Raw genomic sequence first — 115,343 nt, 5'->3', positions numbered from 1 at the left:
TGAGTCCAAACATACCCGTAACAATAAAGCCCGTAGCCAATCCAAATCGATCTCCAACACTGCCAATTAAGATCGGTCCAACAATCATGCCGATACCATACATTGCTTGAAAAAAGCCCATGATTGTCGTTCTCAAATCCGATGCTACATTTTGAATAGCCAATCCCATGAGCAAAGGAAACGTCATTGCATTGGCAATACCACTGATAGTTTGAATCACATATAACATTGACACACTCGAGGTAAAAGGTGTGAGCATACATAAAATTGTACTTATACAAAAACCAATCATCAGTGTAGTTTTCTCACCAAGACGCTTCACAAATAGAATTCCAGATAGTGCTGCAAAAGCAATTTGAGGAAAATTAAATGCAATGGCCACCATACTCAGTTGAAAATTATTGGCTCCTAGACTTGAGGCTACCAGTGGTGTAAACCCAAAGGCTGTAGAGTATGTGATCAACTGGGACAATGTAGCTAAAACAGAGACCACAAGGATATCTTTGTTTTTTAAAATTAGAAGTACATTGGAAAAAGAAAAGGGCTTTTTGTCTGACATTTCTCTCTCTTCCCATATAGCCAAACTTAGCACAAACCCTGCAATAGCGCCTATGGCACTGAGCAGAAATAGATAACGTACCCCCAGATATAGAGAAACGAATCCACCCGCCAACACGGCTGCGAACTGACCGGCTTTATTGGTTGAATTAATGATTCCCATGGCTTTAGATACTTGAGATGATTCATAATAACTAGAAAACATTACCGTATAATTGATCCATGTTGCAGCAGCAACACCTGCTAGAAAGCGAGCCAACAAAAGAGTAAATGCATTTGGGAGAACAAAAACCACCAGTGTGCTAAATATAATGACGAAAAGTCCCGAAATAATAAAGATCTTTCTTCTATTCAATGCATCCGATACAATTCCTAATGGTATTCTCAGTATTGTCTGACTAAACCCGTAAGCACTGGTAATCATACCAATCATCTTGTATGAAGCACCCATCTGTTTGGCATAATTGGTCATCTGAGGGATGTATGCATACAATGAAAACCAAAATAAACCAGTTACGATACAAAATAATGTCTTTCTATTCAACATTGTACATTCTCCCCATCCATTCAATATCAATGACAAACCCTTTGATGCCAAAAAACCTGCGATCGTTTTCCAAGAGCTTTCTCGAAAACAATCGCAGGTTATGGCTCTCAAAGTCCACCCGTAACACAACTATTTGATGCAGTTTTAAAAAATAGTATTACGTGCTATCCTTTGTTTTTATTCTTATTACTTCACTTCTTTTACTGCGTTTAATAGACCGTCTACCAATTCATCGCCAACTTTTGATCGAATCAGATCATAAGCACTTTCAGCTTTTGCTTGCATTTCTGCACGTACTTCAGGGGAAATGTCAAGAATCTCAGCACCATTGTCTGTGATGATTTTCGCTCTATCTGCTAAACGAGCATCTGCTTGTTCTCTAGCAAATACCTTTGCTTCAGCAGCCGCTTCATCAAAGATTTTTTGATCTTCTGGAGATAAACCATTATAAAGAGCTGGGTTTGTGATCAATGTCAATGTATGAAGCATATGGTTTGTGTTGATTACATATTTTTGTTGCTCGTAGATCTTGTTAGCCGCGATAACTTCGTAAGGATTTTCCTGTCCATCGATTGCACCCTGCTGTAATCCGATATACACTTCACCCCAAGCCATTGGTGTAGGGTTTGCACCTAAAGATTTCCAGAATTCGATATGGTTTGGATTTTCCATCGTTCTGATTTTTTGACCTTTAAGATCTGCTAATGTTTGAACTTTCTTGTTTGAAGTTAATGTTCTGAACCCTTGATCTGCAAAGCCTAAGATTTTAAAACCAGACTCCTCATATACTTTAGAGATGGTATCAAAGAAAGGACCGTCAAGTACTTTTCTCGCTGTTGCTGCATCTGGATAAACCATCGCCATATCAAATACTGCAAGCTTAGGAACAAAGTTTACCTGAGGTGCTGTCGTTTGAACAACAAAGTCAAGGTTTCCAGTCTGTACGCTCTCTGCGATTTCTTTGTCGCTACCCATTTGTCCATTGGCATAAAGCTGAACTTTGAACTTACCACCTGATTTTTCTTCAAGTAATTGACCAAACTTTTGTCCAAATAGATATGTTACGGTATCTTCTGGACTATCCATTGCTAAGTTGAATGTACGTGGCTCCGCACTTGCTTCAGGTGCTTTCTCTCCATTTTGTGCTTCTTGAGCAGGTTTTGCTCCACATGCTGCTAATGATAACATCATTAGCACTATCATTGTTAGTGCGATCATGCTTTTAAATCTTTTCATTCTCCCATTCCTCTCTTCTTTTTATTTTTAAAGTACAAGCGTTGATTTCATTTTTGAAACTACGTCAACTCTTATAAAATTAAATCCGCTCAAAATCATAGCATTTTCTTTCTCCCTTGATTTAACCTATCGGGTAAGAAGTAAGCTGATTTCTGGTACAAAAGTGATAAAGATTAATGCAATAAGGAATGCTACAATAAAAGGTGCAGCTTTCTTTGAGATTTCTACAACTGGGATACCCGTCAATGAACTTCCTACGAATAAGTTAATTCCCACAGGTGGTGTTACGAAACCGATCGCAAGGTTTACTACCATAATGATACCGAAGTGTACTGGATCAACTCCTACAGCATTGGTAATCGGCACCAAGATCGGTGTCAAAATCAAGATTGCTGGACCAGTATCCATTACCATACCAACAAAGAGCAGTAGAATGTTGATAACCACCAACACGGAGAACTTTGTTGTAAATACGGATGTGATTGCAGCTGCCACCTGCTGAGGCGCCTGCATCAAGGTCAATACCCTTGCGAAGGCGATCGCTGCAGCTAAAATGAACAGAAGCGGTGCATAAGTGGAAATACTTTCTTTAAACACCGGGATGATATCTTTAAATGTCAAACTCTTATAGACGAATAAACTGATAATTAAAGCATAGAACACAGAAATAGTAGCGGCCTCTGTTGGAGATGCAACACCACTGTAAATACTTCCTAAGATAATTACTGGTGTTAATAACGCCCAGAAGCTGTCTTTGAAAACTTTCAAGAAACCTTGGCTTCTGATGGCATGATAATGTTCATGTAATTTTTCCTTGTCCTCTCCCTTTGTACGGCAGTAATAGTACGCATATGCCATTAAACAACCGCCAATCAATAGACCTGGGAGTACCCCCGCAATAAATAGTTTACCTACAGAAGCACCTGACGTCATCCCATATAGGATGAATGGAATACTTGGTGGAATGATAACCCCTAATCCACCAGCTACGGCAACCAATGCTGTAGCAAATACCCTATCATAGTTAAGACTCATCAAAATTGGAATTGTCATAGAACCAACAGCCGCTGTAGTTGCCGGACCTGAACCTGAAATCGCACCGTAGAACAAGCAAGTAACGATAACGGCGATTGGCATACCTGCTGTTTTATTCCCTATAAAGAATGAGAACACATTAAATAGTTTCTTGGACACACCCCCACGGGCCATGATGATACCTGATAATATGAACATAGGTACCGCAAGGATCGGAAAGCTATCTACACCGCCCAGCATACTCCGAATAACAAGCTGAGCATTGGCTGGGAACGCTGGGTTGAATAAATTTGGAAGAACTGCTAAAAGTCCCAATACTGTACCTACAGGAATAGATATCGCCATGCCTATGGCAAAGATGAGAAATAAGATACCGACTGACAAAAAAAACTCCCCCTCTCTATCTACTTCGATCTTTTATTAGAAAAATATATATAAATCATTATTACAATTGCTTTTATCGTTTGAGCTTATCTAGCAGTTTTGACTGACTTTAAATCACCCCAAAAGCTTTGAAGAATCCTCACAACAGCCAATCCAAAACCTATCACGGAGGATACCTGCACCAAATATATTGGCAATCCTAAAGCTGGACTGGTTTGTCCATTGACATAAGTAGTTCCGACCACAATTAGCGCATATCTGAATACATAAGCAAAGAATATCAACATGACGATTCTCGTAATGATTCCCAATACTTTTTGTGCTGACTGCGGCATCATATTTGTAAATTGATCAATTCTAATGGATATTCCTTTTTTGATACAGTAGCTGACACTAATAAAGGCAGACCATACAAACATATATCGGGTAAGCTCTTCTGACCAAGACAGGGATGCATTAAGCAAATAACGCATTGTCACCTGAACACCCATGACACAGGTCATCACAATTAATAAAATTAATAGTATGGATTCTTCAAAGTGCTCATTTAACCATTTTAAAACACCCATTTTATTCACCTCCATTTTTTCTTTTCATAGCTTACTTTCCTGCTGCTCCTAAAGTTTCCATAAACTTTTGTTTTACCAAATCTACTGGCATATCTTCTCCCGTCCAAATCTTGAATGCCATAGCCCCTTGCCAAATCATCATGCCAAAACCATTAATCGTTCTACATCCTGCAGCCTCTGCCATCTTCAATAGTTTTGTCTTGGCAGGCTTATAAACTACATCCGATACGATCAGTTCTCGACGCAGCACACTAGGATCTGCAATAATGCTTTTATCTTCATGGGGAGTCATTCCTAAAGGTGTGCAGTTAACCAGTATGTCTGCCGTCTGTAATGCCTCTTTTAGATTTTCATCACTGAAAGCAAGCCCTTGGGTTTTACAGCTTGGTATCTTCTCGTTGATTGTATTGCTAAGCGCTGCGGCCATATCTGCAACCATATCAAGAATAACGATTTCCTTTGCCCCATCAACTGCCAGCTGAACTGCCACAGCCTTTCCAGCTCCACCTGCACCAGCCATTACAATTCTTTTTCCTTCAAAAGCGATGCCTGCTTCTCTTAATGACTGTACATATCCTCTTCCATCGGTATTATATCCAATTAGCTTACCATTATCATTTAAGACAGTATTTACAGCCCCTATCCATTGGGCCTCTGGGGCTACTTCATCCAATAATGGTATGATGTTTGCCTTGTTTGGCATTGTTACATTAAAGCCTTTTACATTCAATACACGCATTGCTTTTACAACGTCATCTAAATTATCCTCTTTTGTATCGAAAGTAAGATACGCGTAACCTAGTCCTAGATGGCTAAATGCCGTGTTATGCATTTGAGGGGAAAGACTGTGGGATATTGGGTATCCCAACAAACCAACCAACTTCGCTTTTCCATTTAAATGATGCGCCATTTCTTTACACCTTCCTATTTTTTATGATTTGAAATTTTCTGATAATTCATTGCATACTTTTTCACTCGTTATAGTTTCTACAGTTCGTAAGCTTAATTGATAGTGAGAGGCCACATAAGGCCTCTCCATCAATTATAACTGTTTGGGGAAACTTAAGGAAATATTATTTATTTTATAGCCTTTGCAATAACTTCCATTCTCTTGACTTTTTATTCATTTACTTTGTTGCTACGTGCTTAGATCTTGTTGCTTCACCATACACTAATCTACCTTCAGCAACATTCTCTTTTGGTGTATAGATATCATTGATGTTCCAAATTCCATCTGTAGGAACTGGGATATTCTCCATCGGAACATCTAATAAATATGGCTCATTGGAATCTAATGCCTCTTTAAATGCAGCTTTGAACTCTTCCGCTGATGTTATTTTCTTGCTTTTGATACCATAAGCCTTTGCAACTTCAGCCCACTCAGGGTTATAAGGAGTCCCGTCTGGTTTTTTGAAGATGGTACCGAAAGAATGGTGATATTGAGCCGCCTCTAGTCCTGCAATCGTACCAAAAGCACCGTTATTCATAACAACCCATACCACAGGGATATTTTGCTCTACTGCTGTAGCCATAACCGTTGGATTCGTACCAAAACCACCATCTCCAACCAAAGTGATTACTTTTTTGTCTGGAGCCGCTAATTTTGCACCTAAGATTGCCGCTGGTCCAAATCCCATGGTAGCGAGACCGCCTGTATGCAGAATCGTACCTGGTTGTGTGATTTCAAACTGCTGGCTTACGCCATTTTTATTCCAACCCACATCTGTGGCGATGATGGCATCTTGAGGCAATACTTCCCTTACATCCTTCAAGATTCGCTGTGGTGTCATTGGGAATCTGTTATCTTCAGAGATCGCTACGTTAGATGCCTTGAATGCAGCTCTATAATCAGCGATTGCTTTTCTTAGTTCAGGTCTATCGATTCCCTCAGGCTTTAGCTCTTTTGCAGCTTCTAAGATTGCCTTTAATGCTTGCTTTGGATCTGCTACTGCCCCTAAAGCTACAGGATAGTTTCTACCAATTTCAATGGGATCTAGGTCTATTTGAATAAGCTTTGTCGGTGGAATATTGAAGCTTACACCCTTATACCAAGAGCTGCTATCTGCTTCAGCAAATCTTGTACCTACCCCTAGGATTACATCGGCCCTAGTTGATACTTCATTTACGAAGTTCGTTCCCCAGAATCCTGTCATTCCCACATGTAGCGGATGATTATCTGGAATCGCCCCCTGGGCCATTAGCGTTCTTGTCACAGGAATGTCTAAGAATTCAACCAACTCTATCAGTTCCTCTGAAGCATTGGTATAAATCAGCTGTCCACCGCCGTGGATCACTGGGTTTTTCGCTTCAATCAACATCTTGGCTATTTCTACTGCTGTTTCTTTTGGCAGCGCTGGTCTCACAGTCGTATGGGAATCATGATATGTTCTTTCAAAGTGAACTGGATCTAATTCCCTTGAGAACATATCCATAGGGACAGAGATCAACACTGGTCCTGGTCTTCCAGATTCAGCAAGTCTGAAAGCCTTGTCAAGAATTTCTGGGAACAATTCAGGTACATCAATTCGCCATGCTCTCTTCACGAAGGGCTTGTAGATATCGTATTGAGATCCGTCACAGTGCATATTGATTTCCTGATGAGGATGTTTTCCATAATAATAGCTAGGAACATCTCCTGCAATTACAACCATCGGCACTGCATCTAAAGACGCTGTAGCTACCCCTGTTACTGCATTTGTAAGTCCTGGTCCTAAGTGACAAAGGACTACGCTGGCTTTTTGCGTTATTCTTGCGTAAGCATCTGCCGCGTGGGCAGCTACCTGCTCATGTCTTACAGATACAAAGTTTAATTTAGAGTCTTTAAGAGCATCTAACATTGCGATAACCGTGTGTCCACAAAGGCCGAAGACATGCTCAATGCCTCTTCTCTCTAAATAGTCAACTAATTGATAAGAAATTAGCTTTTTCAATTTGTATACTCCTTCCAAATCATTTTTTATTAAAGGAGATCGACTCGATGTCCTCATTCAGTCTCTTATTTCTCGCACTCTGGATCGTAGAAATCTCCGAATAATTCTGCGTCAGATGGTCTGTCTTCTGGAATAGGCTTAGATACCCATGTTGTATTCATGTAGTGCTTTAGGTGCACGTTTTCGGAAATAATATTTCCACCCCAAGTTCCACAGCCTAAACTGGATGTCATCGGCATTCCGTTGTTGAATGCTCCCGCATTTGCTTTGGATTGAGGCTGACGAACCATGATTCTACTTACAGGTGCTGCCAATGCCAATCGATGAATGTGGTCATCGTTGAAGGAGTAAATTCCGCAAGAGTGGCCTTTCCCTTTTACCTCATAAATACCTCTCATCATGTCAAGGGCATTTTCAAATCCTTCATATTTGTAAACCGCTAAAAGGGTTGTTAATTTTTCGTTGGAGAAGAAGTTCTCTTTGCCAATGCCGTCCCCATAAACGATGATAAACTTTCTGTCTGCTGGAATCGTAAAGCCAGCAGCTTCTGCCAGCTTTTGTGGTGCAATGGCTACCGTATTGGATAGTCTATGACCCTCTTCATCCCACATAACTGCCTTTAGCTTAGCCTTCTCTTCTTCGTTTGCCAGGTAGCCGCCTTCTTTCACAAGTTGTTCAACCATCTTATCAAAGATGCTGGCTTCAATGATCAAGTTGCCATCGGCAGAACATCCTGATCCAAAATCTGATGTTTTGCTCAGCATCGTGTTACGAGCAGCTTCTTCGATGTTTGCTGTCTCATCAATGATCATGGTAGAGTTTCCAGCACCAACACCATAGGCAGGAGTACCTGAGCTGTAGGCTGATTTCACCATGTCTGGACCACCAGTTGCAAGAACTAGGTCTGATCTATTCATAAGGGCTTTTGTCATTGGAATATTTACTTTTGTAAGACACTGAAGAATATCTGCTGGTGCACCTTCTCTTTCAAGGGCCTCTCTCATCAATTTTACTGTTTCAAAAGTCGTTTTCTTAGAACGTGGATGTGGTGAGAAGATTACTACGTCTCTAGCTTTGATCGCATAAATTGCTGTTCCTGCTGGTGTTAAATCTGGATTTGTTGTTGGAACGATGGATCCAATGATTCCAACTGGTTTTGCATATTTTACAATACCTTTTTCCGGGATTTCTTCGATCACACCTATACTCTTTTGACGAAGTGCATCTCTAAGAACTCCTCTGATTTTAAACCGCTTTCCTTCTCTGCTTACCGGATCTCCAAGACCACTCTCTTCGATTCCCATATCCACCAAGCGAAGGAACGTCTTCTTGTTTGCTACTGCCCATGCTACTGCCTGGCATAGACGATCCACTTTCTCTTGGTCATAAGTTTCAATAATCGCAAGCGCTTTCCTTGCGCGGTCAAAAACTTCATCTAACTCCTGTTGTTGTTCTAATGTAATTTCAGTTGCCATATTGTACTACCTCCTTAAAATTTTAAAAATAATTTTTGGTTGCATCTGCTGCAACTTATTCTTATTTATTTTGTACCTTCACAATATCGCTGGATTTACCAGCCTTTAAAACAAAGCTAGAAGTATCTTTTCCTAAGACTTCTTGCACATACTTTCCAATGGAAATCATCTTATCCAAATCATATCCAGTGTCAATGCCCATTTCGTGACACATATGAATAAGGTCTTCTGTCGCAATATTTCCTGATGCCCCTGGGGCGAAAGGACATCCGCCCAAACCGGCAAAACAGGCATCGTATCGTCCAATGCCGGCCATCATACCAGCCATCACATTGGCAAGCCCCATTCCCCTTGTATTATGAAAGTGAAGATTCCAAGTGATATCAGGAAATTGCTCCTTCACTCTTGCGCTATAGGCGTAGACTTGCTGAGGATGGGCCATCCCTGTGGTATCAGATAGAGACAATTCCTTCACACCAATTTCTCTAAACCCATTGATCGCTGTAATCACCTGCTCTATAGGAACCTTTCCTTCCATAGAACATCCAAAGGCTGTCGAGATGGCTCCTGAAAGGGTAATACCATGGGTGGCTGCATACTCAGCACACTCTGCAAATCCTCTTAATACTTCCTCTGGCGTACGGTTTAAATTACTTAAAGAATGTGCTCTGCTAGCGGACACCGTTAGCTTTGCCTTTTTAATCCCCGCAGCCTCTGCTCTCTCTAGTCCCCTTAAATTTGTCACGAGAACTCGATATTCCACACCATCCACTCGTTTCATTCGCCGCGCTACTTCATCGGTGTCAGCCATTTGAGGAATCGCTTTTGGACTGACAAAAGATCCGATTTCTATAATTTTTGCCCCAGCTTCTACAGAACGCTCGATCAAACTTATTTTCTGTTCAACTGTAAACATGGTTTTTTCATTTTGCAAACCATCCCTTGGCCCAACTTCCGAAACAACAATACTGGATGGCCATTTCAAGTCCTTTTCTAATTCAGTTGTAAGCATATTACTCCCTCCTTTTCATTGCTTTTTAATTCTTTTTTAGTTACCTGCTATGTATTTTGTTGTTCCGTTCTACGGAACTCAGTTTCTCTATTTGGAACTTGATTTCATTTTAGCATGTTTGTTTTTTTAAGTCAATCGACTATATTCATTTTCTACAAATTTTTTATTTTGTCCCAAAATAGAATCTTCTATACATTTCAAATAGTTTAAATAAAAAAAGCGAGCAGCTTAAGCTGCTCGCTTTATAATGATATTTAGGCGCTTTGATCCTTTATTGTTATAGTTTCTTTTCTATTTTCCGACCCTTTATAGTTCACCAAATATACAGAAGCTACTACCAAGATTCCACCCAGGATCTGTAGATAGCCTACTGTTTCCTTTAGAATCAAAAAGCTAGCCACTACCGTGACAATAGGTATAAGATTTAAATATAGGGATGAATTTGACACACCGATGATATCCATGGCGTACACATATAAATAGTAGGCTAAGGCAGAACAAAAAATTCCCAGAAACAGGACGTTAAGCGTCACTTTTCCGTTGACCAAATGCCAGTCTGTCTTTTCAAACAATACAAAAGGTACAAAAAGAACTGTTCCAATAATGGTCTGGTAATAAACAATCGCTAGCTGGGAGTACTTTTCAAACAGGGGCTTTGTGATCAATGAATAGGCTACCCAGCAGAAAACTGCACCAAACATCATGAGATAACCAAGCCAGGACTCGCCTTCATAGCTCCCGCCCCCTGTATTGCCCACGATGAGGTATACCCCTAAAAAGGATATCAATACACTTATTCCCTGTTGCAAAGTTAGTCTAGTTTTAAACACGATCGCCTCGAAAATCAAAGTAAAGATAGGAATCGCTGCAATGATCATGGAAGCATTGGAAGCCGAAATAAACTTCACGCCATTATTTTCAAAATAAAAGTATACGGTAATTCCTAAGAAGCCAGCCATTACCATTAAAAAGCGATCTTCTCTTGCCAATCGCGTATCCTTCTCCTTTATCTTAAAAATAGCACCAATGATAATGGAAGCCATCACAAATCGTATAAATGCCAAGGTCATCGGTGGAAATACTGCAATGGTAACTTTAATACTCAAAAAGGATAGTCCCCAAATCAATGCTGTAAAAATGATGCTTATATAGGCCAAAAACGATGTCTTTTTCATATACCCCATCCATTCTGTCATGAATTTACATCTTCTATTATAGCAGATGAACCCGTCATCCTTATACCATTATTTTCAAATGACTGTTTTCTTCCACCAGATTTCCTATCTGTTTATCCTAAAAGGTACAAATTTTTATAGTTGATCTTATTTTTTTAACACTTGCTACGTTATTGCCTATTTTATAATATCCTATTGACAGGAGGTAAATAGTTTTGTAACATATTAATAATTTATCAGTCAATTTTTATAAATATACAACTGGGGTGAATATCATGTTAAGACCAATGGAGCAGAACAGCAAATTTTATAGCTACTTTTTTAACTGGAGCTTTTATTTTAGCGCTGGTTATTTTGCTTTCCAAAAAAATAGCTATACCTCTTTCATAAGTTCTTCTCCTTCCAAAGCATCCGTTGCCTTTCAGTAACTGGATGACACAAGAAGCCCATTTGTTACCTAATGAAGAAGACTCTTATTGAAAGAGTCTTCTTTTTTATATATCTATATATATCTATAAATGTGACATGTCACCTATTTTCTTTGGAATGGTGTGTACAGCCAAGCCAAAACTAAATTAAAAATCTTATATGAGGTGATAAAATGAATCTTCCATTAATTATTGTTGTGCTTTACATCGCTGCTCTATTTGCCATTAGTGCCTATGCACGAAAGCTGGCTGCCGCAGGATCTGAAGGCTTTATCCTTGCAGGCAGGCAGCTGACGACTCCTTTAATCGCCGTTACCATTACCGGACTTGCCATTGGAGGCGCTTCTACCATTGGCGTTGCAGAACAGGCTTATTCCGTAGGCTTAGCTGCAGGCTGGTACAACGTGGCCTGGGGTGCAGGCGCCATCCTCATGGGTCTTGTGGCAGCATCCAGGTATAGAAAATTAAATATTTCTACCCTTCCTGAGCTCTTTGAAAAATTATATGATACAAAAGGACGCGTCCTTTGTGTTTTCAGCCAAATGCTGATTCTCCTTGTGATTACTTCAATGCAATATATCGCTGGAGGTGCAATCCTTGCCTCCTTACTGCCTGATATTTTCACATTAAAAACAGGCATGGTCATGAGCGCTGTGGTATTCGTCGGCATCACATTTGTTGGCGGTATGTGGTCCGCAGGTCTTTCCAACATATTAAATGTAATTCTGATCTACGGAGGTATCATTGTAGCTGCCATCGCTACCCTTGGTCAACAGGGAGGACTATCTTCCATTGCCATCAAACTTCCTCAAGAAGTTCCATATCTGCATTTTGTGAATGGTTTAGGCTTGACTGCAATTGTGGGTTGGTTCGCTGTGATGATGACTCAAACTTTATCCTTGCAGGCTACTGTTCAAATTGCCTGCGGTGCGAAGGATGAAAAACAAGCCAAACGTGGATTTGTTCTAGGTGGTCTCCTAATGCTTCCCATCGGTTTCCTTGCAGCCATTATGGGTATTGCTGCCAAAGCAGCTTATCCTGATATCAGTGCCACCATGGCGCTACCTAATATCATCATGTCTCTGAACCCGGTAATCGCAGGTATCACTTTGGCAGCTTTATGGGCAGCAGATGTATCTACTGCATGCAGCCTCCTGCTAGGTACCTCCACCCTATTTGTTCAGGACATTTATAAGCGTTTTATCCAGCCAGAAGCCGATGATCAAAAACTTATGACCATGAGCAAAATTACCATCATCATACTGGGTGCCGTCACCTTTATATCCTCCTTAACCGTTGTAAGTATATTGAAGACCCTCCTTGTTTTCTTAAGCCTTACAACAGCCTTTACGGTAACGATCCTGTTTACTATATTTTTTCCTGGCCTATGCCGGAAAAACTCAGCTTTTGTTACCATCATTGCTGGAATAGGGGTATTGCTCTTATGGCAATTTGTTCCGGCCATTCGAATCGTTCCTCATGTGATTTATCTGGAATGGATCGTATGTGTTATAACATTTCTTGGTGTGGCAGTTGTCGATCCTGTAAAGACATCCATCTTAGCAGAGTCTTAGAAATCAAAAATTTATAGAGATTACACAAATATATCAAAGAAGGTGAATAAGCCATGAATTCAATCCAATTAAAGTATGGAAAAGAACTTATAGATGTCCCACTCTCTGAAGACCAGATTTTTGGTATCATTAAAAGTAACACGGCAGATCATCATAAAACAGAAGAAGCAGTCATCCTAGACGCCTTGGAAAATCCTATTGGAAGCCTTAAATTACGGGAAATTGTGAAGCCTGGAGAAAAGGTGTGTATCGTCATATCCGATGTTACAAGGGCTTGGCAGCGAATGAACGTTTACTTGCCCTACCTGGTAGATGAGCTCTGCAAGGGTGGTATTACTGATGAAAATATTATTTTTATCAGTGCCGTGGGATCCCATCGAAAACAAACAGAGCAAGAGCATCAACGCTTGCTGGGCGATGCCCTAAAAGATCGATTTAAAGTTATCGATCACGACTGTCTCGACGACAATAACCTAGTTTATCTTGGTCATACCAGTTTTGGTACACCGGTAAAAGTCAATAAAATTGCCATGGATTGTGACCACATCCTGCTGACAGGAGCCATTGTTTTCCATCTATTGGCTGGGTGGGGTGGTGGCAAAAAGTCCATCCTTCCCGGCATCGCCGGCTACGAGACAATTATGGCAAACCATGCCATGTCCCTCAATCCTGAGATTGGTAAAGGCTCTAATCCTGAGATCAGGAGTGGAAAAATCATAGATAATTCGATTCATGCCGATATGTTAGAAGCCGCTGCCCTTGTGAAACCTTCTTTTATATTTAATGTAATCATGGATTCCCAGGGGCGCATTTCCCATGCTGTGGCAGGCGATTATGCAAAGGCTCATGCAAGGGGCTGCCAGATCGTTGATGATATGGATGGTATTGCCATCCAAAGCAAGGCAGAGATGGTCATCGCTTCTGCTTGTGGATATCCAAAGGATATCAATTTCTATCAAACCATTAAAACTGTCATCAATGCCAAGGAAGCTGTAGAGGAAAATGGTGTGATCATTATACTAAGTGAATGCAGTGAAGGCATCGGCAATGCAGAAATTCAAGAAATTGTACAAAATTATTCTACACTGCTAGATCGGGAACGGGCCATCCGTACTAATTATTCCATCGCCAAATATATAGGATACTATGCTACGGAGGTGGCTGCCAAACATACCTTTATCTTGGTGTCCAGTCTTCCACCAGAAACCTTGACCATGGCAAATATCAAGATTGTCAAAACGCTGGAAGAAGCCTTGGAGATGGCATACAGCATAAAAGGAAGCAATGTAAAAACCTATCTGATGCCCCATGGTGCTAATACCCTTCCAAAGGTTCAGAATTTATGATTGCCTTTCTGTAACACAAATTGTTCTTTCTCCTCCTTATAAAGGAAGGGAGACTAAGTCTCCCTTCCTTTACTTTCTAAAAGCTTATTAACGTATTGTAGTAGTTTTTCAAATAATGAAAGCATCTGCATTTTTTGATACAGACTCTTGATAGACAACGAATAAAAGATACAACATAATGAATCATGTAAGCTAAGGTTAGGAAAAATCGTAGGGGCGAACATTGTTCGCCTGTATTTGTCGTATATGTGTCAATCCCTAGATCGTGTCATGCTAAGCGCAGCGAAGCATCTAAGGACCTAAAGGCAGATCCTTCACGATGTTCAGGATGACAGTTGAGGTGATATCTAGGGTCTAAGGGCGATTCATGAATCGCCCCTACCAATGTGTTCAGTATCTCGTAGGGATCGGCGCCATCGTTCCCTACATAAAACATGATTTTTTATGGTTTTGTAGGGTTGGACGACCCTGTCCAACTGTTATCCTTGCGTCGCATTTTTCTACAAATATTCAACACAAACATCATAAACCTCAACATTAAATTTTACAGCACCTTTTTAATAATTTTCTTTTCTAAACATTCTATACATGTTCATGATCAGGATCGTTCAATCTATAATCAATAAGCTATTCAAAAGGGGCCTTGTCATGAATTTTGAAGACACTGTACAGATATGTATGAAAAAATATCCCAAACTATTTTTAGACCGTTGGGAAGTGCTCAACTATTTGTTTTGCTCACTACACTGTGATCATCGGTGGACAAATGGAGAACTGGTTGGGGAAATCCAAACATCCTATTACCAGTCCATCCCTTTGTATGGAGAGCAGATTGTCGAATTAAATAGATTTCGTGAAAAACTATGGCAGCGCCCATACTATTTTTATCCTTTGGGCAGAAGCTATAGCAATTTGTTCAATTTCCCTAAAACCATTCAGTCCGACTGGTTAGAAGGGATTATCGAAACCATTGAATTTATTCTTAAAAATATAGACCCCTGGGAAGATGTCTACATGGAGATTCCCAAGGCCCAGCTGGAAAGTCACCATCGCGCTTGCCTAAACATATTAAAAGCCTATTCAATTGAATAGGCTTTACATATATCTTCCAGTTTTGGTAATTAGTCTTTGATTTTCTTTAACAGCCAAGCCATGTTTTCACCAATGACCTTCATATTTAACATACCTTCTTTGTCGTTCTCTACTTCTCCAATTTCTCGTCCATATACCATGTTCCAATAGGTTCCTCCCACTAAAAACATCTGCATATAGTGAAGAAAATGATTCATGGTATCAAAGGCATGGGTAGCACCACCACGTCGAACTGCCATCACAGCAGCGCCAGCCTTGTGCTTAAACAAATCCCCATTAGCTCTAGAAACAAATCCTGCACGGTCAATCAGCGCTTTCATCTCTGTCGTCACATCGGTAAAATACACTGGAGAACCCAAGATAATGCCATCTGCTTCTTCCATTTTTGCAATACACTCATTAATCATATCATCCTTGATAATACATTGTTTATCCTTATTCTTGAAACATTGTCCACAGGCCATACATCCTCGCACAGGCTTTCCACCCAGCTGAACAAGCTCTGTTTCAATTCCTTGCTTTTCTAATTCTTGAAAAACAACCTTCAAGATGATTTCTGTGTTTCCACCCTTTCGCGGGCTTCCATTAATGGCTACTACCTTCATTTCACTTCCTCCTATTCAATTTATTAACTCCAAATTAGAAAACTCTCTGCTATAATCATAGACAATTAGATAGCATACATCAAGTACGCACTATTTTGTTATATAGTATGTAAAAAGATACTTAGAAAAGAGGAACGTTTAAGCTGCCCATGACATTCACTCAAATTATATTATACAATCCATTTCATAATAATGTTCACTATGGTAAAAACTAAAATAGACTAATTATAGATAAGTAGGCTTCACTTATACAATTTCCAACCACATCCTAGGAGAATTATAATGAAATGATGAAACAAGATCAGAAAAATAAGACGCGTAGACAGATCGCTTATTTGAGTATCTTTGGTATAACACAATTACATTTAAGGAACCCTTGGATAATTGCATGGTGGTCTGCTGCTTTTCCAGGGTTAGGTCATCTCCTGCTATCCAAAAATGTGAGGGGTTTTCTCTTATTTGGCTGGGAAGTCTTTATCAATGTGAAAGCCCATATTAATCAAGGCATCTATTACTCTTTTATCGGAGAATTTGATAAAGCAAAGGATGTGCTGAATAAAGAATGGATGCTCTTCTATGTTGGTACCTATATCTTTGCCATATGGGATAGTTATCGGTCAACGGTGGATATGAATAATGTTTATAAATTGGCAGCAAGGGAAGATGCAGAGATTCAGCCATTCAAAATAAGCACATTAGGTATAAATTATTTAGATAAAAGCAGTCCTTTTCATGCTTTCCTTTGGTCTGCATTGATCCCTGGAAGTGGGCAGCTTTATCTACATAGAATCATTACAGCAGCCTTTACGATCATATGGTGGATCGTCATTATCTATTTTTCCAAATTGCTTCCAGCGATTCATTATTCTTTCCTTGGGCAGTTTGAACAAGCAAAGGCCGTCTTAGACATCCATTGGACGCTAAATATTCCATCTATCTATGGATTTTCTGTATATGATGCTTATGTAAATACTGTTGAATACAATAAACTTTATAATTGGGAGCAATCTAAATTCTTAAAAAGTCAATACCAGTATGAAAACTTCAATATGCCTGTAAAAAATGGAAAACCAAGGAGTGGTGGTATGTATATTATAGCTACCTTCGAATACAATAGCTTTTTAGAATTGGCTATTACTGCCATTCAAATGAAGGGTGTGGCAAAAGAAAGAATCCTTGCTGCTCCTTTAGACAAACGGGGTGGAGAGATCGCACTATTCGATACAATGCATCGTTCCGATGGCCTGAGCCTAATCGATCTTGCAGCAATGCTCGGCACTATATTTATGCTCTTTGGCAGTATCTATGGTTTTGCCCTAAAATGGGGGCCTATTTGGTGGGGATTGATTGGCCTGGGTTTTGGATGTAGCTTAGGGTTTGTCATCAAACTCATCATTACCAAAAAGTACTCTAAGAATAGGTCCTCAACTCATAAAGAATCAGATGTAGTCTTAATCATAGAATGTAATCAAAATGAATTAGAAATGATAAAAAAAACATTATGGGAAAATCATGCCCTTGGTGTTTCCAAGCTCGATTTTACCCATATAACTTAAGAAGATATGAAAGTGAAAGAGTAGGATCTGCATCCTACCCATTCCTATGGATTAGTTCATAATATTTTAGAAGCAATGCATCTATTTTTTGGCTCGCCCATAGTATTTGTGGATTCTTCATCTGGTGATCTTCTTCAATAAGTGCATACATTTTGTTTCTCATTTTTTCTATTTCCATTATTACTTCTGTCGCTCCATGCACAGTCTCCATATCGTACCCTCTCTCAATCATCTTGTCATCGCTTATCTAGTAATATGTTGCGTCCATCGATTTCGTTTATTTTGAACTTCACCATTTTTCTTCATAGAAATATCTTGGACGTTTTTATCCCTTGATATGCAAGAACGTACAAGTTTTTTCTTGATAATGCATTTCCATAGCATTGACAATATTAGAATTACATGGTAGAATAAGTAGATTGCAAATGCAACAATATATTTTTTGGAGGTTTGTTTAATGAAAACAGGCGTAGTTAAATGGTTTAACAGTGAAAAAGGTTTCGGATTCATTACAGTAGACGGTGGAGAAGATGTATTTGTACATTTCTCAGCAATTCAAGGTAACGGATTCAAGAGCCTTGAAGAAGGTGCAAAAGTAGAATTAGAAGTAGTTAAAGGTGACAGAGGCCTTCAAGCTGCGAATGTAGTTAAATTATAGTAGAATAATATAATATCGATCATTATATATTTGAATATATAACTACTAGAAAAACCCTGATTTTCTATCAGGGTTTTTTCTTTTTTGCTTTATATGTTTTTTACTTAGATTCATCGTAAAATTTCAAATACTTCCGGTTCTCTTTATAAAAAGCAATGCGATCCTCTCTTGTTTTTGTATGAAATTCAAAAAGATGCCCATCTGGATCTCTAAAATAGAGGGACCTGCCCTCCTCAGGATATCTTGGTCTGCCCTCTGTCACATCTACACCTAATTCTTTCAGTCTTTGGAATGTTTCTTCATAATCCTCATCATCGATGGAAAAGCTGATATGGGTATACGACTGATAAATTTCACACCTTGGAATTTCCTTTTCAATGTTTAGCGCTAGCCATAGTCCGTTAAGATCATAGTAAGCCAGTGTTTCTCCTTCTACTAGGAGCTTCGCTCCAAATACTTCTTGATAAAACATTATAGATTTCTCTAAATCAGAAACCGAGATGGTTATATGATTGATCCCCTTTAGATTCATCTACACTCCCCCTACTTCTATTTAATAGATCTATATGTTTATTCTTAACCGATATGCTGCAACAGCATATAAAATTCTTTTTAGATAATGCCAGTTTATCCAATATTCTCTGCTAACCCATTTTATCCTTCAGACATTTTGTTTGACTTTTTTAAAAAATACTTACTCTCTATGTGATAAAACCAAATAAGTCCATTGTTTTCTATCCCTACAATCTATAAAATATACTTAGAATGTTTTCTGGAGAAGGAGGTCTAGGGGTGTGTTTCTAATAGAAAAAATAAGGAAAAATACAAATGCGATTGCCAAGGTATTGGTTTGGATTATCGTTATATCTCTTTTGTTGGGTACTGTTTTCTCTTGGCTTTAAGACGTCGAAAGACTCAAATCTGACACCAAATATAAGGGTCGAATCTGTCTGTAAGCAGATTCGACCCTTATATAATTTTCTATATCATAAAGTCAAATACATCTCATATTGAGCAATATCATCTCTATCAAAGCCTACACGCTTTACGAACCCTTCCAGGTTCCCATTGTTAGGAAAGCTTACGGCTATCTTCTGAAGCTGCAAAGCTTCAGAAGCATGGGCAATCAATTTCCTTCCCAGTCCTTGGTGCCGAAATTCAGAATCCACCCATAGAAAATAGATTTTGCCACTGATGTTCAAGCTCATAGCTCCAGCAAGACTTTCCCCATGATATATACCATAGTGGGCCTGGTCCTCTAGCTTTGCTATGTAGTCAAAGTCGTTTTGCCAGTTGATATGAACATCATAGATTTTCTTATGAATTTCTCTTAATATTTTCATAGAGATCGGGCGGACTTCATAATCTATTGATTGATCCAAACGAAACTTTAAAGGTTCTTTATGAGAAAAATAAGCCAAGTCATAGACCTTTTCATAACCTAGCTTTCGATAAAAAGCAACAGCCCGATGGTTGCCTGCAATCACTTCTAAAAATAGCTGTCTACAGCCTTCATCCAAGGCTACTTGGCGATGAAGCTCGAAAAGCTGCTGGCTGATTCCTTTTCCACGGTAATCTGGATGAATACACAGGGTTCCACACCGTAATGTTTTAACACCTTCGTAAATCTTTATCCCTCCCAAAATCAGACCCACGGGCTGATCATGGTGAAAGGCAATATGGGAATACTCTAAACAATTTCCTTCTGGACCAAAAAAGCGCTTTACAAATTGCTCTTTAGACATTTCTAATTTGATCATATAATCTGAAAAACCTATCCTAAATGCAGCATAGATGCAATCTATATCTACCGCTGTACATACCTTATAAGTTATCACCGTTATCCCCCTTTACTTGCTTCCTATCGTTTTTTCTCTAAGGATTTTGATTATCTTCTTGTCAGCACATCGTCAATCAATCCGTAAGCCTTCGCTTCTTCTGCAGACATGTAGTAATCCCTTTCAACATCTTTTGCAATGGTTTCGAGACTTTTCCCCGTTCTTTCACTGTAGATCCTATTCATTTTCTCCTTCGTCTTTAGAAGCCAGTCTGTATGAATTTTGATATCGGTTACTTGTCCCTTTAGACCGCCGCCTACCCATGGCTGGTGTATGAGAATTTCACTATTCGGAAGAGCGAATCTCTTGCCTTTGGTTCCCGCCGCTAATAAGAAGGATCCCATGCTTGCCGCCATTCCTACACATATGGTTGAAACATCTGATTTTATGTGCTGCATTGTATCATAAATGGCAAAGCCTGAAATCGTAGATCCTCCTGGGCTATTGATATATAGATAAATATCCTTATCGGGATCACTGGACTCTAAGAATAACATCTGAGCAATGGTTAAACTAGCTGTTGTATCATTAATTTCTCCACTTAATACAATAATCCTGTCATTCAATAATCTTGAATAAATATCGTAAGATCGTTCTCCATGATTTGTCTGTTCGATTACTAAAGGTACATGGTCCATATACAGCTCCCCTTTCCAATGATATTCCATATTCTCAAGGTTCATCAAACACCTAAGCCACCATGTGAAGTGCTGTTTTGGATGTGCTCCGTTGTAAAGCAATGTTAGCCTTGGCATAATAGCATATCCTCATATTGGTTTTTCTAAACTCCCTAGGGCTTATCCCATACATTCTTTTAAACGCTCTAGTAAAAGCTTCTGGTGATCCAAACTGATAATCCAAAGCAATATCAGCGACCTTTCTCTTTGTATCCTTTAGTTCTTTTGCCGCTTCCGATAGCCTTCTTTTTCTTATATATTCCATAACGGGCTCCCCTACCATATTTCGGAACAATCGATGGTAATGGAATTCAGATAAATACACTTTTTCAGCCAATTTCTCTAATTTTATTTTCTCTTTTAGCCTTTCTTCAATATATTCAATTGAATCCCGGATTCTGTCTTGATGTTCCATTTCATCCCTCCTGTTCTGACTCTCTCCTAAGCATATTATATTCTAATTTAATAGTAAAAACCTACCATTTTTTGCTCTATTTCTCATCCATTTCGTTGGGAAAAACTACAAGTAAAAATGCATCCGTTCTGGATGCATTTTTACTTGCAGCTTTCTCTAATGATAAGATCCGTAGGTAAAACAACTTTTTTTGCGATTTTTCTACCTTCATGAATTCTTTCTAGCAGCAATCCCACTGCAGTGATACCCATAACCTGGGTATAGACTTTTACAGTACTTAAAGGCGGCACTAAGAATTTTGCCGTTGGTATATCATTGAAACTAATAATGCTCACATCGTTGGGTACGCGAAGATTCGATTCATATAATGCCTGAAGAGCACCTATTGCCATAGAATCACTGGCAATAAAAAAAGCACTAGGAAGATTTCCTTTTTCTACAGCTTTTTTCATCAGGTCATGACCATCTTCCGGTGTAAATCTTCCAATATGAACATCGTCCGGCTCATATAAGCCCTGTTCTTTCATAAATTTATTATACATTACCAGGCGCTCATCTTCTATAGGCTCTCGATGCTTGCCTACGTATTCTCTTCCACCAATAAATCCAATTCTGCGATGTCCAAGTTCCATCAGATATTCGAAAACCTCAAGCATAGCCTTTTTAAAATCAAAGACAACGGAATCATACTTTTTTTCATTGGGTGATGAATCCACAAAGACGATCCTTTGAGAATACATGGCGAATTCCTCAATATCCCCCTGGCTGAACTTACCAATGGCAATTACCCCATCCAAATTGTTCAGTTTATTGGTAGTATAGGTATCATCATTCTTAAAAATGGTAACCACTTGAATTCTTTTATTAAGGCATTCTTTTTCAATGGCATTGGTAATGGAAACATAGTAAGGATCTCCCAGCTCTTCCTTTTCTGAATACCAATGAATGACACCGATTTTGATGTTTTTTTCTGTGGCCCGATAGCGTTGTCTCACCGTTTTATATTCCAGGTCCTCTGCTGCCTCAAAAACCCTTCTTCTCGTTTCATCGGTAACGGATAAACTCGTATCATTATTGAGGACACGAGATACCGTTGCGGGTGATACCCCAGCTAATTTAGCTATATCTTTAATCGTAGCCATAAAATCTTCCTTCCACAAACATGCATTCTCAACAGGATGTTCTAAGAATTAGTTCTGTTGAAATTCCATGTTGATATTTTGTAATATGCGCAGCGTCTCTTTTTTCGAAAAACACGAAACCTATACATCCCTTAATTCTTTACGATCCTGCTTTCATAAGGCTCAAACTTCATGCCCTCATACATGATTTCTTCATCCGTATGATTGTTGATAAACAGCCATCTTTCTTCATTGCATTTTCTCATATATACTTCCAAGCCTGGTGGAGAATCAATAAATTGGATATCATTATCCATCACGATGCTTCTTGCCATATCCCCTAATATCTCAACATTGACACCGCCACCAATGTAAAAAACTTTGCCACTTCCATATTGATTCTCTGTTACACAGGCATTCTCATTATAAAACTTATCATTATATCGGTAAAGCACTTCTGCCGCTTCAGGAACGATCAAATCTCTCCAAACCGTACATGTTCCACTTTTACCTTCATGTATTCCTTCCCCTATAATTTCGACAATTTGATCAGACTGCAAAGATTCTGCTTCTTTCACACGAATTCCTGCCAGTTGTCGAATTTTGCACGGAAATATTTCGCCAAAATGAATATTGTTATTTCGATCCTTAATGCCTGCTCTGAAGCTAAAGACAATCGTCCCTCCATTTTGTATAAATGCTTCCAATCGTTGGCCCAGCCCTTCATCAATAATTTGCATCACAGGCACCAACAAAACCTTGTAACCAGAAAAATCTTTTCTGGTGCTGATCACATCTAAATGGGCATTGAGGGCATAAAAAGGTGCATACAGCCGCATCAGTTCATCGGTGAAACAAAAGGCACTGGATTGTTGTTGATGATACCAAGACCAAATATTATCAAAATCATATAACACAGCAATATCCGCACGGATTTCACTTTTGATAATCGTCTCGTAATGACTTATATCATTCATAAAGGATTGTACCTCTCGATACTTTCGGCCATCTTCATTGTCTTGATCGATGATCCCCAAGCAGAACTGTTCCGCCCCACGCGTCATCCCTCGCCACCGGAAGAACAGCATATTTTCACATCCATGCGCTATAGCTTGATAGGCCCACATCTTAGCTTGGTTAGGACGCGGCAAATACCCAATTACATTATGGCCTTGCGCCCCCATTAGTTCTTCTACAATCCAATAATTTTTGTTTTTTAATCCTCGAATATAATCATGGGTCATCGCAATATGGGCTGGTTTTATAGGCTCTTTTAGACCACCCCATACCGGATAATTGTCATAGGAAACAAAGTCAAGATTTTCTGACATGGTGTTCTGGTCATAGGCCTTTTCAAAAAATCCTCCATAAAAATTATGGGTAATCTCCTGATGGCTCCCTTTCAACGACCTTACCAAATCAATCTGCAGCTTTCCGTAATCATTGATGGTGTAGGATCGAAATCTTGCCCAATCCAGTTGTAGTGTAGGATTATGAGTCGTAATGGTAGGTTGAGGCATAGGAATTTCAGCAAAATCATTGTAGGTCTGTCCCCAGAAAATGGTACCATAGATTTCATTCAATCTATCGATATCTTGATATTTTTTCTTTAGAAAACTCTGAAAGCTTTGTCGGCATTGGTCACAATAACATTGGTCACTGCCTTCATGCCCAAACTCATTGTCAATTTGCCAAGCCACGATGGCTTCCTCATCTTTATAATGGGTTACCAGTCTGTCTACAATTTTCTTTGTATATTCTCTATAAACCTCTGAGTTATAGCAATATTGCCTTCTTCCCCCAAAAACTCTCGTACGTCCATATTCATCCTGAGAAAGGATTGAAGGATGTTTTTTGGCCAACCAAGCGGGAAAGGTAGCAGTAGGGGTTCCAAACATCACCTTTAATCCGTAGCCCTTGGCTTTCTCAATCACATGATCAAAAAACGAAAAATCATATTTCCCTTCCTCACGCTCCATTAGATGCCAAGCAAACTCTCCGATCCGAATGATATTGGCTCCCATCTCAACCATTCGTCCCATGTCATCGTCCATCATCTCTATGTCCCAATGCTCTGGATAGTAATCTACACCTAAATACATGCTGATGCCCCCCCTAGGCTATTGAAAATTTAAAAATCGTTCTTTCATAATACTTTTCCCCCACATCCAGGATGGCTGGGTGAAGATGCTCATGGTGAATTCCATCGGGTTCATATTGGGTTTCGAAACAAATACCATCATGTCTGCTCCCCACCTTGCCATACTTTAGTTTTTCGTTATTTGGATAATTATAGGTATATACCACGACGCAAGGATAGGTTGTAGCAATCATCATCTTTCTGCCACTTTTTTCATCCAGCATCTCAATTTGATTTTCACGCCTGCATAGCATCCAAGGGTGATCATAGCCCTTTGCCATAATAAGCTGTTCATCATCAGTCCCGATATCTTTACCAATTAATTTCAATGATCTAAAATCCATGGGTGTACCCATCACAGGCGTAATCTCTCCTTCAGGAATTTGGCAAGAATTCAGTCTTAGGAAACCATCGGTATCCATGCGCAAATACTGTTCTGTGACCTTACGCTTATAGTTCCCCGATAAATTAAAGTATGCATGGTTTGTTAAATTGCATAGGGTCTTCCGATCTGTTTCTGCCTCGTATTCAATGACAACCTCATTCTCTTCTGTCAACGTATAGGTCACTTTGGCATGTAAATTTCCTGGATAGTTTTCTTCCATATCCTTGCTTAGATACGTAAAAATCACCTTATTTTGGCTTCCTACCTCCTGAATCTCGTAGTCCCATACCTGAAAACTAAATCCCCCAGGGCCGCCATGGCCATGATTTGGCCCATAATTTTTATTTAGGTTGTATACTTTTCCATCTAAACAGAAAGTCCCCTCAGCAATACGTCCCGCGGTTCTCCCTACCGTTACGCCAAAATATGGAGAGTTTTTCACATAGTCTCCAATATTTTCATAGCTCAGCACAACGCTCTCTACCCTACCTTCACGATCTGGAGTCAGAATATCCACAACCGCTGCACCGTAGCTAAGCAATCTTAATTCCATACCCTTTCGATTCTTTAAAGAAATGAGGGTTGCTTCTTTATGATCTACACGGAAAACTTTTTCGGTTTCATACATCCTTCTTCTCACCTACTTAAAAATTTCATAAAGTCTTCAAAGGCGGCTAACCCCTTTTGATCTTGCTTAAATACACCGGCATCCATCAATATTCTCTCGAAGGTCTTTCCAACCTCTCGTCTCAAGACTTCATCAAAATTTATATGGATGCCTTGATACTGTTGCTTTAAGCGATGGAACCAATCTTTATGCTTATCCAATTCCTCATATTCATCAATATCCTTCCAACCCAATAGACAATCCTTCAGCAAATCCAGTTCATGGATTAAACGATCTGGAAGTACGGCAAGTCCCATTACCTCAATCAAGCCTATGTTCTCCTTTTTAATATGGTGTACATCCTGATGGGGATGGAAAATACCCATTGGATGTTCGTCACTGGTTCGATTGTTTCGCAGTACCAAGTCCAATTCGAATTTTCCGTTCTTGTATCTGGCAATCGGTGTAATGGTGTTGTGGGGTTCGTCCTTCGTAGCGCTTAGAATTTCAACCCTTTCATCACTATAACCCTTCCATTTATCCAGAATCATGGATGCCAATTCCACCAATCTCTCTCTTCGATCACTTCTGAGTCGGATTACCGACAACGGCCACTTCACCATTCCCACTTCCACATCCTCAAATCCCTTTACTTCAACGGCTTTCAAGATCGGGGCTTTCTCCATGGCAAAGGAATAGTTTCCACCTTGAAAATGGTCATGGGAAAGAATCGATCCTCCCACGATCGGCAAATCGGCATTGGAACCAATAAAATAATGGGGAAACTGGTCCACAAAAGCTAATAATCTCGCAAAGGTATCCTTTGTAATCTTCATGGGTTCATGACGATCTTTAAAGATAATGGCATGCTCATGATAATATACATAGGGCGAAAATTGCAAAAACCAATCTTCATCGCCAAGCTTGACTGGAATAATACGATGATTCTGTCTTGCAGGATGATTCACTCGCCCCGCATATCCCTCATTCTCCTTGCAAAGCAGGCACTTGGGATAGGAAGTAGCGCGCATGTTCTTGGCTGCAGCGATGGCCTTTGGATCCTTTTCAGGTTTCGAAAGATTAATCGTAATCTCCAACTCCCCAAAATCCGTTTGGGTTCTCCAGCTAACATTTTTACTGGTTCTTTCCGTTCTGATATAGTTAGAAGCCATAGACAGTTTATAATAGTTTTCCGTAGCCATCTGAGGGGATATTCGATAATCTGCATCAAAACACTTCCTCAAATCACTAGGGCGAGGCATAAAGCAATCCATAATTCTGGTATCTAACAAATCTCGATAGGTAACCGTATTCTCCTCTAGAATACCTTTTTCATGGGCATAGTCCAAAATACGATCCAAAATTCCTTGGGGATGGGCTAAATTTTCCTTTTCAATTGCTATTTCTTCATACTCATCAATCTTTAATACTTCTAAAATTCTATTCCTTACATAAATCTCATCTTCTTTACAAATCAGATTTTTGTCCAATCCATAATGAATGAGTCGTTGTATTTCCTTATAGATTTCTATCAAAATGCCACCTCCTATTTTTCAAACCCTTGGGGGTGACTTATATGCCATTTCCATGCTGAAGCTATGATATCCTCAACTCGGTTGTATTTTAATTTCCAGCCTAGTTCCTCTTGCGCTTTTTTACTGGAAGCAATTAGTTTTGATGGATCTCCTGCTCTTCGCTCTGACACAATAGCTGGTATAGGATGACCTGTCACCTGTCTAGCGGCATCAATCATTTCCTTCACCGAAAACCCTTCCCCATTTCCTAGATTGTATACGTTACTATCTGCCCCTTCACGAAGCTTCTTCAGGGCCAAAATATGAGCATCTACCAGATCCATCACATGGATATAGTCTCTCACACAAGTACCATCTGAGGTATCATAATCATCTCCAAAGATGGTGATATGCTCTCTTTTGTTCAACGGCACCTGCAGGATGAGGGGTAGCAAATGGGTTTCCGGACTATGATCCTCTCCAATTTGTCCACTTTCATGGGCGCCTGCCACGTTAAAATATCGAAGTGCAATATATTTCATTCCATGGGCCTGATCTACCCACTTCATCATTTTCTCCACCGCCAGCTTTGTTTCTCCATATGGGTTGGTCGGTTCTGTCTTGTCTGATTCTAAGATAGGCACATTTTCAGGCTCTCCATATACTGCCGCAGTCGATGAAAACACGATTTTATTCACATTGTGTCGACACATGGCTTCCAATAACACCTGAGAACCATAAACATTGTTATGATAGTAGGTAAGGGGTTCTTTTACACTGACACCCACCAAAGAATTTGCTGCAAAATGAATCACCGCATCGATATTATTCTCACGAAATACCCTATCTAAAAAAGTGCTATCCTTGATATCTCCTTGATAGAACTTCGCTGCTTCATGGACAGCATTTCCATGACCAGCTTGCAAATTGTCTATTACAACCACATCTTCTTTTTGATCTATCAACCCATAGACACAATGGGATCCAATATAACCAGCACCACCACACACCAAAACAGCCATAAAACTACCTCCTTAGACTCATTTGATTAGATATCCAAAAAATCATGGAAACCATGATTTTTTAGATATAAATATAATACAACAAGGGATAGTTTATATATGGGAGGGAAACTACCTCTTGCTGCATTTAACTAAAGTTGCCTTGCGCCATCACCAATGGCAACAACATAAAATTCTGCTTTATATCCTATTTTCTCTTCATATGCTCTGCCTACTTTTTCGATAAAGTTTTCCACTTGATCTTGATGTACTAGACTTACGGTGCAACCACCAAAGCCAGCACCGGTCATTCTTGACCCAATGGCTCCATTTGCCCATGCTGCTTCTACCAAGGTATCCAGTTCTATTCCTGTTACCTCATAATCATCCCGAAGCGAAATATGGGATGCATTCATGAGTTTTCCAAACAGCTGAATATCCCCAGCATTGAGAGCCTTCACCGCCTTAAGGGTTCTTTGATTCTCATACACTGCATGCTTTGCACGTTTTTGCTCAATTTCACTTTCAATCAGATGCTTATGAGCATCGAAACGTTCCTCAGTAAGATCTCCTAGGGATGAAATCGCTAGCTCTTTTTGAAGGGCCTTCAAGGCATTTTCACACTCACTGCGTCTTTCATTGTACTTTGAACCTGCTAAGCTGCGGCGTTTGTTGGTATTGGCAATAACGATGGTGATGCCTTCCGCCTTGATTGGTACATACTCATATTTCAAGGTATTGGTATCCAACAGCATGGCATGATCTTTTTTACCCATACCACTGGCAAACTGATCCATGATGCCGCAATTTACGCCTACAAATTGATTTTCTGCCTTCTGGCTTAACTGCACCATCTCCATCATCTCGATATCCAGGTCAAATAAAGATTTTAGAAGAACACTGGTTACCAATTCAATCGATGCACTGGAAGATAAGCCTGCTCCATTGGGAATATTACCATAGTATAATACATCAAAGCCAGACGCTACGGTATAGCCAGCATCCTTAAAGGTTTTTACCATACCAATAGGATAGTTTGCCCAATCATAGGCTGGATCATAAATTATATGATTTATATCCGTCTCTATCTGCCCAAAGTCTTCAAAGTTTTTTGAGAACAGTTGTATCTTTGTATCTTTCCTTTTTCGCGCGATGGCATAGGTGCCAAAGCTGAGGGCACATGGGAAAACGTGCCCTCCATTATAGTCCGTATGCTCACCGATTAAATTTACCCGACCAGGGGCAAAGAAGGTCAAAATACCTCCTTCATCTCCAAACCTCCTGGTAAAATCTTGTATCAAAGTCTCTAATTTCATTATAGACACCCCTACATATTAGATTTATCTATTTTTGGTTCTATATATTTCGACGATCTTACTTCTTCTTCAAATACTTACGAGTATCTATAGCAACAGCTGTGATAATAATTAACCCTTTGATAATATATTGAAGGTATGGATTTACACCAATAAAGGCCAATCCATAGTTAATAACCTGAAAAATCAGTACACCTGTAACAACACCTTGCACCGTACCAATCCCACCACTAAAGGAAACTCCACCTACTACGCAGGCAGCAATGGCATCCAATTCATACATATTTCCAGTGTTGTTGGTGGCACTACCTACACGGGCTGCCTCTAAGGATCCTGCAAAGCCGTATAAGAAGCCTGCAAGGGTGTAAACAAACAACAATGTCTTTACTAAACTCACACCAGATACAACCGCAGCTTCTGGATTGCCTCCTACAGCAAAAATATTTTTCCCAATACGAGTCTTGTTCCATAAAACCCAAATAAGCACCGTTACAATAGCAGCATAAACAACTAGGTAAGGAAGAGCGAAGCCGCCAATATTAAAGCTCCCCTGAGCAAATTTCATGTATCTAGGATCTAATCCACCAATAGGTTGTGCTCCATAAGGAGGGCGATCAAAATAAATGGAATTCACACCATAGATAATAATCATGGTACCCAATGTGGTAATGAATGGTGTAACATTAAGCTTTGCAATAATGAATCCATTGATCAACCCAAAAATAGCCGTAATGGTAGCAGCGAAAAGGATTGGTACGATAATAGGCATAGCAGGTAGATCAGGATACATACGATAGAGATAGGTTGGTGCCTGTAACAACGATGCAGATATAACTGCTGCCAAACCTACCTGACGTCCAGCAGAAAGGTCAGTACCCTGGGTAATAATGAGGGCCCCAACGCCTAATGCGATAATAATACGTGTAGATGCCTGGGTCAGAATATTACGGAAGTTATTGATCGATACAAAGTCTGGTGAAATAGAAATAATCACCAACAGCAAAACCACTAGAACAATAAAAATTGCATTATTCATCATCCATGTTGTTACATCTTTTTTTGTTAAGTTTCTCAATTTTTCAGTAACTGAACTCATGATATTCATCACTCCTTATCCTATAAGAACTTAGCTGATAAGCGCAAAATCTCTTCCTGGGTTGTATTCTTTGTCTCTACGATTCCAGCCACCCGCCCATTACTCATGACGAGTATCCGATCTGTAACACCAAGTAATTCTGGCATCTCAGAGGATATCATAATAATGCCTTTATCTTTTTTGGCTAGATCAATCATCAATTGATAGATTTCATATTTCGCACCAACATCAATCCCCCTCGTTGGTTCATCCAGCATGAGAATTTCAGGCTCGGTCAACAACCAGCGGCCGATGATTACCTTTTGCTGATTCCCACCGGATAAAGAACTGATGGATGTCTTTTGAGATGGCGTTTTCACACGCATACTGTCAATCACCCATTGGGTATCTGCTTTGCATTTATCTTCATCAACTAATCCAAATTTATTAAAGTATTCATCAAGATTAGCAATAATCGAGTTAAAGTTTATGTCAAGTATCCCAAATATTCCCGTTGAACGTCGTTCCTCGGTTACCAAAGCGAATCCATTTTCAATGGCTTTTTGAGGCGATGTGTTTTGTACTTCTTTGCCATGAACATATATCTTCCCAGATGATATTTGTCGAATCCCAAACAAAGCCTCTACGATATCTGTCCGCTTGGAACCAACCAAACCTGCAATCCCTAAAATTTCTCCCTTCCTTAGATCAAAACTAACATTTTGAATAGAAGGTTGATAGGTAGCCATTAGTTCTTCTACCTTTAGTATGGTTTCGCCAGGTACATTGTCCATTGGTGGGAATCGATTCGTCAAATCGCGGCCAACCATTAAGCTAATAATCGTATCCGTAGTCAATTCCTTGGCTGGTTTTGTGGCAATCCATTTGCCATCCCGCATAACCGTTACGTCATCTGAAATCTGTAAGATTTCTTCCATTTTATGAGATATATAAATAAGACCTACACCTTTTTGTTTTAATGCATTGATAATTTTAAACAGATGATTTACCTCTTTTTCTGTCAAAGAAGAAGTGGGTTCATCCATAACGATTACTTTTGAATTATAAGAAACCGCCTTCGCAATTTCAACCATTTGCATTTGTGAAACGGTTAGTTTTCCAACCTTTTCCCTCGGGTCCAGTTGTATATCTAGATCTTCAAAAATTTTCTTTGTATCATCATACATCTTTTGTTCATCAATAAAAACACCTTTTTGGGGATATCGGCCCAGCCAAATATTATCCATAATGTTGCGCTGACGTACTTGGTTTAATTCTTGGTGTACCATGGAAACCCCATTCTCTAAGGCTTGTTTTGCAGAATTAAATTTCACTTTTACCCCTTCAAGGTAAATTTCACCATTATCCTCATGGTAAATACCAAACAAGCATTTCATCAAAGTTGACTTCCCAGCGCCATTTTCGCCCATTAAAGCGTGAACTGTCCCTGGTCGCACCTTCAGTTGGACACCATCCAATGCTTTTACTCCTGGGAACTCTTTAGAAATATCAATCATCTCTAATAGATAGTTCTCTTTATTCTTTAATTGTGTATTGTGATCCATAGGTTACACCCCATTCTAAATATCTATCTGAAAAACAAGGATGCATGCCCATGCATCCTTGTTTAACATAGTAATCATAAAGATTCATACCTGTTTTAGTAATCTTACTTATATGCTTCTTCTGCAACTGCAAGATTGTCTTTTGTGATACCAACATATGGTACACGAACAGCTTTCTTGTCATCAAGTGTCCATTGAGTTCCTTCTAATGGATCTTTGCCGTTCGCAGCATTTAATGCTAATTCTAATGTTGCGCCACCTTGGTTCTTCGCATCATTTAATACTGTTCCTACCATTGTACCTGCTTTTACTTGCTCTAATGCATCTGGAATCGCATCTACACCAACAACTGGCATAAACTTATCTCCAGTGAAATATCCATTCGCTTGTAATGATGAAACTGCACCTAAAGCCATTGCATCATTGTTTGCAATTACGTACTCGATCTTGTCACCATGCTTAGCTAACCAAGCATCTACTAATTCTTTACCTTTTACGCTATCCCACATACCTGTTTGAAGCTCTAATTCTTCTACTTCGATACCAGCATTTTTCACTTCATCAATAACAAACTTTGTTCTTGCTTCAGCATCTGGATGTCCTGGCTCGCCTTTTAATAATACGTATTGGATCTTACCATCTTTGTTTTTGTCCCAAGCTGGATTTGCTTTCCAAGAATCAGCAACGATTTTACCTTGCATAACGCCTGATTCTGAAGAAGTAGTTCCTACATACCAAGCCTTATCGTAGCTAGCTAATGCACTAGCATCTGGCTCTTTGTTGAAGAAGATTACTGGTAGACCAGCAGCTTTTGCTTTTTCGATGATTGTAGGAGCTGCTTGTGGGTCTACCAAGTTGATTGCTAAAGACTTAACGCCTTTTGAAATCATCATATCAACTTGCTCATTTTGAGTAGCTTGATTGTTCTGAGAATCATTTAATACTAAGTCAGCTTTGTCTTTTGCACCTGTTTCAATAGCTCGACGTACGAAAGACATAAAGTTATCATCAAACTTGTAGATCGTTACACCAATCTTAGGATTTGCTGCTGGTCCCTCAGCTGGTGCAGCTGGCTCAGCAGGTTGCTTTGCACCGCATGCTGCTAAAGAAAGCACCATTGCCAATGCAAGTACTAAAACTAAAAACTTTTTCACACGTATTTCCCCCTTTAATCTTGCTTAATTTTTTTATGAAAGCGTTTCCGCTTAACATACATGCCTTCCGTGAAAGCGTTTCCATGTAATATAAATTTACTAAATTTTTAGTCTCTTGTCAATACTTTTTATATATTCAGAAAACGGTTTCATGATGCCGGTAGCTTTTCTAGATAAACTTCACTTTACATTGCTTTCATAGCAATCCACATCTTTCTTCCATCTTCATTCTGCTTTCACTGCAACAAAGTACAAACCCTCTCCTTAACGCCACAATTGCATCTATATGCTATCAGAACTCCCATACCTAGAAAAATACCATAGTATGCTTTAGTAAACTTTTACTAAATATTCATCTCTATTTTACAAAACGTTTTCCTATGAATCCTAAAATATTTACTTTCAAATTAACTTATGTATAGATTCTCCAGTTCATACTGCTTTGCCTCTGTAACTTTTTAGATTCTTCTTTTTTATTTTGTTTTATAAATGTATGTTACAGTTGTTTCTAGTAATTTTTTGCGATAAAAAAATACAGACCTCTCATCCACTTATCGGGAGATCGATCTGTATTTGGAATGACTGGTATGCTTTAATAGTTCTTATAAACCCCTTCCTCTCGCTTCCTGGAGGCATTTTTGCTGACATAGGAGCCTTCTACAACATTTTCAAAACCTCTTTTTGCTACAATTCCCTTGATATAATCCACATGAGGGCAGCGGTCATAATGATAATTATCCGTTGTCATACATGATGCCAAATGAATAGTGACTTCATCCTTTTTAATGTCCGTCTTCTTTCTGAGCTTATTGGAAAGATGCTCCAGTTTTGCAGTCACACTCTTGCCACAACATCCTCCACAGGTAAAGGAGAGATACTGTACATCCTCTTCATAGTTTTCAAACTTTCCTTCACGATTATAAAAGGAATTGGTGCAGGCAAAACCGCTGCAACGATTATGAGCAATATCACATTGAATAATCACCACATATTTTGTTTTCATTTCTAATCCCCCTTTATATAAGTTCTCTATCGTTTTGTCTTATAGGTATCCTATTTCGGCACCTTTCTTCCCTGGTGCCCTTCCTTCGCACGGGACTGCTGTCTGACATTTTCCGCAGCCATATCTCGGCGCGAACTTCTCCTTGGTTAAGCTTAAAAAAGCATCACAGGGTTCATGTTTTTTTCCTTCCTGATTTATTGCAGATACAGGGCATCTATGAATACAAGCTCCACAATGATTGCAATACTCATAAATTTCTTGGTAAGTTCTATCGGTTGTTTGATAGGACAAATTTGTGATGACACTTCCAACTCTACCAGCGGACCCTTTTTCTGTAATCAATGATTTACTCAAACCAAAGGTTCCTATGCCTGCGATATAGGCAATATGCCGTTCGGACCAATTACTACGATTATTTATACTGGATATTCGTGAATCCTCTGCGGGTATTAGGGCACATCCTCCCATCTCGATGACTTTTTCAGCGATAAACTTCATCACTTCACGGTTGAATCGTTCCCCTTCGATCCTTCCGTACAGCCATTCATAGGATGGATATTCACTACCCACACCATTTGATTTTCGCACTTCATTTGTAAAAGGAAGGAAATAGGATATGACAGTCTTTGCTTCTGGAAACCATTCCTTTGGTGTCATATGATGAGGACCGCTGACTGTCTCTTCCTTGAGTTGGTCAAACAAAGGATCTCCAGCATTAGCGATCCCAATAATGGGACTATCAAATATTTTGATAGCTACGCCTTCAACCTGATTCAACGGATGATTCTCAACAAATCCATTCACTGAGATAATTAAATCCTCCATATTGCTCAAATGGACTCCCCCTTTATTTCATATGCTATATCCATCATATCATGCTTGAAGTTACATCACAAATTACTTTTCATCTGCAAAGCTTACTTGTAATAGAATAATCGTCCTCCCTTTTGTACGCCAAGTTTCATATTGTAATTTCAATCAAGTTGCCATCTGGATCTTTAATCACACTCTCAAAATATCCATCTCCCGTGGTTCTGGGTTCACCCACCACAGAAAATCCATCTCTTCGCAGTCGTTCCGTTAAGGAGATCACCGCTTGTCTGCTGCCCACGGAAACAGCAAAATGGGCAATCCCAACAAAGGTTCCCCCAAGATCAGCAGCGCGGCTTTGTACCAAAGGCATTCTCATAATTTCCATCCTTGCGCCTCCATCAAACGCTAGAAAGTAGGATTCAAAGTTCTTGATAGGATTTATGTATTTTTCACCAGCCCTGCAATCAAAATACTTTTCATAAAATGATCTTAACCTTTCTATGTCTAATGTCCATATGGCTATGTGCTCAATTCTCATGAAATCGGCCCCCTAAAATTTTCTTATTATCTTAATAGTGTATTCTCTATTTAAAGATCTAAACCCAACAATTATTTTGTTGGGTTTAGATCTTTTCATTCCTGCACCATGCCCTATACGAATCCACCAATCTACCTATGAGTATGTTTCATGTCTTCTCCATTATTCTTCTTCAATTCTATAGCCAATGATACTTTTAATCTCACCCCGTACCACAGCAGCATTCGCGGCTGACATTTTGATCATAACATGGGGATAGGTAATGGCTTGAGTCACCATCATATCTGGAGCTGGCCGATACAGGGTTGCAGTCACAGAAGCTATTCTCGACTTCCCTTGGATATCCACTGCGTCCACTTGCATCCTATACCCTCCAGTGGGTCGTTCCCCACCGCTGACAAGGACATACATTTCATTATCTATTTGAAGGGAGTGAATACCCTCTTTTTTGTAGTTTTCTTCATACCACTGGAATAGCTTTTCATTTCCGCTAATGCCATTCAAATCAAGGACTTCATAATCTATCGGCGTATTCCCTTGATCATCGGGCTTTGGTTCATAATCTTTCGTTTTGATCACGCCAACATATTGCTCCTTATCCCAGTCAACTTCTGCTTCTAATGCCTCGGCAATGAATCGCAATGGCAGCAGTGTACGATTATTCACAATTTGAGCAGGAACCTCCAATGCCACCTTCTCTGGAATTCCTGTAAAATCATATTTTCTATAGATCAATGCCTCTTTCTTTCCTATGATCATTTCAATGGTCTTATATTTATCTTGAATCGTAACTTCATTCTCTTCCGCATTCCAGATGACTTCTGCACCCATTTTTTCAAAGATACTCCTTATAGGTACCAGCGTTCGCCCCTTTTCTATGATCGGTTGAACATCAAAGGAAACCAATTCACCATCTAATTCAATTTTCACTTGTTTTTCAGCAAAAACTGTAAATGAGAACATCGTCATCACCATCATACACACGAGCAGATATGCAAACAATTTAATTCTCATGAAATTACCTCCCTATGCACTTTATACCTTTATACCATTAAGACGTAAGAAAATCAAATTAGTTTCATTCCATTTTCACTCACTTTTTTACTCAGCATCTTCGAGTTCATAACAGCTGCCAGAATAAACACTGCCCCAATCATCATTTTTCCTGTAAAAGTCTCATGAAATCATACTAGCCAAAAACTATCAAACAGCGGCTTCAAAATATAATGGGGAGGCATGCATATCAAACGTACCTGTTTAAAAAGGCTGTTCTATTTATTGCATAGAACAGCCTTTTTGCTTATTTCATATCGAGCCTCAGTCCTCTTATATTCCTTGGTAATTATTAACCGATTACACTGGATAGGTTTTTTGCTCCTTGTCTACATATCTACTGTCGATCTTATATTTTTTGGCTTGACGATGCTTGAAGTATTCCACTGCCACCGTAGGGAATAAGGCGTAGGATAGGACATCCTCCTCCTGTTCCAGATATTCCTTCATTTCATTGCGGATGCCATCTAATTGTGGTGGTATTAAGTCCGCCGGTCTGCAGGTGATGACTTCCTCACTGCCAATGATTTTTTTACGAATCTCTTCCGAAATCTCAACCGCCGGTTTACCATATTCACCCTTTACATAGGCTTTGATTTCTTTCGGTACCATCTTATATCTTTCTCCTAAAATCACATTAAATACAGCCTGAGTTCCTACCATCTGACTTAAAGGTGTTACCAATGGAGGATAACCTAGATCCTCTCGTACTCTCGGCACTTCCTTCAGCACCTCTTCATATTTATGAACTGCATTTTGCATCTTAAGCTGAGAGACTAGATTGGATAGCATACCGCCAGGCACTTGATAAACCAGGGCATTTACATCTACACCTAAAACTTTAGGGTCCAATAACCCTTTTTCCATATATTGATCACGAACAGGTCTAAAATGTTCTGCCACCTTATTTAAGACCTCTAGATTTAACCCAGTATCATAATCCGTTCCCTGGAGCGTTGCAACAAGGGGCTCTGTTGGTGGTTGAGAAGTCCCTAAAGCCATGGGAGATATGGCACAGTCCACTACATCTACACCCGCTTCGATGGCTTTCAAATAGGTCATCGAAGCCACTCCACTGGTGTAGTGAGTATGCAGCTGAATAGGCACTTTGCTTGTCTTCTTCAGCTTAGAAACAAGATCAAAGGCATTGTAGGGCGTTAAAATGCCAGACATATCTTTAATACAAATAGAATCTGCTCCCATACTTTCCATTTGACTGGCTATCTGTAAGTAATACGCTGTATTATGGACGGGACTAATGGTATAGGAAATGGCTGCCTGGGCATGACCGCCCTCTTTTTTTGTTGTTTTTAGGGCTACTTCTAAGTTTCTCACATCATTCAATGCATCAAAAATTCGAATGATATCAATGCCATTTGCAATAGCTTTTTTCACAAATTCAGAAACCACGTCGTCAGCATAATGCTTATATCCTAAAAGATTTTGTCCTCTAAGCAGCATCTGTAGCTTCGTATCCTTCACGGACTTTCGAACCAGTCTCAACCTTTCCCATGGATCCTCATCAAGGAATCTCAGGCAGGCATCAAACGTTGCACCTCCCCATACTTCTAGCGAATGGTATCCTACTTGATTCAATGTTTCCAGTATAGGAACCATTTCTTCCGTTTTCATCCTCGTTGCAATGAGAGACTGGTGTGCATCTCTCAAGACAGTTTCTGTGATTTTCACCTTTCCCATATTATGCCTCCTTCTTTATACCTTCATATAACTTTCTTTTAAAGTGACCAATCTTGTTTTATAAAATCTCTTAATGAATAAAAATAGCAGATTTCGATATGATCCATCTGCTATTTTTATTCAAATCAATAAATCTCTTATTTTATTACGTTTCGAATAACATCCATTACAGTTCCATCTCTATATTCGATGATTCCTACAATTTTATCACCAAATTCTACTTTTTCAGGCTTTCCCGTAAAACTTTCTGCTAAATCCCGTAATTCTTCAATCGTCATTACGGGGAGATTCATAGCTTTTAGCTTTGCAAGAAGTTCCGTATTTTTAGGATTCACTGCGATACCTCTTTCGGTTACGACTACATCTACCGTTTCTCCTGGTGTCACAATTGTCGTTACCTCATCTACGACGATTGGAATTCTCTTCCTCATAAGGGGCGCTACGACCACTGTTAGTTTTGCACCTGCTGCGGTATCGGGATGCCCCCCTTGAGCGCCCATAATGACCCCAGTAGAAGCCGTCATTACATTTACGTTATAGTTTACATCCACCTCTGTGGCCGATAAGATCATGATATCCAACTTATTGGCAACGCATCCCTTATTGTGAGGGTTTGCATACATGGATGCTGACATTTCAATATGGTTTTCATTTTTTATAAAAGAAGTTGCCGCTTTGGCATCAAAGGTTTGAGTATCTAGAAGGGTTCTGAATAACCCTTCTTCCAGTAGTTCTACTAGATAGGAGGTAGCTCCACCCGAAGCAAACCCGCCAACAATATTATTGGCCTTCATGTAATCTCTGAGATACTTCGCCACAGCAAGGGAGGCGCCACCACTTCCTGCTTGGAAAGAAAATCCTTCTTTCACAAGTCCAGATTGGATTAACACATCGCTTGCATACTCAGCAATGAGCAGCTCCACTGGATTATTCGTCACCCTTGTAGCGCCAGCACTGATCAGCGCTGGATCTCCGATTTCTTCTACAACAACCACATAGTCCACCAATGTTTGTGGAATACTGATGGGATATGCGGGATAAGGTACCAAATTATCTGTGATGGCTACCACTTTATCCGCATATTGTGCATCTACCATCGGGTATCCCATGGCACCAAACGCTGATTTACCTAATTTTCCATTCATATTTCCCATGTCATCACAGCAAGAAGCTGCAATAAATGCAACATCGATCTTTACATCTCCAGATTCAATGGCCCTTGCCCTTCCCCCGTGAGTCCTGAAAATAACAGGTTTAGGCAGTATGCAGTTGGTGGTGATTTCCTTCGCAATATTTCCTCTCAAACCACTGGTATGAAGACCCGTTACCACACCGCTTTTTATATGGGCCACAAGCCCCTCATGGGCATTGGTTAAAGATGAAGCACAAATGGTAATATCCTTAATGCCCATTCTAGCAATTTCCTCTACTACCATCATCAAAACATGATCCCCGTTGCGTAGGTGGTGATGAAATGAAATCGTCATTCCATCTCTAAGTCCTGTTTTTTCTATGGCTTCTCCTATAGAATTTAGAAGTTTCTGATCCGAAGGTGTCGCCTTGCTTAATAATGAGCTATGTTTTCTACCCTCGATATCTGTATCAAATATTCCATTGAAAGGCTTTAAAGCTCCGATGCCCTCTATATAGGTTGGGACCATTCTCCCTACTTTATTTTCTACAAATTCCATTTCCAACCCTCCTCTACTTTAAAACTCTTGCCGCCTTGGCTAAATCAATAATTCGTTCAGCCTTTTGTATCACTGGCTTATCTACCATTTTTCCATCTACCGTAATGACACCAAGACCTTTTTCCTCTGCTTCTTTTGCAGCTTGAATAATTCTCAACGATTTCTCTATTTCATTTTCTGTGGGCGTAAATATCCTATGCACTTCTTTTACTTGAGATGGATGAATGCAGGATTTTCCTGAAAATCCTAAGATCTTCGCATCCCTTGTCTCTTCCTTAAATCCTTCAATATCTGATATATCCGCCCATACTGTGTCAATGGCATCTACATTGGCTACGCTGGCTGCAAGGACAATATAAGCTCTTGCATGGGTAAGCTCCTTCGCCGTCTTTGTTCTGTCTACCCCTAGGGTTCTTGTGAAATCCTCTGCACCGAAGGAGATTGCTACAACTCTTGGACTTGCCGTTGCAATTGCCAATGCATTCAATACACCCTTCGGTGTTTCAATTGCACACTGGATCTTTACAGATCCTAATTCTATCTGGTTTTCTTTTTCAACCTCATCCAACAGAAGCGATAATCTTTTCACATCCTCTGGTGTTTCACACATTGGCAATCTGATATTTCTAACACCAGCTTTCACAACCTCTTTGACATCGATCTCTCCGAATTCAGTATAGAGAGGGTTCACTCTTACAAAGATCTCTATATCCTTATAATCAATGGATTGAATCGCTTCACAAAGTAAATCCCTCGCGCTGTCCTTTTCAGAATAAGCAACTGCATCTTCTAGATCAAATATAATACAGTCGGGATTATAGATCGGTGTATTAAAGAACATCTTTGGCTCACTGGCAGGACAAAATAGCATTGTTCGTCTAAGCTTTTTCACCGTATGCTGCCCCCTTTGCTCTTTTTATCGCCGTCTTCACCCTTGCTTTGATGACAAAGTCCAGGCTTCCCAAATCTAAAACTTCTATATCTGCATTTTCAACATTCAGCTCACGGGCTGCCGTCATTACTGCTTCCATCATATATCGTTCAAACAATTTTTTCAGCTTGCTGCTGATCTTAATGTTTAGTCCACCTTCATCTTTCAAGGTCACTTTTACAAGACAGTCCTGAGCATTTTCATGTCCTGCAATCCCTACCATGACATCATACCTCCTTTAATTTAAAACACCATTCCAAATACAATACTTGCTACAACCAACATGATTCCTCCACCTAATCTAGAGGATATTTGTGCGAAAGAAAGCAGATTCATTCTCTTTGAAGCACTCAACACCTCTAAGTCGCCAGAGCCGCCTCTGTTTGCCATACATAGCCCAGCGGTGATAGAAGCTTCAATTGGAAAGAAACCAATCAAATATCCAAATAATCCTGAGCCTAGGGTAGCGCCTACAACAATAAGACTTGCAATAAAAATATTTTGCAGGTTTAATGCTTGGATGATCTCCCCTAAGTCTGTATACGCTACACCTACACCTACCATGATTACCAACAAAAATTGCCCTGAGAAGAAGCCTTGAAGCTTTTTTGTTCCTTGTTTTAATTCTTCAGGTATTAAATTCAACGCATTAAAAATTGCTACAAATACAACCATGTATGCAAAGGCATGAACCTGCACCCCACCTATGGTTGGTAGAACCTTTTTGCTCATCAATGTACCTAGTACATAGAAAAATGTTGAAAGTAATAATCCTGCCCCAACTTCTTTTAATGTTACTTTTACATTGGGTGCTTCTTCAGAAGCATCTAGTCCTTTTCCTCTAACCAGTTCACCATTTCCTGATAATGCAGGTATTCTTTCACCCAATTTGTGTAACAATGCAGCTACAACAATACAAATAATATTAGCAATCGTTAAAATCGGGAATGCGAAAGATAAAAATTGTTTCGGATCATTTCCAGTTACATTGGCGTAAATTTCACTCATCGGAATAGCCCCTGCACCAGTTCCGCCTCCCATAATCGGAAGCACATACATCGCCAAAATCTTTGGAATTGGTATTCCAGTCAATAATCCTGCCAATGCTCCAAAGGCCATTGCTCCAGCAATTCCAGCCAGGATTGCTGGTACATATCCAACCAATGCCTTTAATAAGAGCTTTCTATTTACTGCCAAAATACTCCCTGTGATTAAAACCGAAATGAACAATGCTAAAAAGTTTGTGTCGTCCATAAATACAGTAATCGTTTCGACTGTTTTCTCTGGCATGACACCTGAATATACCAAATAAGCTACCGCTAGAAATGTAAGAATTGCACCTCCACCTACATATTCATTCCAAATAGGAATTCGATCTCCAATTTCACCAAATATGATTCCCAATGCAAAACAGATTGCCAATGCCCCTACTATAGATCCTGGAAGGACATCGAAAAAGGATGCTGCAATTGTTACAACCGCTGTCAACAAGAACAACGGTAAAGGAATTCCATATACCTTAAATACTTTTTTTGTTGCTGCAGCTGTGTTTTCTGCTTTTTCAATCTTTGTTTTCTGAATAACTTCCATATTCTTCCTCCTTTGATTTTTTTAATGTTTTTACGTTTGCTTTTTAAGCTAAATCCATAGACTTTCCCAAATAAATTCAACAGCTTGAATGCTATTCAATTAGATATCCCACAGTTATTTTGAAAAACTTTTCAATGAAAACCTTTTCAAACTTAACTACATTAAGAATATACACTAGAATTGTTTTCTTGTAAAGTATTTTTTTAAACAATCATAAATTTAAGTCGATTTTTGTCGTTTAGAAAATCCATATCGATGGAGGCCAGTTGTATGTCCCAAGGCACAAACTCTTTCACAATGCGCTTCATCCCTTCTTCATGATCTTTGTAAAAAACCTCTCTTCCATACTTTACCATAGATGTATTTTTCTCTTTCTCTAGAAGCGTCTTTTCCATTTTGGTCAAGACCTCTACGATTTCAATTTCTAAGGTTCTTGCATGAATAAAAGCTTTTACATTTTGAGGCCCTTTTCCTGTTTTTTCCTTAATCAATTTAGCCATTGCGTTTTTAATCCCCTCTTCAATCCTAAGCTTATCCTCCTTTGTGAGGGCCATGTTTCTCACAGCCAAAAGTTCACCTTTGTTTCGAAGAATTTTTACGGAAATTTTTTCCATCGCCTCCAAAAGCTCTTTCGCGTCTAATGGCTTAATAATATATTTTTCTATGCCTACATCCACTGCCTTTAAAATCATATCTTGATCAGAAAAGGCTGTTGTGATGATAATGGGTACGTCACTAACCTTTCTGAGTTCTCTCGCCATAGAAATTCCATCCATAACAGGCATTTTTAAATCTGAAATCACCATATCTGGAAAATTTTCTTTAAACGACGCTATCCCTTCTTTTCCATTTTGCGCTGTAATAAGCCTTCCCACTCTCTTTTTTAGGAAAAATTGCATCTGCTCTAATACTTCTTCTTCATCCTCTACATAAAGCACTTTTAAACTTTTTAGCAGGTTACTTTCGATGCCCATATTGACCTCCTTTTGGCAAAATAATTTGCACTTTTACACCATCATTTATATTTTCGAGCCATAAATCTCCACGGAATTTTTCTCTTAATATGTTTTTCGAAATGTACAGCCCTAATCCTGTCCCCTGATCACCTTTGGTTGTGGCATAGGGCTCAAACATTTTCTCCAACATTTCTCCCTTTACTCCTCCACCATTATCGGTAACAATAATACTGATTTCCTCTTCTTTTTCTTCAATACTAATTTCGATTTTTCTGTCTTTCTCCTTGTCTTTTAGCACATCTATGGAATTGTTGATCAAGTTTAATACTACCTGAGAAAATACATTGCTTTCTCCTTTGATTTGAAGATCTTTATCTCCAGTAACATCCACTTCAATCTCGAGATAATTTATTCTTGCTACATTCAATTCAATGGCAAACAGGATAGCCTCATAAAGGTTAAATGCTGTGTTATGATCCTGAGGCTTGAAAAAAAACTTGAAATCATCAATCGTACTCGCCATTTTATCAATAAATTTATGATTGGATGCCAAAAGTTTTTTTAGATATATCTCATCACTTTCTTGAAGAACATGATAATCTTCTATATTGTACAAAGAAATTTTCAATGCATTCAATGGCTGCTTTAATTGATGGGCAATGGTGGCTAACATTTCTCCCATGGCAGCAAATCTTGACTGATGCATCAAAAGGGCATTTTTCTCATTCAATTCATTAAGATATCTAGCCTCCATCGTAAGTTTATTCTTCTTTATTTCCACAGCGTAGATGTAACCAATCATGATTATGAAAGCCACCACCAAAAGGATGGATATCAGTATGGTAACATTGCGGATTCCTTCCAGGTTGGTTATCGTTTCCTCATAGTCTAAGGAAAGATTGATAATCAAGAATGTATCTCCAATCGTACACGGTGTGAATGCGCTGATTTTCTGAACCCTTAAATGTTCCCCCGGCCAAATGGAATGATAGATCTCTATGCCAGCCTCTCTATTTTTCTGCTTTTCTACAACCTTTTCTAATTCGCTCCAATCATAGTTTGGATATTGATTTTTTCTTGCTTCCACCACATTTTGACCTAAATCCTCCTTGGAAGGATGAAGCAACAATATACCATTTGCATCTTTAACGGAAATATATCCTTTTTGATTAGATTTATAATCGGCTAAATATATTTCATAAATATATTCTGCATCAACCTTTAATCTAACAAATCCTATCATCTTCCCATTGGATTTTACAGGATGGATAATATTTATACTTCTATCACTTTTTGCATCGACATAATAGACATCTGCTCTTGTTTTCACTGCCTGTTCTATATCTTGACCTGATCGGTATACATATTGAGGATTGTTTGTATAAGCCTTCAATATGTCTCCCTTTTCATCGATCAATTCCAAGGACATATACTCGTCACCCCGAGTTCTATGAATTAGCTCCATCAGCTTTATATTATCCATTTCCCCTTTTGCCACCAAAGCGAATTCTTCCTGAAACTCAGGTTCTCTTAAAATTTCTAACAAATACTGATCCGTTTCTTTAAAGTACACCTCCAACTGCGATGAAACAGTTGTTACCAGATTCAAAATATCTTTTTGTTCTGATTTTATCACAACGTCTCTATAATACTTATAACTGCCAAGCAAGAGCGTTAAAATAGTACCTGTAATAAGCAGAGCTATGAGCACTAGTCTTACTATTTTTCCATATGTTTCTCTATTCTCTTCTTTTATTTGCATTTTCATATGAATCCTTTCTTTCATGAATATCTTGCTTTTTCCTATTGTAGCATGTTCATCACCGTTCCTGTATCGGAATTTTTTCCCGTAAAGTTTGTTCTCTTTAACACAGCGTATTCATCCTTTCCAAAACACTATATTATTTTCATTGACTTTTTATCGAAAATATCGTATATTTATTCTTATTGATATAACTGAATAATAAGCTCTTATCCAGAGAGGTGGAGGGACTGGCCCTATGAAACCCGGCAACCGGCTTTTTTATAAAGCAGCGGTGCCAATTCCTGCGATATATGTATATATATTGGCAGATGAGAGAAGCGCATATCGTCATGATGCCTCTTTCTCTGTGAAAGGGGCTTTTTTATTTTGGTTAATAATTCTTCTGTGTAAGCGAAATCCACTCATATGAAAACCTAAAACAAAATTTTATGAATGTATAGGAGGAGACCAACGTGAAACCTTTAAGCAATTATTTACCTCATTTTACGGAGTCAATTATTCGTCGTATGACTAGAATTGCCAACGATTGTGGAGCCATCAATTTATCTCAGGGATTCCCTGACTTCGACCCACCGGATGAATTAAAAAACGCCCTCATCGAAGCCGCAAATGAAGGACCTCATCAGTATGAAGTAACATGGGGATCTAAACTATTTCGTGATGCGCTGGCAGCAAAACAGTCTAAATTCATGGGTGTTTCCATCAACCCAGATACTGAGATTGTAGTTACCTGTGGCAGTACAGAAGCCATGATGGTGGCAATGATGACCATATGTAACCCTAATGACAAGGTGATTGTCTTTTCACCTTTTTATGAAAACTATGTAGCCGATACCATTCTCTCTGGTGCTGAACCCATTTATGTAAGCCTCACACCCCCAAATTTCAATTTTGATAAGGAAGCGCTCGTTCAGGCTTTTGAACAAAATCCTAAGGCTATTATTCTGTGTAATCCTGCCAACCCGACAGGTAAAGTATTTACTTTAGAGGAACTTCAATTTATCGCAGATCTTGCGAAGAAACATGATACCTACGTCATCACCGATGAGGTATATGAGCATATTGTATTTTCTCCTTACAAGCATGAATATTTTGCGTCGATACCTGAAATGTTTGAAAGAACCATTTCTTGCGGCTCTTTGTCTAAAACATATTCTATTACAGGATGGCGGTTGGGCTATATCATTGCACCAGCTTTTATCATTCAGGAAGCAAGGAAAATCCATGATTTCCTTACCGTTGGCGCTGCAGCGCCCCTTCAAAGGGCAGCTTTAGCAGGATTAAATTTACCTGATGCTTATTATGACACGTTACAGCATAAGTATCAAGAAAAGAGAGATCTATTTCTAAAGGGATTAGACGATGCAGGATTGACCTACACAATACCACAGGGTGGTTATTATGTCATGGTTGACATCTCAGAATTTACAGATAAAAGCGATATTGAATTCTGTGAGTGGATGGCAAGGGAAGTAGGGGTGGCAGCAGTTCCTGGATCCAGCTTTTTCCGAGAAGATGTTCACCATTTTATTAGATTTCATTTTGCAAAAAATAATGAGACCCTCATTGCCGCTTTAGAACGATTAAAAACTTTAAGAGAAAAAGCAAAAAGTAGTTTTTGATATAAAAATCACTCATGAGTTAGACTCATGAGTGATTTTTATATCTATCTTTGTGACAACAATTATTGATTTTTATCTTCTAATCTCATCTCCATCCAGACTTTCGTTCCCTTGTGGAGTTGACTCTCTACCCCATACTTCATATGATGGGCTTCTAAAATGTTCTTCACGATGGCCATACCTAGCCCTGTGCCGCTATCATTTCTTTTTCCTGACTTATCTACTTTATAAAAACGATCCCAAATATAGGGCAAGTCTTCCTCTGCAATTCCTTTTCCGTTGTCAATGACTTCTACCTTAAGCCCATGATCCGTTTCCAGGGTTTTTACCCATATTTTCGTATTCTCATAGGAATGTTGAATAGCATTATTGATGATGTTATAAAAAACCTGATACATTTTATCCTTATCAGCATAAACAGAGATATTCTCTTTATGGGTTTCCACTGTGATTTCAATATTCTTATGCTGTGCAAAGTACGATAGCTTCTCGATTACTCCATGAATGAGATCCTTTAGAAAAATTTGGTCATAGGTTAAGTTGGAGAATCCCGCCTGGATTTTTGATAAATACAATATATCCTCAATCATACCATTCAGTCGGTCAGATTCCTCTGTAATTACCTCCAAGTACTGATTTTTATCATCTGTACTGATATTCTCTACTTCTTTCACCAGTTCCGCATAGGCTTTGATCAAACTGATCGGCGTCTTTAGTTCATGGGATATGTTGGCAATAAATTCCTTTCGAAGCTGTTCGATACGATCTAATTGCTGGGCCATGTCATTGATGGTTTCTCCGAGCACGCCTATTTCATCATCTGACCGGTGACTTACTTTAGCAGTAAAATTTCCTTTAGCAATTTCCTTAGATGCTTCGATAATATTCAAAATAGGTTTTGTGAAAATTCTTGCCAGGTACAATGCCAGTAATGTCCCAATCCCTAAGGAAAAAATAGAAACATAGGTCAATTGTTTCTTGAGAATAGATATGGTTTCTTCAATAGGAGCCAAGGGAGAAGAGATAATAATATCTCCGATTTTCTTGTTTTCACGAATCACGGGCACCCCTACATAGATGGAAGCATCATGACTTTGAGGTTTTTTCCTCACCACTGTAAAGGGTTGATTTTGAGCTAGCTTCGACCTGATTTCCTTATCCCCTAATAGGGGGCCTAAGGTTCTACTTTGTGCTCGATCAAACTCTCCAGCCTTAATGAAGTATCTATCTAAAATGTTGAAAAACCGTGCTTCTCCACTTTGGTCAAGAATAATTACCCGTGCATTTACAGAAGATGTAAATGCTTCAACCTCTTCAATGACCTTCTCGGAAATCATGTTTTCTTGATCGGCTTCTAATAAAATGGCATTCAGCTTCTGTGCTTCATTGGATAAAACACTTTTTCGTTCATGAATATAGAATTTATTCAGCAATCCCACTTGAAATAACCAAATAATAATCAAAATTGTGATAACCAAAGATGTAATCGCAAGCCATAGCTTACTATGTATCCCTTTCATTTTCTTCTCCTATCATAAACTTATAGCCTGTTCCCCAAACCGTTTGGATATATCTCTTATGGTTTCCCAGTTTCTCCCTTAACTGCTTAATATGGGTATCCACTGTTCTAGCATCCCCTATGAAGTCATATCCCCACACCCGATTGAGCAATTGTTCTCGGGAGTAGACAATCTCTGGATTTTTTCCTAAGAAGAATAAGAGCTCATATTCCTTTGGTGTGAGGGCGATTTCATCCTTATCAACAAAAACCTGCTTTGATAGGGTTTTAATTTCCAAGGCTCCAAGCTTTAAAGATTTATGATTTCTTTCATTGGATTCTTTGCTCCTTCTCATGACAGCCTTTACCCTAGCCAGCATTTCTTTCAAGCTAAAGGGCTTGGTAATATAATCATCGGCGCCTAGCTCAAAACCAAAGAGCTTATCATATTCTTCTCCACGGGCGGTCATCAAAATAATCGGTACCGAAAAGTCTTCACGGACCTTTCGGCACACAGTCCAGCCATCGATCTCTGGCATCATGACATCCAAAAGTATTAAATCATATTCATTAAAATACAATTTATCCAATGCATCTTTTCCATTATGGGCCTCTTCGATTTCATATCCTTCCTTGGTCAGAAATACCTTGATGACATTTCTCATTTTTTCTTCATCATCCACCACAAGGATTTTTGCTTCTCTCATCTGTTTTCTCCCCTTCAACTGGCTTCTATTTGTCCCAGCCGTTAAAAAACTGTTGTACATGCTCAAGGGCTTACAGTCTGCCTAAACCGACTCGAACACCCTGCCATCTCTCACCTGAATAATTCGTTTTGCTTGTTTTGCAATTTCAATGTCATGGGTAATTAATACAATGGTGTTCCCTTCTCCATTAAGCTCTAAAAACATTTCCATAATTTCTTTCCCAGATTTAGAGTCAAGGTTTCCTGTAGGTTCATCTGCGAGCAGAATATTCGGATCCCCAGCCAGTGCTCTGGCAATCGAGACTCTTTGCTGCTGCCCTCCTGATAATTCCATTGGTTTATGATGAAGCCGTTCCCCTAGACCCACTCTTTCCAAAAGCTTCGTTGCTTTGTCGTAGGCAGCCTCCTTCGTTGTTCCTCTCAAAAGCAAGGGAAAAGCCACATTATGCAAAGCAGTATATTTAGGAAGGAGATTAAATTTCTGAAAAATAAACCCGATCTCCCGATTGCGAATGTCCGCCAATTCATCTTCATTTCTAGCTTTGATGTCCTTCCCCGCCAACGCATATTCCCCTGAATCAGCCACATCAATACATCCGATGATATTCATCAAGGTAGATTTGCCTGAACCTGAAGGTCCAAGTATCGCCACAAATTCTCCTCTGTCAACTTCCAAAGAAATTTCATTTAATACAGTCAACGTATTCTTTCCCATTTTATAAGACTTCACAATATCCTTCATGTATATTACAGCATGATTATCCATAGGACTACCTTCCTTGCATAACCATCACACGGATGATCGTCTTGCTTGCCTCATCTTTTTTATCATACCATATTTGCATCATCATTCCCTCATAAATATCCGCGATATCTAGTTGCTTCATTCCGCCTTGTCCGAAAGAGTTGACAGGTACACCTACAGGGATTAATAACGTCAGGGTTTCTCCTGTCAGCTTAATTTCCCTTTGCATCCCTGACCTTTGTACTTGACCCATTTGTCCATTCCCAGCAGGAGGCATTTGCCCACCTTGATTTCCTGCTGGAGCACTTCCGCTATTTTGCCCAGTACCGCCTTGGCCAGTGCCGTTTTGACCGCTTCTTCTTTCAGGCATTTCAGCCAGTTCTAATACAACTTCATTTCCAATAATGCTTTTGACTCTTCCATAAACATCAGGTCGTTCTTGTACTCTCCCCTGATTTTGGCCAGCATTATTCTTGTTTTCTTCGCTATTGCTCCCAGCAGTTTGTTCACTTTTCTGACTTCCTTGCCCAGTTGTCCCAGCTGCTACCTGGGGCTGAGAATTTCCACAAGCGGTCAGTAGTAATGCTGTAGTGATCACAGCTATTATTAATTTATATTTTGCCATATGTATAATGCCTCCTATTCATAATTTAATGCTTCAATTGGCTTTAACGCCGCTGCCTTTGCAGCAGGGTAATATCCAAAGAATGTACCAATTCCTACAGAGAATCCAAAAGCTAATAAATAACTATCAAAGGACGGAATGGCACGAACCTGAAAGTAGTTTAGCGCGGGCATGACTAGCATGCTCCCAAGAATGCCAATGATTCCTCCAGCAGCGCTAACGATAATGGCTTCCAGTAAAAATATGAGCAATATATCTTTCCTTCGTGCTCCAATCGCCTTCAAAATTCCAATTTCCTTGGTTCTTTCCTTGACAGAAACAAATAGTACGTTCATGATGCCGATACCACCAACCATCAAGACCACAGTTGCCACAGACAAAAGCATCAAAGTCATTGTTTTAGCTGAATCCTTTGCCGATTGCAGTCTGCTTCCTGCGTCTACAATCATAAACTGATCACTTTTGTCTCTGAATTTACTCTGCAAAATGCTATTGATCTCTTCGATTGCCGAAGAAACATGATCAATGTCCTGCGCTAAGGCAAGAATCGTAGGCCGGGCCATTCTGCCTGTGATATATTTTTCAGCCACACTATAGGGTATAAAAATTCCTTCATCAGGGTTAAAACCTCTCATGGAAGAATCCCCCATCTGCTTTAAGACACCGATCACCTCATATCGTTTACCATTAATTGTGATCTTCTCCCCTACAGCTTCAGATATATCTTCTTCAAAAAACAATTCAGCGATATCATGACCAATCACGGCCACCTTCTCAGTATCCTCGTTGTGCTCCTCATTGATAAAGTTTCCATACGCCATGGCTAAGTTGTTAATTTCCTTAAGTTCCTCTGTTACACCCGCCACTGAGGCAGTTGTAGACGTACTGTAATAACTAATCGTTCCCCGATCATTAATCACCATAGATACTTTCTTAATCGAAGGAGCCTCTTCTTGAATAGCTATCATTTCATCTGCGCTAAGCTTTACCGTTGTATTTCTTCCGAATCCCGCCATAATCTGGATCGTTCCTACATTCAAGCTTTTGAATTGTTCCTCCACACTGGCCTGACTTCCCTTTCCAATCGAAAGAACCAGCACGACTGTCAGTGTACCTACAATAATTCCTAAAGTCGTAAGAAATACTTTGGCCTTGTTTCCTCGAATATTGATAAAAATAGATCTTAAGATTTCGATCAAACTCATATCATCACACCTACTCTTATTTTATAGTCTCAATGACCACAGTTTCTCCCACTTCAAGGCCCTCTGTCACTGCTACATACTTTCCATCGGTCAATCCAGTCTTGATATTCTTTGTTTGAAGATTTCCATCCTTATCCTTTACTTTCACAACTTGTTTTCCATCTACCATGCTTACAGCCTTATTAGGGATAATCAGTACATTTTTTTCTTGTCTAAGAATAAAGGACACGGTACAAGTCATTCCTGATCTGATCTTGCCCATGCTGCCATCCAATTCAATTCTTACATCATAGGTCACCAAACCGCTTGAATCAATCATTGGCAGTGCATTGATACCTGTAACCTTCCCTACATAGTTTTCGCCTGGATGGGCTTCAAAGGCAACCTCTATCGTTTGACCAATCGCCACTTTTGATAGATCCGTCTCTGAAACTGGCACCACCACTTCGACTTTATCTGCATCGGATACTACCATAAAATGAGAGGTATCGGCAGTGGCCTTTCCTGAAGTACTTGGCGGTGAGAAACTTTCTCCGGCTTTGTAGGATACATTGAGAACCGTTGCACTGACAGGAGATTTTAAGATGGTGTCTTCCAAATCATTCTTAGCCATTTCTAAATTAATCAAGGCGCTTTCTACATTTACCTTTTCCAATTCTATGTCTTTGTTAGAGCTTAGCAAAGCATTGTACTGCTCTAACTGCACATCATATGCAGCTTGCGCATTCTCATAGGATATTTTTTTTAACGCAACTTCCTGGGGTGAATAATAGTCCTGTAACTCCAGCATGGGCAGATATTCCGTTTCAATTTGCTTTATTTGCCGCTTTAATTCATCTAATTTTTGTTTCGCACTGATTAAGTTAAGCCGCGCATTTTCCTCTTTTTGCTCCAATGTAGCCACCGCTTTATTATAACTGAGTTCCGCTGTTCTTAGCTTATTTTGGTATTCTGTATCATCAAGTTTTGCAAGAATCTGACCCTCTTGAATCTGTTCTCCATTTTTCACATGAACTTCTTTGATTTTACCACTCAATGAAAAATCAAGATTTATCACGGGAATTTCCGCTTCACCGTCCCCTGTGAACCCTATGGTGATATCTCCCCTTGTTACAGCTTCTTCTTTGGTCGTCACCGTCACGTTGGATGCTGTTTTGCTCTTATTTGTCATCTTATAACCAGTAAAGCCCACTCCGCCAATGATTGCAAATAACAACGCTATTTTGAGAAATCTGCTGGAATATATTTTTTTTAACAACTACGATTACCTCCTTTACAACCTCTTATATTTATACATAACTGTATTATATTTCCTAAATGTGATGAATTTGTGATGCAAAGAAAAGTAATTTGTGAAGCGTAAAAAATAGGAAGACTGGCTTATAAGCCAATCTTCCTATTTTTTAAATTCAATCAATTTACAGCTTCTGCAGTTCTTCTCCAAGGTACTTGGCAATGGCACCCATTCCTGATAATCCAGCGATAGCTTCTGCATCGGAATTATAATTGGTATTGGTGTTCACATCATAGGTAAAAATTTCTCCATTTCGATCCATGATAAATTCGATCCCTGCGATGTGAATTTTGTTTGCCTCGAGGAAGCGCTCATATTTTTCAAGAATTGGATTGGCAAAGCCTTCGATAATCTGAAACTTCGGCTTTTCGATCTCTCCCACCGGGCAGAAAGCATCGCCGATCTGACAAGCATCAGCAGGACACAATTGGAATCCTTGGGAAGTATCTACACGAACAGCATATAAGAATTTCCTGCCAATAAACTCACAACGGGTAATAAAAGGTTCCTCAGGCTGAATGTATTCCTGTATCAATGTAATACCATCAATAGGCTCATCAAAACCAGGCCCGTTCACATAGGCTTTCAATGCCTCTATATTTTGAAACAACTGGACCCCAAGGCCTTTCCCACCTCGGTTGTGCTTTGTGATAAAAGGCCTGTCAAATTTTTTAGCAGCCTCCACAATCTCTTCTTTTCCCACTGCAACGATTGTCTGTGGTGTACGAATGCCTTGGGCATTCAATGCGGTATATTGAGCTACCTTGCTAATTTCTAACTGCAAAGCACGGCCTGTATTGATGACTTTTCTTCCATATCGTTCTAGCCAGGCAAGGAGCGTCCCAGTATATTCCGCTGCGAAGCGATGGTCCCTTGTATGGGAAGATGCACTCATACGATTGTAGAATACCCCTTCTGGCGGTTCTTCAGATAAATCTAATACCCCCTTATCTAAAAACCAATCCTCATAGGGAAGGTTTAATTCCTCTAGCTTTCCCTTCAAAGGTGCTGTCCACTCATTGTTTTCATGAATAATATAAATCTTTTTCACTTACTTCATCTCCTTCTTTCATTAAATAATATCTGTTCAAAGTGGTATGTATTCATATTTTCACTTATTTCAAAGTTTTTAACGATAAAATATGAATTGTAACCCCTACAGCAATCGTAAATAATAGCAGCTTGATCATGATGGAAGAAACAATAAACAGAGCGGAATATCCTATGGATAGCCAAAGGGAACCAATGGAAAAAATCTTAATTTTTAAAGGGATGCCTCTTTTTTCCTGATAGTTTCTAATATATATACCAAACTTCTTATGCTCTATGAGCCATTTATAAAGTTTTTCAGAACTCCGTATATAGCATGCCGAGCCAAGGAGAAGAAATGGCGTGGTTGGCAATAAGGGAAGAAATATCCCTACAACCCCTAAAACGATGGATAGTGTACCGATCACAATCAGCGTGCCTTTTATCATGCCGTGTATTTTGTTCACCCCCTTGTAATGATACTTACTTTAGATTATGCTTCTCCATGCGATACATCAGGGTATGCCGAGTGATTCCCAATAACTTAGCAGCTTGAGTCTGATTATTCTCCGTTCGCTTTAATGCCTGCTCAATCATACTTTTCTCTACAGCATCTAAGTCAATTCCCTCTTCTGGCAATATAAAAGGAACAGACTCGTTGCTATAAAAGAATATCTCCTTGGGCAAAGCTTCTTTGCCCACCGTTTCACCATGATTGAGAATAACAATTCTTTCTATTACATTTTCCAGTTCCCGAATATTACCCTTCCATTGATAATCGATCAATGCTTCCATGGCGTCTTTCTCAAAAATCAATCTATCTCTTCCAGCATCTACGCAATATTTCTCCGTAAAATATTCAACAAGTCTTTCTATATCCTCTTTTCTTTCCCTCAGAGACGGCAGCTCAATAGGAATGACATTCAAACGATAATATAAGTCTTCCCTAAATGTCCCTTTTGCCACCATCTCGCTCAAATTTCTATTGGTTGCTGCCACAATCCTTACATCCACCTTTAAGGTCGCTGTGCCGCCAACTCGCTCAAACTCTTTTTCCTGCAATACCCTTAATAGCTTTACTTGGATGCTCGGCGTAAGTTCTCCAACTTCATCTAGAAACAGTGTTCCTCCATCGGCAAGTTCAAATCTTCCGGGTTTCCTGGAAATAGCACCCGTAAAAGCTCCTTTTTCGTGACCAAACAATTCACTTTCCAGTAAGCCTTCTGGCAGTGCACCGCAGTTTACTTTAATATATGGTTTCTCCTTACGATGACTGTTGAAGTGGATGGCATTGGCAATCAGTTCCTTTCCTGTACCACTCTCTCCAGTAATTAGCACTGTGGCGTTGCTATTGGCCACACGACTGACAACGTGCAGTACATTTTTGATTTTTTCACTTTCGCCTATGATCACTTTTCCTGTACTTTTGTTTAATTCTTCCGTTAAAAACGCAATTTGATCCTGCATACTGCCTATATTCAGTGCCTTCTGAATAACGATCTTCAATTCTTCCAGATCAAAAGGCTTAGAGACATAGTCGATGGCCCCCAATTTCATTGCCTCTATAGCGCTTTCCATGGTGCCATGGGCAGTAAGCATAATCACAGGTATCTTAGGATTTATTTTTTTGATTTCAGCCAGGGCCTCCATTCCATCCTTTTTAGGCATTCTCAGATCAAGCAATACAATATCTGGTTCCTCTTCCTGCACGAGGGCCAAAGCTTCCACGCCGTCTCCAGCCGCTATAATTTTGTAGCCTTCATCTTTAAGGGCTTTTTTCATGGCCCATATCATATTTTTTTCATCATCAGCAATCAGTATTTTCTTCATCCTTCTCATGACCTCCTTCCAGATGACGGGGCATAAATATATCCAATCTTGTACCAGCACCTATTTCGCTTTCAATTTCCATATATCCCTTATGTTCTTCTATAATTCGATGGGCAATAGCCAATCCTAGCCCTGTTCCCTTTTCTTTTGTTGTATAGAATGGTTCAAATATCTTTTCTAATCGTTCCTGTTCAATTCCCTTTCCTTCATCAATAAAGGATATCTTTACCCAACAGTCTTTATCCTGTAGTTCAACACAAAGGTTTCCGCCCTCATTCATCGCCTGAATAGCATTAAGAATCACATTGACAAAGGCTTGCTTTAATTTATCAGCATCCAGAAAAACAAATACATCTTCTTCTCTTTTATAGTGGATCCTTACCCTATGCTGCTCAGCATATTTATTGGTAATACGAATCACATCTTTTATGAGTTGATCGATGCTTTGGTTCTTGTAGTTGAAGACACTGGGTTTTGCAAAATCCAGCAATTCCTGAATCACCTTGTTGGCACGATTGATTTCAATCTCTATAATCTCTAATCCTTCCCTTATATCTTCATCCTCAATGTCCTTATTGATTGTTTGGGAAATTGTTTTAATAATACCTAGAGGATTCCGTATCTCATGGGCAATTCCTGAGGCCAGCTCCCCAACAGCCGATAGCTTATCCACCCTTCTGATTTGCCCCTCCAGCCGCTTCAACTCCGTGATATCTTCTAAGATAATAACCATTCCTGCGACTCGATTCAATATATTTCTTAAGGGGTACCCATGAATCCGGATCGTTTGTTTCCCGGGATGCTCCTTTAAGCTTGTGGTCTCATAGGCCGAAACATTGTCCTCTTGAACCATGGCTTTAAGGATCAGCTCCTTGACTTCTTCTCCATCCTCAAAATAATCATAGATATAGGTAGCGTTCTGTTGATCTTCTATGCGTAGGAGCTTCGCACCTTCCCTATTTACAGAGCTAATTTTCATCTCTCTATCAATGGCTACAACACCATTCAATATACTATCCAGGATATTTTGTGTATAGTTTTCGAGATCTGTCAGCTTTGTAATCTGAATTTCCAACAAGCGCCTAACCCTAGACTCTGACTCCACCAGGGCACCAGTAATCATTCCTATGATGATGAACATAGATGCTTCCAGCATCTGATTGATTACCTCTATATTGACTCGCCCAAAATATATTAATAGATGAGGTGCATATAAGGCGATGATAGAAAGGGCTGTCAACATGGCACCCCTCAACCCAAACTGAAAAGCTGCAAGGATGATGGGAATATAGTAGAGCCTACGGTAAAAATCGTGAAATCCCCAGATGGATGACCCTGTAACATAGTGAAGCAATGTAATAATCAGTACGCTGAAAACAATAAACCCTTTATACTTTTGTCTGGTATTCATTTGTTACCCCCTTGAACATCTGAGAAAAATCCTTTCCCCAATATGATACCATATTTACCCCTTTATCTATGCAATCATTCTATATGCAACTGTACCATATGCTACAGCTGTTGTAGGATTTCACCCATATTTCTACAGTTTTTTCTTGTGGATATTCTTTCCCTTTGAAGCTACCCAAGTCTTTGGTCGTTGCAATAGGGACAGCTTCTCCAATCGGTATTTATATATTTGCCGCAGCCTTTACACTTTTCCTTCAGTGGAATACTGCATTGGGGACAGTAGATAAAATCCTCCTGGATACCATGGCCGCAGCTGTAGCATTTTGCATCTTTATTTCCTATGCTATGTCTATACTCCCTTGGACTTCCTGAATAGATGAGATAAACAATGAATATCAATATTATTATCCCGATCAGCATCATAATCAATCAACTTCCCTTCTATTCTATAACCCCTGCCTCTTCCTATCCTAATCATCTTCGTATGACATAAATCCATATTCATATTATTAAGCAACACTCATGCCAAATATAAAATCGACAATGAAAATTCATTGTCGATTTTATTCATCACTATATCATCTATTTTCAACTGAATCAAAACTATAGATTTGTTTACTCAAATAGCGATCTGCCTTGTCTGGAAATACGACGACAATGTTTCCTTCCTTGATCTTCTTCCCTTGACGGAGGGCAGCCGCAAATGCAGCACCTGAGGATGATCCAACCAACAAGCCTTCCTTCTCTGCCAGCTCTTTCACCATCAGAAAAGCTTCTTCATCGGTCACCTTTTCTACCTCATCTACATAATCTAGATTCATAGTTTTAGGAACAAAATCATTTCCAATACCTTCAATCTTATAGGCACCGCAGGAACCACCACCAATGATGGAGCCTACCGGATCTGCAAGGATGCCTCGAACAGGATGTTTTTGTTCTCTCAAATATGCCATTACCCCCGAGAAGGTACCACCAGAACCTGCGCCTGATACAAACAAGTCAATCTTCCCATCCATCTGTTCATATATTTCTTTTCCAGTAAAAAGATAATGGGCCTCAGGATTGTGCATATTGGCAAACTGATTTACAACAAACACATTCTCTATTTCACTTTTCAGTTCCTCAACCTTTTTAAAGGCACCTTCCAAGCCTTGTTCTGTTGGAGTATTGATAATTTGAGCACCTAAAGCCTTCATGATGATCTGCTTCTCTATGGAGAATTTACCCGGTACCACAAAGATCACCTTATATCCTTTATTGATAGCCGCCAAAGCCACGCCAATGCCTGTGTTCCCAGCTGTAGCTTCGATAATTGTGTATCCGGTTTTCAGCAAGCCCTCTTCCTCTGCTTTTTGAATCATCCATTTCCCGATACGATCTTTTACTGAGCCCCCTGGATTATAAAATTCCAGCTTAGCAAAGATATTTACCCTTTCTGGTATGTCAAAATGATTTATTTTTATCATGGGTGTATTTCCAATTAAGTCATGGACACTGTTATAGACATTCATAAGATAGACACCACCCTTATTTTACAGAAACATCTAGATCTTTGATAATATCTTCCACATCTTCTATGCCTACAGATAATCTGATGAGAGTATCTGTGACGCCTAATCTTGCTCGAATCTCCGCAGGAATCGATGCATGAGTCATTTTGGCAGGCACTGATATGAGACTTTCGATCCCACCTAAGCTCTCTGCCAGTGTAATTGTCTTTAAATTAGATAGTATTTTATTCAAAGTGGCTTCATCATTAACCTCAAAAGAGATCATGCCTCCAAAATCTTTCATTTGCTCCCTCAGACTGTCTGTTATTTTCTGAGTGCTTAGACCTGGATAGTAAATCTTTTTCACCCAAGTTTGTTCACTTAGCCATTGAGCTACCTTTTTCGCATTCTCACAATGACGCTCCATCCTTATGGCAAGGGTTTTAATCCCTTTCATCAGCAGCCAGCTGTCAAAGGGCCCTAGAATAGCCCCTACAGCATTCTGAACAAAATGCATTTTAGTAGCCAGTTCTTCATCTTTTACCACCACTAGCCCTGCCACCAAATCACTATGTCCTCCCAAGTATTTTGTGGCACTATGAAGGACAATGTCTGCCCCTAAATCTAATGGACGCTGCAGATATGGACTCATAAATGTATTGTCCACGATAAGTAGTAAATCTCTCTCTTTTGTAATCCTCGCAACTTCCTGGATATCTGTTAGCTTCATCAAGGGGTTTGTAGGCGTTTCTACATAGATCGCCTTGGTATTATCTTCGATATGGTGGATGATATTTGCTTTTTCACTGGTATCTACAAAGCTATATTCCAGCCCAAAGTTTTTAAATACCTTATCCACAACCCGAAACGTTCCCCCATAAACATCATCACTAAAAATAATATGATCTCCTGCTTGGAACATCATTAATATGGATGATATAGCTGCCATTCCTGATCCAAAGGCGAAACCTCTGTATCCGTTTTCTAAGTCTGCAATCAGCTTCTCTACAGCCTCTCTTGTTGGGTTACCTGTACGGGAATACTCATAACCACTATGCTTTCCAACTGCTTCCTGAGCATAGGTAGATGTTTGGTAAATCGGCACTGTTACTGCCCCCGTAGTCTTATCTCCATCAATACCACCATGAATAACTAAAGAATTAAATTTCATGACCATTGCCTCCAGTGTTTAATTTTTGTTTTAATCTTTCTACAACTTCTCTCGCATATTCATGGGCACCAAATAGAGACATATCCCTATAGTTGCCACATTGTATTGGATTTACAGCAGGGATTTCTGTCGCTTCCAGAACCTTTTCAAGGGAATTCATCCAAGCCTTCAACACAGTTCTTTCCTCAATATCTCCAATTAAGATCAGATAAAATCCTGTTCTGCAACCCATAGGCGACAAGTCTATCACATGATCCAGTTCTTCCCTTATAAAGCCTGCCATCAAATGCTCCAATGCATGAACCGCACCCGTAGGCATGACTTCCTTATTCGGTTGCGTAAATCTCAAATCAAACTTGGTGATTACATCTCCGTTAGGTGTTTCGATTCGACCGCACTTTCTTACGAATGGCGCCTCTACCTTTGTATGGTCCATGGTAAAACTCTCGACGACTACACTTTTCATATAAAAAGACCTCCTTTGATTGCAGATATAATCCACACGTATTTATTCATTTTCACAGTCTCATAGGTATAATTCATTTCTCCCAGTAATTGGCGCAAATCATCCAAATACTCATAATACTCTGAATTTAAATCCTTTAATAGGTTTAGTGTACCACAAGCCTTTACATATTCCAAAAGATTTTCTTTATATGCCTTTGATTCAAACATGGTATCAGCAATAATAATCTTACCGTTCTTATGCAACAGCCCATCCAGGTACCTCAGCGCTTCTCTTTTTTCATCTAATGTAAGATGGTGAAATGCATAGGAGGTAACAATAGCATCTACTTTGTCCTCAACTGGTATGGATAGAAAGTGTCCATCCAAAATCTTCACTGAAGGCAGCTTGGATTGGGCAATTTTTCTCATCTCTTGGGAAGGTTCTATGCCAATCACATTTAGACCGTGCTCGTGAAGTAATTTTGTCAAGTTTCCAGTACCTACGCCAATTTCAAGGACAGTTCCCTCTCTGTCTTTTACCCCTTGGCATATATAATCTAATATCTTATCATATCCTAAAAATACTTCACTGTATTCATTGTCATCACCGTATACTGTCTCGTCATAGCTGCTAGCCCACACATCAAATAGTGAATTAAAATCCTGCACGAAGATCACCTCTCAAATCATTGTATTCATATCAATTTACTTGGTTTTAGTTTAGCATAGATTTATCTCATCGTCAATGGTGGATCTTCCTAATTTCTGAAAAAACAAAGTTGCCTATCGGCAATTTGTTTTCGCTAGGAAACCCTAGGTTTCGAAGCCTGCGATGCAGGTTCCTGAGGACCTTCCTGAATACGGCAAAGGGGAATCCCCTCTGCACACCCCTTATCTAGGAAATTGAAAAACATAATTCCCTAGATAAAGAAAAAAATCTTCCATTCCTTCAATAGAAATTCCTTAGGAATGGAAGATTTTTTTCTTTATCTATAAATTATTTATGGGGTCAATTTTTTATTGTGACTCTCCATCCACAGCATTTTTCTTTACACCATCGCCATGGCATGATCGGCCATTCTTTCTCATCTAAACATCATTCCAATATACATACTTACCTTATTTCAAATCAAAAGGTTTTAAAAACTTATCTACCTGTTCTACTTTCCCATCCTTATCTTTCACTTCAACCTTAGCAAAAGCCCATCCTTCTACCTTTCCTGGATCTACACCCGCATCAATAAATGGTTGAGGATTTACGACGAAAACAATATCTTTATCATTTTTACTCATATCCTTGGCCCATTCAAACATATTTCCATTACCTAGGGCAATTCCATAATGGTCCAGGGCTTCATGGTAACCTACAATATCTCTTTTCTTCTCAACAATATTTTTGAATGTATCTAATGCAGTTGCATCTCCGCTATAATCAAACTTTTCTTGACCTATTTCAAAGTTCAGCGATAATCTTCCAGTGGCATCATCATAAACATAATTTTCTGGTAGCTTCGTTACATCGAGACCCGCATTCACAAAGGGCGTTCCATCAAATTCAACAATGCCATCGACATCTGTTGCGCTGAAATCCTTGCTCCATTTGAATTCATCTCCAGCAGGCGATTCTAATGACCAACTATTCTTTTCATCATCAAAGGTAACTTTGTCAGATGCTGTATTCAGTACTTGCTCAAAGGATGTTACAGCTACCTTTCCTACCACATCTGTTGCTTGACATGCTGAGAATACCAGTGCCGCACTCAATGTTGTTGCCAATAGAATCATTCTTTTTGCTTTCATCGTAATACCTCCATCACTTTTTAATTTTGTTGAATATGTTAGATTGATGTAGGGGCGATTCACGAATCGCCCATTGATCACAAATACCGGGCTATTCGTGAATCGCCCCTGCTTTTTTCGCTTCTACTTATATGGTTTAAAGTTTTTTAATCTTAAAGCATTGGTTAATACGGATACAGAACTTAAAGACATGGCCGCTGCAGCAAAGATTGGATTTAGCTTTGGTCCTCCAAATGCATAGAGTAGACCAGCAGCCAATGGGATTCCTGCCACATTATAACCAAATGCCCAAAATAGGTTTTGTTTGATGTTTCTTATGGTGCTCTTGCTCAACTGTATAGCTGTTGGTACATCCATCAAGTCACTTCTCATCAGTACGATATCTGCTGATTCCATGGCCACATCAGTACCAGATCCAATGGCAATTCCGATATCTGCTTGGGCCAATGCCGGTGCATCATTGATACCATCTCCAACCATGGCTACCTTCTTACCTTCTCCTTGAAGCTTTTTCACTTCATTTGCTTTATCTTGAGGCAATACCTCTGCCAATACTCTATCGATACCTACTTGTTTTGCAATGGCTTCCGCTGTTCTTCTGTTGTCACCAGTAATCATCGCTACTTCAATACCCATCTCATGAAGCCTTTGAATGGCCTTTGCACTGCTTTCCTTCACTACGTCGGCTACGGCAATGATACCTGCCAACTGGCTGCCCATGGCCATATACATCGGTGTCTTTCCTTCAGAAGCCAGTCGATCTGAATCATTTTCAAGCTGTGTCAAGTCAATATTTCTCTCTATCATCAGCTTTCTATTTCCCAATAGTACTATCTGTCCCTCAATCTCTACCTCAATTCCATGACCTGGAATTGCTAGGAACTTTCCTAGTTTCAATATCTCCAGATTTTCTTTCTCGGCCCCTCTGACAATGGCTTCCCCCAAGGGATGCTCAGAGCCTTTTTCTGCTGACGCAGCGATCTGAAGCAGTTTGTTTCTTTCAATAATTCCAGTGGTTACGATATCCGTTACTTCCGGTCTACCTTCGGTAATGGTACCTGTCTTGTCAAATACGATGGTTTGTATTTTATGGGTTGTTTCTAAAGCTTCTCCGCCTTTAATCAGCACCCCATAGTCTGCACCCTTCCCCGTACCTACCATAATCGCAGTAGGAGTAGCTAAACCTAGGGCACAAGGGCATGCAATAACCAGTACGGCGATAAATATAGTTAGAGAGAATACGGTGCTTTCACCACTAAAATACCAAGCAAGGGCAGACAGGGTGGCGATGACGAACACAATTGGTACAAAGTAACCTGATACGATATCTGCCATCTGAGCAATAGGTGCTTTAGAACCCTGGGCATCCTCTACCAGTTTAATAATCTGGGCCAAAGCCGTATCACTGCCTACTTTTGTTGCTTTAAACTTAATGGAACCATGTTTATTAATACTTGCACCAATGACCTTATCTCCTACTTTTTTATCTACTGGGATACTTTCTCCTGTCAGCATGGACTCATCAATGGTGGTATTTCCCTCGATGACTTCCCCATCCACAGGGATTTTTGCTCCCGGTTTTACAAGAATAATATCTCCTACATCCACTTCTTCAATGGGAATTTCAATTTCTTTATCGTCTTGGATCACAATGGCTGTTTTCGGCGCTAATCCCATCAGCTTCTTAATAGCCTCTGAGGTTCTTCCCTTCGAAACTGCCTCCAGGTATTTACCTAATAGAATCAGAGTAATGATCACTCCTGCGGTTTCAAAGTATAAATCCTCTACATACATAAAATCCCCAATCGAAATCCTATAGATGGAATATAGACTGTATAGGAATGCTGCTGATGTACCCATGGCAATTAAGGAATCCATGTTAGGACTTCTTCGAACAATTGCTTTAAATCCTACAGAAAAGAACTTATTTCCGGCAATTATTACCGGTATTACCAAGGCTAATTCAACCAGTCCATATAGGAGTGGATAATTCATCGGATCTAACCATGCTGGAAGCTTCCATCCCAACCATGGAACCATGGGGCCCATGGCGATGTACAGCAGGGGAATAGCGAATATTGCTGACACCACAAACTTTATCCATAGGGTCTTGATTTCTTTTTCTTTTCTCTCTTTATCTTCATCCACTCTATTCTTATTTTCGATCTCTAAAGGCGTATATCCAGCCTTTGTAATAGCCTGCTTTATTTCAGAGAGTCTTACATCTTTCGAATTATATTTTATGATGGCTTTCTCTGTAGCAAAATTCACTGCTACACTTTCCACTCCGCCTAACTTTCCTACAGCTCTCTCAACCGCCTTTGCACAGGCGGCACAGGTCATCCCTGCCACGGGTATAGCTACTTCCTTCGCTGCTTCCTCTTCCTTGGCTTCATAACCAGCCTTAGCAACAGCTGCCTTGATATCTTCCATGGACAGTTTAGATTCATTGAATTCTACATTCATCTTTTCTGTTGCAAAATTTACATTTACTTTCTCTACGCCATCCAGCTTGCTCACAGCTCTTTCAGCTGCTTTCGCACAGGCGGCACAGGTCATCCCAAAGATTTTCAAATTTTCTGTTCTCATCGTTTACACTCCCTTTGAACACTCATAATATAAGTTACCCTATAGACTTTTTGCTCAGCCTTTTCATTATACAATTGAAGTTTCGAACTTATACTATACCCCCGTTGGGTATCTTAATTATATATTATCCTTGGTTTCTATTTTTGTCAACAACAATTTTATATTTTTCTTGTTCCCTTCCCCTGTTACCTTTCAACCCTTCCAATGAAGGTCCAGGAAGGATTGAGAGGTTCATTCATTGACTATAACCCTATATATCTTGCATAAAAACTTTTGGCCTGGTTCACATCAGAGATATTTTTCAAAATAGCCCTTCCATCATAAAAAAGTGTGACCTGCACATCTTCCACTTGGAACTTAATATAGAACTGATTCTTCTTTATATTTATATCTGATGCTTCTAGTCTTTGGATCAAACGATCAGCAGAAATCTCCTTATTCATTGGATTGACCTGTACACTATCCTTACCACATAGATAAACAGCATCCTCCGCTTCATGATCTAAAAACTCCAATTGATTTTGACTGCAAGCCAAGCAATTTTCTTTCTTCCGCTTCTCTATGGTTTCAAAATCATTATTCCACACATCTATAAATCTTACTCCTCCTACAAGTTCCTCTTTTTCTCCGATCAACAACTTGATAGCTTCTGTGGTCTGAAACGATGCAACGATGTTTATAATACTGTTTAGGACACCGACTGTATCACATGTATCAATAGCACCAGCTGGGGGTATCTCCGGCATAATACATCGAAAGCATGGCGTTACACCTGGTACAATCGTATGAGTCATCCCCATACTCCCTACGGCGCCACCATAAATCCATGGAATATCCAACTTTATAGATACATCATTGATTAGATAGCGAATATTAAAATTATCCGTAGCATCTAGAATCAAATCCATACCTTTACAAATTTCTATAATGTTTTTAGGATTCACATCTGTAATGACACCATCGATGGCGATGTCTGAATTTATTTTTCTCAGTTTATTCTGGGCGGCAATGGCCTTGGGCAAGCTGTTGGCCATGTCCTCTTCATCAAATAAGATTTGCCTTTGAAGGTTAGACAACTCTATATAATCTCGATCGACGATTTTTATGTATCCTACACCTGTCCTGGCCAAATTATTGGCGATAACAGTTCCTAGGGCTCCACATCCTATAATTACAACCTTAGACGCCAGCAGTTTTTCTTGTCCATGTTTCCCGATTTTATCAAAAAGAACTTGTTTCGCATATCTCTCCACTTTTTTCCCTCCAAACAAATTCTAGTATTTTATGACGATAGCTAGCGGGGGCCCACTAGCTATCAAGAATTTGACAGTTTAAGGGGGAACCTTAAATGTCTTATGTACCTATTATGCAATACTTATGCCAAACTTGATTATCTTTTTTTGGCTGATGCCCCTATCCTTCTATTATAAACAAAGTTGCCTATCGGCAATTTGTTTTCGCTAGGAAACCCTAGATTTCCTTCGACGGCTGCAAAGCAGCTTCCTGAGGACCTTCCTGAATACGGCAAAGGGAAAAATCCCCTCTGCACACCCCATATCTAGGAAATTGAAGACCATAATTTCCTAGATATAAACAAAGAGGAGAAAATGCAATATTTATTCCATTTTCTCCCCCAAAACCCTAGTCTAACGCTCTAAAATTATAAAAACGAATGCTCTTTTTTATCGATAACGTGTCTTATTTCGTCCACCTTTGTGTAGGATATGACACATCCCCCTAAGCATTTGATACAGTTTTCATAGAAAACTTCAATCTTAATCATCCAACATGCTCAAAAAGAGCTTTGTACGTTCATGCTTTGGATTTGAAAATATCTGCTCAGGAGAACCTTCCTCTAAAATCAAACCACCGTCCACAAATACTACTTTATTGGCAACATCTCGAGCAAAGCTCATTTTATGGGTCACCACCACCATGGTCATTCCTTCCTGAGCCAAGTCTTTCATTACCTTTAAAACCTCAACAGCCAGTTCAGGATCCAGAGCAGAGGTGGGCTCATCAAACAATAATACTGCTGGCTCCATGGCCATAGCCCTAGCTATAGCTACCCGCTGCTGCTGTCCGCCCGAAAGCTGATAGGGGTAGGCTAAGCTTTTTTCTTTAAGCCCCACCTTGTTCAATAAACTTAGGGCCATCTCCCTCGCTGCATCTTTAGATCTCTTTAAAACCGTAATCTGCCCCTCCATCACATTTTCTAAAACAGTCATATGGGGGAACAGATGAAAGCCTTGGAAGACCATACCCGTATTTTTACGTAATTCAATAATATCTTTTTGAGTATGCTGAACGCCTTCTTTAAACGCTAATGCCTTCGAGGCAACACTAACAAATCCGCTTGTAGGTATTTCTAGCAGGTTAATGCACCTAAGCAGGGTTGTTTTGCCGGACCCAGAAGGCCCGATAATTACCGTAGTTTCCCCCTTGGCAACCTCTAAATTGATCCCTTTTAGGATCTGCGCTTCCCCAAAGGATTTATATAATTCCTTAATCTTAATCATAGTTGATCCCCCATTATTTAATCACATACCTGCCTAGCTTTGCCTCCAAATAGTTTTGCAGACGAGATAGCACTGTACAAAACATGAGGTATATAAACGCAACTTCTATATATAGCCAGAGGGGCTCATAGGTTGCTGCCGTAATTCTTTGCCCCACCTGAAACATTTCCGTCAGGGTAATAGCCGCTGCCAGAGAAGTATCTTTGACCAAACTGATAAAGGAATTTGCCAAAGGCGGCACAGATACCCGGGCAGCCTGAGGTAAAATGATTCTTCTAAGAACTTGGGTATAGGACATGCCTACAGAGTATGCTGCTTCCCACTGTCCTTTTGGTATTGAAAGAATGGCAGCACGGATGGTTTCCGACGCATAGGCTCCCACATTTAATGAGAATCCAATAATCGCCCCCGGCCATGCATCAATAATGATACCTGCTGCGGGCAGCCCATAGAAGATAATAAACAGCTGTACAAGCAAAGGGGTCCCACGGATAATCCATACATAAAATCTGGCGATCCCCTCGAGTACTTTAACACCTGAAATGCGAGCCAAAGCTGTGGCTAATGCAAGCAGGAGCCCCAGTATAAAAGATATGATGGCAAGGGGAACGGTGACCGTTATACCTGCCTTTAAAAGAGGTAAAAAAGAGTCTTGCAGTATATGAATGATTCTCACCGTTCTGTCATCAAACATGTTATCACCTTCATTTATTTAGATACGTCTGTACCAAACCATTTTTCTGATATTTTTAAATACGTGCCATCTGCTTTCATTTCTGCTAATGCCTTATTCACTGCATCTACCAACTCTTCATTGCCTTTATTGAACATGATACCCATTTGAGCTGCATCCTGCTGTTCTGCCACTACTTTAATCGGCAATTCAGGTTTTTGTTTTTTAAGATCCAAGAAGGATAAGCTATCATTAATCGTAGCATCTACACGACCTGCAGCCAATAGATCTATCGCTTGGTTAAACCCATCAATCTGTACAATTTCTGCACCATTGGCTTTCGCAATATCTGCTAAGTTACTTGTTAAAGATTGAGCGGCTTTTTTACCCTTTAGACCTGCAAAATCTTTCATTTCATTGTTGCTTTCCTGCACGATCAGTACTGCTTTAGAAACGATATACGTATCGGAAAAATCATATTTCTCTAGACGATCTGGACGAATAGAAACCTCGTTGGCAATAGCATCAAATCTCTTTGCATCTAAACCAGCAAACATACCATCCCACTTGGTCTCGATAAATTCAGCTTCTACACCCAAACGTTTGGCAATTTCTTCAGCAATTTCCACATCGAATCCTGTCAATTTCCCTGTGCTGTCATGGAAAGTAAATGGTGCATAGGTCCCCTCTGTACCAAAACGAATCTTACCTTCAGCCTGAATCGTATCCAATAGGCTTTCACTTTTGGCAGTAGTATCAGGTGCTGGACTTGCGTTACTATCTTGCTTATTTACATTTGAGCCGCACCCCATAAGGCCTAAGCTTAGGATCAATAAGGCTGCAACAACGAGTATAATTTTTTTCATCTTTCAATTCCCCCTATTCATATCGGAATTATAATATTTGATAATTGATTTTAGCATGGGTCATGCTGAGCTGTCAATGGAAATTTTGAATCGAATCCTTGCAAATATAAGGAATTATTTAATACAAATGGCACATTATTTAGAATAATAATATTTTTTTGTTGACTTTAGTATTAAGCTGTATTATCATAATAATAATTAAAAATCAGAAAATTCTTTGAATAGGAGTAGTAGGCAAAATATCTACTTACAGCGAGTCGGGTTTGGTGGAAGCCGATATTTAGATCTTTGTTGAATGGACCTAGGAGAAGCAAGGTGAACAGGAAGTAGCCGCAGCCGGGGGTTTCCCGTTATAGAAACAGGATATCGAGTATTTTATATTCCGTATCTGGATAAGTGAGATAGCGTAGCTCTATCTAATTTGGGTGGTACCGCGGAAGCAAGCCTTTCGTCCCTGTGTTTACAGGGATGAAGGGCTTTTTTATTGTTAAGAAGGAGGTGATCAGCATGCTATGAACATCAGAAGAATCAGACTGGTTTTGGATCAAAGAAAAAATTAAAATAAAAGGAGAGATTCTCATGAATGTAAATCTAAGAAAAAATATTTTAACTGCTTTGCTGATCGCCATCGGTGTGATCCTTCGCCAAATTGTACCTGGTACCATCGGTAGTATGAAGTTTGATGTGATGCTTTCTGTAATTTTTGTGTCCTTATTAATCAATAGAGATTTTAAAAATACCATCCTTACTGGCTTATTAGGTGGGGTGATTGCCGCTATGACCACAACCTTTCCAGGCGGTCAAATTCCAAATATCATTGACAAACTCATTACCTGCTGCCTTGTCTTTGGAATGATCCGATTGTCAGAAAAATTCCAGAATCAAACCATCGCCAGGGGCATCATTTCCTTCATAGGTACCATCATCAGCGGAAGTATATTTTTGACCTCCGCTCTCTTTATCGTAGGACTGCCTGCACCTTTCGAAGTATTGTTCCTTGGTATCGTATTACCTACTGCAATAACCAATATCTTTTTAACAACCTTCCTTTATCAAACCGTACTGATGGCAATGAAGGTAACGGGTATACAAATCGCTGAATAGATGACATAAGAAAAGAACATGGCATATAAAGCCATGTTCTTTTCTTATATCATCTTATGATTTTATCTGTCTATATATTTCTCAATCCCCATAAAATTCTTTACCTGGGACATGGTTGGAAAACCTTCCATATCGCCTCTCACCAATGTGGCCATGGCACCGACTGCATTGGCCAACTGCCCACATTCTCTTAAACTTAGATTTCGCAGCAATCCAGACAAAAATCCTGCGGCGAATCCATCTCCAGCACCTACGGTATCCTCTGGTTTTTCTACCACATAACCCTCAATATAGACTTGCTCATCTTTGCTTGCTACGTAACAGCCTTTCTTGCCCAGCTTTGTCACGACAAGTTTGTTCCCCATTTCTAAAAAGCTATGTGTAATCTCTTGATAATCGTCCATACCCAACAGGAGCTCCCCTTCATCAATTCCAGGGAAAATGATGTCGGACTGTTTTGCCATGTCGAGAATTGTAGTTCTGGCCTCTTCTGCACGCCATAATTTTAATCGTATGTTGGGGTCAAAGGAAATGAGTACCCCCTTCTCCTTCGCCTTTTCCATGATATGATATGCTGTTTTTTTATTCACATCTGACAGTGCTGGTGTAATACCCGTAATATGAAGAATTTTTGCCAATTGAATATATGCCATATCTAAATCTTCAATATTTATATTGCTAGCTGCAGAATGCTTTCTGTAATAATAGACATTTGGGTTTACATGGGCGAATCTTTCTTTAAAGACAAGTCCCGTTTGTCTGGATTCGTCCACGACGACCCTTGACACATCTACCCCTTCTCCCATGATCACAGATTTTATATACCTTCCAAATTCATCATCTCCCAATTTGGAGAACCATCCTACCTGATGCCCCAATCTAGCCAAGGCAATCGCCACATTGGATTCTGCGCCAGCAATGGTCTTGTTATAATTGTGAACATATCGGAGCGGCCCTGTAGAATCGGGATTAAACATCACCATGGTCTCACCAAAGGTTACTACTTCCATGCTCCTTGTACACCCTCCATTCGGTATTTCAATCATCATATTCCCTACTTTCATTTATGTTGTCTGACATCATATAACTATATTATATATGAATTTTCTGTAAGATGAAATACCTCTTTTTTACCTCTATCAATGGTTTATTTAGCATGCAGACCCTTAATCACCCCTACCAATGTGTACAGTATCCCGTAGTGATCGGCGCCCCCCGTTCCGTGGTTTTGAATCTCTATCTTTTTTGGAACGATGGAGGCATCGTTCCCTACACAGGATGACAGCCAGACTGTTATCTGTGGTCAAAGGGCGATTCGTGAATCGCCTCTACCAATGTGCACAGTATTCTGTAGGGATCAGCGCCCTCGCCGTTCCGTGGTTTTTGAATCTCTATCTTTTTCGGAACGATGCCCCTGTCCAACCGTTACCGTTGCGACGCATTTTTCTACAACTATGCCATAAATACAAAAGGCGCACTTCCCGTGCGCCTTTTCACAACCTAAGTAGCTCTTCTACTAAGGTCTATGCTATTTGAATACCTTTACTCTTTCTTCCAATGACATGAATTCTTTTTCTCCAGCAGGAGCTGTTGGTTTTCCAAATGGCATTTGAGCGATAAGCTTCCAATTGTCTGGTACATTCCACTCTTTTTTTACTTCCTCATCAATAAGTGGATTATAATGCTGTAGTGAAGCGCCAAAACCTTCAATTTCTAAGGAAGTCCATACCACATATTGAAGCATGCCTGTGGAATGCTGAGACCAAACAGGGAAATTATCCTTATAAAGGGAAAACTTCTGCTGAAGTCCTTCGATCACACTTTGATCCTCAAAGAATAGCACCGTACCGTATCCACTCTGGAATGCATTCATTTTTTCTTCTGTCTGAGCAAAACTTCCTGGTGGAACGATCTTACGCAAGGTTTCCTTGGTAATATCCCACAATCTGTCATGTTGGGCCCCTAACAGCACCACTACCCTTGCACTTTGCGAATTGAAGGCTGATGGTGTATATTGTACTGCATGTTGAATCACTTCTTGAATTTTTTCATCAGAAACCACGAAATCCTTGCTGATACCATAGATAGACCGTCTCTCTTTTACAGCTGCACTAAATTCTTTATTCATTCTTGTTCCCTCCAAGATTTAAATTATCACATAACGTGTATTTATTTTTTACCCACTGTATATAACGTTATGCAAAAAATTTATCTTATCAGCACTTTTTCTAGCGTCCTGTAGGAAACGGTGCCCCTGCCTTTTTATTGTGCTTTTGCATCATTCGTTTTTTTGAAAGATATATCCATCAAAATATCCCCTTGCATCTGTAAAGGATTCATGCCGCAACAGAACCAATTCAGGATATCTGTCCACCAATTCCTCTTTCTCTAAACAAAATTCTCTGGGGTATCCCTTTTCAACATTTTGCAAGTAATTAAATGTGCATATCAACAAAATTCCCTTTTCATTTAGCAACATTGGCAACAGATTCAATACATCCTTGGTTGGCTTATAATGATTGATGATGATATTATCAAAACGGTCTAATGCTTTCAATAGTTGAGCATTTCTTAAATCTATCTCTTTCCCTTCTACATATGTACCTTCTTTTTCTGCAAAGTACCTCATTCTTTCTAAAGCCTCCGATGAAAAATCGATTCCCTTCACCTGAAATCCATTCGTCGCTAAGAAAATGGCATTTCTACCATCTCCACAAGCAATATCAAGAACACTTCCCGTTTGCAGGAGATGTACATTGTTTACTAAAAAAGCTTCTGGTTCTATTAGTCGAAGATCTCTTTGTCTAAAAAAGTCATTCCACTCTGCTTTTTCGACCTTCGCAACTATTTTCCTTTTGTCAAGATTCGTCGCTTCAAAAGAAGAAAGAACCCACTTATGTAAAATGGACTGGATCTTTGGATACGTCAGTTTCTCAGGAATCTCCTTAAATAATCTCACCTCGCCTATTTCAAGTTCCGGCAAATCCCCTAGTTCTTCTATTTCTGCGAAAAACAACCTTCCAAAGGATGGCTCTTCTTTCACGGTAACAGAATAATCACATATGGGTTTGATTGTAAATTTCTCTGCCCCTGATTCTTCAAACAACTCTCTCGATGCAGTCGTATTTATATCTTCATCTTGTTCCCTTCGGCCACCTGGTATCTCCCAGGTATCTCTTTCTTTATGTCTTACAAATACCCATTGTTCCTGAAACAATGCGGCGATCACTGCATATTTCAATTTCTCATCCTGAACATGGCCAAGTTCAAACATTTCGACCTTCATAATCATCCCCCCTATTCATCTCATTCCCAGCTCATCTTTCTAAAATTTTTTGCCCCTCTGATGATGTAATGATATATATAAATTATTACGCTACTATTATAGCACAAAATATTCTTGATATTTTAATAGATATTGTGATATATTATCTATATAATAATAGATGAATATAAGGAGTGTTTATTATTGAAAACTTCCGAGCAATTCTGGAATGCTTCTTTAGAGGAAATAAAAAACGGTTATATCGAAGACGAGAACTGCTTCACCTGTCTATTATGCGGAGAGCAGATAGAAAAGGGGATTATTTATCCTGTTGATCGTGTTTTGTACGAGGCACAAAAGTATATGATTAAGCATATAGAGGATGTCCATGGTTCCGTTTTTGAATACTTGAATAGCCTTGATAAAAAGATTACTGGTCTGTCAGAACATCAAAGCAATCTATTGAATCTGTTTTATCAAGGCAAAAATGATCATGAGGTCCAAAAAGACTTAGGTATCGGCAGCGCCTCTACCATTCGTAATCATCGGTTTACATTTAAGGAAAAAGAACGACAATCCAAGATCTTTCTCGTGCTCATGGATCTTTTAAAAGAAAAGAATAAAAATGCTGTGGCTGTAGTCAAACCACATAAGACAGCAACCATGGTAGATGATCGCTACGCCATTACTGAAGAAGAAAACGAAAAGCTGCTTAGCAAATATTTTCCACAGGGTATAACTGGTAAGCTTACAACCTTTTCTATGCAGGAAAAGCATAAGCTTGTGGTACTCCGTGAAATTACAAAACGTTTTGACCGTGGACGCACTTATAAAGAGAAAGAACTCAATGAAATACTCAAGAATGTATATGAAAATGATTATGTTGCCATCCGAAGATATCTCATCGAATATGGTTTCATGGATCGAAACAAAGATTGCAGTGAATATTGGGTAAAAGATTCCACTATCTCTTCACAGCCAACAGAAAAAGTCATAAGTGGTGTCTATCAAATTCGTAATACACAAAATCAGAAGATCTTCATTGCAAGCGGAAGAAATATCTCAAAGCTCAATGGTATCAGGTTCGATCTTAAGACAGGTTCTCATCGGAACAAAACCCTACAAAGCGAATGGAATCAATATGGAGAAGATGCCTTTGTCTTTGAGATCTTAGACTCCTTTGAGGAAGCGGAAGATCCTAAAAATGTAACCAGAGAGCTTAAAAAACTCGAAAAAAAATGGATTGACAAGCTTCAGCCCTTTGGAGAATACGGCTATAACAAGAAATAGAAGCATATTACTTTAACGATTTTAAAGGAGGATACTATGTCTACCCAATTGAACCGTAAAGAGCTTATCGCTCAGTACAAAGAACTCAAACACGATGCTGGAGTATATCGTGTTGTGAATCACCAAACGGGAAGATACTTTTTAAGCAATAGCTCAGATATCAACAGCATCTATAATAAATTTGAATTTGCCAAAAAAGTCAATTCCTATGATGTAATGCACAAAAAATTAGCCAATGACATGAAGCAATATGGCTTCGATAGTTTCTCTATCGAAGTATTAGAATTATTAGACATTACACCTGAAATGACAAACGTGGAGATTCAAAAAGATTTAAAGATACTTGAGGCCCTTTAGCGTGAAAAACTAGGAACAGAAAACGAATATTAAAAACCATTTTTAAATAATGAGCCACTGCATTTGCACAAAAATAATAACCCCATGGGGGGTTATTATTTTTGTAAGTTTATTCTACTACTCTTATTACTTTTGCTCCAATACGAACGGGATATATCATGGTAATAGGTCCTTCTTCAAATGTTAATTCTACCTTTTCACCCGGTTCTAGGGTTGTAATCCCATGATTCCCTTTCATCATCTGTGTTTTTTCATGGATTAAAACAACTGCCGTATCATAAGTACCGCTATCTTGATCAACATTTTCTACTATGATTTCTTTGAGCTTTAATTCATCATCATAGGTTACTTTTTTAATGACCGCTTTCATATCTACTTTCTCATTTGCTTCATCTATATGCGTTGTTGGATTAGCATTTTGAACAATGATATTGTCTCCTTGTACAGAATACTCGACCTTTAGAACTTCCTCTAAAAATGTTAAGGATACATATGCTCTATCTTCTTTTATTTCTGGGGCAATCCCTAAAGACATCGGTGCTACCTTTGCAAAGAAATAGCTGTCTTTTCCAATAGATATGCTTGTCCATTTAGCTCCTTCTTGTATATCTATCTTTTTTAATTTATCGTTCCATTCAACCTTGTAATCAAGGGCTTCAAGGGTCCACCTTAAAGGGATCATGGTATGACCATCTTTTTCATAGATCATTGTATCCTTTAGATCTATCTTCTTCCCTCCAACGAATATACTTTTCGGTGTCATTGCTTTTATAGGTGCACTGATTGGTATGATTTTTTCTGTCTCTCCTTTATTCTCTACATTATTGGCATAAACCATCGATGCTCCCGAAAAAGCAATGGATGAAGCCAAAACAATTGCTACTATTTTTTTCATAAAAAATATCCTCCTTCAAATTTTGGTACATTTATTGGACGAAGGAAAAAATAAAAGGTTCCTACATTTCAACAAATTTCATTTTATTCTTGAATGACATAGGCCTGACATTTTTTAAAATCCGAGTTCTTACATTCAACAGTTAGCTTCGTGCCATCATCTTCATAATCGATTGATAGAACATGGGCATTCTCATTAAAGTAAGAAACCAACTCACCGTGAGAATAAGGGATCAACAGTGTACATTGAATATAGTCTTGAAAAATTTGATCGCAAATCATTTGGATTAACTCATGCATGCCAATCTTCTGTTTTGCAGACAGATACACACAATCCTTTTGAACTATTGGAATTTCAATATCCATTAAATCAACCTTGTTATAAGCATAGATCGTTGGAATATCTCCAATCCCTATTTCTTTCAGCGTATTCTTTGTAACTTCTATATGCTGCTTATATTGAGGATTTGAATAGTCAATCACATGGATTAACAGATCAGCCTCTGCCACTTCTTCTAAGGTTGATCGAAATGCTTTGATCAGATGATGGGGCAGCTTGCTGACAAAGCCAACTGTATCCGTCAATAAAAAGGATTTGTTATCTGGTAGCTTAATGTTTCTAACGGATGTTTCAAGGGTTGCAAACAACATATCTTTCTCAAATACTTTTTTATCCGTTGATGGCATAAATAACTCCAATAGAGCGTTCATCATTGTTGATTTACCAGCATTCGTGTATCCTACTAGTGAAACTACAGGTATCTCTTTTTTTTTCCGTTGTTTCCGCTGATTTTGTCGTTGGGCCACAAGGATTTCCAACTCTTTATTTAGCACAGTTATCTTCTCTTCAATTTTACGTCGATCCAGTTCCAACTTCTTTTCACCAGCACCTCTGTTTTTCGTACCTACACCGCCGCTTTGCCGCCCTAGCGATTCACGGAGTCCAATGAGACGTGGCAGCATATATTGCAAATGAGCTATTTCCACCTGGAGTTGTGCCTCCCTTGTTTTCGCTCTCTGGGCAAAAATATCTAGAATTAGAATGGTTCGATCTATCACTTTGCATTTCAAAGCTCCCTCAAGATTACGAATCTGCGTAGGCGATAGCTCATCATTGAAAATCACCATATTTCCATCATTTTGTTCAAGCAGTGCTAAGGTTTCTTGAATCTTGCCATTCCCGATGTAGGAAGATGGATTCACACGGCTTAGCTTTTGGGTAATTTGACCAACCACCTCAACATCACAAGCAGCAGCTAGATTTTCTAATTCTTCCATCATATATTCATAATTATCTTGATGGCTCAGTTTAACACCTACTAATATTGCTTTTTGGTTCATTTTTATATCCCTCCAGTATTTTACATTACAAAAGCGCCTAAGGGCGTTTTCGCTAGGAAACCCTAGTTTCCCTTCGACGACTGCTATCGCAGTCTGAGCACCCTCCTTAGTACGGCAGGGGATTTCATCCCCTACAACCCCTATTTTTTATTGTCTGGTTTTCTTAATCACTATACCCATTGTGCTTACTTAATTTAAGCTTACTTAAGATTTACACTTTCTTATACAATAAAAAAACACAGACTGGTTGCCTGTGTTTTGAGTAAACGGAAGAAGATATGACAAAAACACTGAAAGAAATCACTCATTTTCGAAAGATTACAAAAACAAGAGATCTTTACAAGTAAATTTATGGTCTTCTCAATGAAGCATCGTAAACTAAACTATATTTCCTAACTGCAAGATGATTCAATGACGTATACCTCCCCACCTGCTTCTCCTTTGCAAAATGGTTATAGCAATCCTGTCAAATTTTCATCCTTCAGAAAGAAAAATAGCATTACCTTCTTCGAGAATTACATTTTTAAAGAAAAAAAGAGGACAGATTTGTCCTCCTTCTTTTTCACATATAAAAATATATACGACAAAATAAGGGTTTCCTTAAAAATAGGCAGACCAATCCCGATTACTCTACACACAGGCAGAGCCTTTAAGCACTATTCAATTAGTAGCATAAAGCATTTAATCGAAATTTGATCATATTAATAACACCCATTTTCAGTCCACCCTCCGTTCTTTTAGATATACTTTCATCTTATCACAAGTACTTTTCTTTCGCAATATTTTCCCTATCTACTTCCCCAAAAGTATTTTGGCAAGTTCAGGGCTAATCAAATGGTATGTGGTATCTCTCACCATTGCAACGACCCGTGTTTCATCCCCATAACTTGTAATGGTAATCTTTCCATCATCCTTCAATGTAATCACCATGCGATAGCCTGCAATCATTTCGATGAAAGACGTATCATCAATCATGCTATCATTGAAAGCTTTCACGATTTCATCCTTTTTAAAATCATCCTTTACCAGCTTTCCGTCCAGATCATAGAGTTCAATGGCCTTCACATCCTCAATTGTGATATTCTTCTGCTGGTCTGCTCCTGCAAGAACGATTCCTGCTGGGTTACCATTTTGATCTGGCTGAGCTGCAATATCTCCTTTGCTCTGTGCACACCCAAATAACATTAAACCACTTATTGCGATTACTATTATTGTAGAAAACTTTCTTTTCATCATATCATCCTCTCTGCTATTTTTTTGTTTCTAGTATTCAGACGAAGATTAGCAGAAAAGGTTCCATTTCTTTGTGGAACGGCGGAAGATAGCATCTTCAAAATTTTTGACTAGCATCTCAACGTTTCACGGTATACTATATGTATATGGATCGTAATGCAGACTTATTATTGGAGGCAAGGGCAGAATGGACTTTCGCAATCGCAGCATGTTTCATCGAAGCATTCTCTTTATTTTGGGTATTTATATACTGCTTTCTCTTACAGGATATGGAATGGTTAGATTTCGTGCCATTTATACAGGCACTATGGCTTATAGATATTTATTGTGGAATCTGTTTCTAGCCTGGGTTCCTCTAGGGGTTTCGGTAATCATGAATTATTTATACATATATTGCAGACCAAGGATACTTCGAATGATCTTTTTGATTTCCTTGGGATGTATCTGGCTGCCTTTTTATCCCAATGCCCCCTACATACTAACCGATTTCATTCACCTAAACCAAATGAAATTCTACTTCGGTACTGGAAGCTATAATATGTCTTTTATCGTTTGGTATGATTTTATCATGATCTGCCTATTTGTTTTGACGGGCTTTTTCATTGGCTTTGTTTCCTTATATCTAGTCCATAACATGGTTAAGGATCGATTTGGGAGCTGGTTAGGATGGGTTTTTGTCTTTGTTATCTTGTTTTTAAGCAGCTTCGGTATTTACTTAGGTAGATTTATCCGCTGGAATAGCTGGGACTTGATTTATCGTCCCATGTTATTATTAGAAAGTATCCTTGAAAGCTTCCATAACCATGCATTGGCCTTCACCTTCTCCTTTGGAACATTCTTAGTATTGATGTATATTGCCCTTTATACCCTCACAACCCTGTCAAATAAAAAGTGTGACAGATGATCTATCTACTGTCACACGCTGTAAGAAAATTATGCTTTGCTGCTTTCTTTACTGCTTTCATTGCCTTTTTCAATCCATCGATAGGCTAAATATAATCCAGGTACAGCTCCAACTCCAACGAGAGGGATTAAAAATCCATTGCCTATGACAATAGATAGAATGAAAATTAAGTTTGCAGCAGCCCCTATTCCAATTGCCAATCCTACCCCTGCATAGTAACTCTTTGAGTACTCCATTTTCCCCATCCTTTCCATAGATACCCCTAAATTTCAAATAAATTATTTGACTTACTTATATATAATTACGGAATTTTTTAAAAGAAGTTTATATGATACGTTAAATTTTTAACATTTTTTTCGAATTCGCTAATACGCTAATCCTATTTTCGAATAAATGATCATGACTTTGATATTATAAAATTGTTCAAAAAAAAGAGAGTATTCTCTCTTTAAAACACAGATGTTGGCATCCATTTTTCCATGTAGGGAGTGAATTGACTCTCTTCAATGTTGCATTCATTCAAACCATTGAATACAAAATTTATGATATGGGTGTATTTATTGATTTCTTCCTGACTTTCTCTAATCCGTTCATTGAGCAATAAGATCTGACTTTTTGCCTCTTCCCTTTCGAATCTTTTATAAAACTCAATATCCTCTTTATACTTCTCTAATATCTGCTTTTTAAGCTCTACAACAGTTAGCAGACCGCCTGTTGTTCCTGTCATATATGTATAAAATCTCTGTAGTTGCTTTTCGGTTAAAAGCACGGATTTACCCTCCCCTTATTCTTTGTCTGCTTAGACAAATCTGTTTTCTTTAACTGACTTCTCGATGTTTACCCAATAAGCAATCTCTGAACATCAGAAGGTATTGTCTTCTTTCCATGGGATTGTCCCATTGATATATATGTTTTAATTCCTTGTCCAATGCCGATAGAGTCATCTTAAGTGTATCTCGACTAACCTTTCCCTGACATTCGTATTCTATTTGAGCCAACGCCAACACTTTCAGAGGAAACATTTTATCCAATAATATTTGTGTCTTTAGTTCATACAAAGCATCCTTTAGACTGCCGTACTTCGCGTGTAACTCTGTAAAGCGGTCAATTACCTCTTGAGCTGTGGCATTATCCATGATTCGATATCCCCATGCTCCAGTCACTGGTACTTCTCTCCCCTTTTTTATTTTGGACTATTACCAAAATCAGGGGATTTTATACATAAAAAAGTCTTCCTTAAAATTTTAAGGAAGACTTTTTATCAAATAACTAAATATCTTACTACAAGGATTCTGTAGGGATCGGCGCCCTCGCCGTTCCGTTGGTCTGATGCTTATCCTTTGCGGAACAGGGGCCATCGTTCCCTACATTAACCCCCTATATACAGTCGTGTATTTTAACGATTCACGAAGGAGATTCCTTCTTTGATCGCATTTAAATTGGTTTCTAATAATTCAGGCTTCTTCTTTGTTAATTTCTCCATGGCCTTTTCCACTTTCGCTAGGTCAACAAGCTTTAAGCTTGGAAGCAATGCACCTAGACAAACCATGTTTGCAATGCTTGTATTGCCCAATTCATTGGCCATATCCGTAGCTGGGATTTCAATGATTGTAATATCCTCCCTCATGCCGTCCAGTTTCGCCAACGAAGAATTTACAATCAATACACCTCCTGGCTTTACTCGAGGAGCAAATTTATCATAGGCAGGTTTATTCAATACAATCGCTGCATCTGCATAGGCAATCACTGGAGAGTTTATTTCTTCATCCGATAAGATTACGGAGCAGTTAGCTGTACCTCCGCGCATTTCAGGTCCATAGGATGGGATCCAACAAAGCTCCAGATCAGACCCCATTCCGGCATAAGCCAAAACCTTACCTAAAAACATAACACCCTGGCCACCAAATCCTGCAAGTATTACTTTATCCATCATAAGCTCTTTACCTCCTCTGCCACCTTTAATTCACCCATTTCATAAACAGGCATCATGTTTTCTCGTAACCATTTCAAACTGTCTGAAGGTGACAAGCCCCAGTTTGTTGGGCAAGTTGACAACACACTGACGAATGCAAACCCTAGCCCAGCCTGCTGCACTTGGAAAGCTTTCTTAATGGCTTTTTTCGCCTGATTGATGTTTTTTGGTGAATCTACAGAAACAGAAGCCACATATACTGCCCCCTCAAGATTCGCAATCAGTTTAGGTAAGTCGATGGGATAGCCGTTGGTACCAATATTTCTTCCATAAGGGCTTGTAGATGTCTTCATCCCTTCCAGCGTCGTAGGTGCCATTTGGCCTCCTGTCATACCGAAAATTGCATTGTTTACCATGATGGAAGTAATCTTTTCACCCCTTGCTGCGGAGTGAATGGCATGCTGTGTTCCGATGGCAGCAATATCTCCATCTCCTTGGTAAGTAAAGACGATCTTATCTGGCAACGCTCTTTTCACGCCAGTCCCTACAGCTTGGGCTCTACCATGGGCAGCTCCCACAAAGTCACAACTGAAGAAATCTTGACAAAATCCTGCACATCCTACTGGTGAAATTCCAATTGTATCTTCAATAATATCTAATTCTTCCAGTACCTCAGCAATTAGTCTCATGATAATTCCATGGGTACATCCAGGACAGAATGAAAAAGGAACATCTGTCAACCCTTTACTTCTACCAAATATTTTTTCCATGGTCTATACCTCCTCTACTGCTGATAGGTTAAATTTATTTTCAACATATTCCAATATTTCATCTTCTGTTGGCAACATACCACCTTGTCTTCTGAAAAGGTGAACAGGTACCTTACACTCTACCGCAAGCTTTACATCCTCAATCATCTGTCCTGTGTTTAGCTCAACTGTTACGATGCCTTTTACTTTATCCTTATATGGAATGAAAGCTTTTTCTGGATATGGCCATAAAGTAATCGGGCGAATTAATCCCAGCTTGATTCCCTTGGCTCGAGCATTTAATACGGTACTTTTACAGATTCTTCCCGTTGTTCCGTAGCTCACCAATAGATATTCTGCATCCTCTGTGTAGTATTCTTCCCAACGTTGTGCTTCCTCTTGAATCTTCTTATATTTTTCTTCCCATATTAGGTTATTCGCTTCTCCTATTTCATTGGTTAAGGAATAGCTCGCTAAAATTCGCTTCTTTCTATTTTTTGCACCATCAACCACCCAATCTCTATCAAATGCTGGGGCTTCTGGTCTTTCCTTTAAGATCACAGGCTCCATGGTCTGACCCAAGAAACCATCGGATAAAATCATTACCGGATTACGATATTTGTCCGCCAAATCAAAGGCTTCCATGGTAAAGTCATAAAGCTCTTGGGCTTTGGATGGTGCCAAAACAATTAGGCGATAGTCCCCATGCCCGCCGCCTTTTGTAGATTGGAAATAATCGGATTGAGCTGGTCCTAAACCACCTAGCCCCGGTCCACATCTATTTACGTTTACAACAACCATCGGTAATCCTACAGCCGCACTATAAGAAAGTCCTTCCTGCTTCAAACTAACCCCTGGGCTGGAAGATGCCGTCATTACTCTATTTCCTGTACAAGCAGCACCATAACACATATAAATCGCACCAATTTCATCCTCAGCCTGTAGTACCGTACCGCCATGCTTCGGCAGATGTGCAGATAAGTATTCGATTACCTCTGTAGATGGCGTGATTGGATAACCAAAAAACAGCTTACATCCTGAACGAATGGCAGCTTCGCCAATGATTTCATTCCCTTTTAATAGTACCTTTTCCATCTGATATCAGCTCCCTTCCTACCCTTTATTTATAAACCTCTATAGCTACATCCGGACAAACCGTTGCACACAAAGAACATCCGATGCATTTTTCCTGATCTTTACAAACCACGGTAAAGTATCCTTTTTCATTCGTTTTATCTCCAATATCCAGGATCTTCTTCGGACAGACTTCGATGCAAAGACCACAGCTCTTACAGTATTTGTCTAACACATTCACCTTTGCCATTACAAACCCTCCCTTTCCATCACTCATCGAATCTACAATGCCTATTGCATTTTTATCTCCATAAGCAGTTTGAAATCCTTTTCCTACCTATGAACAAAGTTGCCTATCGGCAATTTGTTTTCGCTAGGAAACCCTAGGTTTCCTTCGACGGCTGCAAAGCAGCCTGAGCACCTTCCTGAATACGGCAAAGGGGAAATCCCCTCTGCACACCCCATATATAGGAAATTGAAAACCATAATTTCCTATATATTAAAAAAATAGTGGAATAATTCAACTATATTAATAGAATACAGAATATTACACATACTGTGAAATAGTATAATCCTATATCAGTAATAAGTAAAAGTGATTTCTGTTTATAGAAAGGCAAATCCGTGATATGATCTTTATATACCATTGATTTAAGATATGGAATTGGAGGAATTTGGATGGATATACGACAATTGCGTTATTTTATTGCTGTTGCTGAGCATTTAAGCTTTACAGAAGCAGCCAAGCATCTGTTTGTAGCACAATCCGCCGTAAGTCAACAAATTGCAGATTTGGAGAAAAGAATCGGCGTACAGCTGTTCATTCGAAACAAGCGTTCCGTTAAACTAACCAACGCCGGTGCGGTCCTCCTGAAGGAGGCAATCAATCTGGTAAATAAATCTACAGAGGCTATTGAAAAAACACGGCAAGCAGAATTAGGTATCATTGGGAATTTGAAGATAGGATTCTTAGGTTATACAGAGAGGAACTTTTTGCCTGATTTAATACGACAGTTTCGCCGTAACTATCCCAAAGTAGAATTACAACTAGACCAGTATAATCACGGCGCTCTCATTGAAGCCTTAAATACAGGGGAGTTGGATATAGGTTTCACCCTATCCTTTGGATTAGAAAACGTGGGCGGCCTGGAAAAGAAAAGCATATTTACAGAAACCATTTCCATCGTCATGCACCGTGAGCATCCCTTGGCAAATCAAAGCAGTATTAACATTGCCAACTTAGCCAATGAGCATTTTATTATCCTAAACAGAGAAGAATCGCCCCAAGGATTCAATCAAACATTATTGATCTGCGCAGACAATGGCTTCTTTCCTGACATCGTCAGTGAGCCCCGGCTTCTCCACACCGTGCTGCTGCTGGTAGATGCAGGGATGGGTATTGCGATCCTTCCAAAAAGTTTGCAGCATCATTCCAGTCCAAGTCTCCGGTTTATTGATATCGAAGGGGAAATCAATGACCATAAGTTGGTAGCAGCCTGGAAGAAAACAAACATGAATCCTTCCATCGCTTTATTTTTGAAAGAGCTTGAAGCAATAAAATGACATCACCTCAGTAATCTATCTAGCAATCAATTATCTTTGCTACCGTCTGAGAAATAACATGAAAAATGGAAGGTATTCTACTTATATTTGATATTAGAATTTCCTTGCTTCTTTAACAGTTCTTTTGATTTCAAACCTATTTCCATCATGCTGTATCTATAAATCACATGATCCAGCTCCCGGCTTAAACCCAATACGTCCTCATTTAAATGATCTTTATTTTCCCCCATTAAATCATTTAGATGATTTCTGATTTCGTCCATGTTTTTTCTTAGTTTCAATAATTCTTTATACTTTTTACTGCCAACTTGTAATTTTTTGCATTGCTTTTCTGCATATAAAAGATTATCTGCTTTTTGGAATGCCCCCATCAAGCCCGAAAAATTATCAAAAGAGGATACCCCCATACTCACATGAATCCCATGATCTTTCGATTTTTCATTGATTTTTTCTCTTATTCTATCCATCAATTTTTGTATATCCTTATTCTTTAGCCCATTCAAAAGAATCACAAATTCATCCCCACCATACCTAAAAGCAATATCCTCTTCTCTTATGGATTCCTTAATGGATTCAGACACTATTCTAATCTGAATATCTCCCACAGCATGACCTTCACTATCATTTACTTCTTTTAAATTATCAATATCTATGATCATTAAAGTATCAAAACACCCTTGAACTTCCGTGAATTTATTATGCATCATATATTCCCACATATTTCGATTATACAAACCACTCATCATATCTTTGTATGCCATTGATGAAAATCTGCCGGCCTGAACATCTGCTATCAATTCAATAACATATAGGCTTTGATTGTTTACAAATATTCTTTCCATGGTTACTTGCGAATCACCCCATTTTTTTATGCCAAAATCCCCTGTCTTTATGCGATCATAAACGTGGCTCTCTTCTAAAAACGCATTAATTTCATCTTTATTCCCCTGACTTCCGTATACGACCTTTCCATCCTTATCAAGCAAAATAAATCTTGATTTCATCCCATACATATTCCCAATCATAGAAGCGTCCCCCTGTTAATCTTTCTGATAATGTTCTTTATTAGAGCCCATATCGTTAATAGCGTTACCGTATGCTGCTTTCCCCATATGGAGAAATCATTTAAAATGGATATCGATTACGGTTTGAAGAAAATTTCTTCCACAGGCTCTTCAAGTATTAATGCGATCTTTCTAGCGGTTTCTATATCTATTTTTCTCTTTCCTTTTTCAAGTTGATTATATCCACTGGTATATTTATAGCCAAGTTTTCTCGCCATTTCTTCTTGGGTAATTCCTTTTTTTAATCTTAATTCCTTTAATTTTTCATACAAAATCATCACCTCCATTGACAGAATAGTCATTTGGTGAACTTTATGATTCTATACTATCATACTAAGGCTGTATGTCAACATTATTAAGTCTTTTTGACTACTTTTTTATTATTTTGTTAAAGTTCACAAAATGTGTATTATAATATCCCATAGGGAGGTGTTTTCATGGCTGTTTTTCAGAATAGACTCCGTGAGCTTAGAAAAGCATTGGGACTAAGTCAAGAGAAATTGGGCCAAAAGTTCAATCTTGCAAAATCAACAATCTCACAATATGAACTAGGAAAAAGATCTCCTGATTCAGTAATGCTCACAAAGTTAGCTGATTTTTTTAATGTTACGGTGGACTACCTCCTGGGAAGAACCGATGTAAAAACCCCTTATGATACAGAGACCTGTATAGAAAGAAAATGTCTATTTGAAACGAAGTCTTATTATAATTTAGACAAGTCCGGATTGCCAGAGGAAGCAATCAAGCAGATCGATGAATATATACAGTTTATCAAACATAAATATCTTTCAGATGAGACATCGCAGAAGAAAGATTAAAAAAAGACCAAACCTGGTCTTTTTTTAATATATAAGAAAATATGCACTAAGGCTTAAGTAAGATTTTCCCCACAGTCTGCCGGTTTTCGATGAGCTCATGAACTTTCTTTGCATCTTCTAAAGGGTACGTTCCACTGATCACCAACTTGATCTTGCCTTGTTCCAGCAGCGGCAGCACCTGCTTTGCCGTCTCCTGAACCATTTCAGGGCGATTCTTTAGTGTTGTGCCTAAGCTAAATCCCAGAACAGCTCTGCAGCTGGCATGGAGCTGCTTGGTATTCACGGTTCCACCAGCACCACTGGAACTATTAAAATTCACAATGCGCCCATACATAGCAAGACATTCCAAGCTCTCATTGAAGTTATCTCCACCCACAGAGTCCAAAATAACATCTACGCCTTTTCCATCTGTTACCTCGTTCACCACTTTGGAGAAACTGTCTTTCCGATAATTGATCACCAGATCCGCACCGACCTGTTTTGCAACCTGTATCTTCTCGTCACTTCCCACAGTACCGATAATTTGTTTTGCTCCTAGCAACCTTGCCATCTGAATAGCCGTGGTACCGATGCCCCCTGCCGCTACATGGATCAGGACAGATTCTCCCGACCTCATCCTCGCCACCTGATGCAACAGATTATAGGTTGTAAACGTAACCAAGGGACTAGCCCCAGCAGTCTCAAAGTCTAGATCTTCTGGTATAGGAAATGTAAGCCTTTCATCGGCCACCGTATACTCCGCATAAGAGCCATTACTGGGAAAAGCAATGACTCGATCTCCTTTCTTAACAGTTCTTACATTCGCACCTGTCTCCTCAACAACACCTGCCACATCAAGACCAGGAATGACGGGAGGTTTACCTGCCGCATGGTATTCACCTTTCCTCGTCTTGATATCTGCAAAGTTTACACTGGCAGCAGCAACTCGAATCAGCACCTGATTCGCTTCTATCTTAGGAATCTCTGTCTCCTTTAACGTTAGTACCTCTGGGCCACCGAACTGCTCTATTACGATCGCCTTCATCTCAACGCCTCCTTCCATTATACAATCTGATTTAGTCTACAAATTCTATTTCTTATTCTACCCAAATTCCCAAGAAGTTAGCATCTTTATGTTCGTTTTTCCTAATAACAAGAGAGCCTGTGGGCGATTCATGAATCGCCCCTACCAATGTATACAGTATCTCGTAGGGAACGGCGCCCTCCATTCCGTGGTTTTGAATCCCTATCTTTTTCGGAACGATGGGGGCATCGTTCCCTACACAAAACATGATTTTCTGTGGTTTTGTAGGGTCGGAAGACCCTGTCTGACCGTTACAGCTTCGTGGCATTTTTCTACTAATACCCACTACCCATATTAAAAAAGATCAACATAGAACTTTAACAGCATCTTATCCTTTCAATGGCCCTCTACTCTATCTTTCCAACAGGGGCAACATAGATGGTGAACTCTTCTTGGCCATCCACATGGATCAGAGCATCTATCTTTTCTTGATCGTAAGCACCGATGGCACAGGTACCACAGTTGATGGATTCACAGGCAAGATAAAGGTTTTGACAGAGGTGCCCTGCATCCAGGGCAATAACTTTATGCGATAAAGTATCATATCGCCATTCCGTCCTATAAGGGATGGTCGTCCATATGAAGGTTACAGCCCCTTCCCCTGCAAAATCCTGCCCACAGCATGCGTCAGCGATTTGTTCCGCAAAATTGTGATCTTCGGATAACAACAGCAGTTTATGATCTAACGGCAGATATCTATACAAGCCTGCCTTCAGCCCATCAACCCGCTGAACATATAAATAGGTTTCAAAGGGATGTCTTGCACCACCCGATGGCGCTGTTCTTAAACGTTGATTTTTTTCATTCACCCCTTGGGTCGCCCACAGCAAATAAGACAGTTCTTCCAGGTTTAGGGCCTGTTCTGTAAATTTTCTTCGACTTCGTCTTTTCTGAATTATATCGAACAGTGATCTTCTACCCACCGTCATATCTTCCGGCGCAATGAGCCCTATCAATGTTGCTCCCTGATCGTACGGCTTTTGCAGGTCAGGCATGGGAATCTTCTTCCTCTGATCTGTCTCAGTCCTATCCCAAGCATCCCAATCTCCACCCTTTAAAAATTCCCTATTTTCCTTTATCGTCTTCATCTTTCTACTCCTTTCGTATGTATTCATATTTTAAGATTTCAAATATTAAATGCAAAGTTATACTGTTTTCTCTATTGCAAGTCTATAATCCTTTAACCTTAAAAGATTATTCTAGTATTTTATTGCAGATATATAAAACTAAATAAAATGATTCAGGCTGACATTATTCATCGTAGAAATCACATCCTATAGAAGTGAATCCATGAAAAAGCAATCATTTTCAATTTAAATTCAGACTTAATGGTGGATTACTCCAGCATCCTTTGACAGACTGGAGTATTGACCAATTCATCAAAGACTGGGAACGTGTATATGGAAAGAATCAATTAACCCTAGATATCAAATAATCTAGACTGTACATCAACACGAATAGCCAAAATAGTATTTGGATGGAAAATTTTATAATATCTCCCTTATACATTCTTTTTATCCTTAATGAAACATCATCCAAAATACAGGAATTTTTATCCATATCATCGAAATATATTCTCTATGACACAATATCATGGATCGTTATCTTTAAGGGGGCATATGATATATGGATAAAATTAGTCAGATCATTGAGAACTTTAGAAAAAGAAACATTGATGCCGAGTACTTTCATAGTTTAAATGAAGTAAAACAAAAAATACTTGATCTCATTCCCGTTGATATTTCCATAGGTATTGGAAATTCTCAAACCCTCAAAGCCATGGAAATTTCTCAACTTCTTTCAGCCCGAGGAAATATTGTATATGACAAAACCTTTGCCACAACAAAAGAAGAATCCAAACGTTTGAAAAAAGAATCCCTTCTTGCAGAGTGGTACATCACAGGCAGCAATGCCATCTCTAAAGATGGCCACATCGTAAATATAGACCACAGTGGCAATCGTGTGGCAGCTATGATCTATGGTCCAGAAAAGGTAATCGTCGTCATTGGAACCAATAAAATTGAAGATACCTTAGATGCGGCGATTCACAGAGCACGAAACCATGCTGCTCCTTTAAATGCCAAAAGAGCTGGTTTCAACCCACCCTGTATTAAATTAAAAAAATGCGTCGATTGTAAAACCACTGATCGTGTTTGTTATAATCTGGTCGTTATCGAAGGCCAACACCTCAAAGATCGAATGAAAGTGTTTATCGTCAACGAAGATTTAGGTTTTTAATGTATGTGACTCTGTTATAATTCTAGGTTGAGGTTTGTATGTGCAAACCTCAAGGTCTACTCTCGCAAAAATATGCAAACAAATCAAGACACATAGGTCCGCCCGTACTTGTCATCCTGAGCGATAGGGAAGGATCTTTCAATGGGAATATCTTTCTGTTTTTGGCAGTTAAGGTTCTTCGTTGTGCTCAGAATGACAAGAAATGCAATATTATCAAAACTAAAATAGAGACAGGCCTGTATGTCTGTCTCCAGTTTTGTTTAAACCTCTAATTTTCTCTTCCAAATTACATAGTCACAATGTCATAAATATCATTATTCAGATCTTCCTCAAACCCATTTTGCTGCAACCATCTACAATGTATAAATCAATCGCGGAACTTTACGACCTTTTCTGACAAGGGACTCTACTTCTCCCGATGGTACTGCCCCCATTTTGGTATAAAACGCCTTAGCATCTGGACCGGCTACTATGACAAGTTCTCTGATGCCCAACGTTTCACACGTTTTTATCATATGCGTCCATAAAGCTTTTCCATAACCTTTTCCTATACTCTTTGGTTCGATAAACAAATATTCCAAAGAGTTCTCATGTCCATCTATTAAAAGACCATAAAATCCAACAATTTTTTCTTCCTCTTGAATAACATAAGTCGGGTTATTACTTATGAAATCCTCCGTCACCTTATAGATCATTTTAAATTTTTCCATGAAATCAGAGTCATAACCCCAGTAGGCTTCAGATTCGACAGCTATGTTGGTCAATATTTCAGAATCGCTTATTTTCGCTCTACGTATATCTGTCATTATCTTTTATCCTTAAGAAGTTTCTTAATGTACCCTGCATCTATTGGTGTGTTTGTCTTATATGCATGAAATTCCTTAACAAAGAAATTGTCTACAAGGGAGATCGTAAGGATATCCTTGCCTATGCTGCCGATCAGAATTTCCTCTCCAGCCTTATTATAAAAGGCCATAATTCTATCTTGGTACAAGTTGTCGTCGTTATTCTTTATGATCTTATAAAGGTCGAAAGAGTCCAAATACGTAATGATCGTCTCTATTGCTCCTTGATTTCTTATTTCAATCTTTTCCTCTGGTGAATCCCAATAACTACATGCCAATTGCTCCCCTTGATCAGCATATTGTACAAGAAGCTTACGAAAGTGATACTTATTGGCTGCTGTCATTGTCTGCCTTGACTCGGTCTTTTCGTCAAATACGATACGATAGAATAAGATTTCTTTGTCCTGGGGAGATCGGTCGATGGTCTGCCAGCCTGGAATATCCTCTACTTCTACCTCCACATATCCTGGGAAGCAATTCCGTATTCTCACTGAATTACGATTTAGCACTTCGTTTAAAAAAATCATATCTTTCGTTTGCATATCCACTAAGTAAACAGCATGAAATATCCGCCATTTCCCATCTCTAAAATGACCACTTATCAATAAATATCGAGGGGTTTCATAAACCTTCGCAATTTCAAAGGCCCCATATTCCTCCTCTACCTTTAAGGGAGTCACCTGTGAATTTTGGGTATTATCGCAAAATGTTACGGTGGTCTTTAGCGGTGTATAGGGCGCGGGAATATTCTGATTCGTAAATATTCCCTCATATTGAAGGGTGCTTCCATTGTGCAGATCAATATAAAAGGTTCCTTGCCCGGCCATGCCTCCATGTATAAAAACACCTTCTCCATCATTAGAAGGTTCCTTCAATTCATCTAGACTTAATGCATGGATTTTCATGCCCCATTCATTTCTCCCTAGGGGTTTTCTCCCATGCTCACTGCTCGATGTATTTTGAGAGGGAATAGATGTATCACCACATGCTGTAACTAATAGCAATATGACAGCAAGAATGAATGAAATTGATCGTACGCCCTTCACATTCATATAATCCTCCACGTATCAAATCAATGATATCTCCCCATGCAATATTTTCTCTTCAAGTAGCCTTATAGTAATAATTTACCATAAAAGAGAAATAGCGTCAAAATAGTTCTAGCGATTTCATGCAAATCCTAAGGTGCCAGGTGTAGGAAATCATACACTCACTGTAGCATTTCAGTAAAAACTTCCTTTGCAGGAGCGTGGGGTTTGATAAATGTGCTCCCATAATTTTTTATCTGATTTCAAATGTGTAAATAAAGCTATTGCTTTGCCCAGTTGCTGAAATACTCTTGATTCTCACTTAGGAAGCTTTTCCCAATCGTTATTTTTTCAGCATCTTCTGTTTTGTTATCCCCCATAATTGGCACTGGATTACAGCCACCCTTGATTTTCTCTATATCATCGATATTAAATACATTACCACAATTTTGACATACAACCGTATCGTCCTTCTGTACATAGTAGCCCCTGCCTGAATCAAAGCATACTTGGCATGTATTCAAAGCTGTTCTCACAGTACCATCTGTCGCCTTAACAGCCATTACTTCCATATAGGTATCTCCATCTTTATAACCATAGAAACTCACCTTCTCAGACACCTGACCTTTATCAATGACCAAATCTCCATCCATAGTCACTGGAATATCAGCATTTTTACTGACGTCTGCAGCTTCATTCGTATTTATACTGGAACAGCCGCCGAGCAATAATACGCCGGCTACCAGTATGGCATATAGCTTCTTCGAACCCCTCTTTTTATAGCCTTTCTTTTCCTTATTCATTTTGACAACCTCCTTTAAATTTAAAAGTAATTTCTTTTCATTGTATGATTCCTTTTTCATTGCAACTCTCATGCCAAATATTCACTGGTTTTTATCCATGGAATATTTTGTAAGAAAGGTAAAGTATAAAATCTCCGCTAGGGGGTAAACTGTTATCTAACTTAGCATGGAGGGCGATATGATGAAGCGAAGAAATGGCTTGTATAAACAAGATATGATGACAAATATAGTAGGGTCGGATAGAAGCAATGGTGTAGATAGACAAATCGGGGACTACTTAGACAACTACTATGATGATTGGATTGACACCCCGATTCCTGCCCTTGATGGACAAACGCCAAGAGAAGCAGCCAAAAGCTCAGAAGGCAAGAGAATGCTGGAAGATCTATTTGACTATATGCATCATCTTCCAAATACAGTTCCCTTTCCGTATGAAAAGATGAAAGAGGAATTACGGATATAAAGATGCTTTTAAGAAAATAAAAAGAGTCGGCATTTTTATATGCTGACTCTTAATTTTCATATATTGATAAATAAATATTGCGTCACACTCGTAGGGAACAATTGGGTTAATATCTTTGGTCTGCGGGCGAACACTGTTCGTCCCTGCCAATAGGTACAGTATTTTGTAGGGATCGGCGCCCTCGCCGTTCCGTGGTTTTGAATCCCTGTCCTTTTCGGAACGATGGGGGCATCGTTCCCTACAGAAAACATGATTTTCTGTGGTTTTGTAGGGTTGGACACCCCTGGCCAACCGTTATCGTTACGTCGCATTTTTACAGATGTGATTGCCCATTTCATCATGGAAATTTAATTACCTTTTTGCAGCTTTAATTACCTGTCTAACCAACCAAGGTCCAAGACTGGCTAGGTCTTCCACATGGATCTCTTCTGTAGCTCCATAATCGAATAAGATACTGGCGGAAGCTTTAAATTCTTCGTCTCCTAACCAGAGAACCAAAACGATGGGAATATTGGGCAGAACATTAAATTTTAACCCAATGTCTCCCATGGTGACGCGCTCAGCTCCCAATTCGTAACCGGCTTTTAAAAAAAGATCTCCCTTCTCCCCAAAAAACTCAGCCAATGGCTTTATCCCATACCGAGCAAAGGCATCATAATATACACCGGCCCCCTTTAACTCCCGATAAGATACCCATCTGTAGGCTGGCAGACTCTTGGTGGCCCTATGTAAATAGCTGAGGATCAGCATCTTTTCAAACAGCATCTCATCGGTATCCCGAAGGATGAGCATCTTCTCCAATACCGACTCATCTTGATGGGATACATTCTCCTTTTCTCGATCTCTCAGCGTAATATCTCCACTGGGATACGAAATGAGATATTCTTTATCTAGAACCCATAAACGAAACAACCCCTTTTCAGCATCATACTCAGCACCGCTTTTCTGCGCCATTTCTCCTGGATTGTATTTGGCAAACGCTTTACATAACCCTTCATAGCACAATTGATAATTAGACTTTTTTTCATCCATGCTGGATATCCCCCTTATAATGAAAAATAGATAACACACCTATTCTCATTTATATCAGCTTATCTCCTATCCATATTTTTAGAGAATCTTCCACAAATCAATCGTAGATTCCTTCCAATATAAGGATTTTTTCCAAACAATTTATTCATAGTCTGCAACAATTATTCCTATGAGCTTGTACAAAAAAATATCCACTCTTTTTCGGTATATACAAGTATATAATTGTTAAAATAATAACTGTCAGAAACGTTGGAATATTTAGATTTCTTATAGTTTTACCTTAAATTTTATGCTATAATTGAAGTTATTGGATAGCTCCAATTACTTGTTGAATTGTACTGGACAATGAGTATATTAGCCATATATACGGTTTTCATACCGTTAATGAACAAAGGGGGATTCATATGGTAAATATAACAATCAACGGTATAACTTTCAAAGCGGATAAAGAATTAACAATCCTTCAAGCTGCAAACCAAAAGGGAATAGACATTCCTACCTTTTGTTATGACCGCAGGCTGGTACCCCATGCTGCGTGCAGGATCTGTGTGGTGGAGGTCGAAGGCTTAAGAAATCTTGCTACAGCCTGTAGTACGCCGATCTCCGAAGGCATGGTGATCCATACCCACAGTGAAAAAGTGATAAAAGCTAGAAAAAATACGCTGGAATTATTGCTGTCAGACCATCCGCTTGACTGCTTAACTTGCGAGAAATCAGGGGAGTGTAAGCTTCAAACCTATTGCTATGAGTATGATATAAAAGAAAATATCTATGAAGGAAAGCAGCATCAGTTTCCCATCGATGCGTCCATTCCTTTCTTTTATAGGGATCAGAACAAATGTATTTTATGCGGTAAATGCGTCAGGGTCTGTCATGAACTCCAAGGTGTTGGAGCCATCGAGCAAATGGAAAGGGGATTTTCTACCTATGTAGGTACTGCCTTTCAAATGGACCTGGAAAATTCCGTATGTGTATCTTGTGGTAACTGTGTTTCCGCTTGTCCAGTCGGTGCACTGCTGCCCAAGAGCAAGGAAAAATTTAGATTATGGGAAGTTTCCAAAGTGAAAACCACCTGCTCCTATTGTGGTGTTGGCTGTCAAATGGAACTATTGGTCAAGAACAATCGGGTTGTTGGCGTGCAGCCTGTGGATGGTGTACCCAATGAAGGTATGTTATGTGTAAAAGGGAAGTTCGCCTATTCGTTTGTAAATCATCGCGACCGATTGAAAACTCCGCTCATCAAGAAAGACGGTAGATTCGTGGAAGCGTCTTGGGATGAGGCCTATACCCTTATCACTGATAAAATTGTTGAAACAAAAGGAAAATACGGCTCAGATGTCTTTGGCGCCCTTGCTTCTGCGAGATGTACCAACGAAGAAAACTATTTGATGCAAAAGCTGTTCAGAGCAGTGATCGGCACCAATAATATTGATCATTGCGCCCGCCTCTGACACGCAGCTACAGTTGCAGGTCTTGCAGCTACATTGGGCAGCGGTGCCATGACAAACAGCATCAGCGAAGTATTGGAGTCCGATGTAATTTTCATCATCGGATCAAACACCACAGAAAGTCATCCTGTAATTGGAGCTAAAATACGGCAGGCAAAAAGAAAAGGTGCACAGATTATTGTGGTGGATCCTAGAAAGATTGATTTGTCAAAGGATGCCGATGTGTTCCTCCAAATTAAACCTGGGACAAATATCGCATTAGTAAATGGCTTGATGCACATTATTCTGAAAGAAGGATTACATAATAAAGAATTTATTTTAGAAAGAACGGAAAACGTTTTAGCATTGGAGGAAACTGTTCAGAAATATACACCTGAGTGGGTATCCGAGATATGCGGTGTCGATATGGAAGATCTCAAAAAAGCAGCACGATTATATGCCAATGCCAACAAAGGCAGTATTTATTACTGTATGGGTATTACCCAACACAGCTCCGGTGTGGGAAATGTTATGTCGGTATCCAACCTTGCATTGTTATGCGGCCATGTGGGAAAGGAAGGTACTGGTGTGAATCCATTACGAGGTCAGAATAATGTTCAGGGAGCTTGTGATATGGGAGCATTGCCCAATGTCTTTACAGGATATCAGCCTGTTCATAAACCTGAAGTTTTGGAAAAGTTCGAAACGGTATGGGGAACTTCACTACCTAGCATACCAGGTTTGACTGCACCCGAAATGCTAGATCATGCAGCCCATGGTGATTTGAAGTTTTTATACATCATGGGTGAAAATCCCGTGGTATCGGATCCAGATATCGCCCATGTGAAACATGCCTTAGAGAAGGCAGACTTCTTGCTAGTGCAGGATATTTTCTTGACAGAAACGGCAATGTATGCAGATGTTGTCCTGCCTGCCACATCCTTTGCAGAAAAGGATGGGACCTTTACCAATACTGAAAGAAGAGTTCAAAGAGTTAGAAAAGCCATCAATCCAGTGGGAGATTCAAAACCCGATTGGGTCATTTTGATGGAAATGATGAATTCATTGGGTTATGTAAAAACCTATAATTCTTCAGAGGAAATCATGGATGAAATTGCCTCTGTCACCCCTAGCTATGGCGGCATTGACTATAAAAGAATCGAAGGGGAAGGCATTCAATGGCCATGCCCTACAAAAGAGCATCCCGGTACGAAATTGCTCCACAGGGATACCTTTTCAAGGGGAAAAGCATTGTTTGCAGCTGTTGAGCATGAGGGATCTAAGGAAGTGCCCGATGGAGAGTATCCCTTCATCCTTACAACAGGACGTACGTTGTATCACTATCACACCCGGTCTATGACCGGAAGGGTTGATGGATTAAACAAACTTGTCCCAGAAAGCTATGTGGAAATCAATCCACATCTGGGAAAAAAGTTAAATATTCATGATGGAGAGATGGTTGTGATTTCCTCTCGCCGTGGTCATATTCACGTAAAAGCTAAAATTTCTGAAAGAGTCAAAGAAAATGTTGCTTTCATGCCTTTCCATTTTGCCGAGGGAGCTGCCAATATGCTGACAAACACTGTATTAGACCCTGTATCTAAAACGCCAGAATTGAAGGTCTGCGCCGTATCCATTCAGAAGATCGTTGATGGCGAAATACATGATTATTATATGCAGGCTGCTACAAGCCAGAGCAAATAAACAAAAGGAATAACCGAGGAGTTTCTTATGGAACCTATAGAAAAGATATGGATGAAGAGATATGAAAATGAAGTATTGGCCGATATAGAGGATACGGTGATCAAAGAATACCCTTTAACAATCTTTCTCAATGGGGAGGAATTAATCACACTACTTTGCTCTCCCAATGCTCTCAATTATTTAGCGATAGGCTTCCTTCTATCCGAAGGATTTGCAGTTGTAAAGGAAGATATTCTGGAGATCAAAACAGACGAGACACAAGGGATCATAGCCGTAGAAACAAGAAAAAAAAGTGAGCTCATCAAAAAGCTTTCCGGAAAAAGAACCATTACGACAGGCTGCGGAAAAGGTACCACCTTCTATCATGTAATTGATTCTTTTCATAGTCGGATCGTAAAGAGTTCTTTCGAGATCTCTCCATTGGAAGTACTCGACCTGATGAAAAGATTCAACAAGGCTTCCGAGCTCTTTCAAGCCACCGGTGGTGTTCATAGTGCCTGTCTGAGTGATGGAAAAGAAATACACTTATTTCATGAAGATATCGGCAGGCATAACGCCATAGATAAAATCATAGGAGAAGCCATATGGACAGGTACATCTCTAAATGATAAGATCCTAATTACCAGTGGTAGAATTTCTTCAGAAATATTGATCAAAGCAGCCAAAAGAGAAATACCCATGATTATTTCTCGTTCTGCCCCAACGAATCTGGTAATACAGTTAGGAAATGAATTGGGTATAACCATCATTGGCTTTGCACGGGGAAATCGTATGAATATCTATACAGCAGCCCATCGAGTCCAATGTTAGGAATCAATTCCTATAGATCTGAAAGAGCATCTTTCGACAAGGATGCTCTTTTCTAATTAGTCCACTACCTATTTTCAGCGGCAAGATGTTTCAAAATTCCGATGGATACGTCTCCTACAAAGGCCAAATCTTCTGCATCAAAGTAGAAAGAAACATTTCCATCAAACAGGATCTGGGCTGATGCAGAAAACTCAGCATCTCCTCTCCATAGGGCAAAGGTGACAAATACATTGTTCACGAATTCGAATTTATAGGCCATGTCTCCTAAAGGTACTTTTTCAGCTCCAATGGACATACATGCTTTTTCGAAACCTTCTAGATTATTGGCAAAGGTTCTTGCCAATCTTGTAATACATCTGCCGTGAAAATTTCTATAATACACATTACCACCCGGAATATCTCTATAGGTAATATCCTTATGGAATGGCGCCACTGGCTTTCCATTCATCAAATATCTTAATACCAAAGTTTTTAAAGAATAATTGTCTATTTCTGAATAATCTTCGTTAAGTATCTCCCCTGTTGGATACTTAACAATATACTTTCTATCCATCATTTTTACAATGAGTTCATTTATTTCTTCATTATATATACATCCCGTATTTTCAGCCACTTGGTGTGGATCACGATCCTTAAAGATAGACTTATAATGATCGTATGGCAATTTTTCCTTTCGTTTCTCTTCCACAGCCTGTCTGTCATATACCATAGTAATCTCCCCCTTATCCAATCCCTTCAAACATAATTGCGTAGAATCTACCTATAAGTTATACTCCCTTTATAGATTTCCAAATCTTTCTCGTACCTCTTTTATCTTTCCACAGGTCATATTCCCTTCAGGACAAGGTTCATTGAGGCAATTTGGACCAGAATATTTAAATAAGGTAGGTGCTACTTGCCTAACCAGCCTCAACATTTCCGTAGCTAACTCCCGAATCTCCCATTGCGCCCTGTTACAACATCTGAGATTAAAGAAGTTGAATAACCCCCTTGCGTTCATCGTAAAGACAATTTTCGTTTCACATGCATTTGGAAAAACATATCTTGCATCTTCAATGGATTTTTTCTCAGCCTGGCTTCTCGCTGCTTTCTCCGAAAGCCCCTCTTCTACATATTGATGATAGTTTTCTTCCATCAAAATCTCTGTCAATTCGTTATAACATCTTTGATCATCTTCCATAGCCTTGATAAAGGTTTCCCTGGCTTTGGGGTTTCTATCTATGGCTGGCGGTATAATATATTCAAACTGTTCTAGCCGCACATATCGCTGGGACTGCTGGGAATAGGAGGCTCCTACCCTATGTCTGACCAATTGGTGTGTTAAAACTCTGCTTACCCCCTCAATGCCAAAGGTAAAGGACACGTGCTCTACAGGAGATTCGTGACCCATAGACATAAGCATGTTCAAAAACTTTGTGGCACTTTCTTCCGTCAGCTTATCTTCAATCTTGTCGATCCCTATGGGTGAATAGCAAAGTTTCGCTGCTGCTGCAATCAATTTTTCGGCATCTGGTGTATGCCTCAAAAGTTCAACCTTTAATTTCGCGCCCATATTTTCTCCCCTTCATGTTCATATTTTTTTATCACAATATCGCTAGATATGTATCGGCTGAGCAAAGATTTCCCTTTAAAGAAAAGCTCTTATACTTGTGCCCCTAACGGGCTAAGATAATTGGATTTTTTTCCATTACATACTGGACAATTCTGTAAAACCAACGGAATTTCCAGATTGCTTTCTTCCATTAAATCTTCATTTGACAGGATGTCCATGGTGGGTCCATCGGCTAACACACGTCCATCCTTCAAAACAATAATTCTATCGCATAGTTCCAGTACCATATCCATATCATGGGTAGCAATAAGCTTTGTATGGGTAAATTGCTTCAGCAGATGGATCAATCGCCGTCTTGCCTTTGGATCCAGGGCTGCCGATGGCTCATCCATGATCAAAATATCAGGCTCCATCGCCAAAACCGCGGCGATGGCAACAGAACGTTTTTCTCCACCAGACAATTTATAGGGCGGTCGATCCTTCAAATGGGTAATGCCAACGATTTCTAAAGATTTCATCACCCGTTTCGAAACTTCTTCCTCACTCAACTTATAGTTCCGTGGTCCAAAAGCAACATCATCGTATACCTGAGTCATAAATAGCTGATCATCTGGATTTTGAAATACCATTCCAACTTTTTGTCTGATGAAAGGCAGCGTTTTTTTTGTTACAGGCATCTCTCCTACACGGATTTCCCCTTCATTAGGAAATAAGATCCCCGTAAGGTGCATCAATAATGTTGACTTTCCTGCCCCATTGGCCCCTACAATACCCACCGACTCACCATGGGTTATTTCAAAATCTATTCCCTTTAATGCCTGTCTCCCATCGGGATATTTATACTTTACATCGCTAAACTCTATTTTATGATGACTCATTTCACCACTCCTGTCACGAATCGTCCTATTTGGGTCGATATGTTGGTATACTTCACCATTATAAAATACGCACTCCATCCTATAAAATACAAAATATCTTTGAGTCCTACTTTTTTCTGGCTACCACCAACAAATTCTCCTGTAAATCCTCTGCAATACATGGCTTGGTAAATACGCTGTGCCCTTTCCAAGGTTCTCAAAAGCAATTGTCCTGTTAATGGTCCCCAATGAATAAATTGAATACCCTTTTCGTTGGGCGAGCGTAATGAATATCCTCTCACTGTGCGCCCTACTTCTTCAGCCAAAACGAATATATATCGGTATGTAAAAAGGAGCTGCATAATGAATATTCTCGGCACTCTCATGATCTGGAAAGCTTCAGCGATCCTTGGCATTCCGGTAGTTCCTATAAGGATAAGGGCTGCTATGATTGTTAATCCCCCTTTGATGAGAAGTGATAAGAAAGAAATCCATCCTCCAGAAATTTGAGCCCATGGCAGTACCACCAAAATATCACGATCAAATAATGGATTAAACATACCTACGCCAATAATAAAGGGAAGGCCTATAAGCGTCCTTTTCAGAATCAATCCATAGGGAATTTCTCCTAAAGCCATTAGCACAATAGGATACAATATAAAAGAAAGCAATCCACTGATTTGGTACTTATCAAAGGATACAATAACGATCAAGTATACAATGGTTACCAGCACTTTCATCAGTGGATGTATATTATGAATCACGGTTTTCTTTTCAGCAAGTTCATCCAGTATTCTTATATTATTTAATGATTCCGTAATATTCGCCATAACTACCCTCAAGTTTTTAGATTTTAGTGACTACACATCATTTTCTTCAGATACAATCAGTTTTCCTTTATTTATCCTTTTCATTTTGTTAATCAACATGCCGATCAGGCATGCTAGCAATAATGTCATTGCACCACCAGCTAAACCAGATACGCTGGTGCCCGGATTTATAATCTCGGATTCTCCATTATCAGTTGCCGCTGCTTCATCAACACTTTCCTTAAATCCATAGTCAGGTAAAAATGAAATCTTCTCTTGTATTGCTGCCAACGTCTGATGGACAGGGCTACTAGACTCTAGTTCTTCCTTCCCAGAAGCATGAAACATCGACCACTCCAATCCATCAGGATTTGATGATGCAAACCATGATAGCCCACCACCGATAATGACAGCAAATGCTACAAATATAACCAAGACCTTTTTAATCGAGATACTTCCTAAAGCATCTCCCACTGCTGCTTTTTCAATAATCTCCGGATGGGTTCTCCAAACAAACTCTACCACCGCTGTAGTCACAAGCCCTTCCACAATACCTATGGCAAGATGAATCGGCTGCATTAAGGCCAAGAAGGTTTGAAAAGGCAATTCTGTTTTACCAGACAATAGGGTCTGTAAAACCACGCTAAAAGCACCAAGTTGAAGACCTATAATTGCTGAAATCATCGTTCCTATAAAGATACGCTTCTTGGAGTATCCCTTGCTCATCATTTTTTTATAGATAAACGGATATGCGATGAAGCATGTATAAAAGCCCATATTAAAAATATTACATCCTAGGGCTAGCAGCCCTCCATCTGCGAAGAAAAGAGCCTGGATCATCAATACCGATGCCAATGTAAGAAACCCAGCGCTAGGTCCTAATAATATGGCAAGCAGTATTCCACCTCCTAAATGCCCACTGGATCCCGTCCCAGGAATCGTAAAGTTTATCATTTGTGACGCAAACACAAAGGCTCCCATAACCCCCATTAAAGGAACCTTCTTTTCATCCAACTCATGTTGAACCTTTCTTGTAGCATAAGCGGCTATACCTGCTGTTGCAGCCCACATTGTACCACCCACAACTGGTGATATTAAAGCATCTGCCATATGCATATATGTACCCCCCTAAGTATTTTTTTATAAGCTTCTCTCTTCTTTTAAAATCTTTGTTTCGTGGTTACCATAATATCTTTTCAAAAACAAAAAAACAGAATAATAAACTATTCCGTCTTCAAACAAAACTCGTGCATTCATGCAACGATTTTTTATTTAGTTTTATAATATTAAACATATTTTACCATAGCCCTTGAGTCTTGTCAATTTCTTTCCATGATTTTGGTAAAAATGCGTATGAAATATACTGTAAACTTTTTCTATTAAAAAACAAACCAAATTGCTTCTATTATATTCACTAAATTTTTAGAATATTGACACTATATTTTTTGTATGCTACTCTTGAAGTAAGAAATATTTGGTAATTAAATATCAATCTTCACTTCGCCGATGTTTCTGCCAATAAAAAGGGGGAATCATTCTATGTCAAAGCTTGTTTTTGGCTATCCTTTTATGTTATTTGCAAAATGCAACTGCACAAATCAAATCCCGATTCAAGCCATGGAAATCCATGAGCAATCGGAAAATACTGCACTTAAATATACACTGCAGTGTCCTGTCTGCGGCGATCATCTACATAGAGTAGTGAATCTTAACCAAGAAGCCACAGACCTTACAAATTCTATGAACGCATTTAAAGTTATCCCTACTTTAAAAGATGAACTAGCTATCATTAAATTAGATACAGTTAAAGCAAAGCTTCAAGATGATGAAATAAAGCTGTATGGTAATTATTCACATCTAAGATTCTGGGACAATATGGTTCAAAAAGACATCATTAAGATCCATTACAAAAAAGAAGATTAATTGATAAAAGCTATAAGATTTGATCATTAAATCTTATAGCTTTTTTAATACCTTTTACATGTGTTTTTTTGCCTCTACGAGCATTTCATTTGCCTTTTCCATATACTCGATGGCTTTTTCAATATAGCTGGCTGCCTTTTCTTTGTCCATTTCCTTTGCCTTTTCAACCCATTCTTTAAAATCCTTTGTATGGGATTGATTGTGTTTTACCCAATGCACTAAAAGGATTCTCAATGTTTTTTCATCTTTACTGATTCCAATCTCATCGTGGTCGTGACCATATTCATGATGATGTTCATGCTCATGTTCGTGTGTATGCTCATGATGATGATCATGCCCTTGATGGTCACCATGGGTATGGTGATGGCTATGTCCATGGCTATGTGCCATATTTCATCTCTCCTATTCCTTCATATTAAATTCTCTCTTGATAACCTTCACTGCATCCTTTATGAGAAGCACAAGGGGTTTATTCTCCAGGCTAACGAGTTGAAAGTTTTCGGGCATAATCGGAAGTAAAATTTTCAAAGCATCTGCCTCACAAACTGCTTCCACTGTTTTCGTTGTTACTTCTCCCATCATGGAATTCGGTATGATGATGGATATTGGGCCAATAATTACGTTTGCCTTTTTCGAAGATACAACGATAGCATTTTCTCCTGTTGCCCCCTTATTGGCCTTGCTTTTCATCATTGCAGACGTAGCAATGGCATTGGTGCCTAATGCATATATTTCTATGGAGGATGGAAGTTCTTCTCTTAAGATTGATACAATTTGAGTGCCTATCCCACCGCCCATTCCGTCAATCACCGCAATAATCATTTTATTCCCCCGTTTTATCTGACTCTATAATGATTTTATGATCTATTAGTTTTATCTCCTTTAAGATCCCATCTACTATTTTTTGCTCTCCAAGCAAATCTGCCAAATAAACCTTCCCATCTTTTTCAGGTCGAACCTCTACCACATACTCCATTATTTTCTTTTCTCCTGCTGGTGTTCTTAAATAAGCTATGGATTCACACATACTTTCACCTCACCCTCGTCATGGATACTATTCTTCTAAAAGTTTTTTTACATTTGGAAACATTTCAATATCTGTATGGGGTAAAAAGCAAGCAGATACAAATTCATCCATATAATTCGGATGTACGCTTAATTCTACGTAGGTCATCTGATTTGCGATATCTTCAAGCTTGTGTCTTCCATCTTCGCTCATCAGGGTTAAATAAGCTCCCATCAGAGAACTATTTCCGATATACATAAATTTGTTTTCTTCAATATCTGGAAGCATCCCAATTCTTATAGAATTTTGTATATTCAGGCTGTTTCCTATGCCCCCTGCAATATAGACTCTGTCTATCATAGTAAAATCCATACCAAGACTCGACAGCAGCACAGAAGCACCAGAATAGATAGCTCCCTTTGCCCGAATAAAATTATCGATATCCACCTCATTGATGGTTAAGTCTTTTTCCATCCCGTACGCTTCTTTAAATGCAAGGATATACTCTCCTATACCATGCTCATCCACTCGTATTCGGCTTATATGTAAATCTCTGTTTAACTTACCTCTTCTATCCATTATACCACAAATCATCATTTCGGAGATTAGATCGATAATACCCGATCCACAAATCCCTAAAGGCTTCTTATCTCCAATAACCTTAAACTGAGACTCATAGGTTTCTCGATCAATACTTATACGATCTATTGCCCCATCTGTAGCCCGCATGCCACAACTGATTTCTCCGCCTTCAAAAGCTGGTCCTGCTGAACATGCACAGGTCATGAGAAAATCCTTGTTTCCAAATACAATTTCGCCATTTGTTCCCAAATCAATAAACAAGACATTCTCTTCTACAGACCAAATACCTGAGGACAGTACACCCGCTGTGATATCTCCACCTACATAACTGGCAACAGAGGGTACGATGTACAGAAAAGTTTCGGGATTCACCTCTATTTCCAGTTCTGAAGCCTTGATAAATGGGGCCCTCAGAAATGCGGGGATATAGGGCTCTCTCCGAAGATAATCTGGATATACACCTAATAGCAAATGGGCCATTGTGGTATTTCCAGCAGCAACAAAAGCGATTACCTCATCTTTGTCTACCTTTGCACTGTTCAACATTTTTCTGATCAAAGGATTAATGGTCTCGTAGATGATGGCATCATTCAGTTTTTGCAATCCATCCCCTTTTGCAGCAAAAATAATTCGATTGATTACATCTGCGCCGTATTTGATCTGGGCATTCCCCATGGATGCTTTTGCTAATAAGGACCCATTATACAAATCCACCAAGCATGCTGCCACCGATGTAGTACCTATATCTACTGCAATTCCATAAAGCCTATTGGTCGTATCGCCTACTTCCATATTTACAATAGTGGTTCTACCTTTTCCACGGGGAATATGGGTAATCGTTACTTTGAAATCCGATCCTCTTAAGATACCGGGAATTTTTCTAAGCATCTGCAATCGGCAAAACACTTGGGTATAACCCAAATGATTGCGTAAATACCGCTTGATCCGATCCCAATCGGAAATGTTATCATCCAATGTGGGAACATCTATCTCTATATATTCCTTCTGCACATAAGACTTGAATGTCATTCCATGATCTAGTACTTGTCGCTTTGCCCGTTCAAATATTTCTTGATCCCTTTCACTGGATAAATCGTCGATTTTCATTCCATGCATGAAGGCCGAAGCTTCTGTAGGAACTTCTACCACAATATCTTCTATGATTCGTGTATTGCACGCCAAAACATAACCTTTCTCTAATTCTTCATGGCTTATATGATGACTGCTTGCAGAATCGACTTTGCCGCTGACAATTTTCACCTTACATTTTCCACAGGATAAATTCCCATTACATGGTGCATCAATGACAATACCCGCTTTCCTTGCCCCATCCAATAAGTTTTCCCCTTGTTCCACTTGAATCTCTTTGTTTTCCAATAAAAATTTAATTCTTAGCATCTCCTAGTCCCCCCGATAGATCAATTACTGAATCTCTCCTCTTCTTCTATCTAAACTATCCAATCCAGCCTTGTCCTAGTAATGTCGATCTAAGGTTATCATATCAAATCATTTTGCTATTTTCTATATAAAAGCTCCCCCAAATAGAATTTGGGGAAGCTTCTATACTATTTTAGCCCTGTCTGCAAATCAGTCTCATCTTATTTCTCGGATTCGCCTCGTTTGCTTCATTTCAACTACATCATTGGATCCATCACGAGGGCTGGATGACCTTTCTCTGTTAAGAAGTTCAATACCTCTTCAGAATCCGTTGATATGGTTTCATCACAAATCATATCAACAAAATTCTCTATGCCGAATTCAGCTTTTGCTGTGGCATTTAACTTCTCAGCTACATACTCCTTCAATTCCTTAGGCATCCAAACAATCCTTTGGACTCCGCCCTCTGCACTGATAAACTTTCTTGAGGCAATGAAATGTCTTCCGTGTCCCATGAAGCCTGGCGTTTGTACACCGCCTCCTGTCATGGATGCAAGCTCACCAAAGGTCATTCCTACTGGTGTCTGTCCGCCAAACTCTCTATTCACAATCACTACACCATTTGCCTCAGGCATGATGCCGCAAATACATTCAAAACATCCACAGGAGGTCATTGGATCTACCAGTAAGCTGTATAATGTAACCCTGCTGACTGCACCTTGGGAAATCTCTTCTACTGCTTTATTCACTTCATTCCAAATACCAAGGGTTTCATCTTCCAATCCATCTTTCTTGATTGGTTGACATGGTCCATGAGGATCTAATTCCTTCGTTGCTTTTGCATCTAACCAGCTTACAGCACCACATAATCCCAATCTTTCTGGTGTTACGACGCATACATGGGCTGGCGCGAAGGATTGACAAAGGTTACAGGTATAGAACGTATCCACGCTTTCATCCACAAGGGAAGCCAATCTTTCATCCCTTGCAATATATTTTGGTTCTGCATCCTTGCTCAACAATTCTTTAACTTTTTGTTCATCGGTAATGATGGTGATTTGACATTTGTCCACAACAGAGTCAAACTCATCCAACATTTTAGCATAGATTACTTCTCCAATATGCTTCAATCTAAAGCCTTTTGCATATGCATCTTTACCGATTCTTATCCATGTGATATTTCTTTGTCCCACGTGCATTACACCTTCAATGTAGTTCATGAAGTAGTGAAGCCTTCTCTCCAACACAGGCTCAAAGTCTTCCTGCATATTCTTTCCTGCAACCTCTACCAGCACAGCCAATGGAAGTCTGCCGGGTGTTTCTGTAATGGTATCGATATCTGGACCGATAATTTCAATCTTATGATCTTCCACTTCTCCCATATCCCTTGCTACTACCAGTTCCCAAGAAGGTGTTTTTGATCCGCCAAACTCAGCGAACATATCATCTTTCCTAATTCTCTCTCCTTCAAATGCTGCAGCAAAGGCCACTGGAATTGGAATTTCCGTTACTTTGATCTTAATATTTCTAGCTTCTAAAGAAGTCTTTACAGTCTTATCATAATCTTTCTGTGTTAATAAGCAAGTTGGAACCTCCGGAACCTCTGTATCGCAGATCACAGGGAACCCAAGGGCAATGGCTCCGGCGCCGCAGGAAACAACCAATTCGCTTAATGGACCAAAGGCATTTACAAAGGCTGGTACTCTATTTTTTGTATAGGTCAAGAAGTCATTCAACTTTCCTGGCTCAACGTTACCAAATATTAGGGCCGCTCTGATGGCAACGGAAACAACATGAATCACAGATGTAACATCATATCCTAGGGGGATAACCCTTAATTCTAATCCCATCTTAACGCCAGCTTCAACGGCTTGATCAATGATTTTTCCTGTAAGGAAAGTAAGCAAACCCTTTGACTGGTAATCCTTGATTACTTTTCCAGCAGATTCGCTATCTACAGCCTCACCCAACAATACAGCCACACCTGGAATATCTCCTGTAACCAAAGGTACACCCAAAGAACGGATGATTGGATCAGATACGAATCCGATGCCAGGCTCATTTTCATAGGGATTTTCTTGACTTGCATACTTAACAGCCTCGATAATTTCTGCAGATACAGCAGTAGATAGTCCTGAATTCAAGACATTTTCTAGTTTTTCTTCTTCTACGATAAGGCTTTTTACGATATCCAGCGCACCTTCTAGATCTCCTACTGTCTTAATTTTTATTCCAGTCGCTGCATAGATAACAGGAAGAAAATAGGCTGTGTCGGGGAACGCTACTTTGTGGTCTCTACCTTTTTCTTCAATGATCTGCTTCACAACACCCTGAGCGGCTTGCAAAGCTTGATTTGAACCAGTGAAAACCGTTTGAAACAAATTCATTGTAAAACCCCCTTTAATTTTATAGCTCTAGAAAAGAGTCAGCATACAATATATTGCCTTTAATGATGTCGCAGGATTTAATGGTTTCAACTAATCTTCGGTCGCATGGATTTACAATGGCTGAAGATAATCCACATTGTATAGCCATAGCTAAGAGTGCAGAATCTAAAATTGGTCTGATTTCTTTTGGTGCTCCATTGGAAATGTTGCTTAGACCGCCAGTAGTCTTCAGTCCCATTTCACTCATCATGCGAATGGCTTCTAAGACCTCTACCTGTTTTTCCTGCATTCCTTTGATAACAAGGAACAATGGATCGAACAATATATCCGTAGGCTCTAATCCTAGAGACATAGCCCTTTCTAACAATTCCGTACAATAGGCCATACGCTCATCATTGTCCCTTGGAATACCTGATTTTGAGCATAATGCAATCACCATCGCATCGTTTGCCGCTGCTAAATCGATCATTTCCACTCTGTCCCCTGCATCAGCTGAGTTGATGATTGGCTTTCCTTTCTCCCTGTTGTAAACCTTAATGCCAGCGTCGATAGCTTTTTTGTTTACCGTATCCAAGGCAAGAGGAATGTTATCAAATTCATTTTGGATTAGTTGGACTGCCCAGGACATGACTTCTTCCCCATCTCTTTCAGCCGGTCCAATATTTACATCTATGTAATCCGCGCCTGCTTCGATTTGCTCTCTTGCCCTCTGTAAGATTGGATCTGGATTTCTTTCTGCCAGTGCCTTTCTAATGATTGGAGATATACAGTGAATCCGCTCTCCAATAATCATAAATTTTTCCATCTTTGGTCCCCCTTTTTTGTTTAAGATTATGAAAAAGATTATAAGTATAAGGAAATGAATCTAATTTTTCGAACAACCTTATACTTATATTCCTATTCTTTAGAGCTTTGAAATAGTCACAAATTTCACAACTTACAGCGCCAAAGCTTCCACTTGAAGCCCCTTCAAGAACTTAGGCAAATGCATGGCTTCATCTGGTCCTACGATAACTTCCCATCCTGGCAGATTCTCTTCTATATCTCCCTTAAGTACGGCTACCTTTCCTGGCAATACAAGCTTTTTACAGTTATGGTTTTCGTCTAATCCACTCTCTTTAATGAACTTTGCAATGCTGGAACCGCCAAACTTTCCTGCAGCCCATGCTGTCAATACGGAATAACCACCTGCATCAGGAATGGCTAATTGTACCGGCACTTTGGATCTTTCTATTTCTCCTGATACGATGAAATAGGTCAGTGCAAAGTCAACGGTAACAAGCACTGGTGCATTTTCATCGGCGCTATTGATCTGGTATACGTTTGGTTCAACCCTCATGGGTCTTTGAGGATCCGTAAATATGTTTTGTCTCAAGGCAAATAGCGGCAATGCCCTTGCATAATCAATATCTTCTAGCACAATGATAGAACCATATTTCATGACAAAGGTAGAAGCCACTGCAATCTCCAAATGCTTATTTCCCTTGGCCAGTTCATTGACGAATACGATAGATGGATATCCAAAGGTTCTATCCTCTTCTTTTAGGGCGATTCTTCTTATTTGCACTGAATTTTCATAGGCTTCTTTCACGGAAGAAGATCCTACATTTAATATAAGCTCCCTATGATCCAGTTTTTGAATCTCTTCAACCAACCCGTAAAGTTCTTCTAGGCTTCCCCCATGAACCCCTAATGGAAGCTTATCTTTCTTAACCAGTTCTACCATTTCCTTATAGTTTTCTTTATTGGCTCCATAGACAATTGGATTTTCCTCTTTTACCAATACCAACGCTTCCTTCACCACGTCAGCATCTTCACATACCAACATATATGCACCATGCAAATCATTTTCTTTAACCTTCTGAATTAAGCTTAGATATTTTTCCTTGTTTCCACCATATTTACATCCTATGATTTCCACTTTCATTTCTTCGCCGATTCTTACATAGTTAATTTTCTTTACATTGGCAATCTTCGCTTCAATTTCTTCATCTGTCATGGCATCGGATAGTATGACAGCAAATCTGCTTCTGTTTACGAAGGTTTTTTCATGCCTAAACAGTACCGTTTCTCCGCCTAGTTTGAACGCTCCATCACCTTTTCCTACTGTCACTGTTTTCATCAGCGGCGCCGTAGCGTCAGACAGCTTTGCCAAGGATTCTGGACTCATATGAGGACATTTTTCTATTTCAATTCCCCCTGTAGCAACTTTCATTGAAAATGCTAAACAAGTTGGGAAGCCACAATCTTTACAATTCTTTTTGGGTGTTAATTTGAATATATCTAAACCTGTTAAAGCCATTTTTCTCTCCCCCTTGTTAATAGTTAACCTACGATTTCCTTAATAAATGTATTCACCGTTTCAACAGACTTTGGATGACGCAAGATTACCGCATCGGCGCCACCTGTTAACATGCTTGCAGCCGTAGAAACCTCCATGGCAATGCCTCTTTCTTCTTGGCATCCCCAATCTGCCATCTCTTCTTCACTGGCAATGGATTCCTTTACGCTCCATGTTTCAAAGGAAACTGGTGCCATGATGGGCATTTGAAGGGTTTTATCATTTTGTCCAAAGGCGGCAAGCCTGATTCTGTCCATGGTGGACGTAACGTATTCGAATCCATAACCTACAGCAGCACAGCCTACATTCATAACCATATCTTCTGCCTTAACGCCCAATTGAGTAAGTAAAATATTTAATTGTTTTGCCAGGTTGATATCTACAGAAGATTCTGCTCCAACCTTATGCTTATACGCCAATCCACCAGCTGCGCCCACAGTTTTATAGTTTTCCTCAACAGCAGCCAATAGCAATACATTGCTTCCTTCCAATGCTTGTGCAACTTTTTCAAACAATTGTCCATCTTTCTCGTGATTGTTTGATCCTGCAATAACCAATGGCAAGGCAACACTCTGGGCAACCTGTTTGGCAAGAGTTGCACATTCATCGACAGACTTATTCAATCCGTTCGGGTCTGAACCTTCAAACTTTAGGCAGATAAAGTCTGGATGAAACTTTTCTTCCACAAATTTAGCCCATGCTACCGAATCATTGGCAACGTCCTTATATATTCCCTTTAATGAATCACACCAAGCTTCTGGATAAACATCCAGTATCTCCATTCCAACCTTCGGTCTTTGTCCCATGCTGCCATCGAAACTGTAAAAAGGCATTACGTTTTCTCCACCTAATTTTATCGCCTTTTCTCCAGTTCCGATTTCTACTTCATTGATTTTCCCTGTAAACTTTTGTACTGATTGTTTAAAAGCCACATCATTCGCCCCCTTTAAAATACTTTACAAACCTAATTTTGCAATGATTTCTCCTATTGCCTGTCTGGATACGGCATTTTCTGGTAACTTCACCAATGGTTTCCCATTCGAGTCATATTCATAAATCATGGGATCCATGGGCACAACCCCGATTAGTTCTAATTCTTGCTTCTCTATTTCTGCTTTTATTCCTTCATTTAATTCACCCTGCGGTGCTCGATTTACAATAAGATAAACCTGTGGTATCTTTAGTCTTAATTCGCCAACTAATTTCCTAATCCTTCCTGCTGCTTGAATTCCTCTGGTAGAGCAATCACTTACCAATAGCAAGGTATTGATATCTTTTACAGTCCCCCTGCTTAAATGCTCCATCCCTGCTTCATTGTCTATAACAAAATATTTATAGTTTTTCGTGAGAAGGTCTAGTTGGGTTTTTAGTAAGCCATTTACATAGCAGTAACAACCCTCACCCTGTGTTCTACCCATCACCAGCATGTCATACCCATTTCCTTCAACGATGGCAGCATTGAGCCGAAGTTTCATGTAATCTGCCTTTGTCATCCCTCCTGGGAATCCACTGCCCGATGCTTCAGCCCTGTTGATTTCTTCCTTCAATTCACCGATGGTTATCTCCAGTTCTTCTCCTAAAACTTCGTTTAGATTGGCATTGGCATCAGCATCCACAGCAAGAATTGGTTTTTCTCCCGCTTTCACTAGATAATCAATAAGAAGTCCTGTCAAACTCGTTTTCCCTGTTCCACCTTTTCCTGCCACCGCTATTTTATACCCCATGCTGCCTCCCCCTTCTTTTGATTAGGACAGGGTGTAACTCCCCATCTATTTTTATAATGCATTACGGGCAAATGCATGCCATGCATTCGCCCCTGGTCTTATAATACTTTATATTGATTCTCCAATCCCTTTTATGATCTTATCTTTGATAGCCTTAACCGCTGTGATTACTTTCTCATCACTGCCATAAGGAGATCGATTGGCTCGGTCAGAATTTATGACTTCATTGCTATGGTGAATAAATCCCAAACAAGCAGCTTCATCCACATATTGAAGAATATAGGCTTCATCATCTTTATTTCTGATTTTGTTTCCAACCACAAGAACCTGCTCAACCCCAATACCTTTTGCAAGGTTTTTTACATGATTATAGGTTTGAATGCTTCTTATACCAGGCTCTACCACTACAATAAAAGCATTCACCCCTTGGGCAGTACCTCTGCCTAGATGTTCAATGCCAGCCTCCATATCCATGATAACAACATCCTTATTTTGCAGTATGAGATGAGAAGTAAGCTTTTTTAATAACACATTTTCAGGACAGAAGCACCCCATTCCAGCGGTATCTACAGTTCCCATGGTTAAGATGTTGACCCCATTAAATTTTGTACAATATCTTTCAGGGATATCATCAACCTTTGGATTCATCTTAAACATTTTGCCAAAAGACTCTGAGGTAGAATTTGTTCGCTCAGCAACTAATTTTTTCATTTCAGAGATCGGCATGATTTGATGCATCTTTTCCTCCGGAAAGCCTAATGCCAGCGCTAGATTTGGATCAGGATCGGCGTCAACGGCCAACACCCTGTATCCTTCGTCTGCAAATAATCTGCTTAATATGGCTGCGAAGGTTGTTTTGCCAACGCCACCTTTTCCTGTGATTGCTATTTTCATCGTCTTCACCTGTCCTTATTCTTTAGCTGCTGCTGCCTCTTCCATAGATAGATCCTTTAATTCCATTTTCTTATCTAGTCTTCTACGTTTTAATTCTATTCGCTCTATCATTTGTCTAGACGCTTTCATTGGATCTTCTTCAATAAAGAATTTTGCTCCAACCATTTCTTCTATTCTATTTGTTAAGATATCTACCACTTCTTCACTTCCCATGATTGGCGGTGTAATGCCCAGCCAGGTATCTATACCCGAAGCAACAACATAGTGTCCAATTGCAACAGCTTTCTCTGACATCCATTCTGGGGCGATCCCCACAACTGGCAAATCGCAATTGTCTACACCCAAAAGCTTTGCAACTTCTCCTACAAGTTCCATAATACGCGAAATATCTACACAGGAGCCCATGTGCAATACAGGAGGGATATCCACCAGTTCACATACTGTGGCAAGTCCTTTACCGGCAAGCCTTCTTGCATCCTTACTTAATAATCCTGCCTTTGCCGCCGCTTGAGCTGCACAACCTGTAGCTACTACGATAATATCATTGGCAATCATCGTTTTAATAATTTCTATCATGCTTTGATCATGAACTTTTTTAGGGTTGTTACATCCTACGACACCCACTGCGCCTCTTAGTACCCCTGATGTTAAACAATCTGCCAATGGTTTAAAAGTTCCTGTTGGGTCGATGTGTGAATTTACTACCTTATCCAGATGATTAATGATGGTTCTATTACTAAATCCAACGGTGGCATGATTCTTAGAACCAGGTATAAAAACCTTTTCCTTATTGCGATTCTTATAGTTTAAGATCGCTTCTCTAACGATATTTTTTGCGGATTCATATGCTGTTGCCTCGTCAAACTCAATGTGCGTTGCGCCAGTTATTCTGGCCTTAGGTGATGTCGTAATAAACTTCGTGTGATATGCTTCTGCCAGTTCTGGCAATGCAGGGAAAATACATTGTACATCCACCACCACAGCTTCAACAGCTCCTGTAATCACAGCTAATTCTTGCTGTAGGAAGTTTCCTGCAATCTTTACCCCATGTCTCATCATCACTTCATTACCGGTACAACACATTCCAGTAACATTGATTCCTTCTGCCCCTACCTCTTTTACTAGCTTAAGCAGCTCTGCATCATCCGCTGCCAATACGATCATTTCTGAAAGAGCCGGTTCATGACCATGTAAAATAATATTTACCGCATTATGTTCTAATACACCTAAATTGGCTTCTGTGCTTCTTGCCACTGGTGTACCAAAAAGGATATCACTTATTTCGGTGCCCATATAGGATCCGCCATATCCATCGGCTAACGCTGTTCTTAAAGACATCGTGATGAGACTCTCAGCATCTGCCATACAACCCATATGGGTAGAGTGCATAATCGCAACCACTTCTCTATCGATGGCTCTTGGGACAATATCAAGCTTCTCCCATAATTTTCTCCTTTGTTCAGGTACAGATGGAGGAATTGTTAATTTCCCAAAGGGCTTTCCATACTCATTTAACGCATATTCTGCCACTTCATGGGCAAGGTCAAACATATCCTTGTTCTCAGTCTCTATTCCCAATCTTTTCGCAACTTCCAAAAGCTTTCTCTCGTCTTTGACAGTGTAATTTCCATCCTTGCTTGCCATATGCAGAACATGGGCAATACTCCTACCATGATCAGAGTGGGCAGATGTTCCAGCAGCTACCATCCTTGCCAGGTTTCTTGAAACAATCACATCAGCCGTTGCTCCACAAAGTCCCTTTTGTGCTCCTTTTCCTGGTGTTGGGCTGATTCTGCACGGTCCCATTGCACACAGTCTGCAGCAAAGACCTTTTTCGCCAAATCCACAAGGCGCTTTCATGATTTGTTGTCTATCCCAAACCGTTTCCACGCCATCGTTTTTGGCTTTGCTGATCAATTCCGCAGTTGCCTTATCGGCTGTTAGAATTTTGTCATCCACTTCCTTTTCCCCCTTTTTAAAAGTGTAATTTCCCCTATTCCTGTTAAGATTTGATTCCAATGGTGGATTTTCCCCTTGTAAATATGTATATTTTTTTGTTGGAAATTTAGTCTTTCTTTTAATGTTATCTATACTTGTATATACAAGTATAGATAATGCATGCCCTTGATATAATTATATCAAACCGCCTATTCATGTCAATACATTTGCTATTATTTTTAAAATTTTCTAAATACTTTTTATATCTCAAAAAAAACTACATTTTTCAAGTAGTCTCTTGTTGCGCAATAAATAAATGTTACAACACAACCGTAGACCAGCTAACTGCTGTCAAGAAAAAAATTTACTAATGTGTTCTCAAAATAATGATCATGTGAAATGACCCTTAGTTTTCTACGAATGTTCT

The 115,343-nt window shown here is 39.4% G+C and carries 113 protein-coding genes, 1 riboswitch and 1 other annotated feature (1 of these 115 running past the window's edge); of the genes, 17 read left to right on the top strand and 96 right to left on the bottom strand.

The genetic code is table 11. The features are described from left to right. The 9 genes from HNQ80_RS06645 to HNQ80_RS06605 all read right to left on the bottom strand — a co-directional run. A protein-coding gene (locus tag HNQ80_RS06645; RefSeq protein WP_184309414.1) for an MFS transporter crosses the window boundary here: on the bottom strand, positions 1–1,105 show its 5' portion. It extends 71 nt beyond the left edge of the window; 1,105 of the gene's 1,176 nt are visible here — the first part of the coding sequence; the start codon lies at positions 1,103–1,105; its stop codon lies off the left edge, out of view. 186 nt (positions 1,106–1,291) lie between these two features. Further along, positions 1,292–2,341: a TRAP transporter substrate-binding protein gene (locus tag HNQ80_RS06640; RefSeq protein ID WP_207726890.1), complete on the bottom strand. Its 1,050-nt coding sequence runs from the start codon at positions 2,339–2,341 to the stop codon at positions 1,292–1,294. Positions 2,342–2,467: 126 nt separating this feature from the next. Further along, positions 2,468–3,760, bottom strand: coding sequence for a TRAP transporter large permease (locus HNQ80_RS06635; RefSeq protein WP_184309412.1), 1,293 nt, complete (start codon positions 3,758–3,760; stop codon positions 2,468–2,470). 86 nt (positions 3,761–3,846) lie between these two features. Further along, entirely contained in the window at positions 3,847–4,329 is a 483-nt protein-coding gene (locus tag HNQ80_RS06630) for a TRAP transporter small permease (protein ID WP_184309410.1), read from the bottom strand. Positions 4,330–4,360: 31 nt separating this feature from the next. Further along, positions 4,361–5,239, bottom strand: a complete 879-nt coding sequence (locus HNQ80_RS06625) for a shikimate dehydrogenase (protein WP_184309408.1) — start codon at positions 5,237–5,239, stop codon at positions 4,361–4,363. A gap of 217 nt (positions 5,240–5,456) precedes the next feature. Next, positions 5,457–7,259: a thiamine pyrophosphate-binding protein gene (locus tag HNQ80_RS06620; RefSeq protein ID WP_184309406.1), complete on the bottom strand. Its 1,803-nt coding sequence runs from the start codon at positions 7,257–7,259 to the stop codon at positions 5,457–5,459. A gap of 65 nt (positions 7,260–7,324) precedes the next feature. Beyond that, positions 7,325–8,734, bottom strand: a complete 1,410-nt coding sequence (locus tag HNQ80_RS06615; RefSeq protein ID WP_184309404.1) for an aldehyde dehydrogenase family protein — start codon at positions 8,732–8,734, stop codon at positions 7,325–7,327. Between the two features lie 61 nt (positions 8,735–8,795). Further along, positions 8,796–9,746: a hydroxymethylglutaryl-CoA lyase gene (locus HNQ80_RS06610; protein ID WP_184309402.1), complete on the bottom strand. Its 951-nt coding sequence runs from the start codon at positions 9,744–9,746 to the stop codon at positions 8,796–8,798. A 254-nt stretch (positions 9,747–10,000) separates the two neighbouring features. After that, complete coding sequence (locus tag HNQ80_RS06605) at positions 10,001–10,921, bottom strand: DMT family transporter (protein ID WP_184309400.1); 921 nt, start codon at positions 10,919–10,921, stop codon at positions 10,001–10,003. Positions 10,922–11,522: 601 nt separating this feature from the next. On the opposite strand from HNQ80_RS06605, the gene HNQ80_RS06600 reads away from it, so the two are divergent. Together HNQ80_RS06600 and HNQ80_RS06595 are read left to right on the top strand one after the other, a co-directional pair. After that, positions 11,523–12,923 carry a sodium:solute symporter family protein gene (locus HNQ80_RS06600; RefSeq protein WP_184309398.1) on the top strand — a complete coding sequence of 467 codons (1,401 nt, stop codon included), beginning with the start codon at positions 11,523–11,525 and terminating at the stop codon, positions 12,921–12,923. A gap of 53 nt (positions 12,924–12,976) precedes the next feature. Continuing rightward, complete coding sequence (locus HNQ80_RS06595) at positions 12,977–14,269, top strand: lactate racemase domain-containing protein (protein ID WP_184309396.1); 1,293 nt, start codon at positions 12,977–12,979, stop codon at positions 14,267–14,269. 268 nt (positions 14,270–14,537) lie between these two features. On the opposite strand, the gene HNQ80_RS25575 is transcribed toward HNQ80_RS06595, so the two are convergent. Next, positions 14,538–14,705, bottom strand: a complete 168-nt coding sequence (locus HNQ80_RS25575) for a hypothetical protein (RefSeq protein WP_207726888.1) — start codon at positions 14,703–14,705, stop codon at positions 14,538–14,540. Between the two features lie 212 nt (positions 14,706–14,917). Between HNQ80_RS25575 and HNQ80_RS06590 the strand changes: the two genes are divergently transcribed. Beyond that, positions 14,918–15,361 (top strand): hypothetical protein, encoded by a 444-nt coding sequence (locus tag HNQ80_RS06590; protein ID WP_184309394.1) that lies wholly within the window; start codon positions 14,918–14,920, stop codon positions 15,359–15,361. Positions 15,362–15,390: 29 nt separating this feature from the next. Here the strand turns inward: HNQ80_RS06590 and HNQ80_RS06585 are convergent, their stop codons facing one another. After that, complete coding sequence (locus tag HNQ80_RS06585; protein ID WP_184309392.1) at positions 15,391–15,966, bottom strand: flavodoxin family protein; 576 nt, start codon at positions 15,964–15,966, stop codon at positions 15,391–15,393. Between the two features lie 287 nt (positions 15,967–16,253). On the opposite strand from HNQ80_RS06585, the gene HNQ80_RS06580 reads away from it, so the two are divergent. Then, positions 16,254–17,522, top strand: coding sequence for a hypothetical protein (locus HNQ80_RS06580; protein WP_184309390.1), 1,269 nt, complete (start codon positions 16,254–16,256; stop codon positions 17,520–17,522). Positions 17,523–17,556: 34 nt separating this feature from the next. Here HNQ80_RS06580 and HNQ80_RS06575 read toward each other — a convergent pair whose 3' ends face one another. Then, on the bottom strand, positions 17,557–17,733 hold the full coding sequence (locus HNQ80_RS06575) for an aspartyl-phosphate phosphatase Spo0E family protein (RefSeq protein WP_184309388.1): 177 nt from the start codon (positions 17,731–17,733) through the stop codon (positions 17,557–17,559). A gap of 246 nt (positions 17,734–17,979) precedes the next feature. Here HNQ80_RS06575 and HNQ80_RS06570 point away from each other — a divergent pair, with 246 nt between their 5' ends. Next, on the top strand, positions 17,980–18,180 hold the full coding sequence (locus HNQ80_RS06570; protein WP_184309386.1) for a cold-shock protein: 201 nt from the start codon (positions 17,980–17,982) through the stop codon (positions 18,178–18,180). 100 nt (positions 18,181–18,280) lie between these two features. On the opposite strand, the gene fosB is transcribed toward HNQ80_RS06570, so the two are convergent. From fosB to HNQ80_RS06450, 24 genes are all read right to left on the bottom strand, one after another. After that, a complete protein-coding gene (fosB, locus tag HNQ80_RS06565; protein ID WP_184309384.1) occupies positions 18,281–18,712 on the bottom strand; it encodes a metallothiol transferase FosB in 432 nt (143 codons plus the stop codon). Between the two features lie 454 nt (positions 18,713–19,166). Then, the gene (locus HNQ80_RS06560) at positions 19,167–20,018 is read right to left on the bottom strand and encodes a GNAT family N-acetyltransferase (protein ID WP_184309382.1); all 852 of its coding nucleotides are present in this window, start codon (positions 20,016–20,018) and stop codon (positions 19,167–19,169) included. 50 nt (positions 20,019–20,068) lie between these two features. Beyond that, entirely contained in the window at positions 20,069–20,656 is a 588-nt protein-coding gene (locus tag HNQ80_RS06555; RefSeq protein WP_184309380.1) for an ATP-dependent Clp protease proteolytic subunit, read from the bottom strand. A gap of 52 nt (positions 20,657–20,708) precedes the next feature. Continuing rightward, complete coding sequence (locus HNQ80_RS06550; RefSeq protein ID WP_184309378.1) at positions 20,709–21,110, bottom strand: helix-turn-helix transcriptional regulator; 402 nt, start codon at positions 21,108–21,110, stop codon at positions 20,709–20,711. A gap of 140 nt (positions 21,111–21,250) precedes the next feature. Next, positions 21,251–22,252, bottom strand: coding sequence for a LacI family DNA-binding transcriptional regulator (locus HNQ80_RS06545; RefSeq protein WP_184309376.1), 1,002 nt, complete (start codon positions 22,250–22,252; stop codon positions 21,251–21,253). A 131-nt stretch (positions 22,253–22,383) separates the two neighbouring features. Beyond that, positions 22,384–24,333 carry a beta-galactosidase gene (locus tag HNQ80_RS06540; protein WP_184309373.1) on the bottom strand — a complete coding sequence of 650 codons (1,950 nt, stop codon included), beginning with the start codon at positions 24,331–24,333 and terminating at the stop codon, positions 22,384–22,386. A gap of 13 nt (positions 24,334–24,346) precedes the next feature. After that, the gene (locus tag HNQ80_RS06535; protein ID WP_184309372.1) at positions 24,347–25,384 is read right to left on the bottom strand and encodes an aldose epimerase family protein; all 1,038 of its coding nucleotides are present in this window, start codon (positions 25,382–25,384) and stop codon (positions 24,347–24,349) included. Positions 25,385–25,392: 8 nt separating this feature from the next. Beyond that, a complete protein-coding gene (gene galT, locus HNQ80_RS06530) occupies positions 25,393–26,898 on the bottom strand; it encodes a UDP-glucose--hexose-1-phosphate uridylyltransferase (RefSeq protein ID WP_184309370.1) in 1,506 nt (501 codons plus the stop codon). A gap of 11 nt (positions 26,899–26,909) precedes the next feature. Continuing rightward, positions 26,910–27,899 carry a UDP-glucose 4-epimerase GalE gene (gene galE / locus HNQ80_RS06525; RefSeq protein WP_184309368.1) on the bottom strand — a complete coding sequence of 330 codons (990 nt, stop codon included), beginning with the start codon at positions 27,897–27,899 and terminating at the stop codon, positions 26,910–26,912. A gap of 131 nt (positions 27,900–28,030) precedes the next feature. After that, entirely contained in the window at positions 28,031–29,194 is a 1,164-nt protein-coding gene (locus HNQ80_RS06520; protein WP_184309366.1) for a galactokinase, read from the bottom strand. A 58-nt stretch (positions 29,195–29,252) separates the two neighbouring features. Continuing rightward, a complete protein-coding gene (gene mglC, locus HNQ80_RS06515) occupies positions 29,253–30,290 on the bottom strand; it encodes a galactose/methyl galactoside ABC transporter permease MglC (RefSeq protein ID WP_184309364.1) in 1,038 nt (345 codons plus the stop codon). A gap of 20 nt (positions 30,291–30,310) precedes the next feature. Continuing rightward, a complete protein-coding gene (gene mglA / locus HNQ80_RS06510; RefSeq protein WP_184309362.1) occupies positions 30,311–31,834 on the bottom strand; it encodes a galactose/methyl galactoside ABC transporter ATP-binding protein MglA in 1,524 nt (507 codons plus the stop codon). Positions 31,835–31,938: 104 nt separating this feature from the next. Beyond that, positions 31,939–32,988, bottom strand: a complete 1,050-nt coding sequence (mglB, locus tag HNQ80_RS06505; protein ID WP_330602774.1) for a galactose/glucose ABC transporter substrate-binding protein MglB — start codon at positions 32,986–32,988, stop codon at positions 31,939–31,941. 592 nt (positions 32,989–33,580) lie between these two features. Continuing rightward, a complete protein-coding gene (locus tag HNQ80_RS06500) occupies positions 33,581–33,991 on the bottom strand; it encodes a CGGC domain-containing protein (RefSeq protein WP_184309360.1) in 411 nt (136 codons plus the stop codon). Between the two features lie 39 nt (positions 33,992–34,030). After that, entirely contained in the window at positions 34,031–34,816 is a 786-nt protein-coding gene (locus HNQ80_RS06495; protein WP_184309513.1) for a 4Fe-4S binding protein, read from the bottom strand. A 136-nt stretch (positions 34,817–34,952) separates the two neighbouring features. Beyond that, complete coding sequence (locus HNQ80_RS06490) at positions 34,953–35,342, bottom strand: VOC family protein (protein WP_184309358.1); 390 nt, start codon at positions 35,340–35,342, stop codon at positions 34,953–34,955. Positions 35,343–35,504: 162 nt separating this feature from the next. After that, the gene (locus tag HNQ80_RS06485) at positions 35,505–36,356 is read right to left on the bottom strand and encodes a stalk domain-containing protein (protein ID WP_184309356.1); all 852 of its coding nucleotides are present in this window, start codon (positions 36,354–36,356) and stop codon (positions 35,505–35,507) included. Positions 36,357–36,695: 339 nt separating this feature from the next. Then, the gene (locus HNQ80_RS06480) at positions 36,696–38,093 is read right to left on the bottom strand and encodes an oxaloacetate decarboxylase subunit alpha (protein ID WP_184309354.1); all 1,398 of its coding nucleotides are present in this window, start codon (positions 38,091–38,093) and stop codon (positions 36,696–36,698) included. Between the two features lie 137 nt (positions 38,094–38,230). Continuing rightward, positions 38,231–39,784, bottom strand: a complete 1,554-nt coding sequence (citF, locus tag HNQ80_RS06475; RefSeq protein WP_184309352.1) for a citrate lyase subunit alpha — start codon at positions 39,782–39,784, stop codon at positions 38,231–38,233. 13 nt (positions 39,785–39,797) lie between these two features. Beyond that, complete coding sequence (locus HNQ80_RS06470) at positions 39,798–40,676, bottom strand: HpcH/HpaI aldolase/citrate lyase family protein (protein ID WP_330602773.1); 879 nt, start codon at positions 40,674–40,676, stop codon at positions 39,798–39,800. Continuing rightward, positions 40,663–40,938, bottom strand: a complete 276-nt coding sequence (locus tag HNQ80_RS06465; protein WP_184309350.1) for a citrate lyase subunit gamma — start codon at positions 40,936–40,938, stop codon at positions 40,663–40,665. The genes HNQ80_RS06470 and HNQ80_RS06465 overlap by 14 nt, the downstream gene beginning before the upstream one ends. 20 nt (positions 40,939–40,958) lie before the next feature. Next, positions 40,959–42,305 (bottom strand): citrate/sodium symporter CitS, encoded by a 1,347-nt coding sequence (gene citS, locus HNQ80_RS06460; RefSeq protein WP_184309348.1) that lies wholly within the window; start codon positions 42,303–42,305, stop codon positions 40,959–40,961. Between the two features lie 203 nt (positions 42,306–42,508). Further along, entirely contained in the window at positions 42,509–43,279 is a 771-nt protein-coding gene (locus HNQ80_RS06455; protein ID WP_184309346.1) for a Na-translocating system protein MpsC family protein, read from the bottom strand. Further along, positions 43,263–45,047, bottom strand: a complete 1,785-nt coding sequence (locus tag HNQ80_RS06450; protein ID WP_207726886.1) for a sensor histidine kinase — start codon at positions 45,045–45,047, stop codon at positions 43,263–43,265. The genes HNQ80_RS06455 and HNQ80_RS06450 overlap by 17 nt, the downstream gene beginning before the upstream one ends. A 182-nt stretch (positions 45,048–45,229) precedes the next feature. After that, positions 45,230–45,341, top strand: a riboswitch (SAM riboswitch). 137 nt (positions 45,342–45,478) lie between these two features. Between HNQ80_RS06450 and HNQ80_RS06445 the strand changes: the two genes are divergently transcribed. Continuing rightward, on the top strand, positions 45,479–46,648 hold the full coding sequence (locus HNQ80_RS06445; RefSeq protein ID WP_184309342.1) for a pyridoxal phosphate-dependent aminotransferase: 1,170 nt from the start codon (positions 45,479–45,481) through the stop codon (positions 46,646–46,648). A 62-nt stretch (positions 46,649–46,710) separates the two neighbouring features. Here HNQ80_RS06445 and HNQ80_RS06440 read toward each other — a convergent pair whose 3' ends face one another. The 21 genes from HNQ80_RS06440 to HNQ80_RS06340 all read right to left on the bottom strand — a co-directional run bounded on the left by HNQ80_RS06440 (position 46,711) and on the right by HNQ80_RS06340 (position 68,545). Further along, positions 46,711–48,168, bottom strand: coding sequence for a HAMP domain-containing sensor histidine kinase (locus HNQ80_RS06440; protein WP_184309340.1), 1,458 nt, complete (start codon positions 48,166–48,168; stop codon positions 46,711–46,713). Further along, entirely contained in the window at positions 48,152–48,853 is a 702-nt protein-coding gene (locus HNQ80_RS06435; protein ID WP_184309338.1) for a response regulator transcription factor, read from the bottom strand. The genes HNQ80_RS06440 and HNQ80_RS06435 overlap by 17 nt, the downstream gene beginning before the upstream one ends. A gap of 81 nt (positions 48,854–48,934) precedes the next feature. Then, a complete protein-coding gene (locus HNQ80_RS06430) occupies positions 48,935–49,594 on the bottom strand; it encodes an ABC transporter ATP-binding protein (RefSeq protein WP_279288963.1) in 660 nt (219 codons plus the stop codon). A gap of 28 nt (positions 49,595–49,622) precedes the next feature. Further along, positions 49,623–50,222: a hypothetical protein gene (locus HNQ80_RS06425; protein WP_184309334.1), complete on the bottom strand. Its 600-nt coding sequence runs from the start codon at positions 50,220–50,222 to the stop codon at positions 49,623–49,625. Between the two features lie 14 nt (positions 50,223–50,236). Beyond that, complete coding sequence (locus HNQ80_RS06420; protein ID WP_184309332.1) at positions 50,237–51,427, bottom strand: ABC transporter permease; 1,191 nt, start codon at positions 51,425–51,427, stop codon at positions 50,237–50,239. A 16-nt stretch (positions 51,428–51,443) separates the two neighbouring features. After that, on the bottom strand, positions 51,444–52,685 hold the full coding sequence (locus HNQ80_RS06415) for an efflux RND transporter periplasmic adaptor subunit (protein ID WP_184309330.1): 1,242 nt from the start codon (positions 52,683–52,685) through the stop codon (positions 51,444–51,446). 160 nt (positions 52,686–52,845) lie between these two features. Next, the gene (locus tag HNQ80_RS06410) at positions 52,846–53,772 is read right to left on the bottom strand and encodes an ATP-grasp domain-containing protein (RefSeq protein WP_184309328.1); all 927 of its coding nucleotides are present in this window, start codon (positions 53,770–53,772) and stop codon (positions 52,846–52,848) included. 64 nt (positions 53,773–53,836) lie between these two features. Then, on the bottom strand, positions 53,837–54,217 hold the full coding sequence (locus HNQ80_RS06405) for a YbaN family protein (protein ID WP_330602772.1): 381 nt from the start codon (positions 54,215–54,217) through the stop codon (positions 53,837–53,839). A gap of 16 nt (positions 54,218–54,233) precedes the next feature. After that, entirely contained in the window at positions 54,234–55,580 is a 1,347-nt protein-coding gene (locus tag HNQ80_RS06400) for a sigma-54-dependent transcriptional regulator (RefSeq protein WP_184309326.1), read from the bottom strand. After that, on the bottom strand, positions 55,558–56,991 hold the full coding sequence (locus HNQ80_RS06395) for an ATP-binding protein (RefSeq protein WP_184309324.1): 1,434 nt from the start codon (positions 56,989–56,991) through the stop codon (positions 55,558–55,560). Before HNQ80_RS06395 ends, HNQ80_RS06400 begins: the two co-directional genes overlap by 23 nt. A gap of 170 nt (positions 56,992–57,161) precedes the next feature. Then, positions 57,162–57,413, bottom strand: a complete 252-nt coding sequence (locus HNQ80_RS06390; protein ID WP_207726885.1) for a zinc ribbon domain-containing protein — start codon at positions 57,411–57,413, stop codon at positions 57,162–57,164. Positions 57,414–57,568: 155 nt separating this feature from the next. After that, complete coding sequence (locus tag HNQ80_RS06385; RefSeq protein ID WP_184309320.1) at positions 57,569–58,501, bottom strand: PLP-dependent cysteine synthase family protein; 933 nt, start codon at positions 58,499–58,501, stop codon at positions 57,569–57,571. Between the two features lie 16 nt (positions 58,502–58,517). Continuing rightward, a complete protein-coding gene (locus tag HNQ80_RS06380; protein ID WP_184309318.1) occupies positions 58,518–59,651 on the bottom strand; it encodes a bifunctional cystathionine gamma-lyase/homocysteine desulfhydrase in 1,134 nt (377 codons plus the stop codon). Next, the gene (locus tag HNQ80_RS06375) at positions 59,641–60,117 is read right to left on the bottom strand and encodes an S-ribosylhomocysteine lyase (protein WP_184309316.1); all 477 of its coding nucleotides are present in this window, start codon (positions 60,115–60,117) and stop codon (positions 59,641–59,643) included. The genes HNQ80_RS06380 and HNQ80_RS06375 overlap by 11 nt, the downstream gene beginning before the upstream one ends. Further along, a complete protein-coding gene (locus tag HNQ80_RS06370) occupies positions 60,114–60,767 on the bottom strand; it encodes a class I SAM-dependent methyltransferase (RefSeq protein WP_184309314.1) in 654 nt (217 codons plus the stop codon). The genes HNQ80_RS06375 and HNQ80_RS06370 overlap by 4 nt, the downstream gene beginning before the upstream one ends. Before the next feature lie 450 nt (positions 60,768–61,217). Continuing rightward, the gene (locus tag HNQ80_RS06365; protein WP_207726884.1) at positions 61,218–61,898 is read right to left on the bottom strand and encodes a hypothetical protein; all 681 of its coding nucleotides are present in this window, start codon (positions 61,896–61,898) and stop codon (positions 61,218–61,220) included. Positions 61,899–62,021: 123 nt separating this feature from the next. Next, entirely contained in the window at positions 62,022–64,487 is a 2,466-nt protein-coding gene (locus HNQ80_RS06360) for a heavy metal translocating P-type ATPase (RefSeq protein WP_184309312.1), read from the bottom strand. Positions 64,488–64,729: 242 nt separating this feature from the next. Next, complete coding sequence (locus tag HNQ80_RS06355) at positions 64,730–65,740, bottom strand: ThiF family adenylyltransferase (RefSeq protein WP_184309310.1); 1,011 nt, start codon at positions 65,738–65,740, stop codon at positions 64,730–64,732. A gap of 522 nt (positions 65,741–66,262) precedes the next feature. After that, complete coding sequence (locus HNQ80_RS06350) at positions 66,263–67,006, bottom strand: amino acid ABC transporter ATP-binding protein (protein ID WP_184309308.1); 744 nt, start codon at positions 67,004–67,006, stop codon at positions 66,263–66,265. 13 nt (positions 67,007–67,019) lie between these two features. Then, on the bottom strand, positions 67,020–67,700 hold the full coding sequence (locus tag HNQ80_RS06345; RefSeq protein WP_184309306.1) for an amino acid ABC transporter permease: 681 nt from the start codon (positions 67,698–67,700) through the stop codon (positions 67,020–67,022). Positions 67,701–67,714: 14 nt separating this feature from the next. After that, complete coding sequence (locus tag HNQ80_RS06340; protein WP_184309304.1) at positions 67,715–68,545, bottom strand: amino acid ABC transporter substrate-binding protein; 831 nt, start codon at positions 68,543–68,545, stop codon at positions 67,715–67,717. A gap of 208 nt (positions 68,546–68,753) precedes the next feature. Then, positions 68,754–69,004 (top strand) — a binding site (T-box leader). Positions 69,005–69,124: 120 nt separating this feature from the next. On the opposite strand from HNQ80_RS06340, the gene HNQ80_RS06335 reads away from it, so the two are divergent. Beyond that, positions 69,125–69,649, top strand: coding sequence for a tryptophan transporter (locus HNQ80_RS06335; RefSeq protein ID WP_184309302.1), 525 nt, complete (start codon positions 69,125–69,127; stop codon positions 69,647–69,649). A gap of 62 nt (positions 69,650–69,711) precedes the next feature. Here HNQ80_RS06335 and HNQ80_RS06330 read toward each other — a convergent pair whose 3' ends face one another. The 3 genes from HNQ80_RS06330 to HNQ80_RS26410 form a co-directional block, all read right to left on the bottom strand. Then, complete coding sequence (locus HNQ80_RS06330) at positions 69,712–70,695, bottom strand: sugar kinase (RefSeq protein WP_330602771.1); 984 nt, start codon at positions 70,693–70,695, stop codon at positions 69,712–69,714. A gap of 482 nt (positions 70,696–71,177) precedes the next feature. Beyond that, the gene (locus HNQ80_RS06325; protein ID WP_184309300.1) at positions 71,178–71,777 is read right to left on the bottom strand and encodes a nitroreductase family protein; all 600 of its coding nucleotides are present in this window, start codon (positions 71,775–71,777) and stop codon (positions 71,178–71,180) included. 150 nt (positions 71,778–71,927) lie between these two features. Next, on the bottom strand, positions 71,928–72,935 hold the full coding sequence (locus HNQ80_RS26410; RefSeq protein WP_207726883.1) for a methyltransferase domain-containing protein: 1,008 nt from the start codon (positions 72,933–72,935) through the stop codon (positions 71,928–71,930). 183 nt (positions 72,936–73,118) lie between these two features. Here HNQ80_RS26410 and HNQ80_RS06315 point away from each other — a divergent pair, with 183 nt between their 5' ends. Together HNQ80_RS06315 and HNQ80_RS06310 are read left to right on the top strand one after the other, a co-directional pair. Further along, the gene (locus HNQ80_RS06315; RefSeq protein ID WP_184309296.1) at positions 73,119–74,204 is read left to right on the top strand and encodes a DUF2087 domain-containing protein; all 1,086 of its coding nucleotides are present in this window, start codon (positions 73,119–73,121) and stop codon (positions 74,202–74,204) included. 36 nt (positions 74,205–74,240) lie between these two features. Continuing rightward, positions 74,241–74,561 (top strand): GIY-YIG nuclease family protein, encoded by a 321-nt coding sequence (locus HNQ80_RS06310; RefSeq protein ID WP_184309294.1) that lies wholly within the window; start codon positions 74,241–74,243, stop codon positions 74,559–74,561. Between the two features lie 109 nt (positions 74,562–74,670). On the opposite strand, the gene HNQ80_RS06305 is transcribed toward HNQ80_RS06310, so the two are convergent. The 3 genes from HNQ80_RS06305 to HNQ80_RS06295 form a co-directional block, all read right to left on the bottom strand. Continuing rightward, positions 74,671–75,456 carry a copper amine oxidase N-terminal domain-containing protein gene (locus tag HNQ80_RS06305; protein ID WP_184309292.1) on the bottom strand — a complete coding sequence of 262 codons (786 nt, stop codon included), beginning with the start codon at positions 75,454–75,456 and terminating at the stop codon, positions 74,671–74,673. Positions 75,457–75,539: 83 nt separating this feature from the next. After that, positions 75,540–76,796 carry a GTPase HflX gene (hflX, locus tag HNQ80_RS06300; RefSeq protein WP_184309290.1) on the bottom strand — a complete coding sequence of 419 codons (1,257 nt, stop codon included), beginning with the start codon at positions 76,794–76,796 and terminating at the stop codon, positions 75,540–75,542. A 792-nt stretch (positions 76,797–77,588) separates the two neighbouring features. Beyond that, positions 77,589–78,029 (bottom strand): hypothetical protein, encoded by a 441-nt coding sequence (locus tag HNQ80_RS06295; RefSeq protein ID WP_184309288.1) that lies wholly within the window; start codon positions 78,027–78,029, stop codon positions 77,589–77,591. A gap of 187 nt (positions 78,030–78,216) precedes the next feature. On the opposite strand from HNQ80_RS06295, the gene HNQ80_RS06290 reads away from it, so the two are divergent. Next, positions 78,217–78,933, top strand: a complete 717-nt coding sequence (locus HNQ80_RS06290; protein WP_184309286.1) for a DUF1361 domain-containing protein — start codon at positions 78,217–78,219, stop codon at positions 78,931–78,933. 29 nt (positions 78,934–78,962) lie between these two features. Here the strand turns inward: HNQ80_RS06290 and HNQ80_RS06285 are convergent, their stop codons facing one another. The 7 genes from HNQ80_RS06285 to HNQ80_RS06255 form a co-directional block, all read right to left on the bottom strand. Next, the gene (locus HNQ80_RS06285) at positions 78,963–79,169 is read right to left on the bottom strand and encodes a hypothetical protein (protein ID WP_184309284.1); all 207 of its coding nucleotides are present in this window, start codon (positions 79,167–79,169) and stop codon (positions 78,963–78,965) included. A gap of 212 nt (positions 79,170–79,381) precedes the next feature. After that, on the bottom strand, positions 79,382–79,702 hold the full coding sequence (locus tag HNQ80_RS06280; protein ID WP_184309282.1) for a hypothetical protein: 321 nt from the start codon (positions 79,700–79,702) through the stop codon (positions 79,382–79,384). A 49-nt stretch (positions 79,703–79,751) separates the two neighbouring features. Next, a complete protein-coding gene (locus HNQ80_RS06275) occupies positions 79,752–80,096 on the bottom strand; it encodes a hypothetical protein (protein WP_184309280.1) in 345 nt (114 codons plus the stop codon). 233 nt (positions 80,097–80,329) lie between these two features. Next, entirely contained in the window at positions 80,330–80,866 is a 537-nt protein-coding gene (locus HNQ80_RS06270) for a 2-oxoacid:acceptor oxidoreductase family protein (RefSeq protein ID WP_184309278.1), read from the bottom strand. Continuing rightward, a complete protein-coding gene (locus HNQ80_RS06265; protein WP_184309277.1) occupies positions 80,863–81,615 on the bottom strand; it encodes a thiamine pyrophosphate-dependent enzyme in 753 nt (250 codons plus the stop codon). The genes HNQ80_RS06270 and HNQ80_RS06265 overlap by 4 nt, the downstream gene beginning before the upstream one ends. Before the next feature lie 3 nt (positions 81,616–81,618). Beyond that, entirely contained in the window at positions 81,619–82,689 is a 1,071-nt protein-coding gene (gene vorB / locus HNQ80_RS06260; RefSeq protein ID WP_184309275.1) for a 3-methyl-2-oxobutanoate dehydrogenase subunit VorB, read from the bottom strand. A 25-nt stretch (positions 82,690–82,714) separates the two neighbouring features. After that, a complete protein-coding gene (locus HNQ80_RS06255; RefSeq protein WP_184309273.1) occupies positions 82,715–82,918 on the bottom strand; it encodes an indolepyruvate ferredoxin oxidoreductase subunit alpha in 204 nt (67 codons plus the stop codon). A gap of 428 nt (positions 82,919–83,346) precedes the next feature. On the opposite strand from HNQ80_RS06255, the gene HNQ80_RS06250 reads away from it, so the two are divergent. Further along, positions 83,347–84,231: a LysR family transcriptional regulator gene (locus HNQ80_RS06250; protein WP_184309271.1), complete on the top strand. Its 885-nt coding sequence runs from the start codon at positions 83,347–83,349 to the stop codon at positions 84,229–84,231. Positions 84,232–84,308: 77 nt separating this feature from the next. Here HNQ80_RS06250 and HNQ80_RS06245 read toward each other — a convergent pair whose 3' ends face one another. Together HNQ80_RS06245 and HNQ80_RS06240 are read right to left on the bottom strand one after the other, a co-directional pair. After that, on the bottom strand, positions 84,309–85,256 hold the full coding sequence (locus tag HNQ80_RS06245) for a GGDEF domain-containing protein (RefSeq protein WP_184309269.1): 948 nt from the start codon (positions 85,254–85,256) through the stop codon (positions 84,309–84,311). Between the two features lie 116 nt (positions 85,257–85,372). After that, entirely contained in the window at positions 85,373–85,567 is a 195-nt protein-coding gene (locus HNQ80_RS06240) for a helix-turn-helix transcriptional regulator (protein WP_243183010.1), read from the bottom strand. Between the two features lie 165 nt (positions 85,568–85,732). Between HNQ80_RS06240 and HNQ80_RS06235 the strand changes: the two genes are divergently transcribed. Continuing rightward, a complete protein-coding gene (locus tag HNQ80_RS06235) occupies positions 85,733–86,113 on the top strand; it encodes a helix-turn-helix domain-containing protein (protein ID WP_184309267.1) in 381 nt (126 codons plus the stop codon). Positions 86,114–86,159: 46 nt separating this feature from the next. On the opposite strand, the gene HNQ80_RS06230 is transcribed toward HNQ80_RS06235, so the two are convergent. The 3 genes from HNQ80_RS06230 to HNQ80_RS06220 form a co-directional block, all read right to left on the bottom strand. Continuing rightward, entirely contained in the window at positions 86,160–87,137 is a 978-nt protein-coding gene (locus HNQ80_RS06230; protein ID WP_184309265.1) for a quinone oxidoreductase family protein, read from the bottom strand. Positions 87,138–87,189: 52 nt separating this feature from the next. Next, a complete protein-coding gene (locus HNQ80_RS06225) occupies positions 87,190–87,384 on the bottom strand; it encodes a hypothetical protein (RefSeq protein WP_207726882.1) in 195 nt (64 codons plus the stop codon). 139 nt (positions 87,385–87,523) lie between these two features. Next, positions 87,524–88,264: a SagB/ThcOx family dehydrogenase gene (locus HNQ80_RS06220; RefSeq protein ID WP_184309261.1), complete on the bottom strand. Its 741-nt coding sequence runs from the start codon at positions 88,262–88,264 to the stop codon at positions 87,524–87,526. A 538-nt stretch (positions 88,265–88,802) separates the two neighbouring features. Between HNQ80_RS06220 and HNQ80_RS06215 the strand changes: the two genes are divergently transcribed. Next, positions 88,803–89,414 carry a lactate utilization protein gene (locus tag HNQ80_RS06215; RefSeq protein WP_184309259.1) on the top strand — a complete coding sequence of 204 codons (612 nt, stop codon included), beginning with the start codon at positions 88,803–88,805 and terminating at the stop codon, positions 89,412–89,414. A gap of 353 nt (positions 89,415–89,767) precedes the next feature. Here the strand turns inward: HNQ80_RS06215 and HNQ80_RS06210 are convergent, their stop codons facing one another. The 3 genes from HNQ80_RS06210 to HNQ80_RS06200 all read right to left on the bottom strand — a co-directional run bounded on the left by HNQ80_RS06210 (position 89,768) and on the right by HNQ80_RS06200 (position 92,090). After that, positions 89,768–90,220, bottom strand: a complete 453-nt coding sequence (locus HNQ80_RS06210; RefSeq protein ID WP_184309257.1) for a GNAT family N-acetyltransferase — start codon at positions 90,218–90,220, stop codon at positions 89,768–89,770. Further along, complete coding sequence (locus HNQ80_RS06205; RefSeq protein WP_184309255.1) at positions 90,220–91,311, bottom strand: hypothetical protein; 1,092 nt, start codon at positions 91,309–91,311, stop codon at positions 90,220–90,222. Before HNQ80_RS06205 ends, HNQ80_RS06210 begins: the two co-directional genes overlap by 1 nt. Before the next feature lie 257 nt (positions 91,312–91,568). Continuing rightward, positions 91,569–92,090, bottom strand: a complete 522-nt coding sequence (locus HNQ80_RS06200) for a DUF2318 domain-containing protein (protein WP_184309253.1) — start codon at positions 92,088–92,090, stop codon at positions 91,569–91,571. A 181-nt stretch (positions 92,091–92,271) separates the two neighbouring features. Between HNQ80_RS06200 and HNQ80_RS06195 the strand changes: the two genes are divergently transcribed. Beyond that, positions 92,272–92,553 carry an antitoxin Xre/MbcA/ParS toxin-binding domain-containing protein gene (locus HNQ80_RS06195; protein ID WP_184309251.1) on the top strand — a complete coding sequence of 94 codons (282 nt, stop codon included), beginning with the start codon at positions 92,272–92,274 and terminating at the stop codon, positions 92,551–92,553. A gap of 56 nt (positions 92,554–92,609) precedes the next feature. Here the strand turns inward: HNQ80_RS06195 and HNQ80_RS06190 are convergent, their stop codons facing one another. Together HNQ80_RS06190 and HNQ80_RS06185 are read right to left on the bottom strand one after the other, a co-directional pair. Further along, positions 92,610–92,894: a hypothetical protein gene (locus HNQ80_RS06190; RefSeq protein ID WP_184309250.1), complete on the bottom strand. Its 285-nt coding sequence runs from the start codon at positions 92,892–92,894 to the stop codon at positions 92,610–92,612. Between the two features lie 10 nt (positions 92,895–92,904). Beyond that, positions 92,905–93,585 carry a DUF3786 domain-containing protein gene (locus HNQ80_RS06185; RefSeq protein WP_184309248.1) on the bottom strand — a complete coding sequence of 227 codons (681 nt, stop codon included), beginning with the start codon at positions 93,583–93,585 and terminating at the stop codon, positions 92,905–92,907. Between the two features lie 404 nt (positions 93,586–93,989). Here HNQ80_RS06185 and fdhF point away from each other — a divergent pair, with 404 nt between their 5' ends. Both fdhF and fdhD read left to right on the top strand, forming a co-directional pair. Further along, positions 93,990–96,716: a formate dehydrogenase subunit alpha gene (fdhF, locus tag HNQ80_RS06180; protein ID WP_184309246.1), complete on the top strand. Its 2,727-nt coding sequence runs from the start codon at positions 93,990–93,992 to the stop codon at positions 96,714–96,716. Positions 96,717–96,743: 27 nt separating this feature from the next. Beyond that, positions 96,744–97,526: a formate dehydrogenase accessory sulfurtransferase FdhD gene (fdhD, locus tag HNQ80_RS06175; RefSeq protein ID WP_184309244.1), complete on the top strand. Its 783-nt coding sequence runs from the start codon at positions 96,744–96,746 to the stop codon at positions 97,524–97,526. Positions 97,527–97,590: 64 nt separating this feature from the next. Here fdhD and HNQ80_RS06170 read toward each other — a convergent pair whose 3' ends face one another. From HNQ80_RS06170 to HNQ80_RS06150, 5 genes are all read right to left on the bottom strand, one after another. Continuing rightward, positions 97,591–98,235: a DUF3786 domain-containing protein gene (locus HNQ80_RS06170; protein ID WP_184309242.1), complete on the bottom strand. Its 645-nt coding sequence runs from the start codon at positions 98,233–98,235 to the stop codon at positions 97,591–97,593. 69 nt (positions 98,236–98,304) lie between these two features. Next, positions 98,305–99,078 carry an FAD-dependent thymidylate synthase gene (thyX, locus tag HNQ80_RS06165; protein WP_184309240.1) on the bottom strand — a complete coding sequence of 258 codons (774 nt, stop codon included), beginning with the start codon at positions 99,076–99,078 and terminating at the stop codon, positions 98,305–98,307. An 89-nt stretch (positions 99,079–99,167) separates the two neighbouring features. Continuing rightward, a complete protein-coding gene (locus tag HNQ80_RS06160; protein WP_184309239.1) occupies positions 99,168–99,956 on the bottom strand; it encodes an energy-coupling factor ABC transporter ATP-binding protein in 789 nt (262 codons plus the stop codon). After that, a complete protein-coding gene (cbiQ, locus tag HNQ80_RS06155) occupies positions 99,953–100,765 on the bottom strand; it encodes a cobalt ECF transporter T component CbiQ (protein ID WP_184309237.1) in 813 nt (270 codons plus the stop codon). Before cbiQ ends, HNQ80_RS06160 begins: the two co-directional genes overlap by 4 nt. Before the next feature lie 30 nt (positions 100,766–100,795). Further along, positions 100,796–101,860, bottom strand: coding sequence for an energy-coupling factor ABC transporter permease (locus HNQ80_RS06150; RefSeq protein ID WP_184309235.1), 1,065 nt, complete (start codon positions 101,858–101,860; stop codon positions 100,796–100,798). Between the two features lie 423 nt (positions 101,861–102,283). On the opposite strand from HNQ80_RS06150, the gene HNQ80_RS06145 reads away from it, so the two are divergent. Next, a complete protein-coding gene (locus tag HNQ80_RS06145; RefSeq protein ID WP_184309233.1) occupies positions 102,284–102,667 on the top strand; it encodes a hypothetical protein in 384 nt (127 codons plus the stop codon). Positions 102,668–102,721: 54 nt separating this feature from the next. Here the strand turns inward: HNQ80_RS06145 and HNQ80_RS06140 are convergent, their stop codons facing one another. The 11 genes from HNQ80_RS06140 to cooS form a co-directional block, all read right to left on the bottom strand. Next, positions 102,722–103,057, bottom strand: coding sequence for a zinc transporter (locus HNQ80_RS06140; protein ID WP_184309231.1), 336 nt, complete (start codon positions 103,055–103,057; stop codon positions 102,722–102,724). 12 nt (positions 103,058–103,069) lie between these two features. Further along, positions 103,070–103,489, bottom strand: coding sequence for a DUF3842 family protein (locus tag HNQ80_RS06135; protein WP_184309229.1), 420 nt, complete (start codon positions 103,487–103,489; stop codon positions 103,070–103,072). A gap of 1 nt (position 103,490) precedes the next feature. Further along, entirely contained in the window at positions 103,491–103,694 is a 204-nt protein-coding gene (locus HNQ80_RS06130) for a CooT family nickel-binding protein (RefSeq protein ID WP_184309227.1), read from the bottom strand. Between the two features lie 27 nt (positions 103,695–103,721). Beyond that, the gene (gene acsV, locus HNQ80_RS06125) at positions 103,722–105,653 is read right to left on the bottom strand and encodes a corrinoid activation/regeneration protein AcsV (RefSeq protein WP_184309225.1); all 1,932 of its coding nucleotides are present in this window, start codon (positions 105,651–105,653) and stop codon (positions 103,722–103,724) included. A gap of 236 nt (positions 105,654–105,889) precedes the next feature. Next, positions 105,890–108,019: an acetyl-CoA decarbonylase/synthase complex subunit alpha/beta gene (gene acsB / locus HNQ80_RS06120; RefSeq protein ID WP_184309223.1), complete on the bottom strand. Its 2,130-nt coding sequence runs from the start codon at positions 108,017–108,019 to the stop codon at positions 105,890–105,892. Between the two features lie 19 nt (positions 108,020–108,038). Beyond that, positions 108,039–108,824, bottom strand: a complete 786-nt coding sequence (gene acsE / locus HNQ80_RS06115; RefSeq protein ID WP_184309221.1) for a carbon monoxide dehydrogenase/acetyl-CoA synthase methytransferase subunit — start codon at positions 108,822–108,824, stop codon at positions 108,039–108,041. 132 nt (positions 108,825–108,956) lie between these two features. Continuing rightward, positions 108,957–110,321: an acetyl-CoA decarbonylase/synthase complex subunit gamma gene (acsC, locus tag HNQ80_RS06110; protein WP_184309219.1), complete on the bottom strand. Its 1,365-nt coding sequence runs from the start codon at positions 110,319–110,321 to the stop codon at positions 108,957–108,959. A 23-nt stretch (positions 110,322–110,344) separates the two neighbouring features. After that, positions 110,345–111,292: an acetyl-CoA decarbonylase/synthase complex subunit delta gene (gene acsD / locus HNQ80_RS06105; RefSeq protein ID WP_184309217.1), complete on the bottom strand. Its 948-nt coding sequence runs from the start codon at positions 111,290–111,292 to the stop codon at positions 110,345–110,347. Between the two features lie 24 nt (positions 111,293–111,316). After that, on the bottom strand, positions 111,317–112,084 hold the full coding sequence (locus HNQ80_RS06100) for an ATP-binding protein (RefSeq protein WP_184309215.1): 768 nt from the start codon (positions 112,082–112,084) through the stop codon (positions 111,317–111,319). Between the two features lie 108 nt (positions 112,085–112,192). After that, positions 112,193–112,978, bottom strand: coding sequence for an ATP-binding protein (locus HNQ80_RS06095; protein WP_184309213.1), 786 nt, complete (start codon positions 112,976–112,978; stop codon positions 112,193–112,195). 15 nt (positions 112,979–112,993) lie between these two features. After that, on the bottom strand, positions 112,994–114,937 hold the full coding sequence (gene cooS, locus HNQ80_RS06090; protein WP_184309211.1) for an anaerobic carbon-monoxide dehydrogenase catalytic subunit: 1,944 nt from the start codon (positions 114,935–114,937) through the stop codon (positions 112,994–112,996). Between the last annotated feature and the right edge of the window lie 406 nt (positions 114,938–115,343).

It is taken from the genome of Anaerosolibacter carboniphilus (genome assembly GCF_014205875.1).
Taxonomy (GTDB): domain Bacteria; phylum Bacillota; class Clostridia; order Peptostreptococcales; family Thermotaleaceae; genus Anaerosolibacter; species Anaerosolibacter carboniphilus.
This window is presented reverse-complemented; position numbering and strand designations above follow the sequence as displayed.

Coding starts and splice junctions, on each gene's coding strand:
- HNQ80_RS06640 (WP_207726890.1), bottom strand. CDS start 2,341: ATGAAAAGATTTAAAAGCATGATCGCACTAACAATGATAGTGCTAATG.
- HNQ80_RS06630 (WP_184309410.1), bottom strand. CDS start 4,329: ATGGGTGTTTTAAAATGGTTAAATGAGCACTTTGAAGAATCCATACTA.
- HNQ80_RS06625 (WP_184309408.1), bottom strand. CDS start 5,239: ATGGCGCATCATTTAAATGGAAAAGCGAAGTTGGTTGGTTTGTTGGGA.
- HNQ80_RS06615 (WP_184309404.1), bottom strand. CDS start 8,734: ATGGCAACTGAAATTACATTAGAACAACAACAGGAGTTAGATGAAGTT.
- HNQ80_RS06610 (WP_184309402.1), bottom strand. CDS start 9,746: ATGCTTACAACTGAATTAGAAAAGGACTTGAAATGGCCATCCAGTATT.
- HNQ80_RS06605 (WP_184309400.1), bottom strand. CDS start 10,921: ATGAAAAAGACATCGTTTTTGGCCTATATAAGCATCATTTTTACAGCA.
- HNQ80_RS06600 (WP_184309398.1), top strand. CDS start 11,523: ATGAATCTTCCATTAATTATTGTTGTGCTTTACATCGCTGCTCTATTT.
- HNQ80_RS06595 (WP_184309396.1), top strand. CDS start 12,977: ATGAATTCAATCCAATTAAAGTATGGAAAAGAACTTATAGATGTCCCA.
- HNQ80_RS25575 (WP_207726888.1), bottom strand. CDS start 14,705: ATGTTTTATGTAGGGAACGATGGCGCCGATCCCTACGAGATACTGAAC.
- HNQ80_RS06590 (WP_184309394.1), top strand. CDS start 14,918: ATGAATTTTGAAGACACTGTACAGATATGTATGAAAAAATATCCCAAA.
- HNQ80_RS06585 (WP_184309392.1), bottom strand. CDS start 15,966: ATGAAGGTAGTAGCCATTAATGGAAGCCCGCGAAAGGGTGGAAACACA.
- HNQ80_RS06580 (WP_184309390.1), top strand. CDS start 16,254: ATGATGAAACAAGATCAGAAAAATAAGACGCGTAGACAGATCGCTTAT.
- HNQ80_RS06575 (WP_184309388.1), bottom strand. CDS start 17,733: ATGGAGACTGTGCATGGAGCGACAGAAGTAATAATGGAAATAGAAAAA.
- HNQ80_RS06570 (WP_184309386.1), top strand. CDS start 17,980: ATGAAAACAGGCGTAGTTAAATGGTTTAACAGTGAAAAAGGTTTCGGA.
- fosB (WP_184309384.1), bottom strand. CDS start 18,712: ATGAATCTAAAGGGGATCAATCATATAACCATCTCGGTTTCTGATTTA.
- HNQ80_RS06555 (WP_184309380.1), bottom strand. CDS start 20,656: ATGGACCATGTACCTTTAGTAATCGAACAGACAAATCATGGAGAACGA.
- HNQ80_RS06550 (WP_184309378.1), bottom strand. CDS start 21,110: ATGGAACATCAAGACAGAATCCGGGATTCAATTGAATATATTGAAGAA.
- HNQ80_RS06545 (WP_184309376.1), bottom strand. CDS start 22,252: ATGGCTACGATTAAAGATATAGCTAAATTAGCTGGGGTATCACCCGCA.
- HNQ80_RS06540 (WP_184309373.1), bottom strand. CDS start 24,333: ATGTATTTAGGTGTAGATTACTATCCAGAGCATTGGGACATAGAGATG.
- HNQ80_RS06535 (WP_184309372.1), bottom strand. CDS start 25,384: ATGTATGAAACCGAAAAAGTTTTCCGTGTAGATCATAAAGAAGCAACC.
- galE (WP_184309368.1), bottom strand. CDS start 27,899: ATGGCTGTTTTGGTGTGTGGTGGTGCTGGTTATATTGGATCCCATTGT.
- HNQ80_RS06520 (WP_184309366.1), bottom strand. CDS start 29,194: ATGAAATTAGAGACTTTGATACAAGATTTTACCAGGAGGTTTGGAGAT.
- mglC (WP_184309364.1), bottom strand. CDS start 30,290: ATGAGTTCAGTTACTGAAAAATTGAGAAACTTAACAAAAAAAGATGTA.
- mglA (WP_184309362.1), bottom strand. CDS start 31,834: ATGGATCACAATACACAATTAAAGAATAAAGAGAACTATCTATTAGAG.
- HNQ80_RS06500 (WP_184309360.1), bottom strand. CDS start 33,991: ATGAAAACAAAATATGTGGTGATTATTCAATGTGATATTGCTCATAAT.
- HNQ80_RS06495 (WP_184309513.1), bottom strand. CDS start 34,816: ATGGAGGATTTAATTATCTCAGTGAATGGATTTGTTGAGAATCATCCG.
- HNQ80_RS06490 (WP_184309358.1), bottom strand. CDS start 35,342: ATGAGAATTGAGCACATAGCCATATGGACATTAGACATAGAAAGGTTA.
- HNQ80_RS06485 (WP_184309356.1), bottom strand. CDS start 36,356: ATGAGAATTAAATTGTTTGCATATCTGCTCGTGTGTATGATGGTGATG.
- HNQ80_RS06480 (WP_184309354.1), bottom strand. CDS start 38,093: ATGGGAAAGGTGAAAATCACAGAAACTGTCTTGAGAGATGCACACCAG.
- citF (WP_184309352.1), bottom strand. CDS start 39,784: ATGGAATTTGTAGAAAATAAAGTAGGGAGAATGGTCCCAACCTATATA.
- HNQ80_RS06465 (WP_184309350.1), bottom strand. CDS start 40,938: ATGGTAGGGATTGCAGGACATGAAAATGCTCAGGACTGTCTTGTAAAA.
- citS (WP_184309348.1), bottom strand. CDS start 42,305: ATGGAAGTTATTCAGAAAACAAAGATTGAAAAAGCAGAAAACACAGCT.
- HNQ80_RS06455 (WP_184309346.1), bottom strand. CDS start 43,279: ATGGGCATCGAAAGTAACCTGCTAAAAAGTTTAAAAGTGCTTTATGTA.
- HNQ80_RS06450 (WP_207726886.1), bottom strand. CDS start 45,047: ATGAAAGAAAGGATTCATATGAAAATGCAAATAAAAGAAGAGAATAGA.
- HNQ80_RS06440 (WP_184309340.1), bottom strand. CDS start 48,168: ATGAAAGGGATACATAGTAAGCTATGGCTTGCGATTACATCTTTGGTT.
- HNQ80_RS06435 (WP_184309338.1), bottom strand. CDS start 48,853: ATGAGAGAAGCAAAAATCCTTGTGGTGGATGATGAAGAAAAAATGAGA.
- HNQ80_RS06430 (WP_279288963.1), bottom strand. CDS start 49,594: ATGAAGGATATTGTGAAGTCTTATAAAATGGGAAAGAATACGTTGACT.
- HNQ80_RS06425 (WP_184309334.1), bottom strand. CDS start 50,222: ATGGCAAAATATAAATTAATAATAGCTGTGATCACTACAGCATTACTA.
- HNQ80_RS06420 (WP_184309332.1), bottom strand. CDS start 51,427: ATGAGTTTGATCGAAATCTTAAGATCTATTTTTATCAATATTCGAGGA.
- HNQ80_RS06400 (WP_184309326.1), bottom strand. CDS start 55,580: ATGAAGAAAATACTGATTGCTGATGATGAAAAAAATATGATATGGGCC.
- HNQ80_RS06395 (WP_184309324.1), bottom strand. CDS start 56,991: ATGAATACCAGACAAAAGTATAAAGGGTTTATTGTTTTCAGCGTACTG.
- HNQ80_RS06390 (WP_207726885.1), bottom strand. CDS start 57,413: ATGATGCTGATCGGGATAATAATATTGATATTCATTGTTTATCTCATC.
- HNQ80_RS06385 (WP_184309320.1), bottom strand. CDS start 58,501: ATGAATGTCTATAACAGTGTCCATGACTTAATTGGAAATACACCCATG.
- HNQ80_RS06380 (WP_184309318.1), bottom strand. CDS start 59,651: ATGAAATTTAATTCTTTAGTTATTCATGGTGGTATTGATGGAGATAAG.
- HNQ80_RS06375 (WP_184309316.1), bottom strand. CDS start 60,117: ATGAAAAGTGTAGTCGTCGAGAGTTTTACCATGGACCATACAAAGGTA.
- HNQ80_RS06365 (WP_207726884.1), bottom strand. CDS start 61,898: ATGAAAGCAAAAAGAATGATTCTATTGGCAACAACATTGAGTGCGGCA.
- HNQ80_RS06360 (WP_184309312.1), bottom strand. CDS start 64,487: ATGAGAACAGAAAATTTGAAAATCTTTGGGATGACCTGTGCCGCCTGT.
- HNQ80_RS06350 (WP_184309308.1), bottom strand. CDS start 67,006: ATGATTAAGATTAAGGAATTATATAAATCCTTTGGGGAAGCGCAGATC.
- HNQ80_RS06345 (WP_184309306.1), bottom strand. CDS start 67,700: ATGTTTGATGACAGAACGGTGAGAATCATTCATATACTGCAAGACTCT.
- HNQ80_RS06340 (WP_184309304.1), bottom strand. CDS start 68,545: ATGAAAAAAATTATACTCGTTGTTGCAGCCTTATTGATCCTAAGCTTA.
- HNQ80_RS06335 (WP_184309302.1), top strand. CDS start 69,125: ATGAATGTAAATCTAAGAAAAAATATTTTAACTGCTTTGCTGATCGCC.
- HNQ80_RS06330 (WP_330602771.1), bottom strand. CDS start 70,695: ATGATTGAAATACCGAATGGAGGGTGTACAAGGAGCATGGAAGTAGTA.
- HNQ80_RS06325 (WP_184309300.1), bottom strand. CDS start 71,777: ATGAATAAAGAATTTAGTGCAGCTGTAAAAGAGAGACGGTCTATCTAT.
- HNQ80_RS26410 (WP_207726883.1), bottom strand. CDS start 72,935: ATGAAGGTCGAAATGTTTGAACTTGGCCATGTTCAGGATGAGAAATTG.
- HNQ80_RS06310 (WP_184309294.1), top strand. CDS start 74,241: ATGTCTACCCAATTGAACCGTAAAGAGCTTATCGCTCAGTACAAAGAA.
- HNQ80_RS06305 (WP_184309292.1), bottom strand. CDS start 75,456: ATGAAAAAAATAGTAGCAATTGTTTTGGCTTCATCCATTGCTTTTTCG.
- hflX (WP_184309290.1), bottom strand. CDS start 76,796: ATGAACCAAAAAGCAATATTAGTAGGTGTTAAACTGAGCCATCAAGAT.
- HNQ80_RS06295 (WP_184309288.1), bottom strand. CDS start 78,029: ATGAAAAGAAAGTTTTCTACAATAATAGTAATCGCAATAAGTGGTTTA.
- HNQ80_RS06290 (WP_184309286.1), top strand. CDS start 78,217: ATGGACTTTCGCAATCGCAGCATGTTTCATCGAAGCATTCTCTTTATT.
- HNQ80_RS06285 (WP_184309284.1), bottom strand. CDS start 79,169: ATGGAGTACTCAAAGAGTTACTATGCAGGGGTAGGATTGGCAATTGGA.
- HNQ80_RS06270 (WP_184309278.1), bottom strand. CDS start 80,866: ATGATGGATAAAGTAATACTTGCAGGATTTGGTGGCCAGGGTGTTATG.
- HNQ80_RS06265 (WP_184309277.1), bottom strand. CDS start 81,615: ATGGAAAAAATATTTGGTAGAAGTAAAGGGTTGACAGATGTTCCTTTT.
- vorB (WP_184309275.1), bottom strand. CDS start 82,689: ATGGAAAAGGTACTATTAAAAGGGAATGAAATCATTGGCGAAGCTGCC.
- HNQ80_RS06255 (WP_184309273.1), bottom strand. CDS start 82,918: ATGGCAAAGGTGAATGTGTTAGACAAATACTGTAAGAGCTGTGGTCTT.
- HNQ80_RS06250 (WP_184309271.1), top strand. CDS start 83,347: ATGGATATACGACAATTGCGTTATTTTATTGCTGTTGCTGAGCATTTA.
- HNQ80_RS06245 (WP_184309269.1), bottom strand. CDS start 85,256: ATGATTGGGAATATGTATGGGATGAAATCAAGATTTATTTTGCTTGAT.
- HNQ80_RS06235 (WP_184309267.1), top strand. CDS start 85,733: ATGGCTGTTTTTCAGAATAGACTCCGTGAGCTTAGAAAAGCATTGGGA.
- HNQ80_RS06230 (WP_184309265.1), bottom strand. CDS start 87,137: ATGAAGGCGATCGTAATAGAGCAGTTCGGTGGCCCAGAGGTACTAACG.
- HNQ80_RS06225 (WP_207726882.1), bottom strand. CDS start 87,384: ATGTTTTGTGTAGGGAACGATGCCCCCATCGTTCCGAAAAAGATAGGG.
- HNQ80_RS06220 (WP_184309261.1), bottom strand. CDS start 88,264: ATGAAGACGATAAAGGAAAATAGGGAATTTTTAAAGGGTGGAGATTGG.
- HNQ80_RS06215 (WP_184309259.1), top strand. CDS start 88,803: ATGGATAAAATTAGTCAGATCATTGAGAACTTTAGAAAAAGAAACATT.
- HNQ80_RS06210 (WP_184309257.1), bottom strand. CDS start 90,220: ATGACAGATATACGTAGAGCGAAAATAAGCGATTCTGAAATATTGACC.
- HNQ80_RS06205 (WP_184309255.1), bottom strand. CDS start 91,311: ATGAATGTGAAGGGCGTACGATCAATTTCATTCATTCTTGCTGTCATA.
- HNQ80_RS06200 (WP_184309253.1), bottom strand. CDS start 92,090: ATGAATAAGGAAAAGAAAGGCTATAAAAAGAGGGGTTCGAAGAAGCTA.
- HNQ80_RS06195 (WP_184309251.1), top strand. CDS start 92,272: ATGAAGCGAAGAAATGGCTTGTATAAACAAGATATGATGACAAATATA.
- HNQ80_RS06190 (WP_184309250.1), bottom strand. CDS start 92,894: ATGATGAAATGGGCAATCACATCTGTAAAAATGCGACGTAACGATAAC.
- HNQ80_RS06185 (WP_184309248.1), bottom strand. CDS start 93,585: ATGGATGAAAAAAAGTCTAATTATCAATTGTGCTATGAAGGGTTATGT.
- fdhD (WP_184309244.1), top strand. CDS start 96,744: ATGGAACCTATAGAAAAGATATGGATGAAGAGATATGAAAATGAAGTA.
- HNQ80_RS06170 (WP_184309242.1), bottom strand. CDS start 98,235: ATGGTATATGACAGACAGGCTGTGGAAGAGAAACGAAAGGAAAAATTG.
- thyX (WP_184309240.1), bottom strand. CDS start 99,078: ATGGGCGCGAAATTAAAGGTTGAACTTTTGAGGCATACACCAGATGCC.
- HNQ80_RS06160 (WP_184309239.1), bottom strand. CDS start 99,956: ATGAGTCATCATAAAATAGAGTTTAGCGATGTAAAGTATAAATATCCC.
- cbiQ (WP_184309237.1), bottom strand. CDS start 100,765: ATGGCGAATATTACGGAATCATTAAATAATATAAGAATACTGGATGAA.
- HNQ80_RS06150 (WP_184309235.1), bottom strand. CDS start 101,860: ATGCATATGGCAGATGCTTTAATATCACCAGTTGTGGGTGGTACAATG.
- HNQ80_RS06145 (WP_184309233.1), top strand. CDS start 102,284: ATGTCAAAGCTTGTTTTTGGCTATCCTTTTATGTTATTTGCAAAATGC.
- HNQ80_RS06140 (WP_184309231.1), bottom strand. CDS start 103,057: ATGGCACATAGCCATGGACATAGCCATCACCATACCCATGGTGACCAT.
- HNQ80_RS06135 (WP_184309229.1), bottom strand. CDS start 103,489: ATGATTATTGCGGTGATTGACGGAATGGGCGGTGGGATAGGCACTCAA.
- HNQ80_RS06130 (WP_184309227.1), bottom strand. CDS start 103,694: ATGTGTGAATCCATAGCTTATTTAAGAACACCAGCAGGAGAAAAGAAA.
- acsV (WP_184309225.1), bottom strand. CDS start 105,653: ATGCTAAGAATTAAATTTTTATTGGAAAACAAAGAGATTCAAGTGGAA.
- acsB (WP_184309223.1), bottom strand. CDS start 108,019: ATGAATTTGTTTCAAACGGTTTTCACTGGTTCAAATCAAGCTTTGCAA.
- acsE (WP_184309221.1), bottom strand. CDS start 108,824: ATGGAAAAATTTATGATTATTGGAGAGCGGATTCACTGTATATCTCCA.
- acsC (WP_184309219.1), bottom strand. CDS start 110,321: ATGGCTTTAACAGGTTTAGATATATTCAAATTAACACCCAAAAAGAAT.
- HNQ80_RS06100 (WP_184309215.1), bottom strand. CDS start 112,084: ATGGGGTATAAAATAGCGGTGGCAGGAAAAGGTGGAACAGGGAAAACG.
- HNQ80_RS06095 (WP_184309213.1), bottom strand. CDS start 112,978: ATGAAAATAGCAATCACAGGAAAAGGTGGCGTTGGCAAAACAACCTTC.